The organism is Providencia sp. PROV003, from assembly GCF_045040775.1.
Classification (GTDB): domain Bacteria; phylum Pseudomonadota; class Gammaproteobacteria; order Enterobacterales; family Enterobacteriaceae; genus Providencia; species Providencia huashanensis.
This window is the reverse complement of sequence record NZ_CP096369.1, coordinates 3979336-4094678: the sequence shown is the minus strand read 5'-3', so window position 1 is coordinate 4094678 and position 115343 is coordinate 3979336. Positions and strand designations below refer to the sequence as shown.

Sequence of the window (115343 nt, the reverse complement as noted above, 5' to 3'; positions counted from 1 at the left end):
ACAAATTGAAGAAGCTCGCCTTGATAATGAACGTAAGCTATTACGTGAACGAGCAGAAATAGAGCAAGAAGAGTTGGTTGCACAAGTTAGTGCAGAGGCAAAGCGCCAAGAGTTAGTCACGCTTAGTGTGGGAAACCAGCGTATTCAATCAGAAGCAGATGCTTATGCTATTGAAACCAAAATGAAAGCCTATAGCCAGTTACCCGTTGAAAATTTAAAAGCGCTAGCGCTGGCAAAAATGAACCCAGAACAATTAATGGCAATGGCTTTTGAGTCACTGGCTCAAAATGCAGGGAAGATAGGGGAACTTAATCTATCACCTGATCTATTTGGTCAACTAATGAAAAAAGGAGGGAAGTAATGGAAGGAATGGATAATGCTAGATTTGTATTAGTAACACGTAAGACGCGCTTACAGGAATTGATTGAACGCTTTAATACATGGCCACAAGCGAAATTCTATTTAGAGCATAACCATGTGGAAGTTGATGATTATCTTAATGAGCATGATCTTTATCAGAGGCAATTAATCCAAGCTGAATCAATATTAAAACCATTAGGTAGGTTTCAATTATTAGAAAGAAAACTATTGCCCAGTTACCAATTTTCTAAGCAAGATATTGTGGTTGTGATCGGGCAGGATGGCTTAGTTGCCAATACGTTAAAGTACCTGAATGGGCAGCCTATTATTGCGATTAACCCAGACCCAGCGAGATGGGATGGCAAATTATTACCTTTTGAAATAGGCCAACTAAAGGAAGTTGTACAAAAAACAATACAAGGCAAGGCAGAGCAAAAAACAGTTACTTTTGCACAAGCAACAACCAATGATGGTCAATCATTATTAGCGGTGAATGACTTGTTCATTGGCCCGAAAAGCCATACCTCTGCGCGTTATTTATTGAATTGGAAAGGGGAGAAAGAGTTTCAATCTTCTTCTGGAATTATAGTTTCAACAGGGTTGGGTTCAACGGGGTGGTTTCAATCTATTTTAGCTGGAGCTAAAGCGATTACAGGCGTGGCACATCATCCCCTTTCTAATGGATTTGGTTGGGGAGACAATAAATTGCAATTTAGCGTTAGGGAGCCTTTTTTAAGTAAAACAACGGGCACGAAATGGGTGTTTGGCACGATAGAAACAGAATCACCTCTAATGCTTGAATCGTTGATGCCTGATAATGGCGTTATTTTCTCAGATGGAATAGAAGATGATTTTTTACAGTTTAATGCGGGCTGTATTGTTACAGTGAAAATCTCAGATTTACGAGGGTTACTTGTTGGTTAGTTTAGTTTCATCAGCCTCAATATTTTTGCTTATTGAGGCTGATGACAGATTAAATTTTTCTACGTCGGTTCATTGTGAAACCTAGTAAGCCAAAGATGACAACTACGGCCCACATTGGGTAATTGCTCCAACGTGCATAAGGCGTTAACCCTGTCGTCGGGATGACATCAGTGGCAAGTACTGCTGTTTTAAACTGAGGCAGTATATCTTGGATTGTCCCGTCAGCGCTGATCACAGCAGTAATTCCATTATTGGTTGAGCGTAGTAATGGGCGACCTAACTCTAACGAACGCATTCGAGCCATTTGGAAATGCTGCCATGGGCCAATCGATTTTCCAAACCATGCGTCATTTGATACGGTAAGTAAGTAATCGCTATCTGGCTTAAAGTTATCTCTAACTTGCGTACCTAAGATTATCTCATAGCAAATTGCGGCTGTAAGATGCATATTCCCTACCGCTAGCTGAGCTTGTTGATAATCACCTCGGCTAAAACCTGACATAGGTAAGTTAAAGAAAGGGGCAATAGGGCGTAGTATATCCTCTAAGGGAACAAACTCGCCAAATGGAACTAAATGGTGTTTGTTATAACGATTTTTAGAAGGGTAAAGATACGGCGTTTTATCACCTAATACGATAATAGTATTAAAAAATTCATACTCACCATTCGCTGGCCTTGCATCGACAATTCCGGTTATTAAGCGCGTATTAGAGCCTGCCAGCAGTTGATCGAGGGATTTTAACCAAGCTTGGTTATCGAGTTCAACGGAAGGGACGGCAGATTCGGGCCAAATGATCAGTGAAGCTTTACCTATATAAGGCCTTGATAACTCCATATAGGTGTCTTTGGTCTTTTGTAAAAAGCTGGCTTCCCATTTCATCGATTGGGGAATATTGCCTTGTACTAAAGCAACTTGCATTTTTTTTGCTTCAAGAGGGGTGAACCATTGAATATTCTTGGCAAGTAGGGGGGCAAACAATAAAACCGCAGCCGCTATTAAGGCCATAAAACTGCGGCGTATTATCGCTAGCACTAATAGGCCACTGATACTAAATAGCAACAAGGTAACCATTTCAACACCAAAAACTGGTGCTAATGCTTTCATTGGCCCATCAATTTGGCTATAACCAAATTGGAGCCATGGGAAGCCAGTTAATACCCAACCTCGTAGGAATTCAGTTAACTGCCAAAGTGCAGGTGCAAGGAAGACTAAACGCCAGATATTGGCACTGGGAGCAAATTTAGTGAGTAATGCCCCAAATAGACCGGTATAAAGAGAGAGATATGCCGCCAGAAGAATAACGATAAGTACATTAACAGGGCCAGGCATTCCACCAAAGTCAGCAATACTCACGTAAACCCAATTGACACCGCTACCAAATAAACCAAACCCCCAAGCAAAGCCAATCGAAAAAGATTGCTTAACCGTCCGCTGTAAGGTGAGTAATTGAAGGAAAAGAATAGAAAGTAGTGCAGCGGGCCAGATATCAAAAGGCGAAAAAGCCAGTGTTCCACTGGCTCCAAATAGTAAAGCCAGCAGTAACCGTAACCGCTGACTTTGATAAATAGACGTTGAATTCATTAAGTCTGTTCTTCTTCCAAAGTCGGAACTGGCGCGTCATCTGGAATTTTCACGTGAAGCAGAAGAATTCGACGACTGTCTGCCATGGCAACTTTAAATTGGTAATTGTCTATAGTGATAACCTCACCACGGGAAGGTAAGTGACCAAAGGCTTGCATAACTAAACCGCCCACGGTATCAACTTCTTCATCACTAAATTGTGTATTAAAAGCATCATTGAAGTCTTCTATCTGCGTCAGCGCGCGGACAGAATAAGAATGCCGACTGAGTTGACGGATATCAACGTCATCTTGGTCGTCATATTCATCTTCGATTTCGCCAACAATAAGCTCTAAAATATCTTCAATGGTAACAAGCCCTGACACACCACCAAACTCGTCAATGACGATAGCCATATGGTAGCGTTGAGAGCGGAACTCTTTGAGTAGCCTGTCTACTCGCTTACTTTCAGGTACAACAACTGCTTGACGTAAGACTTTATCGATACTAAAAGGTTCTGCGTCAGTGCGCATAAATGGCAGCAAATCTTTTGCCATTAATAAACCTTCTATGTGGTCTTTATCTTCACTAATAACAGGGAAGCGTGAGTGGGCTGAATCAATAATGACATCAAGGCACTCATCAAGCGTTTGATTGCGTTTTAAGGTAACAATTTGGGAACGCGGGATCATAATATCGCGTACGCGTTGATCCGCAATGTCCATTACCCCTTCAAGCATTTCGCGGGTATCAGGATCAATCAAATCGTTTTGTTCAGAGTCGCGGATTAATTCGACTAAGTCATCACGATTTTTAGGTTCACCGTGGAACAGGTGATTTAATAGTGCAAAAAACCCTTTCTTAGGACCAGGGTTATCGCTACTCGAAGAGTTATCGTCGCTCATGGCGGTTAATTTTGTATTCCTCAATAAAATACTCGACATACTTTGAACTACAGCGCTGTTAGCTGTACTCGGCTATGGGTTTAATAGCACAAGTTAAAGTATTTAGAGCTAGGTTAGTTAATAAAAACAACTTGCTTGATTCTTTTTTAGCATAAAACTGACGGTTTATCCTCATAATTACCGTCAGTTTTTTGTAAAATAATGCTTTTTTATAAAAGATAACTAGAAAAATTATAGTTAGATCATGCTTTCTCTGCAAGATAGGGGTCGTCATAACCTAATTCTGCTAAGATTTCAGTTTCTAAGCTTTCCATTTCTTCAGCTTCATCATCTTCAATATGGTCATAACCTAGTAGATGTAAGCAACCGTGGATCACCATATGTGCCCAGTGCTCTTCAGCACTTTTTTGTTGTTCAATCGCTTCTTGCTCAACAACTTGACGACAAATAATTAAATCGCCTAATAATGGCAGCTCAATTTCCGGCGGTGCTTCAAAAGGAAAAGATAATACATTTGTGGGCTTATCTTTTCCTCGGTAGGTTAAGTTTAAATGATGGCTTTCCGCTTCGTCTACAATGCGAATGGTGACTTCACTTTGCGCTTGAAATTTAGGCAGTACTGCGGCTAACCAGCGTTCAAATAAAGCTTCAGAGGGTAAGCCGTCCGGATTTTCACATGCAATTTGTAAATCGAGAATAATATCGATGCCACTCATTTATTGGTTTTCCTGCTTTTCAAATTGCTGTTGTCGTTCTTTTTCTTCACGTAACTGCTGGCGGCGCTTATTGTCTTGCTCTTCCCATGCTTCATAAGCCATAACAACTTTAGCCACTACTGGGTGACGAACAACGTCTTCACTGTGGAAAAAATTAAAGCTTAAATCATCAACCCCAGAAAGGACTTCTATGGCGTGACGTAAACCCGATTTACTGCCGCGCGGTAAGTCAACTTGGGTAATATCCCCTGTTACCACCGCTTTGGAATTAAACCCAATACGCGTCAAAAACATTTTCATCTGTTCGATGGTCGTGTTTTGGCTTTCATCTAAAATAATAAAAGCATCATTTAAGGTGCGGCCGCGCATATACGCCAATGGCGCAACTTCAATCACGTTTCGCTCAATCAGTTTTTCAACTTTTTCAAAGCCTAACATTTCAAATAAGGCGTCATAAAGGGGGCGAAGATAAGGGTCAACTTTTTGGCTTAGATCCCCCGGTAAGAAACCGAGCTTCTCACCAGCCTCAACAGCTGGACGAGTTAGCAATATTCGGCGAACTTCTTGGCGCTCTAGTGCATCAACAGCAGCGGCAACAGCTAAGTATGTTTTCCCTGTCCCAGCAGGGCCAATCCCAAACGTAATATCATGGTCTAAAATATTTGCGATATATTGCGCTTGGTTTGGTGTACGAGGCTTGATTACACCACGTTTTGTTTTGATATTCACGGCCTTACCGTAGTCTGGCACGCTGTCAGCGGATTGCTCTAAGACACGGCTATCGAGTATCGCTAAGTGGATGTTTTCAGGGTCTATATCCGGAATAACACCGCGCACAGGGGAGGTATCCACATACAGCTGGCGTAAAATTTTACTTGCCGCTTGTACATTAAGTGGTTTGCCCGATATTTTAAAACGGTTATCGCGTCGGTTAATTTCGATGGCAAGACGGCGTTCAAGTTGCTTAATATTGTCATCAAATGGCCCGCAGAGGCTCATTAAACGCTGGTTATCTGCGGGTTCTAGAAAGATTTCTTGTGTTGCGATTTGCAAAGTTGTTGTATCGGTCACTGAATATCCTATCGTTAGATTATTACTTAGGGTTGATAGTTGCCAACACCTAGCTCATCTTCTTTACGAGTACGTGCAATGACAGATGCAGGGGATTCGTGAACACGAAGATCCATTTGCTCCTCTGTGCGGATCACTTTGCCGCGTAGGGAGTTTGCATAGACGTCCACGATTTCTACATCCACAAATTTACCAATCATATCCGGTGTGCCTTCAAAATTCACAACGCGGTTATTTTCGGTACGGCCAGAAAGTTCCATGAGGCTCTTACGTGAAGGGCCTTCCACTAAGATGCGTTGTACAGAGCCTAACATGGCACGGCTAAAGCTCATGGCTTGTTGGTTAATGCGCTGTTGCAATAAGTATAGACGCTGTTTTTTCTCATCTTCACTGACATCATCTGGAAGGTCGGCCGCAGGTGTACCGGGACGCGCTGAGTAAACAAAGCTAAAACTCATATCAAAATCCACATCAGCGATTAACTTCATGGTTTTTTCAAAATCATCGTTAGTTTCGCCAGGGAAGCCAACAATAAAATCTGAACTAATAAGAATATCAGGGCGAGCTTCACGCAGTTTGCGAATAATGGCTTTATATTCTAGTGCGGTATGAGCCCGTTTCATCATGGTAAGAATACGGTCAGAACCACTTTGCACTGGAAGGTGTAAATAGCTCACCAATTCAGGGGTATCACGGTATACTTCAATGATATCATCTGTAAATTCAATTGGATGACTGGTTGTAAAGCGTACACGGTCAATCCCATCGATAGCAGCAACGAGGCGTAATAATTCGGCAAATGAGCAAATTTCACCATCAAAGGTTTCACCACGATAAGCGTTAACGTTTTGCCCTAACAAGTTAACTTCACGGACACCTTGTGCTGCTAATTGTGCAATTTCAAATAAAATATCATCACAAGGGCGGCTAACTTCTTCGCCTCGTGTATAAGGCACTACGCAGAAAGTACAATATTTATTACAGCCTTCCATAATTGAAACGAATGCGCTTGGGCCTTCTGCTCGTGGTTCAGGTAAGCGATCAAACTTTTCAATTTCAGGGAAACTGATATCAATCACAGGGCTACGGGTACCTTGCACCTGATTAATCATTTCAGGCAAGCGGTGTAAGGTCTGTGGACCGAAAACAATATCAACACTTGGTGCACGCTGACGGATAAAGTCCCCTTCTTGTGAGGCTACGCAACCGCCGACACCAATAATGATATCTGGGTTTTTATCCTTAAACGTTTTCCAACGCCCGAGTTGATGGAAAACCTTTTCTTGCGCTTTTTCACGAATTGAGCAGGTATTTAGCAGTAATAAATCAGCTTCTTCTGCAACTTCAGTGAGTTGGTAACCATGGGTGTTTTCCAATAAAGAAACCATTTTGGATGAGTCATACTCATTCATTTGGCAACCCCAAGTTTTAATGTATAGCTTTTTATTCGTCGACATGTCGTATATCCGGTGTTTTCGAAGCGGCTAGTGTAATGGACCTCGAAACGCGTTGTAAATCCAAAGTCCTACCCTCTTTTTGGGAACTTGCATGCATTTTGATGAAAAACATCATTGTATGATGGGATAAATGCAAAGATATTTAAAATAATATCACTACACCAAATTTAAGGGCAGGCAATTTGCCTATTGTTTTAAAGTTAGGGCGTATTGTATTCATTTGAGGCATCAGTGACTAGAGGATGTTGAGTATTTGTGGTTAATTTTTATGCAAATTAACGGCTTTTAAGCAAAACAGGCCACTTATGGCGTCGCGGTATTAACTCAATGTAGCACTCTTATGGGTTTCTAACATGGATATTTTCTGTGAGAGCCGCAAATATTGGGTACAATAGCTTAATCAAATAATAATCCCATCAAACAATGAATAGTGTAGCTAATGTGATGAATAAATTAATCGAATCTTATGATGTTGTCGTGGTGGGAGCCGGTATGACGGGTGCCGCGGCAGCATTGGGCTTTGCCCAAGAAGGCATGCGAGTCGCTTTGCTTGAAAAGGCAAAACCAGCGGCATTCGATCCACAAAGCGCACCTGATGTCCGTATTTCTGCGATTAGCCGTGCATCCGTTGAATTATTGCAACAATTAGGTGCTTGGCAGCATGTAGAGGCCATGAGGAGTGCCCCTTACAGGCAGCTAGAAACATGGGAAGAACCGGGTAGCAATGTTCTTTTTGACGCTCAAAGCCTTGGGTTGCCAGAACTCGGGTTTATGGTTGAAAACCGCGTACTGCAACTTGCACTATGGCGTGAGTGTGAAAAATACGACAATTTAGAATTGGTTTGCCCTGCGCAGTTGGTTAATTTATATCGGCCTCAGAACCAAAAAACGTGGTGTATTGAATTAGATGATAACCGAACTATAGAAGCGCAACTTGTTGTGGGAGCCGATGGCGCTAACTCCCAAGTGCGTAAAATGGCGGGGATTGGCAACCGTGGTTGGCAATATCGCCAATCATGTATGTTAATTACTATTCAAACACAGCAACCTCAGCAAGATAAAACATGGCAACAGTTTTTTCCATCGGGCCCTAGAGCATTCTTGCCTTTATATGATCACTGGGCTTCTTTGGTTTGGTATGATAGCCCTGACAAAATTAGGCGTCTGCAAGGGATGTCGATGGAACAGTTAACAGGGGCGGTTTCAGAGGCCTTCCCTGAACGTTTAGGGCCAATAACCGCAGTGGCTTCAGGGGCTTTCCCATTAACACGTCATCACGCGAACCGCTATGTTCTTGATGGTCTAGCACTGATTGGCGATGCGGCGCACACCATTAATCCATTAGCGGGGCAAGGCGTCAATCTTGGGTACCGTGATGTAGATGCGTTGTTAAAAGAAGTCATTTATGCACGTGAATATCTACAGCCTTGGTGCTCCATTGAGGTATTAAAACGTTATCAGCGTCGTCGTTTACCTGACAACTTAGTTATGCAAGCAGGGATGGATGTTTTCTATATGGCATTTAGTGAAAGTTTACCGGGGTTGAAAATGTTAAGAAACCTCGGGTTAATGGCAGCTCAGCGCGCTGGAGAAGCTAAAAAACTGGCATTGAAATATGCCTTAGGGTTATAACGTTGATGTGAAATGGACAATAAAATAGGCCGCTACCAGCGGCCTATTTTATTTAAGGTAATAAATGTGGTTTATTGTTAACTAGATCAATAGGTTGTATATCATTTGATTTATTGATATTGATAATGCTATCACCTTCAGTTAGCTCTGGGTCAAATGTCGCATTTTTATCTGAAAATGCATGTGCTAACTTTTCGGTATCTAATTCTTTTTCCCAACGGGCGACGACAATACAGGCGCATGCGTTACCAACTAAATTAGTTAAAGCACGGCATTCTGACATAAAACGGTCGATACCGAGGATTAATGCCATACCTGCAACAGGGATGCTTGGTACTACCATTAATGTTGCTGCGAGAGTAATAAACCCTGCGCCAGTCACCCCTGCAGCTCCTTTTGAGCTGATCATTGCGACAAGCAGTATAGAAAGTTGCTGCCAAATTGTGAGTTCAATATTAGTGGCTTGGGCAATAAACAGTGCAGCCATGGTCATATAGATATTGGTACCATCAAGGTTGAATGAATAACCTGTTGGGATCACTAAACCTACAACTGATTTTTCACAACCAGCCCGTTCCATTTTTCTCATCAAACTTGGCAGTGCAGCTTCAGAAGAAGAAGTCCCTAAAACGAGCCAAAGTTCATCCTTGATGTATTTAATGAGTTCGATGATTGAGAAGCCGTTGTATTTTGCGACAGCGCCAAGAACAACTAAGACAAAGAGCAGGGAGGTAATGTAGAAAGTTACTATCAGCATCATTAAGTTACCGATAGATGAAATACCATATTTACCAATGGTAAATGCCATTGCCCCAAATGCCCCGATAGGTGCTAGTTTCATTAGCATCGCAACCATTTTGAACACAGGTTCAGAAAAGTTTTGCAGCAATTTAACTATTGGCTCACCATGTTTACCTGTTGCGGCTAATGCTAACCCGAAAATAATCGCAATAAATAAGACTTGTAGGATATTACCATTCACTAATGGGCTAATGACCGTATCTGGAATGATGTTCATCAAAAAGCCAACAATGGAAGACTCATGGGCTTTTTCGACATAGCTAGCAACTTTTGTGCTATCGAGCGTTGCTGGGTCGATATTAAGCCCAGAACCTGGGCGGATGACATTCGCGACAATAAGGCCGATAAATAATGCAATGGTTGAGAAAGTCAGAAAGTACAGCATAGCTTTACCTGCGACACTGCCGACCGCTTTCATATTAGACATCCCTGAAATACCGGTTACTACGGTTAAAAAGATGACAGGTGCGATGATCATTTTTACGATTTTGATGAACCCATCACCAAGTGGTTTTAATGACTCTCCGGCCTCAGGGAAAAAGTGACCAAGTGCAATACCGAGCAAGATGGCTACGATCACTTGAACATATAAAATCTTATATATTGGTTGCTTTATCATGTTTCGCATAAATTTTCTCTGTAAAAATGTTACGTTTGGCAATTTATAATTATTAGGTTTTAAAACTTTTATTAGAGTTTTTGAGAGCTAATCAATTGGAATGGAAGATGGGATTGAATGTACTAATGACCGCAGCTAGAAAGGATCTTACCCGCCATTAATCACACCTAACTACAATTCGTCGGAAGATTATCACTTTCACTGGTTAATAAAAAATGACTTAAGTCACATATTTGATATAAAAGTTAAACAAAGGTAAATTTTACGCGTTAAATGTTGATCTGTTTTAACTGTAAGGAACTAAATTTGTTATTTGTCGGATAATGATGATTTGTAAAAGGCAGGCAATGAAAAGAAATTTTTCAGCTAATAACCAGCATGAAAATATGGAAAATTTATAAAAATAGCGTGTGTAGAAAGAGATGTATGGATTTATTCGTGGAATGCCAAATTGTTTCTATTTAAGTTTTTAATAAAAAGAATAAACCAAAATAGCATGGCATCGCGTTGATATTATAGGAGAAAATCAATCAGTAAACTGAGATAGGAAAAATGAAAGAAGGAAGTGAAGAAAGATGGCTGGGGTACCAGGATTCGAACCTGGGAATGCCAGGATCAAAACCTGGTGCCTTACCGCTTGGCGATACCCCAATCTTAAATTTTGTTCTACCAAGAAGGTAGATGGTGCGGGAGACAAGACTTGAACTTGCACACCTTGCGGCGCCAGAACCTAAATCTGGTGCGTCTACCAATTTCGCCACTCCCGCAAACAATGGTGGCTATGACGGGATTCGAACCTGTGACCCCAACATTATGAGTGTTGTGCTCTAACCAGCTGAGCTACATAGCCATTTTATGTTTTTCAAAATGAAGTTTTTGACAATCTAGATAGGGTAGTAGATGGCTGGGGTACCAGGATTCGAACCTGGGAATGCCAGGATCAAAACCTGGTGCCTTACCGCTTGGCGATACCCCATCCGGGAATTCTACTACAGATTGTATTAAGATGGCTGGGGTACCAGGATTCGAACCTGGGAATGCCAGGATCAAAACCTGGTGCCTTACCGCTTGGCGATACCCCAATCTTAAATTCAATGCTACCGAGAAGGAAAATGGTGCGGGAGACAAGACTTGAACTTGCACACCTTGCGGCGCCAGAACCTAAATCTGGTGCGTCTACCAATTTCGCCACTCCCGCAAATAATGGTGGCTATGACGGGATTCGAACCTGTGACCCCAACATTATGAGTGTTGTGCTCTAACCAGCTGAGCTACATAGCCATCTTTTTTTGCATAACCTTCGTCGGCGTTGCGGGGCGCATTATGCTAATTACAGACACGACAGTCAACAGCTTTTTGCACTATTTTTCAGAAAATGCGTCTGTTTGTCTGATGAATAATCATTTTGTCGATAAAGCCAGCAAAAAACAAGCCCATATTTGAAAAAATCTTTTTCGGGAGGATCAAGATGGAAGGGGAATTATTCGAATGATAGCAGCGTTGAAAACGTATACTTAGTGAAAACAGAGTGGAACCCAGCTTTAAAATTTAAGTTATTTAAGTTTAATCAATCCAATGAATTGCTGAGTTTTCGTGTTAGGGGAAAACAAAAAAGCAGGCATAAAACCTGCTTTTATGAAAAATAAACGGAGAAATTAATTTTCAAATAATTTTTGCAGTAACTCACCATTAAGCATAGCTCGTTTGGTGAGGGCAAATGCGCCTATTGCTGAGTTATGGACAAGTTGTGATGTGACAATAGGTAAGTTTTCTCTAAACCCTTTAAGGGCTTGAGTGTCAATGCAGCTTTGGATCGCCGGAATAAGAACCAGTTCGGCTTCTGTGATGTCACCTGCAATAACCACTTTTTCAGGGTTGAAGAGGTTTATTGAAATAGCAATGGCTTTACCGATCTGACGACCGACATGTTGGATGACTTCAGTCGCTAGCGGGTCACTTTTGTTGGCCGCTTGGCAGATATGAGAAATTGTACAGGTTTCTGCGGTCAGAGAACTTGAATAACCTTGTTCTAGGCGCTGTCTTACGCGGGCTTCGATAGCTTGGTTTGAGGCAATGGTTTCTAAGCAACCAAAATTACCACAGTGGCATAGTTCACCCAGTGGGTCTACTTGGATGTGACCAATCTCCCCTAAGTTCCCACGGTGATTGAGCAGGATTTCTTTGTTAATAACTAAGCCTGCTCCAGCGCCTCTGTGGATACGTACTAGAAGTGAGTCCTCACAATCACGGGTTGCACCAAAATAGCTCTCAGCAAGGGCTAGGCTGCGAATATCGTGGCCAGCATAGCAAGTGATATTAAAATGTGATTGTAAATTATCAATAAGGTGCCAGTTATCAACTTTAATATGCGGCATGTAATAGACAATACCGCTGTGAGGGTTAACCAACCCCGGAAGGATAACAGAAATTGCGATTAACTCTTTAAGGCGACGATGGTTTTTATCAATAAAGTCTTCAAGGGCAGCAATTAACTTTTCTTCGACAGCCTGCTGAGAAGGCGCTGTAATAGGATAATGACCATCAATAATCATTTTACCACCTAAGTCGTATAAGGCTATGGTGGCATCATAGCGCCCTAAACGGACACCAATAGTATGGAAATTTTTATGTTCAGAAACAATTGAAATGGCACGGCGGCCCCCAGTGGAGGCCTGCTGGTCAACTTCCTTGATTAAACCACGTTCGAGTAGTTGGCGAGTGATCTTAGTCACACTGGCTGGGGCAAGCTGGCTTTGCTCCGCTATTTGAATTCTTGATATCGGACCTTGTTGGTCAATCAAGCTATAAACGACGGCACTATTTAATTGTTTGACGAGATCAATATTACCAATTTGCTTTAGCGAGTGGCTTTGATTCATTAGCTAGTTACTCATTTTTTGTAGACTTCGTCTCCGTTAACGTAGGTTGCGAGGACGTTGAAGTCGTGGTTAAACGCGGTCAAATTCGCAATTTTACCAGGAGCAATCGACCCTAAGGTGTTATCAACTCCAATGGCTCTTGCGGGGTAGAGCGTTGCCATTCTAAGTGTTTCATCCAATGCAATGCCGACGTGTTCTACACTGTTTTTGACTGCATCAATCATAGTCAGTGATGAACCGCTGAGTGTGCCATTTTCATCCACACATAATCCATTACGGTAGTATATGGTTTTACCTGCAAAGATAAAATGATCCATTTCACCAGTTTGCGGATCAATCCCTGCTGGTGCAGTTGCATCTGTGACTAAAATTAATTTATCACCTTTTAAATGCTTACTGTTGCGAATATTTGCCCATTGTACATGTAAACCGTCAGCAATAATTCCAGCATACACTTCCGGTGTGTCATAAATGGCACCGACTAACCCTGGTCCTCGGCCTGAAATATATGGCATAGCATTGAAAAGGTGGGTTGAGAAATTTATACCCGCTTTAAAGCCCAGTCTGGCTTCTTCATATGTGGCATTAGAGTGCCCCGCTGAAATAACGATACCCGCGTTTTTTAATTGACGGATATAACCCTGTTCAACCATTTCAGGTGCTAAGGTGATTTTAGTGATAGCGTCTGCGTGAGAAGCTAAGTAATCAATCATTTGTGCTGTTGGTTGACGAATAAACTCGGGGTTATGTGTGCCTTTTTTGATGACATTAATGTAAGGGCCTTCTAAATGAAGCCCAAGCGCTTGGTTTTTATGTTCTTTTAAGTATTCAGTCATGACTTCAACGCCATGTTTCATTAGCTCATCGGAACAAGTGATCAATGTCGGTAAATAACTTGTGCAGCCTGTGCGCTCGTTGGCTTTTTGCATGATATCCAAGTTTTTCAATGTAACATTTTCTTTATTATCATTGAATTGGACACCGCCACAGCCATTGACCTGCAAGTCAATAAAACCAGGGGAGAGAATAGCCCCTTGTAAATCATGCTGTGGAATATTGGCAGGTAGTTCAGCGACAGGACAAACATCCTTGATGATTTCACCATCAATGATGACAGCATGGTTATCCAGTCTTTCATGACCTGTATAAATAATGCAATTAGTTAGTGCATACATGGCTTAAAACTCCTGACCTCTGGGGATTTGGGTCACCGACCAGCTTTCGCTGATCGGGTGATTGATAAATATAATCTTAGTTAAACTTCTCAAGGATTTCAGATTCTAGCTGTTTGAAATATTTAAGTGTTTTGACTTTCAATTCGAGTGTTGCGGGTTCATCACAAACAATCAGTGCTTTCGGGTGCATTTGCACACAACTGATTGTCCACATATGGTTAACAGAGCCCTCAACGGCAGCGTGTACGGCATTCGCTTTATTGGCACCAGTAGCTAAGACCATCAGTTCTTGGGCATCCATTAATGTGGCAACACCTACGGTTAATGCAAACTTAGGTACTTGGTTAATATCATTGTCAAAAAAGCGCGAATTTGCTTGGCGAGTTTCTGGTGTTAACGTTTTAATTCGCGTGCGAGAATTCAAAGATGAACCGGGTTCATTAAAAGCAATGTGGCCATCATTGCCAACGCCGCCCATAAACAGGTTTATTTTACCAAAAGATTTAATTTTATCTTCGTAGCGTTGACATTCGGCATCAACATCAGGGGCATTGCCATTAAGTAAGTTGATATTTTCAGCTTGGATATCAATATGATTGAAAAAATTTTCATGCATAAAGGTATGGTAGCTTTGAGGATGATTAGCTGGAATACCAATATATTCATCCATATTGAATGTTACTACGTGCTTAAAACTCACTTTACCCGCTTTGTATAAAGCAATCAGTGCCTTATATGTTGCTAGGGGGGTACCACCTGTTGGCAACCCAAGTACAAAAGGTTTCTCTGCAGTTGGGTTGAATGCATTGATTTTATCAGCGATGTACTGTGCGGACCAGATTCCGACATCATGTGCATTGTTAAGTGGGATTAGCCTCATGTCTCTATTACCTCTAATAAGTCTGTGAAATCTTTCATGTATATATGTATCCCTGATGTTATTCATTAGATATAGGAATACTCGTTATACTTCAAATTTATTGTGCGTTATCACTTGGTTGCCATGTTATTTTTATCTCATAACATCGTTTCAAGTGTGCTGAGAATATACAGGTTAATGGCTTAAATAAGTTATTTTTAATCATAAAATAAGTTTTCAATAATAGCTACTAATTTAGTCATATCAGGAACTCTTTCGTTGACATTTATCACAAATCACACCTATTTATTTTGCATCGCGAAACAATTAATTTAGACTATGAAATTGATACTCTCAATAACCTAAATTATGATTTAGGTGTGTGAACAAGAAGATCCCGTAAATGGGGCAAAAATAGGGCGATAAAGGGGGAGTTTGTGAATATTCTTAGCTACTTACAGCGGATTGGTAGGGCACTTATGGTGCCAGTTGCTGTACTACCAGCCGCAGCAATCCTTATGGGGATTGGCTATTGGATCGACCCAGATGGTTGGGGAGCGAATAGTGCAATCGCGGCGTTACTGATTAAATCTGGTGCGGCAATTATTGATAATATGTCCGTACTGTTTGCAATTGGTGTTGCTTATGGAATGTCAAAAGATAAGGATGGTGCAGCTGCACTGACCGGTTTTGTCGGCTTCTTAGTGGTGACAACACTGTGTTCTCCTGCATCTTATTCCATGATTATGAATGTTCCGTTGGAAACGGTTCCTGCGGCATTTGGTAAAATTAATAACCAGTTCGTCGGTATCTTAGTTGGGGTACTGTCTGCTGAATTGTACAATCGTTACAGTGGTGTTGAGCTACCGAAAGCATTGTCGTTTTTCAGTGGTCGTCGCCTTGTCCCGATTTTAACTTCTTTCTTAATGATCATCTTAGCCTTCATACTGATGTATGTTTGGCCGGTGGTGTATAACGGTTTAGTGTCTTTCGGTGAAAGCATTAAAGATTTAGGCTCAGTTGGTGCCGGTATTTATGCCTTCTTCAACCGTTTATTAATTCCTGTTGGTTTGCACCATGCACTTAACTCTGTGTTCTGGTTTGACGTTGCAGGGATCAATGATATTCCAAACTTCTTAGGCGGTGCTAAGTCTATTGAAGCAGGTCTTGCAACTGTGGGTATTACTGGCCGCTACCAAGCTGGTTTCTTCCCAATTATGATGTTCGGTTTGCCGGGTGCAGCATTAGCGATTTACCACTGTGCACGTCCAGAAAACAAAGCAAAAGTAGCGGGTATCATGATCGCGGGTGCATTCGCGGCATTCTTTACTGGTATCACTGAACCTCTTGAATTCTCATTTATGTTCGTGGCGCCAATACTGTATGTTGTTCATGCATTATTAACGGGTATTTCGGTATATATCGCAGCCACCATGGAGTGGATTTCTGGGTTCGGTTTCAGTGCAGGTTTAGTCGATATGCTGTTGCAATCACGTAACCCATTAGCTGTTCAGTGGTATATGTTGATTGTCCAAGGTTTAGTATTCTTCTGTATTTACTATGTCATTTTCCGCTTTATGATCCGCAAATTTAACCTGTTAACGCCAGGTCGTGAAGAAAGTGCGGGTGACGAAACCATTGACGGTTATGACGAAAGCATTAGCCCTGCTGATAGCAGTGACAGCGATATCCAAAAAGAAGCGCGCCAATATGTTGCCGCAGTAGGTGGTAGCGACAATATCGTCAGTATTGATGCCTGTATTACGCGTTTACGTTTAGGCGTTAAAGATTCAGCAGTTGTTAATGATGCCATGACCAAACGTTTGGGCGCTTCAGGTGTTATCCGTTTAAGCAAACAGAATGTTCAAGTGATTGTGGGGACTCGAGCTGAATTGGTCGCAAAAGCAATGACTGAAGTGATTGCAAAAGGCCCAATTGCAGGTTCTGCGCCAGTTGCAGCAGCAGAAGAGAAAAAAGCCGCAGAGCCTGAGAAAGCAAAAGGTAATGCGATTCTATCCTTAGTTGCGCCAGTAAGTGGTCAAGTTTTCTCCCTTGACGACGTACCAGATGAAGCATTCTCTAGCCGCATTGTGGGTGATGGTATTGCTATCAAACCAACAAGCAGCGAAGTGTTAGCGCCGGCATCAGGTACGGTGGTGAAAATTTTCGAAACTAACCACGCATTCTGCCTTGAAACAGAAAACGGTGTCGAACTCATCGTTCATATGGGGATTGATACGGTTGCACTGAAAGGCGAAGGTTGTGCTCGTTTAGTGGAAGAAGGTGCAGAAGTGACTGCGGGTACACCTATCCTGAAATTAGATTTACCGTTCCTTGAAGCTAATGCTAAATCAATGATTAGCCCAGTTATCATCAGCAATATCGATGATTTCGCGGGTGTCGAGATTTTAGTTGAAGGCGACGTGAAAGCAGGCGAAACGGTTATTTATAATGTGCTGAAATAATTCAGTTTAATATTATAAGTTAGTAAAAGGGTGGCTTAGGCCACCCTTTTTTATGATATTTAATAAGGAAAAGAGAACCATACAGGGTATAACAAATAATGATAATCAGTATTAATTGAGTTTGGTTTATAAAAAAAACATAATTAATTTTTAGCTTTTTTGGGGCTGAAATACGCGAATAATTAAAATCAAAGCATCTAAAAGCAATATAAGAAGGTGTCTATAAGGAGAAAATTATGGGGTTAAAATTCATCTGGTTTGATAAACAAACAGAAGAATATGTTGGTGAAGAGTATTCTATTGACTTAGAGAATGACGGTAGCATTATAGAAGCAACTATTAACCCTGAAAAACATTATTAATTAATGGTTGTTTTGATGTGGTTTCTGATTGGGGCTCTAATCTTCAATATTATATAAAACGTAAAATTGATTTTAGTAAATATGATTGCCAAGTTTCATTCGATTATCTAGATGGATGATAATTAATTATATTATTAATAATATAATTCACTTGTTTTTATACAGATTAATATTTTTCTATAAAGATGGATTAACTATTTAAAAAAATAATAAAATAAGTGGTAAATAATTCATTGTTATTATTTAAAATAAAAGTAAAAGATTGTGGCAATGTTAGGGATTTATTTAAAGTAATAACATAAGGAATATGTAATATGACGGAATCAGTGAAGCATCTACAGATTCATAAGCTAGAAGATATGAATATACACAGAAACTTAGGTGCAAGTCATAACCCGATGCAGATAGGGCCACCCAGTATAACCATTCATGTCGCGCCTAAAGGAAGTCCAATTTACAATCATTTAGGAGAAGATATAGGGAGTACATCTCAATGGGGACACACCTATATTAGTATTCGAGGCGTTAACCCAGTGACACATAATTATGAACAGATTAGCATGGGGCTTAGTCCAGGGGAAGATTGGGGGACATCAAAAGATAATTTGTCTTTTAATGACCATGTTCGCTATAAAAGTGCTTCTACATTGACGATTACATCAAATAATCAACAGTTTTTTAGTCATTCTTTAATAGCAGGTACCATAACAAGCTATTCTCATACAGTTTCACTCCCTACCATTGATTTAGGAGAAATTTCGTGAGGCTGATTTCATGGTCTATCGTTATAGGAGCGTTCATGATGGGGACTCCAACGTGGGGAGGAAATACAACCCCTCCTTTAATTCCAACTGTAAGGGATCGTCTATATACCATTGGGTATAATGAAACAGAGCTACGTTATGACTCAGATCTACCTAAACGAGTACCTTATCCCAAAAATCAACAACAAGTGGTTGAATTATATCATCGGGCATTAAAATCTAATAAGGAAGATGATAACTATGCTTTGTTTTCTTTTTTCAGAATTGGTTGCACCGATTTTAAGCATTTACATAATGTGAAAGTTACAAAAGAAGAGTGTGCACTGGCAAATTTCTTTTTGAAGAGGGTGCTAGAAATTAATTCTAACAATGGATTAGCTCTGTTATTTACAGGGGTAAACTATCAGCATGGTAATGGGGGGGAAATAAATATGCCAGAAGCAATTTTATATTATGAACAAGCTTACCACCTTTATGGTAATAAGGTACTTACCGCAGGTAAAAACCTTTCGACGATTTATTTACATGGACTCGGAGGGGTCCCTCAGGACTTTAATAAAGCTAAGTACTACTTAGAAATGGTAGCAAGAGATAATCCAAAGGGGCAAGATGCATATTACCTCAAGAATTTTGATACTTATGTTGATTTACTCAAAATATCAAATGAGGGCGATAAATGTAAGCAACAAAATCCTAATAACCGCACTTGGGTAAATGAATGTAATGATAAAGTAGAAAAACAAATAAAGGCATACCTAAAAAAATATAGAGATAATCAGAAAAATGCGATTGGTTAATTTATGACTAGTATGAAAGGTAACTGTGAATAATACCCTAAAATAGAGTAATAAAAATACTCTATTTTTTTCGTGTTAAAAAATTAAATTTGTTAATTATTTTGGCGAAATCTCAAACTAGGTTGTCTAATTTGCATAAGCAAGGGGCTTTTTTCATCGATAAGATAACTTTTCAATGACTCATGAGGACTTATCTGTGGATTGGCTACTGTGTTTGTTTGGATTTATTTCAGGAATAACAACGGCATTATTCGGTTTTGGTGGCGGTTTTATTACGGTTCCACTGTTATATGCTTTGATTACTTTAGTGTGGGGGCCGCAAAGCGAGGCAAGCAGTGTAGCAATGCAAATTGCGGTAGCAACATCAACCTGTGTAATGATCTTTTCATCGGCGCTTTCTAGCCGTACTCATTACCTTAAAGGCAACCTGAGTTGGCCGATTATACGTCCCTTTGTTATCCCTATTTCAATTGGTGGAATTTTTGGGGCAATAGTGGCGCTATCAATAGATAGTGCGTTGATCCGTTGGATATTTATAGGTTACTTAGTCATTACTATTTTAGATTGCTTTATCCGCCCTGGTTTTATGAATACACAGACAAATGGTGTAACCGCATCACAAGGGGGCATTTTTGCAGATACCCCCATTGGGGTGGTGATTGGTGCTGTGGCTGCATTTCTTGGGGTCGGTGGGAGCGTGATGACAGTCCCTTTAATGCGACGTAGAGGCGCGAGTATGATCCAAGCGGCTGCATTTGCCAATCCATTGACATTACCAATGGCGATTACAGGAACATTGACGTACTTCTTTTTTGCTATCGACCAACACATTGACCTTGGCGCGGGTTTCCTTGGGATGATCTACATTAAAGGTGCATTGATTTTAATCGCAGCGTCATGGCTGGGAATTCGCTTTGCTGGTTTACTAATGCCTTATCTTAGTGATAAACGTCATGCACAAAGTTATCCGCTATTATTGCTAGTGGTGTTAATGGTGATGTTGTTCACTTAAAAATGAATTGGGCTGATGTCGGGAGTTTTTTGCCCTAAATTCCAGTTTGTTGCACCTTTTGGTGGCTAAGCGCAATCAAACGGTTGTTTCCTGATTGATTATGATAGAATATATTCAGATACTACACGCTTTTAGCGCGCTTTTGGCATTGAGGAATGATGACAATGAATGAGGCAGATGCTCGCCCAACAAATTTTATCCGTCAGATCATAGATGAAGATCTGGCGAGCGGAAAACACACATCAGTGCATACACGTTTTCCACCAGAACCGAATGGCTATTTACATATTGGTCATGCGAAATCAATCTGCTTGAATTTTGGCATTGCCAAGGACTATCAGGGACAATGTAATTTACGTTTTGATGATACCAACCCTGTAAAAGAAGATGTCGAATACGTTAACTCCATTCAAGAAGACGTTAAATGGCTAGGTTTTGAATGGACGGGGAATGTTCGTTATTCTTCTGATTATTTTGATACTTTGTATCAATACGCAATTGAACTGATCAACAAAGGTCTTGCTTATGTTGATGAGCTCAGCCCTGACGAAATCCGTGAATATCGCGGGACTTTGAAAGAGCCGGGTAAAAATAGCCCATACCGTGAGCGTTTAATTGAAGATAACTTAGCATTATTTGAAAAAATGCGTGCAGGTGGCTTTGAGGAAGGTAAAGCGTGTTTACGTGCTAAAATTGACATGGCATCCCCATTTATGGTGATGCGCGACCCGGTTTTATATCGTATTAAGTTTGCGGAACATCACCAATCTGGTAATAAGTGGTGCATTTATCCGATGTATGACTTCACACATTGTATTTCTGATGCGTTAGAAGGTATTACACATTCTTTATGTACACTTGAGTTCCAAGATAACCGTCGTTTATATGATTGGGTATTAGATAACATCACGATTGATTGTCATCCACGTCAGTACGAGTTTTCTCGTCTGAATTTGGAATATACGGTGATGTCTAAGCGTAAACTGAACCAATTAGTGACAGAAAAACATGTCAATGGTTGGGACGATCCACGCATGTTAACCATTTCAGGTTTGCGCCGTCGTGGTTATACCGCAGCTTCTATCCGCGAGTTCTGCCAACGTATTGGTGTCACTAAGCAAGACAACAACGTTGAAATGGCATCATTAGAGTCCTGTATTCGTGATGACCTGAATGAGTCAGCTCCGCGTGCAATGGCGGTTATTGATCCAGTGCGTGTGGTGATTGAAAACATGCCTGCTGGTGAAGAAATCTTAACGGCACCAAATCACCCAAATAAACCTGAGATGGGCACTCGCCAAGTGCCATTTAGCAATGAAATTTATATTGACCGTGCAGATTTTCGCGAGGAAGCAAATCGTCAATATAAACGTTTAGTTTTAGGTAAAGAAGTTCGCTTACGTAACGCTTATATCATCAAAGCTGAGCGTGTTGAGAAAGACGCAGAGGGCAATATCACGACTATTTATTGTACCTACGATGCAGGTACATTAAATAAAGACCCTGCGGATGGGCGTAAAGTCAGAGGGGTTATTCACTGGGTTAGCGTAGCACACGCACTGCCAGCAGAAATTCGTTTGTACGACCGCTTATTTACAGTACCAAACCCGGGTGCAGAAGAGGATTTCCTGTCGGTAATCAACCCAGAGTCATTGGTTATTCGCCAAGGGTTTGTTGAACCAAGCTTAAAAGATGCTGCCCCTGAAAAAGCATATCAGTTTGAGCGTGAAGGGTATTTTTGTGCAGATAACCGTTTAAGTAGCGCGGATAACTTGGTCTTTAATAGGACGGTAGGGTTGCGTGATACTTGGGCTAAAATAGAGTCTAACTAAAAAATGTTGTAAGCCAATGCACATTAGGTGCATTGGCTTTACCCTCTAACCCTAGTCACATACATATGTATATTTCTAGGGGGGATTTTTTGTTTTCTCTGTGATATTGAATAGAGAATAATAAAAAATAATCAACAGAAAATGAGGTTATTTAATCAGTTATTACCCTTGTAAATAAAGTGGTTTATTGCTGTATAGAAAGAACTACGCTAAATTAATTATGGTTTCTTGTGGTTATTAACCAATAATATCTGAAAATACTGAAATCAAAAATTGATTACGGGATTTAAATCACAAAACAATAAAATCGGTTAGACAGCTTGAAAGATTGTATGATAAAGATATACTCCAGTTAAGATTAATAAAGATATATAACACACAAAGTGATTAATTTGTTTTTATTAATCTTAATAACTAATGTTTTTTCAGGTTAAATTGAAAAGCCATTAGTTAGGTTAAATATAAATTAAATTTATATTTTTAAAAAAGATCAAATAATCTATTACTTGGTTTTAATAATTAAAAATATAAATAACAGGGTCAGTGAACTGAAAGCCCTCAGAGATCTTAATCAGATCTCTGAGGGCTTTTTTTGTTTTTATTCTAAGGAAATATTATGTCAAAACAACGTCGTTTATCTAAGATTTTTGCTCAGGATGGGAAATCCGTTACGCTAGCATTAGATGGTTATTTTTTCTCGACAAAAACAGAAGGTATCGATAATACAATAAAACAAATGCCAGAATTAGTCGCTAATGGGTTGGATTGTGCGCTGGTAACTTACGGTATGGCAAGGAATTACCAGAAGGAGTTTAAAGACATTTCGATTGTGCTGCGTGTTGATTCAACGGTGAATGTATATGATAACAGTGTACCTGACACGCAACAGGTATTTACGACAGAGGACGCACTAAAAATAGATGCTGATGGCATGGTTTGTATGACCTTTCCTGGCGCATTTAATGAAGAAAAAACCCACGCTATGGTCGCTAGATTGGTAAAAGAAGCAGAACAATGGAATATGCCTTTCATTGTAGAATCATTGCCTTATGGTTACCCAGTGACTAGTCCAGAATCCAATGAAGCCAAAGTTATTGCGGATGCCGCCCGTATTGCCGTAGAGCTGGGTGCTGATGTGATCAAAACGCGTTTTTCAGGTACCGAAGACGACTATCTGATTGTTGAAGCTTCGATGGTCCCTGTTTTAGCTTTGGGTGGACCAAAAACAGATACACTTGGCTACTTTAAATTTGTAGAGCATTGCATGAATATGGGGGCTAAAGGTGTTGCGGTTGGGCGTAACATTACACAAGACCCTAAACCTATCGCAATGGTTGCAGGTTTAAATGCCATTATTCACCAAGGGGCATCACCTGAAGAAGCTTATGCTCTATATCAAAATACAAAATAATTGGAATTAAATAATGAATTTAAATAACACCGTTATTCCATCAGTCAGAAATTACAAATATTTTGAGAAGGCATTAAATTGTCGTTCTGAATATATTTTATTACCAGATGCCGATATTGGTAATTTGCAATCTATGATTGGAAAATGCCATAAGGCAGGGAAAAAAGTTTTAGTCCATTTAGAATTATTAGGTGGATTTAAACCTGACCAATCAGGTATTACGGTGCTTAAAAACTTTTATAAAGTTGACGGTGTTATTTCTTCAAATTTTACAGCTCTACGTTATGCAAAAAAAGAAGGGTTAGACACAATATTCAGAGTATTACTAGTGGATTCTCGTTCATTAGAGCAAGCAAGTAATATGGTTAAAAACAATTCAGTTGATGTTGATGCTATTGAATTATTACCAGCTGAATATGCCTGTAGTTGTTTTGATTTATTAAAAAGAAGCTTTAATCAAAGTAATAAACCATTCATTGCAGGTGGATTTGTAAAAAGAAAATATATTGTCGATAAAATTTTCTATACCGGCTTTAACGGAATTACAACCAGTGAACATACCCTTTGGTAAACAACAATTATAAAAATCCGATTACAAAGAGGCTCATAATGAAAACACAATATGTCATGGGCATTGATAATGGTGGAACCGTCACCAAAGCAGCTATCTATAACCTAGAAGGCCAGGTCGTCTCTATTGCTTCAAATACGACACGAATGATCACTCCAAAACCTTTTTTCACTGAAAGGGATATTGCAGAACTTTGGCAATCAAATCTTTTAGTTATTAAAGAGGTGCTAAAAAAATCCGCTATAGATGCTGAGGATATTATTGGTATATCTGTGACAGGTCACGGAAATGGGTTGTACCTCGTTGATGAACAGGGAAATGCGACGCGTAATGGTATCGTATCCACAGATAATCGAGCAAAACAATATGTCGAAAACTGGTATCGGTCACCTCGATTTGAAAGTGATATTTTGCCAAAAACGATGCAGTCCATCTGGGCAGGGCAGCCTGTTGCGTTGCTTGCATGGTTGCGTGATCATGAACCTGAGAGCTTACAAAAAGCCCGTTATATTTTTATGGTCAAAGACCTGATCCGTTTTTATTTAACAGGTGAGGCATACCAAGAGCTGACAGATATTTCAGGGACTAACTTAATTAATGTACGTGACCGTTGTTATGACGATGAAATTCTTGAATTTTGGGGCGGTTTAGAGTGGAAAGACAAGCTGCCACCAATCAAATTATCAACGGATTGTTGTGGGTATATCACCCCCGAAATTGCTGAGTTGACGGGGCTAAGTGCGGGTACTCCTGTATCAGGGGGGATATTTGATATTTCAGCATCATCTTTAGCATCGGGTGTTAACCAAATTAATAAATTAGCGATTGTGGCGGGGACGTGGAGTATTAATGAATACGTAACAGACAAGCCAGTCGTTGATAAAAACCTATTTATGACATCTATTTATCCAATGGAAAATAGATGGCAAATTACAGAAGCCAGCCCAACCTCTGCCAGTAATTTAGAGTGGTTTATTACACATTTTATGGCAGCGGACAAACAACTCGAAGAATCGAAGGGTGGTTCAGTTTATGAGCTTTGTAATCAACTCGTTGCTGCAACAACACCAAGCGAAAGCCAACTCATGTTTTTTCCTTTTGTTTTTGGTTCCAATACCATTCCAGATGCAACAGCAGGGTTTGTTGGTGTCACTAGTTTTCATCATCGTGGGCACTTTTTGCGTGCTATCTATGAAGGGGTCGCGTTTAGTCATCTTTATCACGTTGAAAGGTTAAGAAAGATTAACCCACAACTCAGTGATGTAGTTCGTATTGCTGGAGGGATAACGCATTCCCCAGTTTGGCTACAAATTTTTGCTGATATCTTCCAGTGCCAGCTTGAAATTGTAGATGTTCAAGAACACGGCACACTGGGTGCGGCCATGACAGCGGCCGTGATGGAAGGGCATTTTCCCGATGTATTTGCTGCCTGTGAAGTGATGGTCAAAGTAGCCGATATCATCAAGCCGGATACAGCGAATAAAACCGTTTATCAGCAAAAGTACGCACTGTATAAACGCATGCTTGATGATATGCAAGCTACATGGAAATCCCATAGTCGTTCACCAATGCATATGTTAGCTACTGAATAATAAAAGGAATTAATTATGAAACTTCACTTACAAGGAAATAACGCATTAGTGACAGGTGGGGCGACAGGGCTTGGACGTGAGTTTGTTCGTTCATTAGCACAAGAAGGCGTTAATGTCTGTTTTACTTACCGTAGTCATCCTGACGATGCAGAGTCATTAGTGAAAGAAATCAATGGGAAAAGTGGTGTAAAAGTCCAAGCCATTAGAACCGACTTAAGTGATAGCGAAGCTATCGATACCCTATTCGATAGTGGGTTAAGTGAGTTCGGGCAGTTTGATATTTTGGTCAATAATGCGGCTGTTTGGCTATCAGGTAAAGTGAGCGAAATCTCATTGGAGGATTGGGATAAGGTGATGAATGTGAATTTGAAATCAGTTTTTCATCTAAGCAAGCTATTTGTTAACCAATGTTTATCTAAGGAAATAACAGGTTCGATTTTGAATATCACCTCACAAGCAGCTTTTCATGGTTCAACAACTGGGCATTCTCATTATGCGGCCAGTAAAGCAGGGTTAGTGGCTTTTTCAATCTCATTAGCTAGAGAAGTGGCAAAACAAAATATTAATGTGAATAACATTGCAGTAGGCATTATGGATACGGAGATGATCCGCGAGAATTTGCGCAATAATGCGGAATATTATCTTAATCGTATACCAAATGGTCGCGTCGCTTCTCCATCCGAAATTGCAGATATCGGGGTATTTTTAGTTTCACAAAAAGCGAGTTATATGACTGGTGCAACCATTGATGTGACAGGTGGCATGTTAATGCGTTAAGTAAAAGGGGAAAGAAAATGAAATGCCTTGCGATTGCCGATTTATTCATTAAAAAGAATACGATGGATTTAGGCTTAGAGAAATTACGTAATAACGGTATTGATGTGACGGTTAATCAGTGGACACACAGCTCCATCGAAAAGCTTCAAGAAGATAACTTACAAATTGAGCAGCATGGTTCAGAAGCGGTAACTTTACCCGTTGAACTGTATACAAGTGCACAAGATGCTGAATTAGTGGTCACCCAATTTGCGCCAATAAATAAAGCGGTGATTGATAGTTTGCCAAAACTAAAATATATCGGGGTGCTGCGTGGCGGTATTGAAAATATTAATGTTGAATATGCGAAAAGCAAGGGAATTAAGGTGTTCAATACACCAGGACGTAATGCGCGTAGTGTCGCTGAGTTTACTGTCGGGTTAATGTTATCTGAGACGCGTAATATTGCCCGAGCACATGACGCACTTAAAGATAAGCATTGGCGTAAAGATTTTCCTAATGCAGATGTTATTCCCGAAATAGGCGGGAAAATAATAGGGTTAGTCGGTTTTGGGCATATTGCACAGTTAGTTGCTAAATTTTTATCCGGTTTTGGGTGTACAATTTTATATTATGATAAATATGTGAGCGATATTGCTGGGTTTACTAAAGTTGAAACCTTAGAAGAATTAGTTTCCCAAGCGGATATTATTTCCTTACATGCAAGGCTATCCAGCGAAACACAAAATTTAATTAATAAAAAACATTTTGATTTAATGAAAAAGACCACCACTATTATTAATACGGCACGGTCAGGTTTAATTAATGAAAGTGATTTGATTGAAGCATTAAAGAATGGAAGAATCATGGGGGCGGCAATTGATACCTTTGATGATGAACCACTAAAAGATAATAGTGAATTTTATTTATTAGATAATATCACTATCACACCTCATATGGCGGGGAGTACTCTTGATGCATTTAGCAATACACCAAAATTATTTTCAGAGTTATTTCTGAAGGAAATAAAATAGAGTTATTAAATTAAAATAAAAATTTAATATTAAACGATAGAATGCGTGCTATTACCATGCATTCTATTTCAAATCCTTTTACGTGAGAAAATGCTATGGATATTATCAATAGTATTATAGGCCTTGGTGCATCTGTCATGATGCCCATTATTTTCTTTATTATTGCATTATGTTTTGGCGTAAGAGTAGGTACAGCATTTAAAGCAGGGATGCTTGTGGGAATTGGCTTCGTCGGCGTTGGATTGGTAATTAATTTATTATTATCTAATCTTGGCCCTGCATCGCAATCAATGGTAGAGAAAATGGGGTTAAACCTAACGGTTGTTGATACAGGTTGGCCTACGGCATCAACGATTGGGTGGGGCTCTCCGATTATGTTACCGGTAGTCGTAGGCTTTATTGTGATAAACCTATTAATGGTTGTTTTTAAAATGACAAAAACCATTAATATCGATATTTTTAATTATTGGATCTTCTTACTTGTTGGTTCAGTCGTTTACGCAGGTACTGAAAGTTATTGGCTCTCAATTGGTATCACCTATGTTATTTTTATTTTAACATTAGTTGCTGCGGATATTACTGCGCCTTATTTACAGCGAAACTATAATTTAAAAGGAATTTCGTTCCCGCATTTAACTTGTATCATGTATGTTCCCTTTGGAATTGCAACTAACTATATTATTGAAAAAATACCGGGGGTTTCTAAAATTAATTTAGAACCCGAAACGATCAATAAAAAATTTGGTGTTTTTGGCGAGCCATTAACACTCGGGTTTATTCTTGGTTTAGTTTTAGCATTAATGGCAGGTTATAGCATTAGTGAGTCTGTTGCGTTGGCCGTTACTGTATCTGCTGCAATGTTATTGCTGCCTAAAATGATCGAAATATTAGTTCAAGGTTTATTAATTGTACGAGATGCCGTTGAAGCTAAATTGAAAAAAGTATTTCCTAATCGAGACTTCTATATAGGAATGGATACCGCTTTATTAATTGGGGAGCCATCAGTATTAGCGACAGGGCTTTTACTCATCCCAATGGCAATTGTGCTCGCATTTATTTTACCGGGTAATAAAGTATTACCTTTCGTTGACCTTGCTTCATTAATGTTTCTATTAGCAATGGTTACGCCTTTCTGTAAGCGTAATATGTTTAGAATGTTTATTTGTGGAACACTTGTCCTTACATCTATTTATTATGTTGGGACAGATATTTCTAAAGAGTATACACAGGCGGCAGTTAATTCAAATATCCCTGTCCCAGAAGGTATTTCTGAAATGACAAACATTGTCGGTGGGGCAACAACACCAGCAGGTTGGGTGGCTGTTAAAGTCGGGGAGATGATAGCAAACTAGTCAATCATCCAGTAGGTGTTTTTATTTATGGTTAAAAACACCTACTGTGACTTCTTAATTTTTATCCACACTGTTTTTCAATAAATCATGTAAATATTGATTGGCAGGGAAAACATTACCTTGTGCATCCTTGACTTGGTATTCTTCCCCTGTAACCGATGATTTTGAAGCAACGTTATCGATAAATTGTTCAGTAGTATTGAGGCGTTTCTCAGTTTTACGCAGTTTTAATCTCAAGTGAGATTCAGCATCAGTTGCAGAATGCTCCGTACCATTACGAGTAAAAGTCAGGTTTTGTTGTTTACCGAGTTCTGCTAATAATGATTCAGTACGAATTTTTTCTTCAGGGCTTAATGCTAGAGCTTGAGTGGTGACAAAAACACTTAAAAAAAGCACTAAAGCAGAGGAAAAGCGGTTTGATAGTTGGGCTGTAAGTGATTGCACGAATTTCTCTCCATAGAAAAAAGGTGAGTAAATTATAAGCAGCCGTTTAATTTAAACTATCGGTAAGATTCCTAGAATTCAATTTAAGGCATAAAGCGATAACCAATGCCTGTTTCTGTAAGTAAATGAATTGGGCGAGTTGGGTCATTTTCTAATTTTTGCCGCAAATGGCCCATATAAATTCGCAAATAATGGTTATGCTCAATATAGCTCGGCCCCCATACTTGTAATAATAAATGCCGTTGGGTTAATACTTTGCCGCTGTTAGCAACTAACTCGCTGAGCAAGCGGAATTCAATGGGAGTAAGGTGTAATTCTTCATTTTGCTTAGTGACAATCCGATTAATAAAATCGACCGTAATATCACCAAATTGAAATTGTGAGTTTTCTTGTGCCGCTTTGCCAAAACGACGCAAGGCGACACGGACTCGTGCGAGTAATTCGCTGATGCCAAAAGGCTTAGTCAGATAATCATCAGCACCTGCATCAAGGGCGGCAACCTTTTGAGATTCGTCTTCTCGAGCGGATAAAACGATGATAGGAATACTGCTCCATTTGCGTAAATCACGAATTAAATCAAGCCCATCGCCATCAGGCAACCCAAGGTCTAAGATAAGCAAGTCGGGTTGCCGTGTCCCAGATTCAATCAACCCGCGTTGGTAGTTTTCTGCTTCAAAAACTTTCCAGCCTTCACCTTCCAGCGCAAGGCGAACAAAGCGGCGGATCTCTTTTTCATCTTCAACGATCAGGATTTGATGAGTACTCACAATAGTGGTTGTGCTCCTAAATTTCGGTTTCAATATCAGGTAGTTGTTTTAAAGGTAAAACAAAGTGGAAGCTGGCTCCACCTTTATTATTGTTCTGAGCCCATATTTCCCCTTCATGTAATTGAATAATGGCACGACAAATAGCAAGGCCTAAGCCAACTCCGGGAATGGCTGATTCTTTTTGCGCTCGAGAGAATTTATCGAAAATAGTTTTTTCTTGTCCATCAGGGATTGCATTGCTGGCATCCCAAATTTCAATATGAATTTTTTGCCCTTCAACCCTCGCCTTAATACCAATTGGGGTATCTTCATGGCTATATTTTACGGCATTTTCTAATAGGTTGATAAGCACCCGCTCTATCAAATTGGCATCACAATAGAGTAATAAATCAGCTGGGATATCAATATCTAAAGGATGACTATGTAAAGTATAGTCTAATGTTCTGACAGCGCTACTGGTAATTTCTTGTAGTGATTGCCACTCTAAATTAGGTTGAATACCACCAGATTGCAGCCGTGCCATATCAAGTAAATTATTGACTAATCGCGAAGTACTCAGAACTTGTTGGCGCATTTTATTAACTTGCTCAGTAAGTGGCGAGTTTTCAGCAGACAAATTCAACATTAATATTTCAGTTTGCCCAAATAAAACGGTTAATGGTGTTTTTAGGTCGTGTGAAAGGGCCGCGAGTAATGAATTACGCAATTGCTCACGTTCAATATCTAATTTTGCGGATTCGGCTTGTTTGGTTAGCTCTAACCGAGCAAGGGCACTGGCAATTAACCCAGTGAAGGTTTGTAACATACGTTGTTGTTCTGGGATCAACAACTGGCGCATATTTCTAGGTTCAATCGCTAAGACGGCAAGTGTTTGATCTGCGGTTGTTATAGGTTGCAATTGATAGGGGACGCTGGGAAGAGTATCGGTGCCAGCTCCTGCGGGTTGGCGTTTATCAAAGCTCCATTTGGCAATTGCATTATCAATTTGCATTGCACTGTGCCCCTCACATTTTAAGGGCAATAATTGCCCCTCAGCATTGGGTATTAATAAACAGCTTTTGGCTTGGAACGCGTTATTAAGGAAGTGATAGCCTGTTCTGCCGATGTCATCGGTGCTGAGTGCTTGCCCTAATTCTTTTGTCATTTCATATAAATGTCGCGTTCGTTGTTCACGATAACGGGCAATTCGGGCTTGATAGCGCATGCCAGCAGTTAAATTCCCCACAACGACGCCAACAATTAGCATAACCGTAAAGGTGACTAAATATTGCATATCCATGATAGCAAGGGAAAAATGGGGCTGAACAAAGAATAAATCAAAGCTAATAACATTAATTAGTGCCGCAAAGACAGAAGGGCGCCTGCCATAAAATAGCGCGATAAGTACCACGCCGAGTAGATAGAGCGTGACTAAGTTGGCTTTATCTAACGCTAACAAAAATGTGCGTGAGAACACGGTAATTGCAGCACACATCACAATCGCCATCAAATAACCGTTCATGTCTGAACGCCATTTTTCAGAGAAAGGTTTTCTCTCTGGTTCTTTATCCCATTCGCTTTTTTCTTCTAGCGCGACGATCACCAAGTCAAGGTCTGGCCCTAATTTGCCAAGACGGTCAGCAAAGCCAGGACGTAAATTAAATATGGGCCATTTACGTTGCTTATCGCGACGGCCAATCAGTATTTTGCCCAAATTATGTTCTCGAGCATAACGTAATATGGCTTTTTCTTCAGAAGGGTCAGATAACGTGGCGGTTTCAGCGCCTAAATCTTGAGCAAGACGCAATGCCTTTAAAATGGCTCTGCGCCGAGCCTCGGGTAATCGATGGAGCGCAGGAGTTTCCACATATACAGCATGCCATACACTGCCAAACTTTGCTGCAAGGCGAGCCGCGGTGCGAACCAACTTTTCATTACCCATATTATGACCAATACATAATAGAAGGCCATCCCGGGTATGCCAGACAGGGGCTTGCCCCTTACCATCACGAAATTCCCGCATCTGGTCATCAACGCGATCGGCAGTTCGACGTAGAGCCAGCTCACGTAGCGCGATGAGATTCCCTTTACGGAAAAAATGTTCGATTGCTCGCTCTGCTTGCCCAGAGATATAAACTTTGCCTTCTTTTAGGCGTTGCCGTAAGTCATCAGGAGGCAAGTCAACTAATACGACTTCATCTGCGGCATCAAAAATATGATCAGGAACCGTTTCACGCACTCGAATACCAGTAATGCTTCCGACGATATCATTTAAACTTTCAATATGTTGAACGTTAATGGTCGTAAGGACATCAATACCAGCATTTAATAGCTCTTCGACATCCTGCCAGCGTTTAGGGTGTAGGCTGCCATTAGGATTACTAAATGCTAATTCATCCATTAAAATAATGGCTGGGTGCCTAGCAATTGCGGCGTCAATATCAAAAGCAGTTAAACGGCGTCCCCTATGTTGGATACGCTTTGGTGGTAACTGTGAGAGACCTTCAAGTAACGCAGCTGTTTCTTCGCGTTCATGGGTTTCTACTACACCAATAAGCACATCTAATCCTTGTGACCTTAGTCTTTGGGCTTCTTGAAGCATGGCATAGGTTTTCCCGACGCCAGCACAGGCGCCGAAAAAAATTTTTAATTTGCCACGGCCTGTTTCATTGGCCTTTACCAATAAATCGTCGGGATTAGGGCGACTAGGTTCCTGATTTTTCATAATAGGCCTTAGTGAGTTTGGCTATTGGCTTGTTGCTGATATTCATCAAGAGCAAGGTTTAACTTTAAGACATTAATAACAGGCTCGCCTAAAAAAGCTAATACACTATTTTCAGTATGAGTATTAATTAATGATTTTACCTCTTCTAGTGGGATCTGTCTGTGTTTAGCAATTCGCGGGGCTTGATATAACGCCGCATCAACAGAAATATTGGGGTCTAATCCACTGGCAGAGGCTGTTAATAAATCAACAGGGATGCTCTTGTCAGCCGCTGGGTTTTCTGAGCGAAGTTGGGCACTTCGTTGTTCCATTGTTTGTAATAGTAATGGGTTGCTAACGGCTAAATTACTACCGCCAGATGCTAATGTATTATAAGGGGCTTCAGCGGTTGCAGAGGGCCGCCCATGAAAGTAATTTTCACTTTGTATATTTTGTCCAATCAGTTCAGAACCGATAACCTGATCATCTTGAGTGAGTAAGGAGCCATGAGCTTGCCAAGGGAAAAAGACATTAGCAAGCCCTGTCACCATCAATGGGTAGGCGATCCCTGTGAATAAAGTGAGAATTATTAACATAATAATAGAAGAGCGGATCATGTTCATTATCAATTCCTTATATCCCAAATAAGCGAATAAACATATCAATTAATTTAATCCCAACAAATGGCACTATTAACCCACCTAAACCATAGAGGCTTAAGTTACGTTGCAACAATGATTGGGAGCTCATAGGGTGATAATTGACCCCTTTAATCGCCAATGGGATCAAGAAAATTATAATTAAAGCGTTAAAGATCACCGCTGAGAGAATCGCAGATGCAGGTGAATGTAACTGCATAATATTTAATGCATTAAGTTGAGGCCAAGTGACAGCAAAAGCGGCTGGAATGATGGCAAAGTATTTTGCAATATCATTGGCTATACTAAAGGTTGTTAATGAGCCTCGTGTCATCAACATTTGTTTACCAATATGGACGACCTCAATTAATTTGGTTGGGTTAGAGTCTAAATCAACCATGTTACCTGCTTCTTTGGCCGCTTGTGTCCCTGAGTTCATCGCTACAGCCACATCCGCTTGCGCTAATGCTGGGGCATCGTTGGTACCATCACCCGTCATGGCAACTAGTCGGCCTTCTGATTGATATTGGCGGATTAATGCGAGCTTGGCTTCGGGGGTTGCCTCAGCGAGGAAGTCATCGACACCGGCTTCTGCAGCAATAGCGGCGGCTGTTAAGTGGTTATCTCCGGTGATCATAACTGTTTTGATCCCCATGCTACGCATTTGAGCAAATCGTTCTTTCATTCCCCCTTTAACAATATCTTTTAATGCTACAACACCGAGTACTGTTTGGTCGTCCACAACAACAAGAGGGGTTCCCCCTAAATGAGCGACTTTTTCAACTAATTGGTCGGCTTCTATCGGGAATTTACTGTGGTTTGCTTCAACGTAGCGGCGTATCGCATCCGCAGAACCTTTGCGGATCATTCTTTCTCCAATGTTGACACCGCTCATACGAGTCATTGCAGAGAACGGAACAAAGGTAGCATTCAGGCCATGAATATCTCTTTCACGTAAATTAAACTTTTGTTTCGCCAACACGACAATACTACGCCCTTCAGGGGTTTCATCGGCTAAAGAAGAAAGTTGAGCTGCATCTGCTAGTTGCTGTTCAGTCACACCCGTTAAAGGCAAAAACTCAGATGCTTGTCGGTTACCAAGGGTGATAGTACCGGTTTTATCGAGTAATAAGACGTCGACATCACCCGCAGCCTCCACTGCACGACCGCTGGTGGCAATCACATTTGCACCTAACATACGGCTCATCCCTGCCACACCAATAGAAGAGAGTAATCCGCCAATAGTGGTTGGAATTAAGCAAATTAATAAAGCAATAAGGACTAGAATAGAGACCGCACTACCTGCGCCTGCATAATCGGCAGCAAAAACCGTGAATGGATACAAGGTGGCGCACACCAACACGAAAATAATCGTCAGGGCGGTTAACAGGATCGTTAAAGCGATTTCATTGGGGGTTTTACGACGTTGTGCGCCTTCAACCATTGAAATCATTCGGTCTAAGAATGTTTCACCGGGGTTTACGGTACATTCAACAATTAACCAATCAGAAAGAACGCGAGTCCCTCCGGTGACTGAGGAAAAGTCACCACCGGATTCACGGATCACAGGAGCTGACTCACCAGTAATTGCACTTTCATCGACAGATGCACCACCTTCAAGCACTTCACCATCGCAAGGGATTGTTTCTCCAGCATGGATAAGCACGATATCCCCTTTACGTAACTGGCTTGAAACCACGATTTCTTGAGCCGCATCCATTGATGCAGAAGCCAAACGAGTTGCGTTACTTTGCTGTTTTACCCCTTTTAAACTTTGGGCTTGTGCCTTACTTCGCCCTTCAGCTAGCGCCTCGGCAAAATTAGCAAAGAGCAGTGTAAACCATAGCCATAGTGTCACCATTCCACTAAACCAAGCGTTACCCTCAGTGTAATGAGTTACCATTGCTAACCATAAAAGGGTGGTGATAATACTGCCGATATACACCACGAACATCACGGGATTTCGCCATTGTGCTTGCGGTGTGCATTTTTTGAATGCTTCAAAGATAGATTGTTTGATTAATTTATTATCAAATAATTTGATGTTATTACTTTTCATTTTCTTCCCCTCATTATCCCGCGAAACCGATGTGTAGTTGCTCTGCAATTGGACCTAACGCAAGGGCAGGTACAAAGGTCAGCGCACCAATGAGAAGTACAGTGAATACAAGCAGACCAATAAATAACGGACCTGTTGTGGGTAATGTTGCATTACTTTGCGCTTGAGGTTTCTTGCTTGCCATCGAACCTGCAATGGCGAGAACTGGCAGAATGACGCCAAAACGTCCTAAGAACATGGTGACCGCCAATAGCAGGTTGTAAAACGGTGTATTTGCGCTAAGTCCAGCAAACGCGCTACCGTTATTATTCGCTGCGGAGGAAAAAGCGTATAACACTTCACTAAACCCGTGAGCGCCTGGGTTTAAGATCCCTGCACGCCCAGCTTCAGTCATTAATGAAAGTGTGGTACCCAGTAGTACTAAAGTGGGAGTCACTAAAATAGCCAGTGCAACCATTTTCATTTCGCGCACCTCGATTTTTTTACCGAGATATTCAGGAGTACGACCAATCATTAGCCCAGCAAGGAATACGGCGAGTAAAACAAATAGCAACATGCCATATAAGCCAGATCCCACACCGCCGAAAACCACTTCACCGATTTGCATTAACCACATCGGCACCATGCCACCCATCGCAGTAAAGGAATCATGCATTGCATTAACAGCACCGCAAGAGGCAGCTGTTGTTACAACAGCGAATAATGCGGAGCCTAAGATACCAAAGCGGCTTTCTTTTCCTTCCATATTGGCAGTGGTAGTCGCATGGAATTCACTTAAAAATGGATTACCAACATACTCTGCTTTGATAACCGCTATGGCAGCAACGACAAAAATAATCCCCATCACCCATAGCAGAGTGTGACCTTGTTTGTTGTTGCCAACGACACGCCCAAAAGCAAAACATAACGCTGTTGGAATTAGAAAAATGGCTAACATTTGTACGAAATTGCTTAATGCCGTTGGGTTTTCAAATGGGTGTGAAGAATTAGCTCCAAAGAAACCGCCTCCGTTAGTACCGAGTAGCTTAATTGCTTCTTGAGAGGCGACAGGCCCCATTGGTAATAACTGGTTGCTATTATTTAGGTTATTAACTAATAGGTAATCTGAGAAGTTTTGGATAACACCTTGGCTAACAAAAAATAGAGCAAAAATAATCGCTAATGGGAAAAGTAGATACACAGTAATACGGTAGATATCCACCCATGCATTACCAACCGTTTTACGACCATGGCGTGAAAATGCTCGGATAAGGGCGAAAACAACGGCAATCCCTGTTGCAGCGGAAAGGAAATTTTGTACCGTTAACCCAGACATCTGGCTTAGATAACTTAATGTGTTTTCACCGCTGTAGGATTGCCAATTAGTATTTGTGACAAAGCTAATTGCGGTGTTAAAGGCTAAATCCCAACTCATTCCCGGAAATTGTTGTGGGTTAAGGGGCAAATGACCTTGGAATATTAATATAGAAAACAGCAATATAAAGCCTAAAATATTGAACAGTAAAATCGATAAGGCATATTGTAGCCAAGTCATTTCCGCCATTTCTCGCCCTGGCTTTTTTACGCCGCCTAAGCGCCAAAGAAGGGCTTCGCTTTTTATTAGCGTACTCGGTATATCGCTATCAATTAACCGAGCAATACCATTGCCTAATGGTTTTGCCAAAATAAACAGCACGAGTAAAAAGCTACCGATAATTAAAATTGTGGTAGTGGTCATATTAAAAATCCTCCGCGCTTAGCAGGGCATAGACCAGATAAACCAGCAGTAACACAACGAGAACTGCCCCAATAATGGAAAGTAATGACACAGTATTTTCTCCTTATTATTTCCATGCAATAAGGCTAAAACTTCCGTTGTAAAGAAGCTGATAAAAAATAGACCTTCGGTGTAAAAAAAGTATAAAAATGTATTTTTATACGAGGGAATAAAATAAAACAGAGATGGCGAGTTAAAGCGAATAATTGTTATGTAAATGTTGCTGATTTGTTTGTTTTTGACGCAATCAGGTTAAATAATGTAATAAAACAACGGAATTTATCATTTTATTATGTAAATTTTAATTTATAGTGGTCAGATGAGTAGTTTTATTACACGGTTTGCGCTATGATATTGACAGTTAATTTTTATATTATCTGTTCGGTTTTAGTCGCTCTTCTAAACAGTCATTATTTGGGGTTTTAGAGCAATTCTGGAATCGACAAATAGAGTGGCAACTGAAGGAGGATACCGATGTCCACATATCGCGAATATTCCCGTAATCAGGTACTTGCACGCCGCACTGCTGCTGTTACAGCTGGCATTATTGCGTTTCCGGTTATGGTTTTTCATCCGCAACGAGCAAAATTTTATAGCCATTTACACAAAGTATGGGCTAAAACCAGCGATAAGCCCGTTTGGTTAGAGCGTTCAGAAGCCACGTTTGAAAGCCATCATTAATAATTGCTTTGCTTTTAAGTGGTAATACCATATCCCTGCAATAGCCTATTGTGGGGATATTGTTTTTTATCCCTCATCCTATTTTTCTTTTCCTTATTACCTTTCTTTTTGGTTAGCATCCTTATTTACAGCAAATAACACAGAAAAAAAGCATGTTTCCGTTTATGCTTATTGATTATCAGTAAATTACATTCAAAATGATGGGGTTGACCCTATAGCGGTGTAGTAAAAAGGACCACATAATGCATAATTTAAGATTAGAAGAAATCATTAATGATGAGCTGAAAATTAGTGAATTCCAAGATTTTGCACCAAATGGATTGCAGGTTGAGGGGCGCCCTCATGTGCATAAAATCATCACCGGTGTAACAGCCTGCCAAGCACTACTGGACGTGGCAGTTGAAAAGAAAGCGGATGCTGTGATTGTTCACCATGGCTATTTTTGGAAAAATGAGCCCGCAATTATTAAAGGTATGAAAAAAAATCGCTTAAAAACATTATTAGCGAATGATATTAACCTTTATGGTTACCATCTTCCTTTAGATGCTCATCATCAATTAGGTAATAATACTCAGCTTGCGTATATCATGGGTGTGCAAGTAAATGGCCAAATTGATCCATTAATGCCATTCGGTTTCTTTGATCAACCGATTACACCACAGGAATTAACCCAGCGCTTAGAGTCCCGCCTTGGTCGCAAAGTGTTGCATTGTGGTGACAATGCTAAAGATGAAATTCGCCAAATTGCATGGTGCACAGGGGGCGGACAAGGCTTTATCTTACAAGCCGCCGAGTTTGGCGTAGATGCATTTGTGACAGGTGAAGTTTCAGAGCAAACAATCCATATAGCAAGAGAAATGGGTATCCATTTCTACAGTGCAGGGCATCATGCGACAGAGCGTTACGGGATTAAAGCGCTGACTAAGTGGCTAGTTGATCACCATGGGTTAGACGCAGAGTTTATCGATATCGATAACCCAGCCTAATTCTCGTCATATTTCGAGCTGTGGCGGTGTTGGCTACACTCGCGACCCCTAGTCACATACTTGTGTATGCTCCTAGGGAGTCGCTCATTTGCCGCCTAGCCACAACTCGAACTATTTAGAGAATTAAATTTTCAAGCTAATCTTCATTGAGTTTCTAATTCTAACCTTGGCGGTGTTGGCTACACTCGCGACCCCTAGTCACATACTTGTGATATAAAATACGTAGAAAATTATGTGTAATTAGTAAAATAAAAAGTTAACTCGTATAAATTCGATAGCGTAATGATGAAAGAACAAGAACCAACCCTGAAATGGTTAATACCAAGCCTAAGTGTTGGCTCCAGCCTGCGACCATCAAACCAATGGCGAGTCCGATATAGTAAAACAAACCTAAAATAGCCCCAGCAGTACCTTTTCTATCACTATAGCGATTTAAAGCATGTGCAAGGATATTAGGAATAGCAATTCCATATCCAATAACTACACCAATCACCGGTAAAATGAACCAAATAGAATTCATCAGAGCAAAAACCAAGCAACCACTTATCAAAGATATGATGCTAGAGAGCTTAACAAGTTGCTCAGATGTGTGTTTTTTAGCCAATAAATGACGATTAATGATTGACCCTAAGCCCACTCCAAGTGCTAATAAAATTCCAGTTAAACCAAATTGTTGCTGAGTGAGCATTAATCGTTCAAAACTGAAAGGTGCCAGCTGATAATAGCTAAATAAATTAATGTTGAAAAATGCTATCAAGATCACATTTCTAACAATTTCTTTATCTGTGATCATTCGTAAAAATGTCGCCATAAATGGGACTTTGATCACATTTTCAGGGCGTGTTTCTGGTAAACGGCAAGTAGACCAAATAAAAAGCACGACCGCGAGAAATGCCAAGCCAGTAAAAACGGCGATATATCCGCCAAAACTAACTAACCCCGCACCGAATAACATCCCTAATGCAGGACTAATGGCTAGGGCAATACCCATAATTGAAAAAACTTTAGCTAATTCATGCCCTTGATAGCTATCACGCATTGCGGTTTGTGTTCCAATTGAACCGACGGCGGCACCAAATGCGGCAAGCATTCTCATTAACAGTAATAAATAAAAGTGTGTGATAAACAACGCGCAGATAGAGGCGATACCGTAGATCAACAGACCTGCCAGGATAGTCGGGCGGCGGCCTAGCGTGTCACACATTCTTCCCCAAAATACGACACCTAGCGCAAAAGCAAAGAAATAGAATGATAATGTTTGTGATGCTTGTTCAGCATCGACATTAAATGCGCTAGCAATGTTGGTCAATGCTGGGCTGTATATAGTTTCCACGATTTGTGGAAACATCATTAAGGCAACAGCAAGCCATAATGAAAGAGGGTGTTTCATACCAATTATCCTGCTTATATTAATAAAAATAGATGGTGAAGATGAATACAACTATTCAATGACAAGTAGTTTAATGGTATTTTTAGTGTCCCATTACAAAAATAAAGACTATAAATATCAAAAAAGGGATATTATGGCTTGGCTAGAACAAACAGATGAATTTCAAACTCACTGGTATACAGCGCCAGTATTGGGAATAGCAGCTCAAATGGGGCAACATGATTCTGGTTTACATAGCCATGAAATGGGGCAGCTTTTGTTTACACAACAAGGGTGTATACGAATTTCACTTGAGAACCGAATTTCTCTATTACCTCCTGGAAGGGTGGCATGGATACCTCCATTTGTTTGTCACCGAGCACAAATGCGCGCATCTGTGGGCTATCGTTCGGTGTATTTAAGTGAACAATATGCTAAAAAAATAGCGAATGAAGTCGTCATTTTGAGCATTTCACCTCTGCTAAGAGAGGTACTTGAACGGATTGCAATTGCCCCGTTTGACAGTGATTGGCAACACGGGCGCTTAGCAAATTTATTACCAGTATTTATCGATGAACTACAAAGTGCAACGACTGAGCCAACATTACTTGCACTTCCTCAAGATAGGCGCTTTAAAGACCTCGATATCGAGCAATTACCACCTAATTTAAACCAACTTGCTCAAACGATTGGCGCAAGTGAAAAAACCATTACACGGGTTTTCTTAAAAGAAACCGGAATGACTTATCAAACATGGCGGCAACAATGGCGGTTTATTAAAGCGATTGAGTTATTGGCACAAAATCACCCATATCACTTTATTACTCAAGAGCTTGGCTTAGCCAGTGATAGTGCTTTTATCAGTTTTTTTCGCAAAATGAGTGGGGTAACACCGCGGGAATATCAACAGTAAAAGAGAAAAAAGCCCCGATAAACCGAGGCTTGATTATTTGTAGGGGGATAGATTTAATTGAATATTATTTTTTTGCTAATCCAGAGTTGAATTTACGTTGGCTGTAACCCGTATACAGCTGACGAGGACGAGCAATTTTCAGACCGTCATCATGCATTTCATTCCAATGGGCTATCCAACCAATTGTACGTGCAATAGCAAAAATAACAGTAAACATTGAAGATGGAATTCCCATTGCCTTCAATATGATACCTGAATAGAAGTCAACGTTTGGATACAGTTTTTTCTCAATGAAGTACGGGTCATTCAGGGCAATACGTTCTAGCTCCATAGCGACTTCGAGTAAGCTATCGTTTAAGCCCAACTCATTAAGTACTTCGTGGCAAGTTTCACGCATCACAGTTGCACGTGGGTCATGGTTTTTATAAACACGGTGACCAAAGCCCATTAAGCGGAAAGAGTCATTTTTGTCTTTCGCACGTTCGATAAATGCAGGGATATGCTCAACGGTTTGAATTTCTTCCAACATGCGTAAACAGGCTTCGTTAGCCCCACCGTGAGCTGGCCCCCACAGAGACGCAATACCCGCAGCTATACAAGCAAATGGGTTTGCACCTGATGACCCAGCAGTACGTACGGTTGATGTTGAAGCGTTCTGTTCGTGGTCAGCATGCAGGATTAAAATCCGATCCATTGCACGTTCAAGAACTGGATTTACCACATATTCTTCACATGGTGTAGAGAACATCATATGCAAGAAGTTACCCGCGTACGACAGTTCATTACGTGGATAAACAAAAGGCTGGCCAATGGAGTATTTATAACACATTGCCGCAACAGTTGGCATTTTTGACAGCAGACGATAAGCTGTAATTTCACGGTGGCGCGGGTTGTTCACGTCCAATGCATCATGGTAGAACGCAGCCAGTGCACCTGTTACACCACATAACACTGCCATTGGGTGTGAGTCACGACGGAAGCCATTCAGCATGCGAGTGATTTGCTCGTGGATCATCGTGTGGCGAGTTACCGTATTTTTAAATGTGTCGTATTGCTCTTGAGTCGGTGCTTCGCCGTATAACAGGATATAACAAACTTCGAGGTAAGAAGCTTCGGTAGCGAGTTGATCGATCGGGAAACCACGATGCAGCAGAATGCCTTCATCACCATCGATATAGGTGATTTTTGATTCACAGGATGCAGTAGAAGTAAAACCAGGGTCATAGGTAAAGAACCCTTTTGAACCTAAAGTTCGGACATCGATAACGTCTTGACCAATGGTAGGGCTTAAAATATCGAGGTCAATATCACCCTTACTACCAGTCGTTAGCTTAGCTTTGTTATCAGCCATTTACGGTCTCCTTAGCGCTTGATAATCGACACCCAACAACCCAGAAGCTCAGCGTTATACTGTTTCTTCGTGCATTGTTCTACCGGTATGATTAGAAAATCAGCTAGCTATCACATAAAACCTGAAATCTGACGACCGACGACAATGTAATTAGGTTGTTTATGAGTGTGTAGATGTTATGTTCTTTTTGTTGTTTTACTTACAATATCATTATTTGTGGTAAGAGGAACAACTTTCATAACTTTTGTTAGTAATACCTGTCACAGTTCAAATTGGAAGGTACTTAACATTGCAACATTCATGTTTTTTATTTTTCAGTGAGGGAACGCCCACACCTTAAGATAATTCTGCTAGACCTATATGTAAGATAAATGTTGAATCATTGTCAAATAAGATAAGCACATTTATACAAAATGTTTAAATCGTGATCCTTCTCACTGTTCGGGCTAAATGTCCCCAAACATTTTGTGTGGGAATTGTAATGGCATTGTGAAGACTTTATACTAGCGGCAGGTCTCCGGATTACCCTGTAGTAGGAGTTCCCAGCGTGATCAGTATGCAACTTTATTTAAACATGATGGATTAGAGTTTGTGTTAAGTTGCATTTTGTACCCCCTGTCGCTGTCTGATTTCCACCCCAGGTCCGGAGGATGGAAAATAATAAAGAGCTGTGTGGGCAAAATTGTGAAAAAACAAAGACCTGTCAACCTTGATTTGCAGACGATTCATTTCCCGATCACTGCAATATCTTCGATCTTGCACCGTGTCTCTGGCGTCATTACTCTCATCGCAGTTGGTATTCTGCTTTGGTTGCTAGGGACATCTCTCTCCTCTCCAGAAGGTTTTCAATACGCGTCTGAAATAATGACTGGCTTTTTTGCTAAGTTCATTCTTTGGGGCATTCTAACGGCATTGGCTTACCACATTTGTGGTGGTATTCGTCATATGCTGATGGATTTTGGCTGTGTTGATGAAACCCTTGCTGCTGGTAACTCATCTGCAAAAATTACATTTGTTATCACCGTAATTCTGGCAATTCTGGCGGGGATCTTAGTATGGTAAGTAATGCTTCTGCTTTAGGCCGTACTGGTATCCAGGACTGGCTGTTAATCCGTGCTTCTGCGATTATTATCGTATTATACGTAATTTACATTGTTGGTTTTGTTGCTATCAATGATATTACTTATGAAGTATGGCGTGGTTTCTTCGCTTCTTCTGTGACGAAAGTATTTACTATCCTCACATTGTTCTCGATTCTTGTGCATGCGTGGATTGGCATGTGGCAAGTGCTAACTGACTATGTCAAGCCGCTAGCAATTCGTTTAGTGCTGCAACTGGCTATCGTTGTTGGTCTGTTGGCTTATTTAATTTACGGAACAATTGTTGTGTGGGGTGCATAAATGAATCTGCCAATCAGAGAGTTTGACGCTATCGTTATTGGTGCTGGTGGCGCAGGTATGCGTGCAGCACTTCAAATTTCACAGTTGGGCCTGTCTTGTGCTCTGCTGTCAAAAGTATTTCCAACCCGTTCTCATACAGTATCAGCGCAAGGTGGTATCACTGTTGCTTTAGGCAACACTCACCCTGATAACTGGGAATGGCATATGTATGATACCGTGAAAGGTTCCGACTATATCGGTGACCAAGATGCAATCGAATACATGTGTAAAACAGGGCCCGAGGCTATCCTAGAATTAGAGCATATGGGGTTACCTTTTTCTCGCTTAGACGATGGTAGTATTTATCAGCGCCCATTTGGTGGTCAGTCTAAGAATTTCGGTGGCGAGCAAGCGGCACGTACTGCGGCTGCGGCTGACCGGACTGGTCACGCACTGTTACATACTTTGTATCAGCAAAACTTAAAAAATCACACAACCATCTTTTCAGAGTGGTATGCCCTTGATTTAGTTAAAAATCAAGACGGCGATGTGGTGGGCTGTACTGCAATTTGTATGGAAACTGGCGAATTAGTTTACTTCAAAGCTAAAGCGACCATTTTAGCTACGGGTGGTGCAGGGCGTATTTATCAATCGACCACCAATGCGCATATCAATACCGGTGATGGTGTTGGGATGGCAGCTCGTGCTGGTGTTCCTTTACAAGATATGGAAATGTGGCAATTCCACCCGACGGGTATCGCTGGCGCAGGGGTTCTTGTGACAGAAGGTTGCCGTGGTGAAGGTGGTTATTTGCTGAATAAAGACGGTGAGCGCTTCATGGAACGTTATGCGCCAAATGCGAAAGATTTGGCAGGTCGTGATGTTGTTGCACGTTCAATCATGATTGAAATCCGTGAAGGCCGTGGTTGTGATGGTCCTTGGGGTCCGCATGCCAAACTGAAATTGGATCATTTAGGGAAAGAAGTTCTCGAGTCTCGTTTACCGGGTATCCTTGAATTATCCCGTACCTTTGCTCACGTTGACCCAATCAAAGAGCCAATCCCAGTTATTCCAACTTGTCACTATATGATGGGTGGTATTCCAACAAAAGTGACTGGCCAAGCGATTCGCTATAACGAAAAAGGCGAAGACGAAGTTATCCCAGGTCTGTTTGCTGTGGGTGAAATTGCGTGTGTATCTGTACACGGCGCTAACCGTTTAGGCGGTAACTCATTGCTCGACTTAGTCGTATTTGGTCGTTCTGCGGGTCTACACCTAAAAGAGTCCATCATGGAACAAGGTTCAATGCGTGATGCTTCTGAATCCGATATTGATGCGGCGATGACACGCTTTAACCGTTGGGAAGGGGCTCGTACTGGCGAAGATCCAACTGAGATCCGCAAGGCACTGCAAACCTGTATGCAGCATAACTTCTCGGTATTCCGTGAAGGTGATGCGATGGCGAAAGGTCTGGAAGAGCTAAAAGTGATCCGTGAACGCCTGCAAAATGCACGTCTTGATGATACCTCAACAGAGTTCAACACTCAGCGTATTGAGTGTTTAGAACTGGATAACCTGATGGAAACCGCTTATGCGACAGCACAAGCAGCGAACTTCCGTACAGAAAGTCGTGGGGCGCATAGCCGCTTTGACTATCCAGAGCGTGATGATGCGAATTGGTTATGTCACTCATTATATTTACCGCAATCTGAAACGATGACGCGTCGTGAAGTCAACATGCAGCCAAAATTGCGTGAAGCCTTCCCACCGAAAATTCGTACCTACTAATGCGTGGTGTTAATCCAGTTGCGGAGAAATAAACTATGAAACTACAATTTTCGATTTATCGTTATAATCCAGATGTGGACAACGCCCCACGCATGCAAGATTACACCCTCGAAGTGCCAGAAGGGCGTGACATGATGCTGTTGGATGCGTTGATCCAAATTAAAGAACAGGACCCAACACTGTCATTCCGTCGTTCTTGTCGTGAAGGTGTCTGTGGTTCTGATGGTGTCAATATGAACGGTAAAAACGGGCTGGCGTGTATCACACCATTGTCCGCTTTAATCCGTGGTGGGAAAAAAATTGTTATCCGTCCGTTACCAGGTTTGCCTGTTGTGCGCGACCTGATTATCGACATGACTCAGTTTTATACCCAATACGAAAAAATCCGCCCATATCTTATTAATGATAATAAGAACCCACCTGCTCGTGAGAATTTACAAACTCCTGCACAACGTGAAAAACTTGATGGTTTATACGAGTGTATCTTATGTGCTTGTTGTTCGACTTCTTGCCCATCTTTCTGGTGGAATCCAGATAAGTTTATTGGGCCTGCGGGCTTGCTGGCAGCATACCGCTTCCTGATCGATAGCCGCGATACTGAAACGGATTCAAGATTAGATGATCTGAACGACGCTTTTAGTGTTTTCCGCTGTCATAGCATCATGAATTGTGTCAATGTATGCCCTAAAGGGCTAAATCCAACAAAAGCTATCGGTCATATTAAATCTATGTTGCTAAAACATACTGCCTGATAGTGAATATTTAACCCGTAGTGCTTAAGTGCTACGGGTTAAAATGGGAATAGCACAAAATAAATACATAACTTAAAAATAGGGCGTAAAGTAAAGTAGGGTTTTTAATTTAAATAGCGCTTAAGGTCACAAAAGCGCGAAAACGAAATACCCACAACGAGCATCAGAAAGTAACATTGTCATATATAAAATGTAGCACTTAATAAAACGTTGTCATAACAAAAGCGCAAAAAAGTGAAAGCAAAGAAAGTAACAGTAAAAAGTAGAAAAAATAGCCAACTGCAAAAAAAGATGAAGACGACAGCCCAAGCATAGGGGCCTTTAAAAACCGTAGCCAGTTTTTAAAGGTTCCTTAAAAGGGAAACCCTTACTGATAAAGGGCCTCCCAAAGAGAGAACATGCATAAAGCACGTCCAAGAGAACCTTTATCGAGGCCGCTTAAATGCGGTAATTAGTTAACCACGGCGAAAACTAAAGCTTTTAAAGCTTAAGGGATCACAATGCAGAACGGCGTAATGAAGGACTGGCTGGATTCAAGCTTTCTGGCAGGCGCGAACCAGACATATATAGAACAGCTTTATGAAGATTATCTGACTGACCCTAACTCTGTAGATGCCGAGTGGAAAGCCATTTTTGAGCAACTTCCTGGTGCTACTTTAGGTACTAGTGGTGAACAATTCCACTCCCAAGCGCGCGATTACTTCCGCCGCTTAGCAAAAGACTCTACGCGTTATCACACTTCTGTTAGCGATCCAGCTATCGATGCAAAACAAGTCAAAGTTTTGCAGTTAATAAATGCATTCCGCTTCCGCGGGCACCAGAATGCGAATCTTGACCCGTTAGGGCTTTGGAAACGCGAATCTGTTCCAGATTTAGACCCAGCATTCCATAATCTGACGAAAGAAGATTTCGACGAAACCTTTAACGTGGGTTCATTTGCTATTGGCAAAGAAACCATGAAACTTAGTGAGCTATATGAGCACTTGAAACGCATTTATTGCGGTTCGATTGGTGCTGAATATATGCATATCACAAATACTGAAGAAAAACGTTGGATTCAACAACGTCTTGAGTCAGTTGATGTTGCAAAAGTTTTCTCTAAAGAAGAAAAATTACGTTTCTTAGCGGAACTCACCGCCGCTGAAGGCCTTGAGCGCTATATCGGGGCTAAATTCCCAGGAGCTAAACGTTTCTCATTGGAAGGCGGTGATGCCCTGATCCCAATGCTGAAAGATTTAATTCACCACGCAGGCAAACAGGATACTCGTGAAGTTGTTCTGGGGATGGCTCACCGTGGTCGTTTAAACGTTCTTGTGAATATTCTAGGTAAAAAACCTGGTGAATTATTCGATGAATTCGCGGGTAAACATAAAGACCATTCAAGTGCGGGTGACGTTAAATATCACCAAGGTTTCTCGTCTGACTTTGAAACCGCCGGTTCTCGTGTTCACTTAGCGTTAGCATTTAACCCATCTCACCTTGAAATTGTTAGCCCTGTGGTAATTGGTTCAGTGCGTGCTCGTCGTGATCGCTTGGACGAAGGTCGCAGCAACATGGTGTTACCAATCACTATTCATGGTGACTCCGCAGTTACCGGTCAGGGTGTTGTTCAAGAAACACTGAACATGTCTCAGGCTCGTGGTTATGAAGTTGGCGGTACTGTACGTATCGTTATTAACAACCAAATTGGTTTTACTACTTCAAATCCGAAAGATACCCGTTCAACTGAATACTGTACTGATATCGTGAAAATGGTGCAGGCGCCTATTTTCCACGTGAATGCTGATGATCCTGAAGCCGTTTCATTTGTGACTCGCTTAGCGCTAGATTTCCGTAATACATTTAAACGTGATGTGATGATCGATTTAGTGTGTTATCGCCGTCATGGTCATAACGAAGCGGATGAGCCAAGTGCAACTCAGCCTGTGATGTATCAAAAAATCAAACAGCATCCAACACCACGTAAAATTTATGCGGACCGTTTAATTGCAGAGAACGTGTTGAGTGCTAATGATGTGACTGAAATGGTCAATCTGTACCGTGATGCCTTAGATGCAGGTAATTGTGTGGTTGAAGAGTACCGTGAAATGGGACTCAATTCTTATACATGGGCTCCGTATTTGAACCATGAATGGGATGAATCATATAAATCGACCGTTGATATCAAACGTTTAACTGAATTGGCAACTAAAGTTAGCACTATTCCTGAAGGTGTTGTTGCTCAGTCTCGTGTTGAGAAAATTTATGCAGATCGCGCTGAAATGGCGAAAGGCGAAAAATTACTCGACTGGGGTGCGGCTGAAACTTTAGCTTATGCAACATTGGTTGATGAAGGTGTTCCTGTTCGTTTGTCAGGTGAAGATGCGGGTCGTGGTACATTCTTCCACCGCCATGCGGTTATTCATAACCAAACTAACGGTTCTGTCTATGTTCCATTACAAAATATTCATAACGGTCAAGGCGTATTCAACGTTTGGGACTCTGTCCTAACAGAAAACGCAGTATTGGCATTTGAATATGGTTATGCGACGACTGAACCACGTGCTCTGACGATTTGGGAAGCGCAATTTGGTGACTTCGCAAACTGTGCTCAGGTTGTTATCGACCAATTCATTAGCTCTGGTGAGCAAAAATGGGGTCGTATGTGTGGCCTTGTAATGTTACTGCCACATGGATATGAAGGTCAGGGGCCAGAACACTCATCTGCACGTTTAGAGCGTTATCTCCAATTGTGTGCTGATCAAAACATGCAAGTATGTGTTCCATCAACACCAGCTCAGGTTTACCACATGTTACGTCGTCAGGCCTTACGTGGCATGCGTCGTCCTCTGATTGTGATGTCACCGAAGTCTCTGCTCCGTCACCCATTAGCAGTATCTAGTATGGATGAACTGGCGAATGGCAAATTCGAACCAGTTATCGGTGAAATCGATGAAATCAATCCGAAAAATGTGAAACGCGTCGTTCTGTGTTCAGGGAAAGTCTATTACGATCTGTTAGAACAACGTCGTAAGAATGAACAAACTGACGTTGCTATCGTGCGTATTGAGCAGTTGTATCCGTTCCCACACGATGATATCCAAAAAGCGTTGGCGCAATTTACTGATGTTAAAGACTTTGTATGGTGTCAAGAAGAGCCATTAAACCAAGGTGCTTGGTATTGCAGTCAACATAATTTCCGTGAAGCTATCCCAGCAGGGGCTACTTTACGTTATGCAGGTCGAGCTGCTTCTTCATCACCAGCAGTTGGCTATACGTCCGTTCACCAGGAACAACAAAAAGCCCTGGTTAATGACGCTTTGAACATTGAATAATTAAAGGATAGAAAATGAGTAGCGTAGAAATTCTTGTTCCCGATCTTCCTGAGTCCGTTGCAGATGCCACGGTTGCCACATGGCATAAAAAACCAGGTGATAGTGTTCAGCGTGACGAAGTCCTGGTTGAGATCGAAACAGATAAAGTGGTGTTAGAAGTGCCTGCAAGTGAAGCAGGTGTGTTAGAAGCTATCGTTGAAGAAGAAGGCGCGACGGTATTATCTAAACAACTGTTAGGTCGTATTCGTTTAGGTGATAGCTCAGGTATTCCTGCTGAAGTTAAAGATGCACAGGAAGCAACGCCAGCACAACGCCAAACTGCAAGCCTAGAGACTGAAAGTAATGACGCTCTGAGCCCAGCTATTCGTCGCTTGATTGCAGAACATAGCCTGAACCCAGCTGACATTAAAGGGACGGGCGTTGGTGGTCGTTTGACTCGTGAAGATGTTGAAAAACATTTAGCAGCAAATAAATCAGCAGCTCCAGCAGCAACAGCACCTGCTGCACCACAAGCGCCGTTAGCACACCGTAGCGAGAAACGTGTACCAATGACACGTTTACGTAAACGTATCGCAGAGCGCCTGTTAGAAGCGAAAAACACCACTGCAATGTTGACAACATTTAATGAAGTTAACATGCAACCAATTAAAGACTTACGGAAACAATATGGCGAAGCATTCGAAAAACGCCACGGTGTACGTTTAGGCTTTATGTCCTTCTATGTTAAAGCTGCGGTAGAAGCACTGAAACGCTATCCAGAAGTTAACGCTTCTATTGATGGCAGCGATGTGGTTTACCACAACTATTTTGATATCAGCATTGCCGTCTCTACGCCTCGTGGTCTGGTAACTCCAGTTCTACGTGATGTTGATGCAATGAGCATGGCAGATATCGAGAAAAAAATTAAAGAACTGGCTGTTAAAGGTCGCGATGGTAAATTAACTGTTGAAGACTTAAGTGGTGGTAACTTCACTATCACTAACGGTGGCGTATTTGGTTCTCTGATGTCTACACCTATCATTAACCCACCACAGAGCGCAATTTTAGGCATGCATGCCATTAAAGACCGCCCTATGGCTGTAAATGGTAAGGTAGAGATTCTTCCGATGATGTATTTAGCGCTGTCTTATGACCACCGTTTAATCGATGGTAGTGAGTCAGTGGGCTTCTTAGTCGCTATCAAAGATATGCTGGAAGATCCAACTCGTTTACTGCTGGACGTATAGCAACATAACAGGGTAGGAACAACCTGCCCGGTCTGAAGTAACCGATGCAACCCGCTTGCGGGTTGCTAAATCAGTAACAATTGCAGGAGGCGAATAAACGCCTCTTCAGACTCAATTATGGATAGAACATCATGAATTTACACGAGTACCAGGCAAAACAGTTGTTTGCACGTTATGGGATGCCTGCACCAACAGGTTATGCCTGTTCATCAGTCGCTGAAACCGTAGACGCTGCTAAAAAAATTGGCAATGGCCCATGGGTAATTAAATGCCAAGTACATGCAGGCGGACGTGGTAAAGCAGGTGGCGTTAAAGTCACTAGCGATATTAACGAAGTTAAAGCATTTGCAGAAAACTGGTTAGGTAAAAACTTAGTGACTTATCAAACAGACGCTAACGGCCAACCAGTAAACCAGATTCTTGTTGAAACAGCGACTGACATTGATAAAGAGTTGTATTTAGGTGCGGTTGTTGACCGTAGCACTCGTCGTGTTGTTTTCATGGCATCGACTGAAGGTGGTGTGGAAATTGAAAAAGTTGCTGAAGAAACGCCTGAATTAATTCATAAAGCAATTATCGACCCACTGACTGGCCCAATGCCTTTCCAAGGCCGTGAATTGGCATTTAAATTAGGCTTAACAGGTAAACAAGTTAGCCAATTTGCTAAAATTTTTATGGGTCTAGCAACTTTATTCCTTGAGCGTGACTTAGCTTTAGCAGAAATTAACCCTCTGGTTATCAGTACTGCGGGTGATTTAGTTTGCTTAGATGGCAAATTAGGCATCGACAGTAATGCGCTATATCGTCAGCCAGAAATCCGTGAACTACGTGATGAATCTCAAGAAGATGCGCGTGAAGCTCAAGCAGCGCAGTGGGAACTCAACTATGTTGCATTAGATGGTAACATTGGTTGTATGGTTAACGGTGCAGGCTTAGCAATGGGAACTATGGACATTGTTAAACTTCACGGTGGCGCACCTGCAAACTTCTTAGATGTTGGTGGCGGCGCAACTAAAGAGCGTGTAACTGAAGCATTTAAAATCATTCTTTCTGATGAAAACGTGAAAGCCGTTTTTGTTAACATCTTTGGTGGTATCGTTCGTTGCGACCTGATTGCAGACGGCATCATTGGTGCAGTTGAAGAAGTTGGCGTAAATGTACCAGTAGTTGTGCGTTTAGAAGGTAACAATGCTGAATTAGGTGCTAAGAAACTGGCAGACAGCGGCTTGAACATTATCGCTGCTAACAGCTTGACTGACGCAGCTAAAAAAGCAGTAGCAGCAGCGGAGGCTAAATAATGTCTATTTTAATCGATAAAAACACCAAAGTGATTTGCCAAGGTTTTACTGGTGGTCAAGGTACATTCCATTCAGAACAAGCGATTGCTTATGGTACAAAAATGGTCGGTGGTGTTACACCAGGCAAAGGTGGTACAACACACTTAGGTCTGCCGGTGTTCAATACAGTTCGCGAAGCGGTTGAAGCGACAGGTGCAACTGCGTCTGTTATCTATGTGCCAGCGCCATTTTGTAAAGACTCTATCTTAGAAGCTATCGATGCAGGCATTAAACTGATTATCACCATCACTGAAGGTATTCCAACTCTGGACATGCTGACTGTGAAAGTGAAGCTGGATGAAGCTGGCGTTCGCATGATCGGCCCTAACTGCCCAGGCGTTATCACTCCAGGTGAATGTAAGATTGGTATCCAACCTGGTCACATTCATATGCCAGGTAAAGTCGGTATCGTTTCACGTTCAGGTACGCTGACTTATGAAGCGGTAAAACAAACTACTGATGCAGGTTTAGGCCAATCAACTTGTGTTGGTATCGGTGGTGACCCAATCCCAGGTTCAAACTTTATTGATATCCTGAAAATGTTCCAAGCTGACCCACAAACTGAAGCGATTGTCATGATCGGTGAAATTGGTGGTAACGCGGAAGAAGAAGCTGCGGCTTATATTAAAGAGCATGTAACTAAACCAGTAGTTGGTTATATCGCTGGTGTAACGGCACCGAAAGGTAAACGTATGGGCCATGCTGGCGCAATCATTGCTGGCGGTAAAGGTACTGCGGATGAGAAATTTGCTGCATTAGAAGCTGCGGGCGTGAAAACCGTTCGTAGCCTTGCAGACATCGGCGATGCCGTGAAATCATTACTGAATAAGTAAATGATCCGCTAGGTAACTAGCAGCCGTAAGAGACGAAAGCCCGTGCTTATTTGAGTACGGGTTTTTTTATGGCTTTAAAAGCCGTTAGTGTAATTTCTGGAGAGAGGATAAGGATTTCTGGCAAAGAGTGTCTATACTTAAAAATATTAAAAGATACGAGTACAGGTACGGCTATCTGTGAAAATGCTCCATAGCTTTGGTGGGCTACAAAGCCCATTTTAAGCAAAAAACGAGAAAGTTGTGTCAGGTCAATTTTATAATTATTGGGAAAAGTTAATTAACCGAATATATGATTTTAGTTGAGATAAGTTCGTATATTAATAAAATTCATAATAGCTTTGAAATAAGATACTATTAGAAATTAAATATTCTTTTTTAGACTTCTTAATAAAAAGATTATATTTTTTTGTTAATCTTTAGAAAAAATAAGAACATTTATATCAATACCAATAACAGTACATTAACAAGTGAATAACTATTAATTGACTGGTATGCAAATCAATTAACAATAGGAAAAAAATTGACGTAAATCAATTTATTACCTCTAGCTTTATTTGTCGAAATTGCTTAAATTGGTGCACGATCAAATACTCTATTTTCTATTAAAGGGTATAATTATTGATGTAAATTCAGAATTCAAATCTGAGTCACGTAAAAGAAGTTTATTGTATGTGAAGATAGGCGTACTATTATTATAGTATTGTTCTTTCTTTTGGTTTTGTTAATTATTTGTTGTTTTGAGGCATTTTTTGCTGGTAGTTAAGAGGCTTTCTTCGAAATTTAATCTGGAAGCTGGGTTGCCGCAAGTCGGTGTCTTCCTGCTAGGAGCAAGGAGTCAAGATGTTTGATATTGTCGAACTGTCACGATTACAGTTTGCCTTAACTGCAATGTATCACTTCCTGTTCGTGCCATTAACGCTCGGTATGGCGTTTTTGCTTGCGATCATGGAAACGGTATATGTGCTGTCTGGCAAGCAAATTTATAAAGATATGACTAAGTTCTGGGGTAAGTTATTTGGTATTAACTTCGCCCTAGGTGTTGCAACGGGTCTGACCATGGAATTCCAATTCGGGACTAACTGGTCTTACTATGCTCATTACGTTGGAGATATCTTCGGTGCGCCTCTGGCAATCGAAGGTTTGATGGCGTTCTTCTTAGAATCTACTTTTGTTGGTTTATTCTTCTTTGGTTGGGATCGTTTAAGCAAAACTCAACACCTTGCTGTAACATGGTTAGTTGCTTTAGGTTCTAACTTCTCTGCTTTGTGGATTTTAGTGGCGAATGGTTGGATGCAAAACCCGATCGCAGCTGACTTCAACTTTGAAACAATGCGTATGGAAATGGTTAGCTTCTCTGAGCTAGTCTTAAACCCAGTTGCGCAAGTTAAGTTTGTCCACACAGTGGCTGCAGGTTATTGTACTGGTGCAATGTTTATCTTAGGTATCAGCTCTTACTACCTACTTAAAGGTCGTGATGTTGCTTTTGCTAAGCGTTCTTTTGCAATTGCTGCTAGTTTTGGTATTGCTGCGGTTCTATCTGTTATCGTTCTTGGTGATGAATCAGGTTACGAAATGGGTGACGTTCAGAAAACTAAACTCGCTGCGGTTGAAGCTGAGTGGGAAACCCATGCGCCTCCTGCTGCATTTAACTTAATCGCTTGGCCAGATACTGAGAAGCAAGAAAACAAGTTTGCTATCTCAATTCCTTGGGCGATGGGTATCATTGCAACTCGTTCTGTTGATACGCCAGTATTAGGTCTGAAAGATCTAATGAAACAACACGAAGTTCGTATCCGTAACGGTATGGTTGCATATGGTCAATTACAAGAACTGTTAGCTGGAAATAAAGATCCTGAATTGCGTGCTGCATTTGAAGCTAGCAAAAAAGATCTCGGTTATGGTCTTCTGTTAAAACAATACGCACCAAATGTTGTTGATGCGACAGAAGCGCAAATTCAAAAAGCAGTAAAAGACAGTATTCCTAACGTAGGGCCTCTGTTCTGGGCATTCCGTATCATGGTTGGTGTTGGCTTCCTGTTGTTATTAATTATTGGCTGGGCATTCCTGTCAGTAGTCCGTAACAAAATTGGTCAAAGCAAACTGCTGTTACGTATTGCACTGTTTGGTATTCCACTACCATGGATTGCAATTGAATCAGGTTGGTTCGTTGCAGAGTATGGTCGTCAGCCTTGGGCAATTGGTGAAGTATTACCGGTGTCGGTTGCTCATTCTAATTTAACGACCCATGACCTGATCTTCTCTATGGTATTGATCTGTGGTCTGTACACACTGTTCTTAATTGCTGAAATGTTCTTAATGTTCAAATTCGCTCGTAAAGGGCCTAGTAGCCTGAAAACTGGTCGCTACCACTTTGAACAGAAAAACACTTCTGCACACGACGTTCAGTAAATAGGAGCCACTTATGTTTGATTATGAAGTTCTTCGGTTTGTGTGGTGGATCCTTATCGGTGTATTACTGATTGGGTTTGCTGTCACGGATGGCTTTGACATGGGCGTTGGCTTCTTATTACCTATTTTAGGTAAAACAGATACCGAACGCCGTATCATGATTAATGCCGTTGCACCGCACTGGGATGGTAACCAAGTTTGGTTAATCACTGCGGGTGGTGCGATGTTTGCTGCATGGCCACAAGTCTATGCGGCATCATTCTCCGGTTTCTATATCGCGATGATTTTAGTGTTAGCTGCTTTGTTCTTCCGTCCGGTGGGTTTCGACTACCGTTCAAAACTGGAGAACCCAAAATGGCGTAACATGTGGGACTGGGGTCTGTTCATCGGTGGTTTCGTTCCACCATTAGTTATCGGTGTTGCATTTGGTAACCTATTATTAGGTGTCCCACTGCAAATTGATAACCAACAGTACTTAACCTATACAGGTAACCTGTTTGGTCTGCTGAACCCATATGGTCTGTTAGCGGGTGTGGTTGGTTTAATGATGATTGTTACCCAAGGTGCAACTTATCTGCAAATGCGTACCACTGGCGAGCTGTACCTACGTGTACGTAAAGCAACCTATATCTGTGCATTAGTCACACTGTTAGCGTTTGCGGGTGCTGGTGTTTGGTTAGTAATGGGTATCGATGGCTATGTTATCACTTCAGCGATTGATCACCATGCGGTATCAAACCCACTGAATAAAACCGTAGAGGTTGTTTCAGGGGCTTGGTTGACTAACTTCAATACTTACCCAATCCTGTGGGCTCTGCCTGCACTGGGTTTAGCGCTGCCACTACTGACTATGCTGTTCAGTAAAGCAGACAAAAATGGTTGGGCGTTTGTGAGCTCTTCATTAACTATCGCTTGTATCATTTTAACTTGTGGTGTAGCAATGTTCCCATTCATCATGCCTTCAAGCATTATGCCAAATGCAAGCTTGACCATGTGGGATGCAACATCTAGCTTGTTCACACTGCAAGTCATGACAGTTGTCGCGGCTATCTTTGTTCCAATCGTACTGGCATACACCGCATGGTGTTACTACAAAATGTTTGGTCGTCTGGACAAAAACTTCATCGAAGGCAACAAGCATTCACTGTATTAAGGAGCATAACTATGTGGTATTTCGCCTGGATTCTCGGCACGCTGTTAGCTTGTAGTTTTGCAGTGATTGCAGCACTAGCATTAGAGCACTCTGAAGACTCTAAAGCAGCTAAAGATGGTGAGTAAATAAAATGCTGGTGGATAAAACCTATCAGCTATTGGATAAGGGGCCGTTAAGGGCCCTTATCCTTATTTTAGCTTTAGTTACAGCTGGTGCAGTGATGTGGGACCCATCTCTATTTGCTGCAAAAACCAGTTCATTCCAAATTTGGCAAGGGCTGTTATTAATTTGGGCAACTTGCAGTGCGATGATTTTTGGTGTTGGTTTCAAACCCCAAAAAGTCATTTGGCGTGCGATTTTCCATCCATTACCGGCTGCCATCATTCTTATTTGGGGACTTTTACAAGTCTTTAGATAATTCTAATTGCTAATTGTGGGTCAATGGACCCATAATTATTTTTGATATCTTTACTTTCAAAGTGATTCCAAACTGGCACTGTCTTGCGTATAGTGGCACCGTTAGTTAATTTAACCTAAGACGGAGTGGTTGTTATGTTATTTCGCTGGCCAGTTCGCGTGTACTATGAAGATACAGACGCGGGCGGTGTAGTTTATCATGCGCGTTATTTAGCATTTTTTGAGCGAGCAAGAACCGAAATGTTGCGAAATAAAGGAATCAACCAACAAAGTATGCTTGCTGATAACCTTGGTTTTGTTGTGCGTAGCATGACAATTGATTTTGTAAAAGGGGCAAAGCTAGATGATCTGTTGGAGGTTGAGACGCAAATTGTTGAAATGAAACGTGCCTCATTAACTTTTCATCAAAGGTTAGTTGATTCACAAGGTAACCTGCTTTGTGGGGCTAATGCCCTAATTGCTTGTGTGGACACATCAAAAATGAAGCCGATTGCGCTTCCTAAGTCTATTGTCGCGGAGTTTAAACAGTGACTGACATGAATATCCTGGATTTATTCCTTAAAGCGAGCCTTTTGGTTCAGCTCATTATGTTCGTTTTGATCGGTTTTTCTATTGCATCATGGGCCATTATTATTCAAAGAACGAAAATTTTAAATGCTGCAACCCGTGAGGCGGAGGCATTTGAGGATAAGTTTTGGTCAGGTATTGAGCTTTCGCGCTTATATAAAGAAAGCCAAGCTCGCCGTGATGAATTGAGCGGAGCTGAACAAATTTTCCACTCCGGTTTTAAAGAGTTCGTTCGTTTACATCAGGCAAATATTCACGCACCAGATGCGGTGGTTACTGGTGCATCACGCGCGATGCGTATATCAATGAATCGTGAATTAGAGTCAGTAGAAGCACATATCCCATTTTTAGGTACTGTTGGTTCGATTAGCCCATATATTGGTTTATTCGGGACAGTATGGGGAATTATGCATGCGTTTATTGCTTTGGGTGCGGTAAAACAAGCAACATTACAGATGGTTGCTCCGGGGATCGCCGAAGCACTTATCGCAACCGCGATAGGTTTGTTTGCAGCGATTCCTGCGGTTATGGCTTTCAACCGCTTGAACTTACGAGTCAATAAGTTAGAGCAAACTTACGATAACTTTATGGAAGAGTTTTTAGCCATCTTGCATCGTCAAGCATTCTCTGCTGATAAGAAATAAGTTGAGGAGATAAGCGAATGGCGCGCACTAGTCGCAGACGTGAGCTGAAATCCGAAATCAACATCGTTCCACTGCTGGACGTTTTGTTGGTGCTGTTACTGATATTTATGGCAACGGCACCCATTATTTCCCAGAGTGTGGAAGTTGAATTACCGGATGCAACAGATACACAAACCGTATCATCAAGTGACAACCCACCTATAATTTTAGAGGTGTCGGGTGTTGGGCAGTATAATATGCGGCTCGATGGTGAGGTATTAGAATTGCTTCCACCAGAACAGATTGCTGCTGAAGCGAAATCACAATTAGAGAAAAACCCAAAAGCGATTTTCTTAATTGGTGGTGCAAAAGAGGTGCCTTATGAAGAAGTTATTAAGGCTCTGAATATTTTGCACAGTGCAGGGATAAAATCTGTCGGCTTGATGACTCAGCCTATCTAGGCTGGGTTGTTGTGGTTTGAATAAGTCACAATTCTTTTTTTGGATACCAGAGTGGGAAAGTCAAAAGAGAAAAAAGATAACCTAAACCGTTCATTAGTGATGTCTGTTGTATTGCACATCATATTGATTGGCTTGATTGTTATAGGCTCTTTAGTTTCCGTCGTCAAACTTGGTGGTGGCGGGGAAGAAGGGACTGTCATCGATGCGGTGATGGTCGACCCTGGCGTGGTTGTTGAGCAATATGAACAAATGCAAAAACAACAAAACATGGTCAGACAAGCAGCTAAAGAGCGTAAAGAGCAAGAACAAAAACAAGAGGCTGAGCTAAGAGAGCAGCAAGAAAAGGAACAAAAACGTCTGCAACAGCTTGAACAAGAGCGTATCAAAACTGAACGAGATACCGCTAAGCAACAAAAACAAGCTGAAGAGCAACAGAAAAAAGCATTAGAAGCCGCTAAAAAAGCCAAGGAAGAGCAAAAAATAGCGGAAGAAGCTGCCGCGAAAGCGAAAGCTGAAAAGGAAAAATTAGTTAAAGAGCAGGCAGCTGAAAAGGCGAAAGCTGAAGCTCAAGCTAAAAAAGAAGCCGAAGCAGCTAAAGCTAAAGCAGAGAAAGAAGCTCAAGAAAAAGCAGAAAAAGAAGCCAAAGAAAAGGCTGATAAAGAAGCTAAAATAAAAGCAGACAAGGAAGCTAAGGCTAAAGCGGATAAAGAAGCGAAAGAGAAAGCAGATAAAGAAGCGAAAGCTAAAGCAGCGAAAGCGAAAGCAGAGGCGGCAAAAAATGCGGCTTCTGTAGATGATTTACTCGGCGATTTAACTGCTTCTGGGCCAAGTAAACAGGGCGGCCAAGCTTCTGCTGGAACTGGTGGCGGTAAAAAATCAGGGGCCTCAAACGCAGATGTTGATAACTATGCAGGTAAGGTAAAAGCGGCAATCCAAAGTAAGTTCTATGATTCAGATACTTATCGTGGGCGGACTTGCGAATTGCAATTGGTGCTCGCACGGGATGGCGCTTTGATGGGGATTAAACCTAAAAATAACCCGACGAACGACGCTGCGTTATGTGATGCGGCAATTCGAGCTGCGAAGTTAGCTTCGATGCCAAGACCCGATTCAGATAAAATTTTTGAAAGGGTTAAGAGGGAAGGTATCGTCGTCGATTTTAAACCTTGATTTAAGTAAGTCAGAGCTATCTGTATTGAAAAATCTATCGCATTAGAATAAATAGTTTGTGTGGTATCTAGTTTTGTTATTATACCTTTGTTAAAATTCAGCGAATTATTGCGGTGGTAAACAATCCGTAGTAAGGGAGACAAGAATGAAGCAGGCTTTTAAAGTAGTTTTAGGGTTCCTAATGCTATGGGCGACAGTGGCTCAGGCTGAAATACGTATTGAGATCACTGAAGGTGTTAATTCAGCTCAACCGATTGGTGTCGTACCCTTTAAATGGACAGGTGCTGGAGCACCCCCACAGGAAGTAGGCCAAATCGTAGGTTCTGATTTACGTAATAGCGGGAAATTTAACCCTATTGAACCAAGTCGTATGCCTCAGCAACCCGGTACAGCCTCTGAAGTAACTCCAGAAGCATGGACTGCATTGGGTATTAATGCAGTGGTTGTAGGGCAAGTGCAGCCAGCCGCAGATGGTAGCTTTGTTGTCAGCTATCAACTGGTTGATGTTGCAGCTAACCCAGGTGCTGTTTTATCTCAGAACCAATATAAAGTCACTAAAGAATGGTTACGTTATGCAGCTCATACTGCAAGTGACGAAGTCTTTGAAAAACTAACCGGTATTCGTGGTGCATTCCGCACGCGTATTGCTTATATTGTGGTTAACAAAGGCGGTCAGTATCCATATGAATTACGAGTTTCTGACTACGATGGGTTTAACCAGTTTACAGTTCATCGTTCACCAGAACCTTTAATGTCGCCAGCATGGTCACCAGATGGCGAAAAACTCGCGTATGTCACTTTTGAAAGCGGTAGTTCAGCGCTTGTTATTCAAACTCTTTCTACAGGAGCAGTCCGTCAGGTTGCATCATTCCCACGTCACAATGGGGCACCTGCATTCTCTCCTGATGGGACAAAACTGGCATTCGCACTGTCTAAAACAGGCAGCTTGAATTTATATGTTATGGACTTAGCGAGTGGGCAAATTCGTCAAGTAACAGATGGTCGTAGCAACAATACTGAACCAAGCTGGATGCCGGATAGCCAAACTTTAGTCTATACTTCAGATCAGGCGGGACGTCCGCAGATTTATAAAATGAATATTAATGGTGGCAGCCCTGAACGTGTTTCTTGGGAAGGAACACAAAATCAGGACGCTGATGTTAGTCCGGATGGTACTTTCTTAGTGATGGTCAGCTCCGGCGGCGGTCAGCAACATGTCGCCAAACAAGATCTGGCAACGAACAACGTTGAATTTTTAACGAAAACGTTCCTAGATGAAACGCCGAGTATCGCACCTAACGGCACTATGGTAATTTATAGCTCCTCTCAAGGCTTGGGGACTATATTGCAGCTAGTTTCGACCGACGGGCGTTTCAAAGCGCGTCTTCCGGCTACCGATGGACAGGTAAAATTCCCTGCCTGGTCGCCGTATCTGTGATGCATAATAATAATGTGTGGCAAAAAAATATTAAGGATCAAAACGATGCAACTGAATAAAGTGCTTAAAGGGCTGATGATCGCATTACCAATCATGGCAGTCGCAGCTTGTAGCTCTAACAAAAACAATGACCAAGATGGTGTAGATACTTCTACTAACCAAACTAACACTGGTCTGTCTGCGGAAGAGCTGGCACGTCAGCAAATGGAACAGCTGCAACAAAACAACACTGTTTACTTTGGTTTCGATAAATACAACGTATCTCCAGAGTATGCGGAAATGTTAGATGCGCATGCAGCATTCCTACGTAGCAACCCATCTGTACGTGTTGTTGTTGAAGGTCATGCGGATGAGCGCGGTACTCCAGAATATAACATCGCGCTGGGCGAGCGTCGTGCTAATGCAGTTAAAATGTATCTGCAAAGCAAAGGTGTTTCTGGTGACCAAGTTTCACTGGTTTCTTACGGTAAAGAAAAACCAGCTGTGTTAGGTCACACTGAAGCAGACTACGCGAAAAACCGTCGTGCAGTCATTGCATACTAATAGATAAGAGAAATTATCTATTATGAACAGTAACTTCAGACATCTAATTGTAGGTCTGTCGTTATTGGTTGGCGTAGCGGCCCCTTGGGCCGCTATTGCCCAAGCGCCAATCAACAATGTCGGATCTGGTTCAACAACAGACCGTCTTACCCAACTTGAGACTGCGGTTAATTCTCAAGGCCAAATTATGTATCAAATCCAGCAACAGCTTGCCGATAACCAACGCGACATAGATATGTTACGTGGTCAGATTCAAGAAAGTGAATATAAATTGAATCAAGTTATTGAGCGTCAAAAAGATTTGTATATGCAATTAAATGGCTCGGGTGACGGCAATTCTGCCAATACAGGTGAAACACCTGACACTAGTGCATCAAATGCATCTTCTTCAACTACACCTGCTGCATCAGCTAATACAGGTGGAAATGAGAAAGATGATTATAATGCGGCAGTTAAGCTTGCAATGGAAAGCAAATCAAAAGCCCAAATTGATGGGGCTATTAATGCGCTTCAAGGGTTTATCAAAACCTACCCTAAGTCTGGGTATCAATCTAACGCCAACTATTGGTTGGGGCAGTTAAACTACAACAAAGGCAGCAAAGATGACGCGGCTTTTTACTTTGCAACTGTAGTTAAGCAATATCCTAAATCTCAGAAAAGCAGTGAAGCTTTATATAAAGTTGGGCTGATCATGCAAGACAAAGGGCAAAAGGATAAAGCAAAGGCTGTTTACCAACAGGTGTTAAAGCAATATCCAAACAGTGCAGGCTCAAAATTAGCAGAAAAAAAGTTGAGTACACTTTAATTACTAACCCCGAAGCAATATTGCCGAATATTTCGGGGTTATCAGTATGATAAGTGCGCATTCAATCTATTTTAGTAAAAAAAACATTGCACCATCGTCAGAAATCAGTAATATAAGCCGCCGTTGATACGAGAATACGGTTAGCCGAAAACCTCGAGATACAAAGAAGAAATATAGTTTTAGATGGGTTGTTAGCTCAGTCGGTAGATGATTGAGTTTTATTAAGATGGTTGCAGGTTCAACCCGAAGGGTAAGAAGCTGTGATTAGTTAGAAAAGTTATATAGATGGGTCGTTAGCTCAGTCGGTAGAGCAGTTGACTTTTAATCAATTGGTCGCAGGTTCGAATCCTGCACGACCCACCATCTAAAAGAAACAAACAATTCAAGCAATTCAGATGGGTCGTTAGCTCAGTCGGTAGAGCAGTTGACTTTTAATCAATTGGTCGCAGGTTCGAATCCTGCACGACCCACCATCTCAACAGCAGTTCAAGCCAATTCACTACCCCGTAAATACTCAGTCGCCAATCCATACCTCGGCAAGCTGGTTGCAGGTTCAGGCCGCAGGCTAAATTCGCAGAATTTAAATCCTGCACGACCCACCATCTCAACAGCAGTTCAAGCCAATTCATTACCCCGTAAATACTCAGTCGGCAATCCATACCTCGGCAAGCTGGTTGCAGGTTCAGGCCGTAGGCTAAATTCGTAGAATTTAAATCCTGCACGACCCACCATCTCAACAGCAATTCAAGCCAATTCACTACCCCGTAAATACTCAGTCGGCAATCCATACCTCGGCAAGCTGGTTGCAGGTTCAGGCCGCAGGCTAAATTCGCAGAATTTAAATCCTGCACGACCCACCATCTCAACAGCAATTCAAGCCAATTCACTACCCCGTAAACGCTCAGTCGCCATCCATACCTCGGCAAGCTGGTTGCAGGTTCAGGCCGCAGGCTAAATTCGCAGAATTTAAATCCTGCACGACCCACCATCTTAACAGCAATTCAAGCCAATTCACTACCCCGTAAATACTCAGTCGGCAATCCATACCTCGGCAAGCTGGTTGCAGGTTCAGGCCGCAGGCTAAATTCGCAGAATTTAAATCCTGCACGACCCACCATCTCAACAGCAGTTCAAGCCAATTCACTACCCCGTAAATACTCAGTCGCCAATCCATACCTCGGCAAGCTGGTTGCAGGTTCAGGCCGGAGGCTAAATTCGCAGAATTTAAATCCTGCACGACCCACCATCTTAACAGCAGTTCAAGCCAATTCACCGCCCCGTAAATACTCAGTCGGCAATCCATACCTCGGCAAGCGCGCAATGGTTCTAAGCATACCTTTAAAAAGTGCATGAATTAGTTAGTGACTTAAATATGACTGAGATAAACTGAAAAGTGACAAGATAAAAAAATAGCCCCTGGTGTTGGGGCTCAAAAGGGATGGTTTATTTAACTGAGGGTAACTCTTGTATACAGTTATACCGTTAAATGAGTCATCTTTTGAAAGTCAAAATAAAAGAACTCATTGTTTTGTAAAGATAGTCATTAAATCGCCTTTTTTCGCTGTACTCTACGCTAATTAATTATAATCCTTCAGGTAGCAAGCCATTATCTTGTAAAAAGCCAATGACTAACATTTGCATTTTTTTTGCTAAATTATGCGCAGGAGAAAAGCCCTGTAACTTGGCAAGGTCGATACTCACCTCATCAAAACAACGCATTAAACATTGCAATGACAAGGCAGCTTTTTCTGAGGTACTGCAATTAAAAATGATTTCTAGTGCCTGTATGTACTTTTGTGGCATCCATTCATGGTACTTACGGCCATTATACCAAACATGCTTACCTTGTATGGTTACAAGGTGCTCAAGTAGCGTTAAGAAATAGTGCTTCATATCGGTACTTCTTGACCATGCCACCCATAATTCTTCACGAGTTAATGCTATGGCGACTTGATGGGCTTCGTGCCAAAAGTCTGTAACGGTTTGTGAAAACTCAGTCTCTGTTAATGGTGTTGGTGCTAAAGATAGCAAATTGGCATCTTTTGGTAGCCCTTCAGTGATCCCAGTTTTATCTAACAAAACAATAAACCCGCGAGAGAATGTCGCATCTAACCCCTCACGTTTCATTTTATATAAGCGTTCAGGCTCAGCAAATGTGAAATCAACTTTGCGACCTTCCTCGTATATAACTAAACATGTCGGCCAATCTGGTGCGTCCTCTTCTTGATTGAGTAAATGTAGAACTGCTAAAGAGGAGCCAAAATGGTCAACCCAATGTTTTTGGTTAAATATTTCTGTCACACCGTGACCGATTAACTCAATGTCAATGTCGGAGTAATTATCAACATCTTGCTCTCTTCCTCGTGAGCCTGTGAGTACCACAGCTTCGATTCTTGGGTCGAGTAATGAAATGGATATAATTTTATTTATAATAGATACAGGTAATTCCATAACTGGCCTAATTAAATTTGATAAGAATGGCTACGATACCGATAAAATGAGTGAAAAGCTAAAGGACAAACGTAAAAAGTGTAGAAAAGGCACGAAAATGATTAAAGTCTATGCTTAGTAAGTGAAAAACGAAGGTTATAGAGCAAAGTAGAGGAGACCTTATTGTATAGTCATCTCAAGTATTAACGTGGACTTGTTGAAAAAATGTTATAGCTGTTCTCATCTATTAGCATTTTTATGAGATAAATTTGTATTAGGATAATGTGTAATTTAAATTTAATGTAAGTTATGTGTATACTTTAAAATTATTATTTTTTATTTAATATAATAAAATAAAATTTGTATTTTATTTTTATGTTAATATAATTTAATCAGTATTATGTTTTTTTGTTTTTAATTTTTTAAAGGAACTAAAATGGACGTTAGTTTACAGGATTGGCTTGCGCAGGAAGATCGTAAAGCGGATATTCGCCAAAGGAATAAAAGTTATTTAGAATTGAAGGGGAGCTTTAAATATATCTATGAAAAAATACCAGGTTATTATAAAGAACTAAAGTTATTAACCAAAGAAATATCAAAGCTAAAAAAATCAATCGATAAGCATGATGCAGCCAATGAATATATTGATAGGGTTAATAAGTATATTGATAGAGTTAAGAAGGGATTGGATAAATATATGGAACTAAAAGATAAATTGAAACTTTATCTTGATGAACCAGTGAAAATAAAAAATATTCCATCAGAGATAACAGGAATCTATAGTAATGTGGCATTAAGTATTCGTAATTATCCTACTATTAACTATTCTTTGTATAGGCTGCCATCTAAGTTTAAACAAAACTCCCCAAAAAAAACAAATCAAGCTAAAGATTATACATTAGATTTCCATACCTCTTTGGCCAAAATAAGGGAGCCAGTAGCATTAATATCTAGAAAAATAAATGAAATAAAAGATTATGAAGAAACAGGAGGGGAAGTTGGTGAGTTTGTTGAATATAAGCCTAAAATAATGACTGAAAATTTGGGTAATACTGATACGCCAAATGATAGTTTAAAAAAAGAATCATTAAAACAAGACAAATCAATCAAAGATAAAGATATGGAGAATTTAGGTTTTTATAATGAAGGAATTAAATTGATAGAAAATATTGTTAGTTTATATAGCAGTGAACAAGCATTGTTAAATAAAATAAGTGATAATATAAATATTAGTAATGGTGCTAAAGTACTAATTTCATTTCTACCTACAATGTAACTCGGCGGGTGGTGAAAATAAATTTTTACTCTACTTGTCGTGGTATTGAAATCACATAGCTAATTTAGCCTCCTGAATAGAGGAGGTATTATACACCTAAGGGTTTATAGTAATATTATGGCAAAGTAAATTAAAACTTAAAGCCGCCTAACTAATCATTACCACAACTTTCTGCGGTTGATTTGCCTGTGCTCATAACATCAGCGTTGGTAAATCAATCACAGATAAATGGGGATGGCAGCCCTGAACCATTCTAGATATCCCAAAAATGCGTCAGTATCATCATATTAGAGTATCAAGTGAAGCAATGAGTTCTAGTTACTTCAATATAATGGCAGTTTAAAACTGATGAATCAGAACGATTATTTTGCGATATGCTAAAACTGTAGTCGAATTTTATAGTTCACTGCAATTCTTACCAAAAGTACAAGTGTAATGACCAATCAAGTAGGGCGTTATCGGCTTCTATCTAATTAAAGAATAATTTTCACTTTTATATCTTTTAAAGAAAAGCAACCGTAAGGGGAAAATGATGCTTGATAACTGAAAAAGGGTGGAGACTTCTTTCGTAAAGTGGGGTATCTTGTTTAGTATATAAAACAAAAAGCGGCTAATTTTGCGGTCTTAACTTATTTGAAGCATTAAAATCGCTTTATGCTAAACAGAGGCAAGAAATGAGCGTGTTTATCGATTTTGATCAGTCAGTATATCCATTTCCAGCAAAACCGGCACTATTAAGCTCGGATGAAAAAGCATTTTATCGCCAACGGATCAAATCTCTTTTGGTTGAAAAAAATGCAGTTATTGTTGCGCACTACTATACAGACCCAGAAATCCAGGCGTTAGCGGAAGAAACGGGGGGCTGCGTTGCTGATTCATTAGAAATGGCTCGTTTTGGGGCTAAGCACCCAGCTTCAACTTTAGTCGTGGCTGGGGTAAAGTTTATGGGGGAAACCGCTAAAATACTCAGCCCTGAAAAACACGTATTAATGCCAACTCTAGATGCCCAATGTTCTCTTGATATTGGCTGCCCAGAAGAGGAGTTTATTCGTTTTTGTGATGCACATCCGGACAGAACTGTTGTCGTTTATGCAAATACTTCAGCAGCGGTCAAAGCGCGTGCCGATTGGGTGGTTACATCCAGTATTGCGGTAGAATTGATTGAGCATCTTGATAGCTTAGGTGAAAAAATAATTTGGGCTCCAGATCGTCATTTAGGTCGCTATGTACAGCAACAAACAGGGGCTGATATTTTGTGCTGGCAAGGTGCGTGTATTGTTCATGATGAATTTAAAACACAGTCATTGGAAAAAATGAAAGCGCTTTACCCAGAAGCAGCAGTGTTAGTTCATCCTGAGTCCCCACAAGCTATTGTTGACCTTGCTGATGCCGTCGGGTCAACAAGTCAATTAATCAAAGCGGCACAAGCACTACCTAACCCTTCAATGATTGTAGCGACGGATAAAGGCATTTTTTATAAAATGCAGCAAGCATGCCCTGATAAAGCGCTATATATTGCTCCAACTGCTGGTGAGGGCGCAACATGTCGTACTTGTGCACACTGTCCATGGATGGCGATGAACGGGTTACAGGCAATTGCAGAGGCTCTAGAAGGCCATACTCAAAATCATCAAATTGAGGTAAGTGCAAGTTTACGCGAAAAAGCATTGCTGCCTTTGAATAAGATGCTAGAGTTTGCCGAGAGTCTAAAATAAAAATAAGTTAGCGTGATATGTTAGCTATATTCTAATTCAGTACTGAGCAATACAACATTAACTATCAATCATAAAGGGTTTTGGGATGGATTTCTTTAGTACAGCCAATACATTAGTGCAAATCCCACTTTGGGGTTCTGTTTATGATTTGTCTTATATTGAAGCGGTGGGGACGGTTGCAGGGCTGCTCTGTATCTTACTGGCTAGTTTTGAAAAAACGATTAACTATCTATTTGGTTTAATTAATGTTTCATTGTTTGCTGTCATATTTTTTCAAATCCAATTATATGCAAACCTGCTCTTACAGATATTTTTCTTTGTTGCGAATATTTATGGTTGGTACGCATGGACCCGAGTGACCAGCTCACAACAAGCGGAGTTAAAAATTCGCTGGTTGAGCTTCCCAAAAGCCATGGCCACACTCGTGGTTTCTATTTTAGCTATCGTTTACTTAACATTTAATATTGATGCTGTATTTGGTGTGTTAGCGATATGGGCCGTTGAATTATTGAATTTATTTGGCGCAAACTTAGCAATGCCAGCCATAGAACCAGATGCATTTCCATTTTGGGATTCTGCAATGACAGTACTTTCGGTTGTAGCAATGATCTTGATGACGCGTAAGTATGTTGAAAACTGGTTATTGTGGGTCATTATTAACGTGATTAGTATCGTGATTTTCTTTATTCAGGGTGTTTATGCAATGTCTTTAGAATACTTAATTTTATTAGGTATCGCGGTTAATGGCTCTAGACTTTGGATAAAATCAGCCAAAGAGAACGGCTCCTCACCAATATCACGAACTTAACCAGAAAAAATCGCTTAAAGCGGCTAAAGTGACATTATCGTCGTTTAGCCGTTTTAGTTATTTTTTGCTCTGTAAAATCGGTATTTAACCTATTTATCGTGCTAAATATCAACATTAAACCTCATTTTATAATCAGCCCACGGTAAAACCATGGTTTTATCGTGCGTTTGCCTGTTTACAGACGTCGGTTGAACAGTTAGATTAAAAATTCGATGCTAATTATCTTTTCAATTTTCAGTTAACTTTTGAAGCGCAGTGAAGGCTTTCATCTGCTTGCTTAATGCTTTGCTCTAGCGCGGGTAACTTGAAGAAACTTGGCATGCAAATCAACGACAGTAAAAAATAATAAACATTGGATATACGGGTATGAACTATCAGAACGATGACGTCAGAATTAAACAAATAAAAGAATTATTACCACCAATTGCTTTACTTGAAAAATTTCCAGCAACTGATAAAGCTGCGTTTACCGTTCATGAAGCACGACTTGCAATCCACAATATTTTAGCGGGTAAAGATGATCGTTTAGTGGTGGTGATTGGCCCTTGTTCTATTCATGATACTAAAGCGGCTTTAGAGTATGCAGAGCGTTTAGGTAAGCTACGCGAAGAATTAAAAGATTCACTTGAGATTGTCATGCGAGTGTATTTTGAAAAGCCGCGTACAACTGTGGGTTGGAAAGGGCTAATTAATGACCCTAAAATGGACCATAGCTTTGATATTAACGAAGGTTTACGTATAGCTCGTGAATTATTATTAACGATCAATAACCAAGGTTTACCTACCGCAGGTGAATTTTTGGATGTGATTAGCCCTCAGTACGTTGCTGATTTAATGAGTTGGGGAGCGATTGGTGCTCGCACCACTGAATCACAAATTCACCGTGAATTAGCATCAGGTTTATCCTGTCCTGTTGGCTTCAAAAACGGGACAGATGGGACGATTAAAATTGCGATTGATGCAATAAACTCTGCCCGTTCAGCCCACTGTTTCTTATCAGTTACCAAATGGGGGCACTCTGCGATAGTCAATACGAGTGGTAACCCTGATTGCCATATTATTTTGCGTGGCGGGAAAGAACCCAACTACAGTGCTAAGCATGTAAAAGAAGTCTGTGCAGGTTTAGAAAAAGCCGGCTTAGCACCCAGTATTATGATCGATTTTAGCCATGCGAATAGCTGTAAACAATTTGAAAAACAGATGGAAGTGGCTACCAATGTAAGTGAACAAATTAGTCATGGTGACCGCTCAATTACAGGTGTTATGATTGAAAGTAACCTTGTAGAGGGTAATCAAAATTTAGAGTCCGGTGAGCCATTAATTTATGGTAAAAGTGTCACTGATGCTTGTATTGGATGGGATGATACAGAAAAAGTATTACGCCAATTAGCAGATGCAGTGATTACCCGTCGTAACAAGTAATCAAGACCACGTTCACTCAATAAAGTTAAAGCGAGTTTATTTATTAAACTCGCTTTTTTTATGATATCAATCCATTTAAGTTGGGTTAGCACCTTAAATAAAAACTATCGGTTTTGCAGATAGAATCAAAGGGTTGTACCAAAAAACACCTTACCATTACAATATAGATGTTTTTATTAATATAATTTTATATTAATTCATTGTTTAATATTTTTTTCCTTTTTTTAATTTTAAGTGATTTTTCTGTTGAATTCTTTTATTTATATAAAATAAAAATTTGTTTTTTTTATAGTAAAGTAATAGCTTGTTATTTTATGGATGCAAGGATATCACCTGTAAAACTAACATAATGGAGTATGAAATGATTATTAAGAAAGAAATTAGAGAAGAATTAAAATATCAAACGACTAAGTATAAAAAATCAGATGGTATCACGGTTGATCTTGGTTATTCTAATTCTAAGAATTTTATGGAGAAAGTAAATTATGAAATTAACTTAAATTATCAATTGTTAAAATCACTAAAAAAATCAGATTCACTCTATGAGTCCATTAAAGAAAGAAAATATAAAATAGGGTTAATGATAAAAAAATATGAGATTAAAAATAAAAATCCTCAGGGTAATGCTAAAGAATTGGAATCAAAACTAAATACGTTAAAAGTTGTTTATAAACATATAGAGAAACTTAAATCGGCTCATGGGTATTATCAGAGTATGATTTATGCAATGAAGGAATATATTGTAGAAAAGGATAATAGAGTTGATATGTATAAACAGTTAATGGAGGTCGATGAGATAATTAAAAAAGAGCCAATTTGTGTAGTTGATGAACTAGATAAAAATTTGGTTGGTGAGTTTAACTCAACTCTACCTAATGAAAATATAAAAGGGTTAGAATATAGTGAAGTTAATTTATTAACTAATACATATAAAGAGCTAGTTGATAACTTAAATGAGTTTTTGAATAATATTCAATCGTTTGAAGAAAATGAAATATATGATGGTGTTGATTTTATCAGTGACCTAGATGACACCAGAAAAATGATTCAGAAATATAATAAATTAATCTCGAAAGAGAACGCGGTTTCACAGGGTAAAAAAAGAAATACAGAGAGTGAAAGTAAAATTAATGCCATGAAACAGGCTCGTGAAGATTTACAATATAGAGTTGTTCATACTGAGGATGCTTTAAAAAGATATTCTATTGAAGCTCAATATATGTTTTTTGTAGAAAAAGATTTTTCTAGTGATTCAATGAGCTTAGTTTGCGCTGTGGCTGTGTTTAATGCTACTAATACTATCTTGATGGAGGCGATGAATATAAATAATTTAGTTCCTAGATTATCAACGCTGACGCCCTTGAGCCCTATAAAAGTATTTTAAGTCATTATCCCCTTTACCTACATATTAAAGTAGGTAAAGGGGACGAATAAATTGCAGTCTCTTTTACTTTGGTATTTTGGCTAATAGTTCTTCTAGTTTCTTTTGCTCTTCAGGGGTTGCATTTGCTGGAGTAGCGGTTAGCTGCAATACCTCATTTGATGTTTGCACATTAAAATGTACTTTCCCTTTTTCACCCTTGGTATAAGTAACGTCTTTTAGTGGAATACGGTAACAATGAGCGAAAATATTTGGGCGAATATACAAGTGTGCATCTTTAATGGCTAAATAAACGCTATCAGCTGCTTTCTTGCCAAAATAACCAAGGAAAATGGTTAAGACGAATAGAAACATACCTAAACTTTGGCTAAGTAAGATAAAGGCAACACTGATAATACCTAGAGCAATGACAACAATACGATTATTACGTTTATTAAACTCGATTTTTGTTGCAAAGTCGATATTGATGGTGGTATCGAATGGCTCTAATTGGCGATAACGCCAGCGGATCGCAGAAAAAATCATCCCCATGACAAACACTATTGTGATAGGCATGAGTGCAACGCTACTGATGATAGCAAGGCCAATGGCGAGCCTTGGTTTATATTTCATGACCATCATGCTGACAATTTGAATAGGAAAGCTGATGCAAGCAATCGTCATCAAGGTTTTCATTAATTCATGGTTTGCTGCACCATTTGAACCATCAATGGCGAGCTCACCTGCATTGATCATATAGAGGAGTGAGCCCAAAATACTCGCGCTAAGAACCAGCCCTACCCACACGTAAATATTAAATTTGTTCATTTCTTTGCTCTATGCACCTTTTTATGTGTATTTCCCTATGATAATCCGTTATTCCTATTTCTAACACTAACTGTTTGTATTTTTTATTTTTGATAGAGGGGGAAATGAAAGGTATTTTGAAAAGAAAAAGGGATAAGCAAACGGCTTAACCCTTTCGTACTATAGATAAAGTAAGTAATTACTTCGCTTTACCTTGGTTCGCAACAGCTGCTTGTTTAGCCGCGATTTCGTCTTGGTTACCTAAGTAGTAACGTTTGATAGGTTTCATGTTCTCATCGAACTCATAAACCATTGGTACCGCAGTTGGGATATTCAAGTTCAGAATTTCATCTTCACCCATGTTATCCAAATATTTAACTAAGGCACGCAGAGAGTTACCGTGAGCTGCGATGATCACTTTTTCACCGCCAGCAACGCGAGGTTTGATCACTTCTTCCCAATAAGGAACAACACGCTCGATAGTGGTTGCTAAGCTTTCAGTAACCGGTAATTCTTTTTCAGAAAGTTTTGCGTAACGTGGGTCATGGCCAGGATAACGTTCATCGTCTTTAGTTAAATCTGGTGGAGTGATGGCAAAACCACGACGCCACAGTTTAACTTGCTCATCACCATATTTGGCCGCAGTTTCTGATTTGTCTAAGCCTTGGAGAGCACCATAATGACGCTCGTTTAATTTCCAGCTTTTTTCAACTGGCAGCCATTGCTGTTCAACTTGATCAAGGATGTTCCATAAAGTATGGATAGCGCGTTTTAGAACTGAGGTATAAGCGAAATCAAAAACAAAGCCTTCATCTTTTAGCAGTTGGCCTGCAATTTTTGCTTCTTCACGACCTTTATCAGACAGTTCTACATCAGTCCAACCTGTGAAGCGGTTCTCTTTGTTCCACTCACTTTCACCGTGTCTTACTAAAACCAGTTTAGTTACAGCCATAGCTAAAACTCCTATCAGTACACTCAAATTAAAAATGAATTATTGCTGACCTACATTATAGGGATAGTCAACTCGAACGCTAGTAGCAACTTACGTTTTATCGAAACCAAATCAAAAAACGGATAAACAATGGAAATATTCAAGCCATAATTTGGTTTGTAAGGGGAAAGTTGCCTTTTTATTATCCAGTTACCATTTTTACAGGGTAGGTAAAAAATAACAGATGAACTAAATTTAACCCGAAGTGAATCGATACAGCAAGCCATAATTTTCCACTCCACATCCATGCTAAGCCATAAATTAAGCCTGCAATGGCCGCAAAGAGAATTAAGAGTGGGCCGCCGGCAAAATGCACCCCACCAAATAAGAGAGCTGTAAGTATTAAAGCAAGGTAAGGGGAACCGAACCATTGGGTGAGTCTTTGTTGTAAATAACCACGAAATAGCGCTTCTTCAGCTAGTGAAACAAAAAGTAGATTACAGAGCACAAAAACAGGTAACCAACTAGGAAAATGCCATTCAAAGGCTAATCCGCCAGCAGTAGTCGCGACCAGCAATAAAAGAGGCACAGAAATAACCAGCAGTACCCATTGAACTTTAGTTGCATGCTTGGCTGGATGGCAGACAAATAACGTTGGTAAGCAGGCGAGTAAAATAAAAGGGACTAATGCCTTATCAAAATTAAAATACATAGTAAAAGGGGCGCTATGTGTGCTTACGGTGACTTTATCGAGATATCTCAGGTTATTAAACCCAGGAAATAAGTGAATAAATAGCCCTATAGCACAGGCAATTAACACAATCTCACTGCTTATTTTCAGCGCTAAATGGTGTTGGTAGTGTATGCGAATAAAAGAAACGGCTGCGACAACAATACAAAGTAAAAGGGCCGGCCAACTCATAATTCCAGACAATACTGCGGTAACAACCCCAAGCAATAACAGTATGAATGAAATCAATCGATGCGTAGCAAGTGTTGCAAGTGAAGAGGCTAATATTAACCAAGCCATAAATAATACCTATATTAATCTTTAAACTATTATGGGCGGCAGAGTTTAATCATTTTTAATGAGTTTGCTAATCGTAAAGAATTAAAAATAAAAAATATTATTAATAATCAATTCATTATATTATTATTTTGGTAGTTGGTTGGTTAATCACTAGATTAACTTCGCCAATAAATCCGAAATAGAGCTTATTGGCGAAGTGATCAAATTTTAAAGTTCATCAATTTCGTAGCGGTATTTTCCGCTATCAGGGACGAAGGTTAACCGGTGAGTAATACAGACTGGAGCATCTTCTTGGTGGTGAGTGACAAACAGTAATTGTGTGTTGCCTTGGCTTAGCATGACATCAATAAACCTAAGGACTAACAAGCGGTTCAACCCATCGAGCCCCTGTAATGGTTCGTCTAAAATTAGCATTGCAGGGTGTTTGACCAGAGCACGCGCAATTAAGACTAAACGTTGCTGCCCCCAAGACAGGCTATGGAAAGGTTGCTGTGCAGTTTGGGCTGAAAAACCTAATAAGGTTAACCATTCATTAGCTAATTGAATTTGACGGTCAGACGGGGCTTGATATAAGCCGATGGAGTCATGAAAGCCAGATATAATGACATTTAGTACACTGGTTGCGACCCGGTACTCTTGATGGATACTGTTACTGACATAGCCTATATGGCGTTTGATATCCCAAATTGTTTCTCCTGTACCTCTGCGACGGCCAAATAAGGTGAGGTCATTACTATAGCCTTGTGGGTGATCCCCTGTAATTAGGCTTAATAATGTGGATTTTCCCGCCCCATTTTCGCCAATAATCTGCCAATGTTCATTTGGGTTAACTTGCCAGTTTAGGCCATGCAAAATAGGTTGGTCGTTATAGCTAACAGTCCCATTCTTCAAAATGATACGAGGAACAGTATCATCTAGTTTTTCATCAGCAGTCGGATCTTCCGTTTCGGGAATCGATAGTAATTTTATTTTTTCACTGTGCTGTAATTGGTTAATTAGCGTGTTAGCGAGTACTGACTCTTTATCTCCTGAAAGGGACAGTTTGCAGTCCGCGACGACCCCCATTTTTTCAACAAACTCAGGGAGTTCGTCAAAACGGTTTAAAATTAAGATTAAAGTTAAGCCTTTTTCAGACAAACTATAGAGTAATTCACTGAGGTTGCTTCTGGAATAGACATCCAGACCATCAAAGGGTTCATCAAGGATTAATAAGTCAGGATTACCCATTAATGTTTGACATAACAATACCTTGCGGGTTTCCCCTGTTGAAAGGTATTTAAAGCGACGGGAGAGCAAGTCACTGATGCCAAAGCGAGCAGCAAGCTCTAGGCAATATTCATTATCTTTATGGTTAAATTGAATAATCTCAGCCGCAGTATATCCAGTGTCTTCTTCGTCTTCACTCAGCATATCCGTATTATTACGTTGCCACTCTTCAGTAATAATTTTCTGTAACTGTTCAAAGGAAAGGCGGACAGGGGAAAGAAAGGTATTGGTGACAATACCAGAAAGGGGTTTTAGTTCATTAGATAGCACGCGAGCTAAAGAGGATTTACCGCTGCCATTGGAACCAATAAAAGCCCAGTTTTCACCTTTTTCAATATTGAGTTGTTGAATTTCAAGTGTTTGTGTTTCACTGAGCTTAAAGCTGCCATGTTGTATAGTTATTGAGCTCATTAAGCTTCCTTATCATCATTTATTTACCTTGTCATCTATCACAAATAATCAGGATTGAAGATAAAGTCAACAACTGTAGGTGGGAGGATGAAAAAAAGGTAAATGCTTACTTACTTATTTGGTAAGTAAGCAGCGGTGGTTAGCACAGGGTGGCAACAATAACTTGGTCTGCATTAAATAAGGCAGTGATAGAATCATTAACATTGAGTGACAGTGTATCAATCTCGCTATTTGGCAGGGTTGAGCAGAGTGTTTCCCCGCCAGTCAGGGTTACAATAACTTCACTATTATCTTTACCACGTTCTAACATGGTAATTTTACCTGCTAAACAGTTATCGAACTCGGTTGCTTGTGGTTGTTTGCTTAGTTTTACCCAAGGCGCTTTAATGAGAGCAAGTACTTCTTTACCTTCAACTAACCCCAAACGGTTAGCACTTTGTTCGGTTAATGCTGCATTAATCACGGTACTATTGTCCGCTAAACGAATTTGTACATGCTGTTGAACTTGCATGTGGTCGCGAGTGATAAGGGTGCCAAAAAATTGATTACGGGCGCTGGTTTGTAGTGAAAAGCGAGAAATCGCTGCCAGCAGGCTGTCTAAAGGTAGGTTATCTTCTTTTAAGACATCAAACGCTTTTTGTTGGATCTGAGCTAATAAGTCATATAACTGGAGCAGTCTTTCGCCATAATGGGTTAATGTCGTACCGCCGCCTCCTTTGCCACCGGTTGCTCTGTCGACTAAAATATCATCGGTGAGTTGGTTCATCTCATTAATGGCATCCCAAGCACTTTTATAACTGATACCTGCAAGTTTGGCCCCTTGGCTGATAGAACCCGTCGCTTTAATTTGTTTGAGTAGCGCGATACGGCGTGGATCAGCGAATAAACTGCCTTGCAATTTAAGTGTGAGTAAGATTTCTGCCTGCATATTTTTCTCCCTTCCGGCTTGGTTGGTGGTGACAGAGGTAAAAAGCACGTTTAGTATGTCGTTAGTATAATATTTTGTCTAAAATAGTCTCCATTATAACGCTATTATGCGTTATTATTTTGATTTGATTTATAATCAAAAAATTGAGAGTCGAATTTCCCTCGTCAGCGTATCTTGTAGGCTGGTGGGTACAGTATCACTGAAGAGGCTTTTTTATGTTAGAACTGATTAAAAGTTTAGGTTTCGCCCTGATGATGGTTCCTGTTGTGATGTTTTTAATCATGGGCCTGATTTATGGTCTTGGTGCGTTTTTTAACTTGTTATCTAAAGCGCATGTGCCACATCACCACAATACAGAGAACAAGTAACTTTTAGCGAGTTTCTTTTCTGACGGATTATAAAACTCCCTGATAGCTTAATGAGTTATCAGGGAGTTTTTCGTTTAATCGAGTTCCCCTCTATGGATATAATGTATCATGGTAATTTCCATAGAGTTGTCTGCGGCTAGACTGGTTAAATTGTTGTTGTTCTGCTAAAGGTAACGCTAAAAAATTATTTTTGAAATTTTTCAGTGTTTCGACATAATTTTTTGTTGTAGTTTCAGCGAGTTGTTTAACGGCTTCAATGACAAAAAGGCCACAGCCATTTGGCACATTTTCTTGGATATTCCCTTCAATATATTCAATGTCGCTCTGTATTCCAGCTTCTTTAGCGCATTCTGTTATAGTTTGCTTAATTTCCGATGGTAATTGATGGTATGAATTAAAAACAAAGCTTTTAACTTTATTGTCAGTGACGTCGTGATAGAGCATAAATAGCACCCAATGAGCCCCTGTATTTATTGGAAATATTTCGGGCTTATTTAGAAAGTTGCTTTGTCTTTTTATTTCCTCAATAGTTGTTTTTAGCAAAGCCGCGTTGTCCTCGCTGATATCTAAAGGGTAGTTAACTGAAAATAAAGCTAAATAATCATCACTTATTAAGTTTGAATAAAGCTCATCACTTTGCTGCATTCGGTTATCACACCATAAATTACTCTCCGCGAGTGGTTTCGGCGCTGCCGGTTTTATATTATCGGGTTCCATAAATAAACGCGTTAGGCTTAATTTATCTGCAATATTGTTTAATGCGGAGCCAATGATATACAGTAATTTAGATGGTTTAGACAATACGGCTTGGTGATGTGCTGATTGATATAAAACTTTGCTCGTTTCTTGTATTTCTTTATCTACACCTTTCTTCGCTGGCAATTTTCCGCTAAATAAATCAAACAAGATATTTTGTGCTTGTTTTCCTACACTGTCTTGTCGTAAAGCTAGGTTATGTAATAAATCAATACTATTTAAGTTCCCTTCTCCAGACGATTTAGCTAAAGAATCTAAGGTTTCTTGGGGAATATCTTTGTCAAATAGCCCATAAAATTGTTGAGTGGTTAAGCTGCCTGAGTAATAAGCATTAGTTGGAGAATGTACTGTAGGTTGAATTGCCATATTATCTCCTCTGCTTTTATATACTTGTAAAAAGTTGAATGAAATATTCAAAGACTCACGATTTGTGCCGATAAAGTTACAAGGGAAATAAGTTATAAACTATACAAAAACGATTCTTCGTAAACTAAAAACATGGCGTGTCTCTTTACCATTTAGGATAACATGCAGAAAAATTACATCATTTCTTGAGCCAGCACACTTTTATCACGAGTTTGACTTTAAGTTATCGCTGTATCCTGATATATATAGCGTGTTGATTAATACTATGGTGAATAAAAATGAAAAAAGGTTTGGTATCACTTCTCGCGGGTGCAACACTGACACTCACTATGGCTAGCCATAGTTTTGCTGCGGATAAAATAACGGTTTTCGCAGCTGCCTCATTAACTAACGCGCTGAATGAAATCTCTGAGCAATATAAGCAAGAGGCGAAAGTAGACGTTGTGGCATCTTATGCCTCTTCTTCAACATTGGCGCGTCAAATTGAGCAAGGAGCACCTGCTAATCTATTTATTTCTGCTGACCAGCAGTGGATGGATTATGCAATTGATAAAAAATTGATGGTGGATGATACTCGTTATACATTATTAGGTAATGAATTAGTGTTGATTGCACCAAAAGATTCTAAATTGGATAAAGTGGAAATCAATAAGCAAACAGATTGGAAAAAATTATTAGATGGCGGTCGTTTAGCTGTTGGTGATCCTGATCATGTACCTGTTGGTATTTATGCTAAAGAAGCATTGGGTAATTTAGGAGCATGGGAAACGGTTGATCCACTGTTAGCGCGTACTAACAATGTCCGCAGTGGTATGGCACTAGTTGAACGCCAAGAAGCACCTTTAGGCATTGTGTATGGTTCTGATGCGGTTGCTAGCCAAAAAGTAAAAGTAGTTGGTGTATTCCCTGCAGATACGCATAAACCTGTTGAATACCCAATGGCAATAGTTAAAGACCAAGATAATAAAGCGACTCGTGATTATTATGAGTATCTGAAAACTCCAGCAGCTTCTGAGGTTTTTAAACGTTATGGTTTCGAGCCACGTACCAAATAAACATTAAGAGATTATATTGTTGCAGATGTTAAGTCCTTATGAATGGGAAGCAATTTACTTAAGCCTAAAAGTATCAAGCGTAGCGGTATTATTCAGCTTACCGCTTGGGATATTAGTTGCATGGGTATTAGTTCGCTGTAATTTTCCTGGCAAAACATTGCTCGATAGTATTATCCACCTACCACTGGTATTGCCACCAGTGGTAGTGGGTTATTTATTATTGATCAGTATGGGAAAACGCGGTTTTATTGGTGAATGGTTATATAACTGGTTTGGTTTTAGCTTCACCTTTAGTTGGCGAGGGGCTGCGCTTGCTTCGGCCGTGGTCGCTTTTCCGTTGATGGTACGAGCAATTCGTTTAGCATTAGAAGCGGTAGATAGAAAGCTAGAGCAAGCGGCTAGAACATTAGGTGCCACGCCATTGCGCGTTTTTCTCACCATCACCATTCCGCTTTCTTTGCCGGGTATCATTGTAGGCACAGTGCTTGCTTTCGCCCGTTCTTTAGGGGAATTCGGTGCCACGATTACATTTGTATCAAATATACCTGGAGAAACTCAAACCATTCCATTAGCGATGTATACCTTAATTGAGACGCCGGGTGCAGAGGTTGATGCTGCACGCTTATGTATTATCGCGATCGTTCTTGCATTAATTTCATTATTAATTTCAGAATGGCTGACCCGTTGGGGTAAAAAGCGTTTGGGGGTAGCCTGATATGTTAGAACTCGACTTTTCCCAAAAGTTAGGGGACTTACAGCTGGAAGTGAATACACAATTACCAACAGAAAGCATTACTGCGGTTTTCGGGCTTTCTGGTGCAGGTAAAACCTCTTTAATCAATGTGATAGGCGGTTTAACTAAGCCAAATAAAGGGCGGATAGTGTTAAATGGTCGTACATTGGTTGATGTCGAAAAACGGATTTGTTTACCGCCAGAGCAGCGTCACATAGGTTATGTTTTTCAGGATGCGCGGTTATTTCCACATTACCGTGTCAAAAGTAATTTACGTTATGGCATGGCGCCAAAAATGAAAACACGCTTTGATGATATCGTTGAGTTGCTGGGTATCGAAAAGTTACTCAACCGTTATCCAATAACATTATCTGGCGGTGAAAAACAACGCGTTGCGATTGGTCGTGCTTTATTAACTGCGCCAGAAATTCTGCTGATGGATGAACCCCTTGCTTCTTTGGATCTCCCCCGCAAACGTGAGTTATTACCTTATTTAGAAAAGCTTTCTCAAGATGTTAAAATCCCTATTTTATATGTCAGTCATAGTCTTGATGAAATATTGCGCCTAGCGGATAAAGTCATTGTAATGGCTCAAGGGAAAGTTAAAGCATTTGGCCCATTAGAAGACGTCTGGGCGAGCAGTGCATTACGTCCTTGGTTACAGCAAGAAACATTGAGCAGTGTGGTGAGTGCAAAGGTACATAGTCAACACCCTGATTACGATATGACAGCGGTAATTGTCGGCGGTCAAAAGTTATGGGTTCCGCGAGTTGAAATGCAGCAAGGGGCTGAAGTACGTATACGTATCGATGCTTCGGATGTTTCTTTGGTTTTAGAAAAGCCGCAAGTGAGTAGTATTCGTAATATTTTAGCGGCAGAAGTTATTGAATGGATTGAAGATGGTGAGCAAGTTGATGTGAAGCTAGATTTAGGTGAAGAACATTATCTATGGGCTCGCATCACCCGCTGGGCGAGGGATGAGCTTTCTATTCGTAAAGGAAGAAAGGTGTTTGCACAGGTGAAAAGTGTCTCGCTTTCTCGTCAGCTATAGTGAGGCAAATAATTCGACAATGCAGCAAGCTATTTCACATATGGCACATGCAGCATCCAATATTTGTCGGGTATTTTTTCCTTCACGGCTGATTGTTTCAGGGCCATTTGTGAAAAACCCACAAATTTGGGCTGCATTTTGTGATAGTTTTCAACAGCAAAACCGTTTTTTTGGTCAGGCATTACCTGAACTTTCAATGAGCCAAATTAGCCGTAACTCACGGATTTATGGTGCGGCTTTACCTGTTTTGGAACAAACATTAATAGAGTTACTTGCTCAATAGCCTAACGTATTATTAGCTAGCCGAATAAAAAGAGCCGGTGTGCCTCCTTTTATTCGGCTAATGGCTTATAAAACGTACTTACGGATCACTTCGGCAATACCCGGTTCAGTGTTTACACGTGTCACCAGTTTTGCTTGTTGTTTGATTTCATCCACGGCATTGCCCATTGCTACACCTAAACCTGCGGTAGTAAGCATGCTTAAGTCATTGAAGTTATCGCCAAAAGCAACAACATCTTGCATTGTCATACCTTGAGATTCAACCCATTCTTTTAAACGTTGGCCTTTACTATTACCTTTGAGACCAATGTCCACTTGGTCAACCCATGACCATTCGCAGTCTAAGCCAAAGTCCGTTTCAATTTCATGAACGATTTGTTTTAATCTTTCTGTATCTGGGTAGCTAACGGCGAATTTCCATATAGATTCATAGTCATGCATAACATCAGCAAAGTCTTCCACAAACTCAATAGTTGGTCGTTGTGCTACAGGTAATGACTCCGCCCAATTTAAGGTACGTTTAATCCCTTCAGTTTGTGCGTTGTAGAGCATGGCATTATCGACATACATTAGATGTTGAATATCGGTTCCACGTAATTTATCGATCATTTGAGTGACAGAGTCGAGCGGCATCGGATCAGACTTTAACACTTTTTTACCCAAATAATCATATAGGTATGTACCGTTACAACAAATCGCGGGGGTATCAAGGTCTAAGGCTTGGTAAAACGGGTGGATCGCAACATGGTGGCGACCTGTTACTATGATAACTTTAACGCCTTGGCGTCGAGCTTCCTGTAAGACAGCTAAAGATTCAGGTAGGATTTTTTTTTGGTGATCTAGCAATGTTCCATCAAGATCGAGCGCAATAACGCGGTATGACATAAACGGCTCCACGTGATTTTACAGGTTGCCTATCTTAATCAAGTATAAAGATAGGAGGGAAGATGAATTAATTACAGCTATAAATTATCCATTCGAAAATAATTAGCTTAGTATGTTTTATCATCATAGCGTTAACTGAACCGTTTTAGTACCATTATTATCGATCCTTTTGGCTGAAACGGTGGTGCTATTTACTCGCAGCAATTTACTTAATATAGGGTATAGTTAAGCTAATGTAGTGGACTATAGATGCTGTTTAGTATTTTGTCATGAATTAAGGAGTCAGAATGAATCAGGTTGTTTATATTGCCAGCCCCGAAAGCCAGCAGATCCACGTATGGTCGATGAACGAAGTTGGGGAACTCACGCTTTTACAGACAGTAAAAACACCGGGTCAGGTACAACCAATGGTATTAAGCCATGATAAAAAACACCTTTATATCGGTGTTCGCCCAAATTTTCGTGTTGTGACCTATGAAATTGAGCCAAAGGGCACATTACGTTTAAAAGCGGAAACATCCATTCCAGGTACACCGGTTCATTTATCACTTGATAACAATGGCAAATATCTCTTTGTTCCTTCTTATCATCAACACAATTTATCTGTATTGACGATCAATAAAGAGGGCATTCCAAGCCAAGTTGTTCAGGTTATTGAAGGGTTGCGTAACCCTCATTCATCTCATGTTGATACTGATAATCAACAGCTTTGGGTGCCGTGCTTAGGGGAAGATCATATTCGCCTGTTTGATTTGCAAGAAAATGGCTATCTAACTGAAGCGACCGCGGATCAAATTACGACAGCACCGCAGTCAGGGCCTCGTCACCTTGCATTCCACCCTAGTGAGAAAGTGATCTACTGTATCAATGAGTTAGACTCAACCATTGGTGTTTACCGTAAGTTTACCCGTTATCGCACCATGCAAACATTAGCAAACTATCCTGCAGGAAATGAAAGCCAGCGTTGGGCCGCTGATATCCATGTGACGCCTGATGGCCGCCATTTGTATGCCAGTGAACGGTCAGAAAGCTATATTAGCCACTATCTTATTTCTGATGATGGCTGCGAACTCACTTTGGAAGCGCGTTACCCGACAGAAGCCCACCCAAGAGGTTTTAATATTGATAACACCGGCCGCTTTTTAATTTCCAGTGGGCAAAAGTCAGACCATATTTCAGTTTCTGAAATTGACCCAATTACAGGGAAACTGACGCAAATAGGAAGGTATGCGGTTGGGAAAGGCCCTATGTGGGTTATTTCAGTCATCCTTTAATCTTCGTCATACTTCGAGCTATAGCGGTGTTGGCTTCACTCGGCTACTTTTGGGTCACATACTGATGTATGCTCCCCAAGATACCCTCGATTGCCGCCTTGCTATAACTCGAAGTATTTAGAAGATTATCTAATTAAAAACTCAGTAAGGATCACTTCGATTATCATTGAATTTATTGTGTTATCCCAACACTTTTGCCATCGTATTCGTCACTTTACTGAGTTGCTCGGGAGTGATGATATACGGTGGCATCACATAAATCAGTTTGCCGAACGGGCGAACCCAAACGCCATTTTCAACAAATACCTTTTGTAATGCCGCTGTATCCACTGGCTGCTTCATTTCAATAACGCCGATGGCACCGAGGACGCGTATATCCGCGACGCTAGGGTGAGAGCGCAAAGGCATTAATTCAGCTTTGAGTTGTAGCTCAATATTGGCGATGGTTTGTTGCCACGGGCTATTGAGCAATAGTGATAGGCTTGCATCTGCAACCGCACAGGCAAGGGGGTTGCCCATAAATGTTGGTCCATGCATAAAACAACCAGCCTCGCCATTGCTTATGGTTTCGGCGACATGGCGAGTTGTCAGGGTTGCTGATAGCGTCATATAACCCCCAGTTAATGCTTTGCCGATACACATAATATCAGGTGAGATATTTGCGTGTTGACAGGCAAATAGTTTACCGGTGCGGCCAAATCCTGTCGCAATTTCATCTGCTATTAGTAAGAGGCCATAATGGTCGCATAAATCACGTACGCCTTTTAAATAGGCAGGGTGATAGATGCGCATTCCCCCAGCACCTTGAACAATGGGTTCTAGGATGATCGCAGCAATTTCATGGCTATTTTCTGCTAATTGTGCTTCGAGTGGATGTAAATCTGCGGGGTTCCATTCATCATTAAAACCACATTGTGGAGCTTCCACAAACACGTGGGGGGGCAAATACCCCTTGTACAGTCCATGCATGGAATTATCTGGGTCACAAACGGCCATAGCACCAAAGGTATCACCGTGATATCCGTGGCGTAATGTCAAAATTCGCTGGCGTTTTTCGCCTTTGGCTTGCCAATATTGCAGTGCCATTTTTAGTGCCACTTCAACTGCGACAGAGCCTGAATCAGCGAGAAATATGCATTCCAGTGGTTCAGGAGTGATAGTCACTAATTGTTTGCATAGATTTACTGCTGGTGGGTGAGTGATCCCCCCAAACATGACATGAGACATTTTGCTCAACTGAGTGGTAACAGCTTGGTTGAGTTCAGGGTGATTATAGCCATGGATTGCAGCCCACCATGAAGACATGCCGTCAATCAATCTTTTTCCATCAGGCATCACGAGTTCGACTCCTTGCGCTTCCACAATGGGATAGGCTGGAATGGGTTGGCTCATTGATGTGTAAGGATGCCAAATATGTTTGGCATCAAAAGTAATATCAGCATTGTTCATTTTTATCTTCGTCAACTTTTTATGATCATTTTAGTTGACATGATAATCGCAATATTTAAACTGGCAACAACTTTTTCAACTGGAGAGTTCCCGTGAGCCAATTAAAACAGTGGACAATAAAACAAGCTAATGAACTGTTTTCAATGCCTTTTTTTGACTTGTTATTTCAAGCGCAGCAAATTCATCGGCAAAATTTTGATCCCCAACAAGTGCAAGTGAGTACGCTTCTATCAATTAAAACAGGGGCTTGTCCCGAAGATTGTAAATATTGTGCTCAAAGTGCTCGTTATAAAACGGGGCTAGAAACTGAGCGTTTAATGGAAGTACAACAAGTTTTAGAATCAGCTAAGAAAGCGAAGCAAGCAGGTTCAACGCGTTTTTGTATGGGGGCTGCATGGCGTAACCCTAAAGAACGGGATATGCCTTATCTTGAAATGATGGTTAAAGAGGTTAAATCGTTAGGGATGGAAACCTGTATGACACTTGGAATGATTGATAATACCCAAGCCCAGCGTTTAGCAGAAGCAGGCTTGGATTATTACAATCATAACCTTGATACTTCTCCTGAATATTACGGCAATATTATTACAACACGTACATACCAAGACCGTTTAGATACTTTAGAAAATGTGCGTGATGCGGGTATCAAGGTGTGTTCAGGCGGGATTTTAGGGTTAGGGGAAAAAGTGAGTGATCGTGCTGCACTCTTAGTGCAACTTGCCAATTTACCAAAGCCCCCAGAAAGTGTTCCCATCAATATGCTGATGAAAGTCGAAGGGACGCCGATGGCGGATAATGAAGATGTTGATGCCTTTGATTTTATACGCACGATCGCAGTGGCTCGGATCATGATGCCAACCTCCTATGTGAGGCTTTCTGCTGGTCGAGAATATATGAATGAGCAGACTCAAGCGCTGTGTTTTATGGCTGGAGCGAACTCAGTATTTTACGGCTGTAAATTACTGACAACGCCTAACCCAGACGAGAACAAAGACCTCGCATTGTTTAACAAACTAAACATTAACCCAGAGCGAATTGAAACGGATGAGGGAGATAACCAGCAAGCGGCTAAACTAGCCGAAACGTTGCTAACCGCAGATAACCCACAATTTTATAACGCTGTTGTATAATGTCTTGGCAATCATTCATCGAAGAACAGATTGAACAGCGTAAACAAGCGTCGATCTGGCGGCAACGTCAATGTATTGACCGGGCTGATGGCCGGTCACTTTATCTGGCAGACAAAGAATATCTTAACTTCTCATCCAATGACTATTTAGGGTTAACTCACCATCCTAAGGTTGTTGCAGCTTGGCAAAGAGGAGCAAATCAATATGGGGTCGGTAGCGGTGGCTCAGGCCATATTACTGGTTACACCAAAGCACATGATGAGCTCGAAACGGCACTTGCTGAGTGGTTGGGGTATTCAAAGGCACTGTTGTTTATTTCGGGTTTTGCTGCCAACCATGCTGTGATCACGGCGTTGATGACACAAAACGACCGTATTTTAGCAGATAAATTAAGTCATGCTTCAATCATCGAAGCTTCGATGCATTCAGGGGCTAAATTACGTCGCTTTCATCATAATAATACATCATCTCTAGAACATCTAATCACTAAGCCTATTACAGGGAAAACTCTTGCTGTCACTGAAGGGGTATTCAGCATGGATGGCGATAGTGCGCCTTTGCGACAATTACAACAAATCGCCACAAAACACAAAGCTTGGCTGATGGTTGATGATGCTCATGGGATTGGAGTTAAAGGTGAGCAAGGACGTGGAAGCTGCTTTGAGCAGGGAGTTAAGCCTGAAATTTTAGTGGTGACGTTTGGTAAAGCATTCGGTTTAAGTGGGGCAGCAATACTTTGTGACCAGCAAACCGCTGACTTTTTGGTGCAATCTGCACGCCACTTAATTTATAGCACGTCAATGCCGCCTGCACAGGCCGTCGCCATTTTATCGGCGATGCAACAAATCAAGCAAGCAGATGAAGCGCGTTTTAATCTTAACCAACATATCGAATACTTTAGAAATAATGCGAATTTCAATGGGATGAAACTAGCCGACTCAAAGACGGCTATCCAACCATTAATTGTTGGTGATAACCAAGCTAGCCAACAACTCGCAAATTTTTTGCGTAATAGAAATATTTGGGTTCACGGGGTCCGCCCACCCACAGTGCCAGTGGGAAGTGCTAGGCTACGGATCACATTAAGTGCCGCCCATAGACGTCAAGATATTGATCAATTATTGGAGACTTTAGATGATTTCGTCTCTATGTCGTGAAAAGCATAAAATAGCGGCTGCTTTTGGCCGCGCTGCGAAAAATTACGATTCTGTTGCTAGCTACCAGCAAGCAACAGGAGAACAGCTGTTGAAGCAATTGACATCCGAATTAGCATTAATGGCACATTCAGCACCATTACGGGTGTTGGATGCGGGGTGTGGCACGGGGTATTTCAGTCAAAAACTTACAGCTCAAGGTTACCAAGTCACAGCGTTAGATATTTCTGTAGGGATGTTAGATGTTGCAGAAGGGAAGTGTGCTGCGGATCATTATATCTGTGCAGATATAGAAACGATCCCATTAGCGGATCAAAGTGTTGATGTCGTGTTTTCCAATTTAGCACTCCAATGGTGCCAAGATATCACTCAAGCATTAAGCGAATTATACCGTGTGACTAAACGTGGGGGAATAGTGGTATTTACCACACTGGGAGAACATTCATTAAGTGAATTATCGAGCGCTTGGAAAGCATTAGATGATGCTCCTCATGTTAATGTGTTTTTGGGAGTTCAGCAAATGCGCAATAGCTGCCAAAGATGGAGAAATCAGCTAACTATTCAAAAAGATACATTGTATTTTTCTGGAATTACAGAGTTACTTCATTCATTAAAAGGGATAGGGGCAACTCATTTAACCGCTGGGCGCAAAACGGGGTTAATGACACGCCAGCGCCTAAAACAGCTTGCGGCTGTATATCCGATAACAGAACAAGGGTTACCTTTAACTTATTATACGGTATTTGGGGTACTTTATCGTGACTAAAACGTATTTTGTAACAGGAACGGATACCGAAGTTGGTAAAACGGTCGTAAGCTGTGCTTTATTGCAGTCTGCAAATTGCCAAGGTGTTAAAACAGCAGGTTACAAGCCAGTTGCATCAGGCAGTGAAATTACACCACATGGTTTACGAAATAGTGATGCATTACTATTGCAAGCAAATAGCGGGTTAACATTACCTTATAGCGCAGTTAATCCGATTGTATTTGAAGCACCAACATCCCCGCATATAATTAGTGATAAATTGCAGCAACCGATCGAATTTTCAGTGATCAATAAAGGCTTACAGCATCTACAATCGCAAGCGGATTGGGTATTAGTTGAAGGTGCTGGTGGTTGGTATACACCGTTATCCCATGAACAGACTTACGCTGATTGGGTTATCGAACAGCAATTACCAGTGATTCTAGTTGTGGGCGTTAAGTTAGGTTGTATTAACCATGCATTATTAACGATGAAAGCGATTATCGCTTCAGGCTTATCAGTGGTTGGTTGGGTTGCTAATGAGGTAGAACCCCCTGGGAATTACCAAAAACAGTATTTAGAGACACTTAAACATATGATTAAAGCACCTTGCTTAGGTGTGATCCCGCATCGCAAAGATATAATGGGCTGCTCATTGGGGCAGTTTTTAGATCTTTCTTTACTAACATCTTGATCAAACATTTTAAAATGATGAATCAGCCCCTATATAGAAAGCGATAGTGGGCTGTAATAATTGTTAATTATATTGGCGATCTTTTTAACGTGATCAACCTAAATTTTGTCAAGTTTTTCACCTGAGATACCTGCTGGATCTTCGTAAAAAAGATAAAATCCCTTTTTCGTAGCGGATACTACGTAAAAATTTTTTCATCGAACTGCCATCTTATTGTCATTTAGCTATCATTTAACAAATTTTAGATATTGCGTGAAAGCATGAGCCCTAAGGGCTTCAAGAGTTATCCACTATTTCTGTGGATAACCTTGTGTATTAACGTTATAAAACAAGTTCTATGCTAGGTGACAAGCGGCTTTGCCTTTATTTGATGTGAATCTGGACTCGAAATTAATTTATTTTAAATTCAATTGGTTAAATAAAATCAAGCCTTCAATTTGTATTTAACATAGGGCGCAAAAAGGCAATAGCATAAAATATAAAGTTTAGAAAAGGTCAAGTACTTTTTTGGGGATAACATTTTTATAAACTTATTGGAATGGTTAATTACAGAAAATTTCATCTCAGGGCTTGAAGCTGGTTTTTTATCCAGTATTATAACGCAAGAGATAAGCTAAGGGGCGTTAATATGAGTAAGGATTTTAAACTGCATTCTGATTTCCAACCGGGGGGGGACCAGCCTGAAGCTATTCGAAAATTAAGGGAAGGGCTACAAGATGGTCTCGCTCATCAAACCCTATTAGGGGTAACAGGTTCGGGGAAAACCTTTACGATAGCTAACGTCATCGCAAAAGAAAATCGACCAACCATGTTGATGGCGCATAATAAAACCTTAGCGGCTCAGCTTTACAGTGAAATGAAAGCGTTTTTTCCTGAAAATGCGGTTGAGTACTTCGTTTCTTACTATGATTATTATCAGCCAGAAGCTTATGTACCAAGCTCGGATACCTTTATTGAGAAAGATGCCTCTGTTAACGAACATATTGAGCAAATGCGTTTGTCTGCGACTAAGGCTTTACTTGAACGTCGAGACGTCATTGTTGTCGCTTCGGTATCTGCTATTTATGGGTTAGGTGATCCCGATAGCTATTTAAAAATGATGTTGCATTTGACGGACGGTATGATTATTGATCAACGGTCGATTCTCCGTCGCTTGGCAGATCTACAATATACACGTAATGACCAAGCCTTTACCCGTGGTACGTTCCGTGTACGCGGTGAAGTTATTGATATATTCCCAGCTGAATCAGATGAATATGCTTTACGTGTTGAATTATTTGATGACGAAGTCGAAAGGTTATCCTTGTTTGACCCACTTACCGGTCAAATCCAACACCGTGTTCCTCGTTTCACCGTCTATCCTAAAACGCACTATGTTACGCCGAGAGAACGTATTCTTGAAGCGATGGAACAGATAAAAGTTGAGTTAGTTGATAGACGTAAAGTTCTATTGGAAAACCACAAATTAGTAGAAGAGCAGCGGTTAACTCAACGCACTCAGTATGATTTAGAAATGATGAATGAGCTCGGTTATTGCTCAGGGATTGAAAACTATTCACGTTATTTGTCAGGGCGAGCACCGGGTGAAGCCCCTCCAACCTTATTTGATTACCTCCCTGCTGACGGTTTATTAGTGGTTGATGAGTCTCACGTTACTATCCCGCAAATTGGGGCGATGTATAAAGGTGACCGTTCGAGAAAAGAAACTCTGGTTGAATATGGTTTTCGTCTACCTTCCGCATTGGATAACCGGCCAATGCGCTTTGAAGAGTTTGAAGCACTGGCACCTCAAACAATCTATGTCTCTGCAACACCAGGTAACTATGAGCTTGATAAATCTGGTCATGAGGTTATCGAACAGGTTGTTCGCCCAACTGGGTTACTTGACCCAATAATTGAAGTTCGTCCTGTTGCAACTCAAGTTGATGATTTAATTTCTGAAATTCGTATTCGTGTGCAGAAAAATGAGCGGGTGTTAGTCACTACGCTAACAAAACGGATGGCAGAGGATTTAACCGAATATCTTGAGGAACATGGCGAACGAGTACGTTATCTCCATTCTGATATCGATACAGTTGAGCGTGTTGAAATTATTCGCGACTTGCGTCTTGGTGAGTTTGATGTGTTGGTTGGTATTAACTTATTAAGAGAAGGCCTCGATATGCCTGAGGTGTCTCTTGTCGCTATTCTGGATGCAGATAAAGAAGGGTTCTTGCGGTCAGAGCGTTCATTGATTCAGACTATTGGCCGTGCCGCCCGTAACTTGAATGGTAAAGCTATTCTGTATGGCGATAGGGTCACAAATTCAATGCAAAAAGCGATTGCCGAAACGGAACGCCGCCGTGCTAAACAAATGGCTTTCAATGAAGAGCATGGCATTACTCCACAAGGGCTTAATAAGAAAGTCGGCGATATCTTGCAAATTGGTCACAAAGTGGGGGGCAAGGGCAAGAATCGAGCCAAAGATAACATCAAAAATGATGTTATGGCTGATGTGCAATCTATGTCGACAAAACAGTTGGAACAACGCATTTCGCAACTCGAAGCCCAAATGTATAAACACGCGCAAGATTTGGAGTTTGAAGCTGCGGCAAGGGTGCGAGATGAACTGCAAGCGATACGCTCTCAGTTTATTGCTAACTCATAAATATTGATTAAAAACAATTTGTTAAGATTACCCCGCCGCTTATTGGCAGCGGGGCTGTTCAATCAAGGCGGGGTATTATAGGCTAACGGCATTTGTATAAATTATAGCCTAAACTTTTGGCGAGTTTTGCGACCATCTTTTGCCCTCTAACGCTGTTTCCTATTGGGTCTAAAGGTGGAGAAAATGCCGCAATTGCCATCACTCCAGGTATTATCGTTAATATACCGCCTCCGACTCCGCTTTTGCTAGGTAGCCCAACGTTATAGGCCCAATTGCCTGAACTGTCGTACATCCCTTCCATGGTCATTTCAGCGAGTATTTTCGGGCAGTTATCAGGGTTAAGGACTTGCTCTTTGGTTATTGGGTTTTTCCCACCGGTTGCAATAGTTGCACCCATAGTGGCTAATTCTACCGTGGTAATAAGTGTTGAGCACTGACGAGTATATACATCACAAGCTTCCATTGTATCGCAATAAAGGTAGCCAGCGGCATATAATAGCCAAGCAATTCCACGATTATGAAAATTAGTCGCTTGTTCGGACTGGTTTAATTCCTCAGAAATAGTAATCTCTTTAGAGCCTAATTTTCGTTGCATCTCTAAAATACGTTGCCAGCGCTCATCTATTGATTGCGCTTTAATAATACTTGCCGCTGAAATTGCACCTGCATTGACTAAGGGGGACAAAGGTTTATCTCCATGTAATTCTAATGCCATCACAGAATTAAAAGGCAACCCTGTCGCAGATGCCCCTAACTTTTCTTGAATTACATCAGGGCTAAAGTCTTCGAGTGCTAAGGCGAGCGTACACACCTTAGAAATCGATTCAATAGCAAAACGGTATTGGGTATCACCTGCTGAAATAATATCCCCTTGAGCCGTCACCACGGCTAATGCGCAAAGTTGACTATCAATTTTGGCTAAAAATGGAATATAGTCTGCATTTGCTCCTTCCGTATCATGGCGGAATTCTTGGTAAATATCTTCGACAGTAACGCGCATTTTTTTTAGATCTAGCATAAGTGTTATTCCTTAATAAATATAAGTTAATTATTAAGCTCAGTTATATTGTATGGATAAAATATAAAATAACAGGGATATATAATAAATAAGTAAGAATAGAAAATGTTAAAGCTTGTGTTGCAAGTGTTATATCGGCTTTATATTTATTTGCTAAGATAACAGTCGTATTTGGAATAGGTAGTGAACAGACTAGTATTGTGACTTTTATCATCATTATTGGCATATTCAATAAATGGCCAAGTAATAAAACAACTAAAGGTGTAACAATAAACCTAAAAATAATAATCACTATAATAGGTATGGTTATTTTTAATGTTTTTAAGCCAGTAAGATAAATGATGACCCCAATAATCAGCATTGCGAGAGGTGAAGTCATGCCATTTAAATAGTCAAAAAACGATGTTAATAAACTGGGTATCTTTATATGAGTTAATAATAGAAATACACCAATAATAAATGCGATTAGAGGCGGTGTGAAAATATTTTTTATTGTATCTATAACGTTAAATTTTTCGGTATTATTATCATTCTTAAGTAAATAGATGCCTAATGTCCAGTAGATAATGGTTTGTGCTATGTATGTCATTAATGCATAAGGTAATTGATGGGAACCATAAACGGCCATTGTGATTGGAATACCAAAAAAAACAGTGCTACTCATCGAGCAAAGGCCAATAAATAAGCCATGTTCTCCCCTTGGGATTTTCATTATAATAGCAACTATAAAGGAAATTAACATTAACAGTAAAATAGTGCTAAATGGGAGTATAATAGCTGGAATTAATGTTAAAAATTCTTTTTTTGAAAAGTCAGTAGTGATAGATAAAATGAGCGTTATAGGCAATGTGATATTAAGTAATAACTTTGTCATTGCACTATTACTATTTTCATTGAACCACTTTATTTTACCTAAAATAAATCCTATCCCAACAATCAGAAAAAGAATTAAAATATTTGAATAATCATTTAGCATTTACGTTCCTCAATGGCATTATATGGAACCACATTTTGCTAGTCATAAATATTAAAAAGTTATCTTTATAAAATCATATATTAATAATATAGATGAAAACCTTGGAAAAGAGAAAAATAATTACGAAGTTTTTAGGAATAGAATTTAATTCCTCCTTAAAAAGAGGAACTAAATTCTTAAATGCTTAATTAAATTAATTGGATGGCAGCCTCAATGGCTTGTAATAGTAGCTTTCTATCGTGACGATAAGGGATGTCATCTGCCTCAAGAACACGTTGGATGATTTTACGCTCTCCACTAATATTATCTATTTGCGTGCGTGGCCCAAGGATCAATGCATCGATTTTTTTACAGCCAATATAATGCTCCATCATTTGTAACTTTTCAGGTAAAGAAAGGTTAGCGGCAGGGGAGCTTATTTCTTTTGCTAAGTTACCAATATAAATCATTGGTGCTTTACATTCATGCAATGCACTTGCAATTTCTTCTAACAATAAGAGTGGCATCAGGCTTGTAAAAAAACTACCGGGGCCGATGATGATCAAATCAGCTTGGTGAATAGCCTCTAAAGCTTCGCCTGTCGCTTTGACTGTTGGATATAAACGAAGTTCTTTCGGGACTTCACTCAGGGCATCGACATTCACTTCACCGTAAACCTCATTACCCATCTCATCAACAGCCATTAAGTCAACAGGCGATTCTGACATCGGGATTAACTGCGCATCGACTTTTAGCATATTACGGATGAGATTAATGGCTTCCAAAGGTCGCACGCTCAGATGATCTAATGACTTTAGCATCAAATTACCTAAGTTATGGCCAGATAGCTCACCATTACCACTAAAACGATATTCAAACATGGCAGAAGCAATTGAAGGCTCAGTGATCAATTGGTTCAAACAGTTACGCATATCTCCCCAAGCGATCCCACCTTCAGACCGACGAATTCGACCCGTAGAACCGCCATTATCAGTGGTGGTAACGATGCCGGTTAAACGAGAACCTAAAGAGGAAAGAGAAGACATCACGCGACCAAGCCCATGCCCGCCACCGAGAGCGACAACATGCCTGAGATCCGCCAGACTGCAATTCGGCATAGTGTTCCTATATCAATTAATTTTTAGCACCAAAAAATAACCAAATCGTTTACAACGGCAAAATTCATCCGATATGCCACTGCTATTTTTTATGCTGTACTTAAAAAGGGTTCTAAATAAATTGGGCATTAATCTATCATAAAACATCATTCTTAGCTTAAGTACTGTGATAAAAAACAATAAAAGAGAACATTCCGTATTGAAGTGTGCTTAATGCGGAAAAATACACCAGATAATCTTGCTATAAATCGTACTAAACTGGAAATGATAGGCTTCGGTATTGGGAGTCATAACATAATTGCAACTGCATTTGAGGTATTGAATTGCAATTAAATGGCCGTGTGAGTTTTGTTTACACTGGTTTAATGGCGAACTGGGCTCTTATTTTAGATCTACATCAATAAATGTTTAATTAAATAATAAGGTGTGTTAATCATTTTATGAGAAATTGTATTCATTGTTATAGCTCAAAACAAAAAATTATCAGTAATAATAATGGCTTCGAATCAATTACCTCATCTTATGTAAGTCGATGTATAATATAATATATATCGAATTCTGATTCGCTTTTTCAATTTCTATCAGCTAGAATCCATACAGAAATTAAGTGAACAGAGTGGCTAATTTTATTTTTCAAAATCAGCGGCTAAGTTCCAAATAAAACTCCTAGCCTTTGCGTCTAAGTTTGCATAAACAAATATGATGCACTGGCCGTGGCATACAGCCACCAGGGTGTAAGATAGAAATGTCTGCATCTCCCGTATTTGGAAAGGTGTGATTATGCAACAACTCGTCGATCAATATGACCGGAAATTTTACTATCTTCGGCTTTCTATAACAGATGTTTGCAATTTTCGTTGCACATACTGCCTACCTGATGGCTATAAACCCAGTGGCCGCCATGAATTTCTAACACTAGATGAAATACGTCGCATCAGTACAGCATTTGCTGAACTGGGAACGGAAAAAGTGCGTATTACTGGTGGTGAGCCAACAATGCGTAAAGATTTCAGCGACATTATTGCCGCAATTAATGAAAATGACGCCATCAAAAAAATAGCGGTGACGACTAATGGTTACCGCATGGCGAGGGATGTACAAACATGGAGAGAGGCTGGTCTGAACGCGATTAATGTCAGCGTCGATAGTCTCGATCCTCGTCAATTTGCTGCAATTACAGGGCAAGATAAATTTTTCCAAGTGATGAAAGGCATTGATGCTGCTTTTGAAGCAGGCTTTGAGAAAGTCAAAGTGAATGCCGTACTGATGAAAAATATCAATGATATTGCGTTGAAATCATTTCTAAATTGGATTAAACATCGCCCAATTCAATTACGTTTTATTGAGTTAATGGAAACGGGGGATGGCAGCGATATCTTCCAACGTTACCATGTTTCCGGTGAAACGGTTCGTGCTCGCTTGATTGAAGAGGGCTGGTATATGTTGCCTCGCTCTCGTAGCGATGGCCCAGCTCAAGTCTTTAGTCACCCTGATTATCAAGGTGAAATTGGGCTTATCATGCCGTATGAAAAAGATTTTTGTCAAAGTTGTAACCGCCTACGTGTTTCCTCACTAGGAAATTTACATTTATGTTTATTCGGTGAAAATGGTGTTCCTCTACGGGATTTGTTGGCAGATGATAGCCAAAATGAAGACCTAAAAGCCCGCATACAGCGTGGGTTACACCATAAACGTGAAACTCATTTCCTACATATGGGTGATAGCGGCATTACACCAAATTTATCTGTTATTGGCGGTTAACCCTTTTAGATTTTAGGAGAAAATATGTCCCAACTGACTCACCTCAATGCGTCGGGCGAGGCGCATATGGTTGATGTTTCTGCAAAAACTGAAACTATCCGCGAAGCTCGTGCTGAAGCTTATGTCACGATGAACCCCGAAACGTTATCGATGATTGTTGATGGAAGCCATCACAAAGGGGATGTGTTTGCTACGGCACGTATCGCAGGTATTCAAGCTGCAAAAAATACTTGGCAGCTTATTCCTTTGTGTCACCCATTATTACTCACTAAAGTCGAAGTGACACTTACTGCAGAGCAGCAATATAACCGTGTTCGTATTGAGACATGCTGTCGTTTAACAGGTAAAACTGGTGTGGAAATGGAAGCGTTAACCGCCGCTTCGGTAGCGGCACTGACTATTTATGACATGTGTAAAGCTGTACAAAAAGACATGGTCATCGGCCCTGTTCGCTTATTAGAAAAAACAGGCGGGAAGTCTGGACATTTTAAGGTGGAATGATGATTAAAGTTTTATTTTTTGCGCAAGTACGTGAGTTAGTGGGGGTAGACTGTTTAGACATTACTGAACACTATCAGACAGTTGAAGATTTACGCTACGCGCTCTCTCAAAAAGGTGAACGCTGGGCATTGGCACTTGAGGATGGCAAGTTACTGGCGGCTGTTAATCAATCGTTTGTTCCGTTTACTCATCCGCTTACTGATAACGATGAAGTGGCATTTTTTCCTCCGGTCACAGGGGGATAAAATGGAAAATACCCATATCGCAGTACAGACAGATAACTTTAGTGTTGGCGAACAATATCAATGGCTTGCTGAATGTGATAGTGATGGCGCGGTGGTGACCTTTACAGGCAAGGTTCGTAACCATAATTTAGGGGACAGTGTAGCTGCCTTAACTTTAGAGCACTATCCTGGCATGACTGAAAAAGCCTTAACAAACATCGTCACCGAGGCGAGAGGCCGTTGGCCACTCCAAAGGGTCAGTGTTATCCACCGTATTGGTACACTGCAACCGGGAGACGAAATCGTGTTTGTTGGCGTCACCAGTGCTCATCGTAATGCTGCATTTCAAGCTGCTGAATTTATAATGGATTATTTAAAAACAAAAGCCCCATTTTGGAAAAAAGAAACCTTGCCAGAAAACGAGCGCTGGGTGGAAGCGAAAGAGAGCGATGAAACGTCTGCAAACCGTTGGTAATCGCATTTTTTCCCCTAAAAAATACGAATTTGCCGAATGGTATTGTCAAAATAATGTGTTAGACTTTGGTTAATTTTGTCCGATTGCAGTATTTTTACTGGGTCGATTTTTCTTTTAGCGAAAGGGTAACCATCATGGGTCAGTTTGATCAACGTAATGATTCTCTTGTCCAGAGGGCCAATACAGGCGTTCAGGCATTTATGTCGCAAGTATACGGCTGGATGACAGTCGGTCTATTGCTGACAGCATTTGTTGCGTGGTATTCAGTAAGCAGTGGTTTGTATTACACCATTGCAACGAATAAAGTATTGTTTTTTGGAATGATTATCGCTGAACTTGGTTTGGTCATGGGGATATCATTCTTACTGCAAAAAATTAGCGGAATGGCAGCGACGGGCATGTTTATGCTTTATTCACTGCTAACGGGTTTAACTATTTCAGTGATCCTCGCTGCTTATACGGGCGAATCCGTCGCGGGTACGTTTGTAATTACCGCAGTGATGTTCGGTGCATTAAGCTTCTACGGCTATACCACTAAACGTAGCTTAACAGGGATGGGTAACTTCCTGTTTATGGCTCTAATTGGTATCGTTGTTGCTTCTTTAGTTAACATCTGGCTGCAAAGCACAATGATGTATTGGGTGATCACTTACGGTGGTGTGCTACTGTTTGCTGCGTTAACTGCGTATGACACTCAAAAACTGAAAGAAATGGGTTCACAAATTGATGAAGATGACAGGGAAACCATGCGTAAGTACTCTATTATGGGTGCATTATCTCTGTATTTAGACTTCATTAACCTGTTCTTAATGTTACTGCGTATCTTCGGTGACCGTCGATAATTCATGTTTCTATCCATTAGTTAACATGTGGTCGCTTTAGCCGTAAAAATTCAAAACCCTTGTTACTTCGGTAACAAGGGTTTTTTGATCTAAATACTATCGTAAAATATGATTTGAATATTATTAGTTTGTTTGTAATTCAAGGCGTTATTGGTGTCTCTAGCATGTTCAATTGTGCTTCTAAAACGTAATGTTATATCTTTATGATCACGCTATTTTTTTCCTAAATAAATAATAAGCCGCTGAACTGGTGATTATCGCAATGATAAATAATGGCCAAAGGCTATGAAAAACCACGGAGAAATCTGCATCTTTAAGGTAGATTTGCTTGGTTATTTCTGTGAAATGGCGAATAGGGTTAATCCACGTTATTTCTTGTAGCCAAATTGGCATATTTTCAACTGGGGAAATATACCCTGACAACAAGACTGCTGGCATCATAAACACGAATACACCAATGAATGCTTGCTGTTGCGTTGAACATAATGCCGAAATTAATAGCCCAAACCCGACCAATGACAAGCCATAAAATAACATGGTGGCATAAAATAGCAGCAGGGAGCCAGCAAACGGAATTTGATAGCAAAAAATACCAATGACAAGTACTAGGGTTGCTTGCGCGGTAGCCACAATCAAAGCAGGGACCGCTTTACCGATAAATATTTGCCAAGTTGTTAGTGGGGAAACTAATAGTTGGTCGAGGGTTCCTTGTTCGCGTTCTCTTGCAATTGACAGCGATGTTACAATCAAAACGCCAATAGTGGTTATCAGAGCAACTAATGATGGAACGATAAACCATTTATAATCCAAATTAGGGTTATACCAATTACGGACAACTAATTCACTGTTATTGAGGGAGACCTGTGTTTGTGCCAATTCTTGTTGGTATTGCATCACAATTTGTTCAACATAGTTTGCAGCAATTTGCGCACTATTTGAATTACGTCCATCAAGCAGTAATAACATATTGGCATTTTGTTGTGTCGCAATATCAGCACTAAAGTTTTGGCTAAAACGAACGACGAGTAGTGCTTGGCGGTTATCAAGTACTTTGCGAACCTCTTTCTCATTTTTCACTAATAAAATATGAGAAAAAGCACTGGCTTTGGCGAGCCGTTGGGTTAGTTCTATAGAGTGTTTACCACTGTCTTGGTCAAAAATAGCAATCGTGGTATTAGTGACTTCTAATGTGGCAGCCAAGGGAAATAAAATCATCTGAAAAACCACAGGTAAAATCAAAATCATCCGCGTCTGTGGTTCTTGAAGTAATGATTGAAGTTCTTTCATAATTAAGGTGTATAAGCGATAAAACATAGTGACACCTCAATCAAGACGACGACGGGTTTTAAGCGCCGTTAAGCCAATAAATAAGATGGCTGATGCGATTAACAACAGAAAATCGGTCAGTAAAACGAGGTAGACATCCCCAGCAAGAAATAGTGTTTGTAAACTACTGACAAAATAGCGAGCAGGGATAAAATAAGTCACTACCTGAATGATTGCTGGCATGCTATCAATTTCAAAAATAAAACCAGATAACATTATTGCAGGTAAGAATGCGGCATTTAGAGCCACCATAGCAGCATTGAATTGATTACGAGTGATGGTAGAAATTAATAAGCCCATTCCAAGTGCGGTTGCAAGATAAAGACTGGTGATCACAAATAACACCAGTAATGAACCTCGATAAGGCACACCTAACACAAAAGTGGTGACAAACATGCATAAAACCATCACAAATGAGCCAAGCACTTGGTATGGCAGTAATTTTGAAAGTAATAATTCAGTTTTAGTAATTTGAGTAGAAAGTAACGCTTCCATTGTGCCACGTTCCCACTCCCTAGCAATGACTAGCGAGGTTAAAATAGCCCCGACAACAGTAATGATAATGCTGATTGCCCCTGGGATAATAAAATGCTGACTAATGGCCGCCTCATTAAACCAATAACGCATATCGACCTCAATCAAGGGGGAAATGGGTTTACCTTGGTTTTCCCCTTGTTGCATCTGCCATGTATGCCAAATACCTTTGGTGTATGCTTGCACAAAATTCGCGGTATTTGGCTCACTACCATCGGTAATAACTTGGATAGCCGCATGGCCTTGTGCTTGCAATAATTGCGCTGAAAAATTAACAGGGATCACGACAATGCCGCGGATCTCACCAGCTTGCATTTTGTCTATCAAAAAGTTTCTATTATTACTAATAGTTGCATCAATAAATGGCGAGCCTGTAAAGGTATCGACTAATTCACGTGCTTGTGGGGTTTGCTGCTCAAGCAAAATACCAACGCGTAATTTACTTGAATCTAGATTGATACCATAACCGAAAATAAACAATAACATTAGTGGGATAACAACAGCGATTAATGCACTGCTTGGGTCACGGACAATTTGTTTAGTTTCTTTCCAACATAGCGCTTTGAGCCTACGCCATGAAAAATGGGAAGCTGATTGAGTCATTGAGCCTCCTGCTGTTTATCATAACGGTTGATCAAACCAATAAACGCATCTTCCATCGATGGGTCTGGGTTATCGTTAGTCACAACTTGCTGTTTTAGCTCGTCGGGGGTACCCGCAGCAATAATTTTGCCATGATAAACCAGCCCAATTCTATCGCAGTATTCTGCTTCATCCATAAAGTGTGTGGTGACCATGACAGTGACGCCTTTATCAACCATACCATTAATATGTAACCAAAATTCCCTACGGGTTAACGGGTCAACACCTGAAGTCGGTTCATCTAAAAATAAAATATCAGGTTCATGCATTAACGAGCAGGCCAGTGCTAAACGTTGCTTGTAACCCAAGGGAAGAGAGTCTGTGACCTGATTAATTATGGGAGTAAAATTGAAAGCATCGACCATCTCTTGAATTTTGCTTGATTGTTGTTTGTGATGTAAACCATAAACACCAGAGAAAAACTTTAGGTTTTGCCCAACTTTTAAATTGCCATATAGTGAAAATTTTTGAGCCATATAGCCAAGATGTTGCCTAACTTTATTTGAACTCGTTTTTAAGTCCATACCCAGTACCAATGCTTGGCCATCGGTTGGCTTCATTAAAGCACACATCATTTTAAATGTTGTCGATTTACCTGCACCATTAGGCCCTAACAACCCAAAAATTTCCCCTCGTTTGACCTGAAAGTTGACCCTATCTGTTGCCGCAAATTGACCAAATTTTTTTGTTAAATTACGAGCTTCTATAACAGTTTCCTGCGGGTTAGCAGGTATTTGTGGCACGATAGCCGCTAATTCGGAACGATGGGATGGCCCTCCACCAAGCAAATCAATAAAAGCATCTTCAAAGCGGGGTTGTGCCTCAATCAGCTTTTTATCACTCATATCTAAAGCTGCTAATAAATTTGCTTGGGATGCGTTAGGCTTTAAAATTAGGCGAATATAACGGCCTTGGATGACTCCATCGGTGGTTTCGGGTAATACGAGCGCATTTTGTAGCACTGTGCGTTTTTGGTTAGCAGGGGCATCAAGTAAATAGGAACGCCCAGCCATTTTTTGGGTTAATACTTCAGGTGCGCCAGAGTAAAGCTGCTTTCCTTTATTTAAAAGCAGTACATTTTTACATTGTTGGGCTTCATCTAAATATGATGTGCTCCAAAGGATTAACATACCGTCATCTGCAAGGGTATGCACCATTTGCCATAACTCGCGTCGTGCAATTGGGTCTACACCAACCCCCGGTTCGTCTAATAGCAGCACTTTAGGTTTACCTAATAATGTACAAGCTAAACCGAGCTTTTGTTTCATTCCGCCAGAAAGTTTACCCGCCAACCTTTTAGTAAAAGGGGCTAGGCTCGTAAAAGAAAGTAATTGCCGATAAGTAGATATGCGTTCTTCACCCACTATGCCTCTAAGGTCAGCATATAAGTCCAAATTTTCTTGGACTGTTAAGTCTTCATATAGCCCAAATTTTTGTGGCATATAACCAAGACTTGCACGCATCGCGATACTGTCTTCAATGGGGTCAAGCCCCATAACTCGAATTTTCCCCGAGTCTGGTTTTAATAAGCCGGCAAGCATTCGCATTAATGTGGTTTTACCTGCGCCATCAGGGCCAACAAGACCTGTCACAGAGCCACCATGAATATCGATTGTTAAGCTTTCAACCGCAGGGGCGCTAAGGCCAACAAACGTTTTTTCGACATTGACTAGGTGAATACTGTAATTATCACTCATTGCAAACTCTTATTGCTTATGATCAGTGAATTGAATGGTTACAGGCATTCCTTGACGTAATGCCTCATCTGCATCATTGACAACAATGCGTAGCCGATAGACTAAATCAGTTCTTAAATCAGGTGTCTGTACGCTTTTAGGGGTAAATTCGGCGGTCGGCGAGACAAACCCAATGGTACCGTGGTAAGGTTTATCTGGCCGGCTATCAGTACGTAAAAGTACTTCTTTGCCCGGTACTGCCTCACCAAGGTGGGGTTCACTGACATAGGCTCTGACCCAAACAGGGTTTGTGAGTGTCACGCTAAATACGGTATTGCCTGAATTAATGATAGTGCCAGGCTCAATAGCCCTAGTTAATATTGTACCGGTGGAGGGAGCGGTTAAAAGAGTGTCTTGTAAGTCCAATTCAGCTTGTGCAACAGCAGCTTCAGCCTGCAACCATTCGCCCCTTGCGGCGGCTATTTCTTCTTGGCGAAAACCACTTTGATATTGATTGAGTTTATCTTGTGCGGCTTGGAGTGCGGCAAAAGCTTGATTGCGATTATTTTTTGCATTATCTAGCTCATTGGCTGAAATAACGCGTGAAGTTGCTAGCCCTTGCTGGCGCTTATAAAAATTATCCGCATATTGCCAAGCGGCTTGTTTCTGTGCGACTTCAGCTTCAACTTGAGCAATTTCTTGAGTACGGTAACCACTTTCTTTTAATGCTAACTGAGCCTTCGCGCTATCACGTACCCCTTTAGCTTTATTTAATGCGTTGATATAAGGGGCATCATCAAGTTGACCTAGTTTATCCCCTGCAACAACGTGTGCACCCTCATCGACATTTAAAGACGCCAGTTTTCCAGGTACACGGAAACTAAGGTTAACGGTTCTAACATCAACATTACCATAGAGTGTCAATGTATTCTCTTGCTGAGATTGGTAATAGTAATAACCTCCAGCGGCAATACCGATTAATATGACAATAATTAGAACAACTGCGGAACGGTTTTTATTGTTCATAGCTAACCTTACTTAAGAGCCTGTGATATGAAAAACGGATATTGGTGTTAGAGGCTGTTGATTTTTGATGCTCGGTTTCTGTTTGAAAGACGGCGAAAATCATCAGCCTCTAGTGATAATCAACGTGAATATTTCACTTTAATTAATGATATCACTTTTCATGTTGTTTGCGATGACGTAAACCAGCTAAAAGTATATTAGTATGCTCAATAAGAACTTGATTAATAATTTCAAATTCATTTTCATTGATATGTTTCCAACCCGTTTGCCGTAACAATGTTTCCCGTGCAATACGAAATGACAGGGTTTCACCAAGAATAGCATGGGTGTGAATAAGCGTCGTTAAATGGTTGGGGTCTGCACCAATATAGAGGGCGATAAGCCGGTTTAATCGTGAGTGTATTGGGCCTAAAGCATGTTCATGAATGATGGTATATGCTTCAGTTGGATTGAGCTGTTCGCGCGCTAATATACGCGAAAAACTCAAATTTTTCTTTTCGAGTTGAAAATAGTTATACGCAATTACAGTCCGTTGCAGTAAATCTAAAGCATCCTCAGGTTTTTGAGTTGCTATCGGTTTTTCTAAAAATTGATCAATTGCCAAGAAAACATCACTGAAATCATCTTTGATATTTTTGGCTATAAGGTGGGCAACGGCTAAGTAAAGCCCTTCTTTTGAACCAAAATAGTAAGATATTGCGGCGATATTCTGCCCCGAAGCTTGTGCGATTTTCCGTGTTGTTGCGCCATCAAGGCCTTGCTCTCCATAGACATCAGCAGCTGTGTGCAGCAGTTGTGTTTTTGCGTTTTCTCCCCGCAAAGTTTGCGATGAACCTGTATTCATAAACATTCCTTTTAAAAATCAGAATTAAATAACACCCAACAAGCTCTTAATTGGCTTTTATGTTTATAAGGGACAAAAAACGACATCTCATAGTATTGTGTAAGTATATATACTATATAGGGGGGATTTTATATTAATTTATTAACCAAACTAAATTAATATATTTATCATCTGCAAATAATGTTAGAATTTGGTGATGTCGCACGGCAGTTTGCGCTTTTTCCTCTGACTCACTTCCCCCATAACTGCCAAAATCTATTGAAAGCGGTGAAGCCCGGAGTAATTTAATTTGACTACTTTTTCAGACCTCGCATTAAACGAGGAAATCTTGCTTGCCATTAATGAATTAGGCTATGAAAGCCCAACGCCAATTCAACAACAAGCGATCCCAGCAGTGCTTGCAGGAAGCGACCTTTTAGCCAGCGCACAAACAGGCACCGGTAAAACTGCGGGTTTTACGTTGCCAATTTTACAAAAACTGGTTACTACTCCTCGTGCTGGGAATAATCGTAAGCCAATTCGCGCATTAATTTTGACGCCAACAAGGGAGCTTGCGGCACAAGTTGCTGAAAATGTAAAAGAGTATAGTCGTCATCTACGTATTCGTTCGTTTGTGGTTTTTGGCGGTGTAAGTATTAATCCTCAGATGATGAAGTTACGCGGAGGCGTGGATATTTTAATCGCGACCCCAGGGCGCTTGTTAGATTTAGCTCATCAAAATGCGGTTGATCTTTCTCAAGTAGAAGTATTTGTGTTAGATGAAGCTGACCGCATGTTAGATATGGGGTTTATTCATGATATCCGCCGAGTTATTAATAAATTACCTAAAAAACGTCAAAATTTATTGTTTTCTGCTACTTTTTCAGATGAAATTAAGCAGTTAGCAAATAAGTTACTGAATAACCCAGTGACCATTGAAGTGGCTCCTCGTAATTCAGCTTCTGAACAAATTACTCAGTATGTTCATTTAGTTGATAAAAAACGTAAATCGGAATTACTTTCTTTTATGATTGGTCGTGAGAATTGGCAACAAGTTTTAGTCTTTACTCGGACAAAACATGGGGCTAATCGTCTAGCTGAGCATTTGAATAAAGACGGTATTAAGGCTGCGGCTATTCATGGTAATAAAAGCCAAGGTGCTCGTACACGTGCTTTAGCCGATTTTAAATCGGGGGATATTCGAGTCTTAGTTGCAACCGATATTGCAGCACGAGGCTTAGATATTGAACAACTGCCTTATGTTGTAAATTTTGAGCTGCCTAATGTAGCTGAAGATTATGTACATCGTATTGGTCGTACTGGCCGTGCTGAAGCGACAGGTATGGCGGTTTCATTAGTGTGTATTGATGAAGCTAAATTGCTTAAAGATATTGAAAAATTACTTAAAAAGCCGATTCCAAGAATGTCTGTAGAGGGCTACGAGCCGGACCCTTCTATTAAAGCGGAACCTATTCAAAAAACACCACAACGTGGTGAGCGCCGTTCGAGTGGGGCTTCTAGCAATAAACCTCGTCGTACCAATGTATCCACGGCTAAGCCTAGTACGGGGAAAACGTTGAGTTCGCCATGGAAAAATGCACAGAAAAAAGCTAAACAAGGTCGTCACGAAGGTTAACTGATTTAACTAGTCGTATTAAAAAAGTGGCTCAGCACGATGTTTATTACATCGGTTGAGCTACTTATTTTGATATAGCTTTCCCCTCGCTAAAACTCTTCGTTGCCATTTCCCCATTAAGACGCTCATTCTTATGATAATTCTTCTGCTTATTTACCAACGAAAATGTATTATAGGCGGCAATTGATTAGGTTAAGTTTTATGTCACACGTTAATATTAATATTCTAAAGGTGCTTTATTTAAGGCAATTAAATGTATGAAATTTCTTTTTACCTTATGGCGTTTTTGGGTGAGTAATTTATGCGTGTTTTATTAGCTCCGATGGAAGGGGTTTTAGATCCTCTAGTTCGCACTTTACTTAGTGAAGTTAATGATTATGACCTTTGTATTACCGAATTTATTCGAATAGTTGATACTTTATTGCCGGCAAAAACCTTTTATCGCCTATGCCCTGAACTAAAGTATAAAAGCCGAACTCCTTCTGGGACTTTAGTACGGGTGCAATTATTAGGGCAACACCCACAATGGTTAGCTGAAAATGCGGCTAGAGCTATAGAACTAGGTTCATATGGTGTCGATTTAAATTGTGGTTGCCCCTCTAAAACAGTGAATGGCCATGGCGGTGGAGCAACATTATTAAAACAGCCTGATTTAATCTATAACGCAGTCAAAGCGATGAGAGCAGCAGTACCTAAACCGTTACCGGTTTCGGCTAAAGTTCGTCTTGGCTGGGATAATAGTGACCTTGCTTATGAAATTGCAGATGCGGTTCAACAAGCAGGTGCAACAGAATTAACTGTTCATGGGCGAACGAAAGAAGATGGTTACAAAGCAGAGCGAATTAATTGGCATGCAATAGCTGAAATTCGTCAGAAACTTACGATCCCTGTTATCGCTAATGGGGAAATTTGGGATTATACCAGTGCTCAGAGTTGCCTTAATATTACAGGTTGTGATGCAGTAATGATTGGGCGTGGAGCGTTGATCACCCCGAACCTGAGTCGTGTGATTAAGCATAACCATAAAAAAATGCCGTGGGAGCAGGTTGGGTTATTACTATTAAAATATACGGAGTTAGAAAAACAAGGGGATACAGGTAATTACCATGCAGCTCGTATCAAGCAATGGCTTGGTTATTTACGTAAAGAGTACCGGCAAGCAGACGAATTATTTTCCCAAGTAAGGTCTTTAAAAAATGCTCAACAGATAGCACAGGTCATAACGGAAATAGTTAGCCATTGATGATGAACACGAATAATTATCAGGAGTTAATAGTTGCTAAATTGGCTTATAGGGTCTTTACTTATTTGATATGGTAGTGGTTTAGTTAACTTATTTACTACTATTATATAAGATTTTTAGAATATTACTGTGCAACAACCTAGTCTAGGAGGAGTAAGATGGGAGTTATTGCTTGGATTATTTTTGGTTTAATTGCAGGTATCTTAGCTAAGTGGCTAATGCCAGGTACTTACCATATGGGGTTTATTATGACCACTGTGCTAGGGATCGTTGGTGCGGTTGTTGGTGGGTACATTAGCACCTTCTTTGGCAAAGGGAAGGTTGACGGCTTCAACTTTGGTAGTTTTGTTGTCGCTGTTATCGGGGCAATTGTGGTGCTGTTCTTAGCGGGTATATTTGTAAAATAACGCTTTCTTAGTTAGTAAAATCTATTATATAAGCCACTCAGACAAGTTAGTGGCTTATATCTTTTATGGGGTATCGAAAAAGGTTGATTAGTTATGGCTCTATAGGAAGGCCATTATCCTGCCCCCATTGTGCCCATGAACCATCATACAACCGTACATTATGGTTACCCAAAAGTGTAAGGGCCATCAACACTACAGCTGCGGTCATCCCAGAGCCACATGTTGTCATTGATGGTGCATTAATATCAACACCTTGCTCATTAAAAATGGCTTTCAGTTGTTCTGGGGATTTAAACATACCATTTTCAACCAGTAGGTCCCACGGGACATTTTTGCTGCCGGGAATATGCCCCATACGTAACCCTGGGCGAGGTTCTGGTGCTTGAGCTAGAAAGCGAGCAGTGGCACGGGCATCAATAATTTGAATTTTACCATCATGAACAATATCAAGTACTTGTTGCTGGTTCAGTGCATTACTGTCTTTACGTGAGGCCGTGAATTTTTTAGTTTCAGGAGGGGGAACCTCACCAGATTGAACAGTAAATCCTGCAGCTTTCCATGCATCGATACCGCCCGCTAAAATTTTAACGTTATTGCAGCCCATAGTGGTGAAAGTCCACCATGCTCTAGGCGATGAAAATAAATTATTTTGTGAGTAAATAATAACTTGCGTCTCATTGCCTATACCCATCATTCCAACGGCGTGGCTGAATACTTCAGCGCTTGGTAGCATATGAGGTAAGTCACAGGATTTATCGGCGATTTCATCTTGATGAAAAAACTGAGCGTTAGGAATGTGTTCTTCTAGATAACGTTGACGGCAGTCATAAGGAGCGGTTGGTGGGGGAGATGAGGCATCAAGTACAATGATATTGCCATCAAACAGATGTGCGTTTAACCATTGAGGGGTTACAAAATAGTCGTTGTACATAAGCTATCTCCATGCTGGTTTGATAAATGACTCTAAATTATTGCACTTGATTAGGTGCTGGTAATACTGAGGGGGATTGTTGTTGCCCCTGTTCAATAGGTGTCGTTGAACGAGTGTAAATATTCATGCCAGCTAAAACAATGCCGCCTACTGAGCCAAAAGCACATAATGCGCAAAGTGCGATAACAACCTTTTTCATTTTCTGTGGCCTGCGTAATCATAGTAGTAATAAGAACACAAAGTATAACTGGATGAGTGTTGCAAACAAGTTAAAAGCTGCTTTTTCTGCGTATGAGTTGGTGTTTTGCAAAAGGCTTCCCAATTTTTATGTATAATGGTGTTTAATACAGTAGTTTTGCGAAGCGCTTGGCAAACAAATTGTTTTGGCGTTCCCTTCTGTTTTCAGATTCATTATCTTTTATCTTAACTTTGGTCATCTGCATAACTTATGTCCCTGTCGAATAAAATTAAAGAACAAATAACCCAGTGGTATAAGGGGCTGTCATCACAAATTGATGGGTTTATTCCCCGAGCACCACAACGTCAGATGATAGCGGAAGTAGCAAAAAATTTGGCAGATGATGACGGTCGCCACCTTGTTATTGAGGCGCCGACAGGGGTGGGGAAAACGCTGTCTTATTTAATACCCGGTATTGCAGTGGGAAGAGCCGAAGGTAAAACGCTAGTCGTCAGTACGGCAAATGTGGCGCTGCAAGACCAGATTTATAGCAAAGATTTGCCGTTATTGAGCAAAATTATTCCTGATTTGAAATACACTGGCGCATTTGGCCGAGCACGTTACGTTTGCCCTCGCAATTTAGCCGCAATCTGTGCGGCAGAAGGCGAGCAAATTGACTTAATGCTATTAGTGGAAGATAAAACAGAGGTCGCAAATAGCGAAGAGCGGGCTATCTGCCAACAGCTTAGCCATGATTTCCAAAGTTTTGCATGGGATGGCCTAAGGGACCACCATAAGCGCTCTTTCAGTGATAACTTATGGCGTAAAGTCAGCACAGATAAAATGAATTGTTTAGGCCGAAATTGCCAATTTTACCAGCGCTGTCCATTTTTTATTGCTAGACGGGAAATTGAAGATGCAGATGTTGTGGTTGCAAACCATGCATTAGTGATGGCGGCGATGGAAAGCGAGTCGGTGCTACCTGACCCTAAAAAATTATTACTAGTACTTGATGAAGGGCACCATGTTCCTGATGTCGCAAGGGATGCCCTTGAAGTTGAAGGTGAAATTACGTTAGTTCAATTAACTGCTCAGCTTGATAATTTTATTCATCATGTAGGGCAATATATGGGGCAGTTTCGGCCAGTAAAGCCGCCAAAATTAGCTAATCCGGAGCGGCTACAACAACATGCTGAAAAATTACGAGAGTCATTTCGTGATTTTTCTATGTTAGCGAATGCTTTACTACCTGAAACGTCGAAAGAGAATGAATATTTATTTCCTCTAGGGGTACTACCAGAGCCAATGCAGTTAAGTTGCCAAATGCTCTTTAAGCAAACGGATGCTCTAAAAGGGTTAGCAGAAGCGATATTAAACGATTTAACTGAACAAACGGCAAAGCAAGACATTGTTCGCTTACATCGCTCTATTTTAACAACTAGTCGGGCTATGGGTTATTTTGAAAATATGGCAAAGCTTTGGCGTTTGGCAGCCTTAGACCAAAGCTCAGGGGCGCCAATATCTAAATGGCTAAGTCGGCGCTATGAAAAAAACCAATCACGCGTCTTTATGCATTGCGCGGGGATCCGCGTTAGCGAGCAATTGCAACATTTACTGTGGCGAAATGTGCCACATATTGTGATTACTTCGGCAACGCTTAGGTCTCTAAACAGTTATTCACGTTTTATGGAACTGACAGGGCTATCAGAAAAAAATGATGATCGTTTTGTCACCCTTTCTTCGCCTTTTAATCATATTGAGCAAGGGAAAATTATTATTCCTCAAATGGAATATGAGCCAACTATTCATAATGAAGCTCAGCATTTAGCTGAAATGGCGGCATTTTTCCGTGAGCAGTTTATAAAAGATACTCACCGTGGGGTCTTGGTATTGTTTAGCAGCCAACGTGCAATGGAAGGGTTCCTTGAGCATGTTAAAGACCTACGGTTACAGCTTTTAGTTCAAGGGGATCAGCCTCGCTATCGGTTAGTCGAAACACATTGTGAAAGAATTAACCAAGGGCTATCCAGTGCTTTGGTTGGTTTGCAATCTTTTGCGGAAGGGTTAGATTTAAAAGGTGAGTATCTTACCCAAGTCCATATTCATAAGATTGCATTTCCTCCGGTAACAAACCCTGTGATTATTACAGAAGGTGACTGGCTAAAGTCATTGAAACGTTACCCTTTTGAAGTACAAAGTTTACCAAGTGCTTCATTTAATTTAATCCAACAGGCAGGTCGGCTAATTCGTAGTCATGAATGTTATGGTGAAATAATTATTTATGATAAACGCTTACTGACAAAAAATTATGGAAAGCGTTTATTAAATGCTTTGCCTGTATTCCCTATTGAGCATCCTAAAATGCCTGAAAAACCATAGGGAAGTCATTCGGTTTATATCGCTATTGGTCTATTTTAGAAAAATATCAATGGTGATATAAAAGTAGTAAATATTGGTTTTTAAGCAAAAATAAAAGGCCACATTGCTGTGGCCTTCGGTCAATTAAAATTGACTCTAGGGTACGACATTACTCAATATTTGCTTCTAAGAACCAAAGGAATTTATCCATATCACGGGAAGCTGCGGTAAACATATCAGCGGTGTCTTCATCTTCGACTTCATCAATGGCTTTACGGATATCATTTGCCACAACAGCATAGCGATCAGCTAAGGCTTTTAAGTGGTCTTGTACACTGTGAATATTGATAGGGTAAGCCTCTAAAGAGGTAAAACGATTAACCTCTTGGGTTGTACCGATTGCTACGCCACCTAATTGGACAGCACGCTCAGCAAATTCATCTAAGTGTTCCACAAGGGTTGACCTAAAGCCGTCTAACATTTCATGAACTGCAATAAAGTTACGACCACGCATATTCCAATGTGCTTGTTTAGTCATCAAAGAGAGATCGGTAAAATGGACTACCATAACATTAAGGATACCAATGGTTTCCAATTTTACGCTATCTTCCATATCATTACGGGTATATAAAAGTTCAGTTGAAGATGCTTTAAATAATTTAGCTGTGCTCATGATTCATCCTCTCTTAAATATGAATTTGTTTAATAACCTCATCTGCTAATAAATATAAAATATTAAAGTGTATTTGTCATAGCGTAATAAACGATTAATTTAATAGGTCTATCCGATATGCTTTAATTCATTGTGGATGTTGAGGATTAATTGTTTTTTGCAATAAGTGCTATAGATGTAAGTAATGAATATTTAAATATTAAAATAAAAATAACAAATGATTATTTCAAACAGATGAATAAATCTTTACATCAAAATAGGTTAATAAACACAGGAAAGACAGTATTTATTAACCTAATGTACTAATTAGCCTATTTTACAATAGACTAAGAAACTTTCTCAATTTTTGATTTAGGCGTAGCGGTCGAGGTAGAGCCTATCGAAGCGCAAACGATACACAATAAAGCTAGCCATTGAGTCATTGTTAAGTGTTCTTGTAAGAAAACAATACCTAAAAATGCCCCCATACAAGGTTCAAGGCTCATTAGCGTACCAAATGTACGAGCTGGTAAGCGTGTGAGTGCAATCATTTCCAATGTATAAGGAAATGCGGTCGATAAAATGGCTACCGCTAATGCAAGAGGCAAAATAGAAGGGTCAAACATGACTTCAAACCCTGTTTGCATTAAACCTATCGGGAAGAAGATCATGGCCGAGATAAATGAACCGATAGCTACAGTTGCTGCGCCATAGCCGGCTCCTGCTCGCTGACCAAAAATAATATAAATCCCCCAACAAACACCAGCTCCTAGTGCATAAATAGCACCTAGTGGGTCAATGGAATTAATATTATCGCCAATAGGCAGTAAGAATAATAACCCAGTTATAACAAGAGCTATCCAAAGGAAATCGATAGGTCGGCGAGATGAAAACATCGCGACCGCTAAAGGCCCTGTGAATTCTAATGCAACTGCTATCCCTAATGGAATCCGCTCTAGTGACAGATAAAATAGGTAGTTCATCGTACCTAAGGATAAACCATATGTGAGCAATGGGACGAGTGAGCTTCTTCTGAATTTTAAGCGCCAAGGCTTGAAAATAATAAAGAGTATAATTGTAGCCAGCAATAAACGTAAACCAGTAACACCGGGAGCGCCGATAACAGGAAATAAAGTTTTAGCTAAAGATGCACCGCTTTGAATAGAGGCCATTGCAAGCAGTAATAACCCTATAGGCAATAGCGGCAGAGCGCTCTTTTTTGTGTCGGCAGACATAAATAAGTAAACCTCGGAAAACGTAACTGAGTTGGTAATAAATATTTAGAAAATAAGTATTTGGTTATGAAAAATAATTTCTTAATGATTATCTCATAAAAACAAGAGGCTTTATATTTCTTTATTGCCAATAACCTTCTACCCTAGGGGATAAAGTGCTTTATAGCTAAGTTTAGATTAAGAGTAATGCTATAAGCAAAAATTTATAATAATTTCATTATGACAAATAATGTAGGGTTGAGCTTCTATATTAGGCTCGTATAATCCTCTTTTCTAAAAAAGTCATAATCAAAAGGGAAATGAGGGTCAAATGGGAAAAATTAAAAGCGTTGCCGTCTATTGTGGTTCAAGCATGGGAAAACATGAAATCTATCAGCAAAAAGCGATAGAGTTTGCTAAAGAGATGGTTAAACGTGATATCACGTTAGTTTATGGTGGGGCGAGCGTAGGAATTATGGGAACCATTGCTGATACCATCCTTGCTTTAGGGGGGAATGTTGTTGGGGTGATCCCATCGTTATTAGAAGAGCGGGAAATTTCGCATAAAAATTTAACGCAGCTGTATAAAGTAGACACTATGCATCAACGAAAAAATAAAATGATTGAGCTTGCGGATGCATTTGTTGCTTTACCGGGGGGCTATGGCACTTTGGAAGAATACGCAGAAGTCTTCACATGGAGCCAAATTGGCTTACATACTAAGCCTTGTGCTCTGTTTAATATCAATAATTATTGGCAGCCATTAGTTGATATGACTAATAAGATGGCAGATGAAGGTTTTTTACATGAAAAATATCGTCATATGGCAATAGTTGATGATTCCCCAGAGAGGATACTAAATAGTTTTGAATCATATATTGCGCCGCCAGTTAAAACTTACGACTAACGTCTCTTCTTAATGCAATAAACGGAAAGAACGATGATAAGACTAGCGATAAAAAGCGATGTAGGGGCTATTTCATCACTTTATCAAATTTTATTTGCGGAAATGGCTGCATTTGACCCTGAACGGATTAAGCCAGCTCAGCAAGCTCTTGAGTTTATTGAGAATGCAATAACTGATGATAAATTTCATCTGTTAGTAGCTGAATTTGAAGGTGAAATTAAAGGGTTTTGTATTGCTCAACAACAATCTGCCGATCCTTATAATTGCATCGTCCCTAGAAACTTTGGTTATATCTTTGATTTGGTAGTTGCCCCGAATTTTCGTGGTAAAAAAGCAGGTCAAGAATTGTTAAATGGCATGAAATCGTGGGCGAAGAGCAAACAATTTAGCCACCTAGAACTCTCAGTGCTGGCACAAAATCGCCAAGCCATTAAGTTTTATGAACGAGAAGGATTAACCGAGATCAGCCGGACAATGGGGATTAAACTTTAGTTTGGTGTTAAATCAACTTTTCCTTCTGTGTTATTAATCCGCTAAAAACAGCACAAGATCTAAGCGGCGTAATATGGCATAATGCGCCGCTATTTATACCTGCTGTAATCTATGTACTCAAATGACTGGCGTGTGAAATTTATTTTGTTATCCAAATACCCATTTTGGGGGATTTCCGTTCGCTTACGCTGTTGTCATATAAACTTATTCATCGCAGGTTATTTTACACCGTTTAATTTAAGGCATAGCAGTGTTAACAACGAACAATATCACTATGCAGTTTGGCAGTAAGCCGCTGTTTGAAAATATTTCAGTTAAATTTGGAACTGGTAACCGTTATGGTTTGATCGGCGCAAATGGCGCAGGTAAATCGACATTTATGAAGATCTTAGGTGGTGACTTAACGCCAACTTCAGGAAATGTGAGTACGACAGATCCAAATGAACGTATTGGTAAACTTCGCCAAGATCAGTTCGCATTCGAAGAATACACTGTGCTAGATACAGTAATTATGGGTCATATCGAACTGTGGAATGTGAAGCAAGAACGCGACAGAATCTATGCACTTCCTGAAATGAGCGAAGAAGATGGTTATCGAGTTGCTGACTTAGAAGTCGCTTACGGTGAAATGGATGGCTACAGTGCGGAAGCTCGAGCTGGCG

Annotated in this window: 106 protein-coding genes, 9 tRNA genes and 1 riboswitch (2 of these 116 only partly in view); of the genes, 68 read left to right on the top strand and 47 right to left on the bottom strand. The window is 40.5% G+C overall.

Translation table 11 applies throughout. The features are described from left to right. Both M1F14_RS18825 and M1F14_RS18820 read left to right on the top strand, forming a co-directional pair. Positions 1 to 361 carry the end of an SPFH domain-containing protein gene (locus tag M1F14_RS18825; RefSeq protein WP_042848346.1) on the top strand. The gene continues 659 nt to the left of window position 1, outside the view, so only the last 361 of its 1020 coding nucleotides appear in the window; its start codon lies off the left edge, out of view; it ends in the stop codon at positions 359 to 361. Next, positions 361 to 1284 (top strand): sugar kinase, encoded by a 924-nt coding sequence (locus tag M1F14_RS18820; RefSeq protein ID WP_042848345.1) that lies wholly within the window; start codon positions 361 to 363, stop codon positions 1282 to 1284. Before M1F14_RS18825 ends, M1F14_RS18820 begins: the two co-directional genes overlap by 1 nt. 49 nt (positions 1285 to 1333) lie before the next feature. Here the strand turns inward: M1F14_RS18820 and lnt are convergent, their stop codons facing one another. The 5 genes from lnt to miaB form a co-directional block, all read right to left on the bottom strand. After that, positions 1334 to 2866 (bottom strand): apolipoprotein N-acyltransferase, encoded by a 1533-nt coding sequence (lnt, locus tag M1F14_RS18815; RefSeq protein ID WP_042848344.1) that lies wholly within the window; start codon positions 2864 to 2866, stop codon positions 1334 to 1336. Continuing rightward, a complete protein-coding gene (corC, locus tag M1F14_RS18810) occupies positions 2866 to 3750 on the bottom strand; it encodes a CNNM family magnesium/cobalt transport protein CorC (protein ID WP_042848343.1) in 885 nt (294 codons plus the stop codon). The genes lnt and corC overlap by 1 nt, the downstream gene beginning before the upstream one ends. Positions 3751 to 3992: 242 nt before the next feature. Continuing rightward, on the bottom strand, positions 3993 to 4466 hold the full coding sequence (ybeY, locus tag M1F14_RS18805; RefSeq protein WP_042848341.1) for an rRNA maturation RNase YbeY: 474 nt from the start codon (positions 4464 to 4466) through the stop codon (positions 3993 to 3995). Beyond that, a complete protein-coding gene (locus M1F14_RS18800) occupies positions 4467 to 5519 on the bottom strand; it encodes a PhoH family protein (RefSeq protein ID WP_042848420.1) in 1053 nt (350 codons plus the stop codon). 44 nt (positions 5520 to 5563) lie between these two features. Continuing rightward, complete coding sequence (miaB, locus tag M1F14_RS18795) at positions 5564 to 6994, bottom strand: tRNA (N6-isopentenyl adenosine(37)-C2)-methylthiotransferase MiaB (RefSeq protein WP_181469133.1); 1431 nt, start codon at positions 6992 to 6994, stop codon at positions 5564 to 5566. 444 nt (positions 6995 to 7438) lie between these two features. Here miaB and ubiF point away from each other — a divergent pair, with 444 nt between their 5' ends. Beyond that, complete coding sequence (ubiF, locus tag M1F14_RS18790; protein ID WP_042848339.1) at positions 7439 to 8626, top strand: 3-demethoxyubiquinol 3-hydroxylase; 1188 nt, start codon at positions 7439 to 7441, stop codon at positions 8624 to 8626. Positions 8627 to 8678: 52 nt separating this feature from the next. Here ubiF and M1F14_RS18785 read toward each other — a convergent pair whose 3' ends face one another. From M1F14_RS18785 to nagB, 11 genes are all read right to left on the bottom strand, one after another. Then, the gene (locus tag M1F14_RS18785; protein ID WP_048606364.1) at positions 8679 to 10055 is read right to left on the bottom strand and encodes a dicarboxylate/amino acid:cation symporter; all 1377 of its coding nucleotides are present in this window, start codon (positions 10053 to 10055) and stop codon (positions 8679 to 8681) included. Between the two features lie 567 nt (positions 10056 to 10622). Beyond that, positions 10623 to 10697: transfer RNA gene (locus M1F14_RS18780), tRNA-Gln, on the bottom strand. A 31-nt stretch (positions 10698 to 10728) separates the two neighbouring features. Further along, positions 10729 to 10813, bottom strand: a tRNA-Leu gene (locus tag M1F14_RS18775). A 6-nt stretch (positions 10814 to 10819) separates the two neighbouring features. Continuing rightward, a tRNA-Met gene (locus M1F14_RS18770) sits at positions 10820 to 10896 on the bottom strand. A 51-nt stretch (positions 10897 to 10947) separates the two neighbouring features. Then, positions 10948 to 11022, bottom strand: a tRNA-Gln gene (locus tag M1F14_RS18765). 31 nt (positions 11023 to 11053) lie between these two features. Next, a tRNA-Gln gene (locus M1F14_RS18760) sits at positions 11054 to 11128 on the bottom strand. A gap of 31 nt (positions 11129 to 11159) precedes the next feature. Continuing rightward, positions 11160 to 11244, bottom strand: a tRNA-Leu gene (locus tag M1F14_RS18755). A 6-nt stretch (positions 11245 to 11250) separates the two neighbouring features. After that, a tRNA-Met gene (locus M1F14_RS18750) sits at positions 11251 to 11327 on the bottom strand. 374 nt (positions 11328 to 11701) lie between these two features. Beyond that, positions 11702 to 12925, bottom strand: a complete 1224-nt coding sequence (locus tag M1F14_RS18745) for an ROK family protein (protein WP_042848335.1) — start codon at positions 12923 to 12925, stop codon at positions 11702 to 11704. A gap of 11 nt (positions 12926 to 12936) precedes the next feature. Further along, positions 12937 to 14100, bottom strand: coding sequence for an N-acetylglucosamine-6-phosphate deacetylase (gene nagA, locus M1F14_RS18740; protein WP_042848333.1), 1164 nt, complete (start codon positions 14098 to 14100; stop codon positions 12937 to 12939). Positions 14101 to 14176: 76 nt separating this feature from the next. Beyond that, on the bottom strand, positions 14177 to 14980 hold the full coding sequence (nagB, locus tag M1F14_RS18735; RefSeq protein WP_042848332.1) for a glucosamine-6-phosphate deaminase: 804 nt from the start codon (positions 14978 to 14980) through the stop codon (positions 14177 to 14179). Between the two features lie 416 nt (positions 14981 to 15396). Here nagB and nagE point away from each other — a divergent pair, with 416 nt between their 5' ends. The 13 genes from nagE to M1F14_RS18670 all read left to right on the top strand — a co-directional run bounded on the left by nagE (position 15397) and on the right by M1F14_RS18670 (position 28907). Further along, a complete protein-coding gene (gene nagE, locus M1F14_RS18730) occupies positions 15397 to 17424 on the top strand; it encodes an N-acetylglucosamine-specific PTS transporter subunit IIBC (RefSeq protein ID WP_048606367.1) in 2028 nt (675 codons plus the stop codon). Between the two features lie 236 nt (positions 17425 to 17660). Further along, positions 17661 to 17786 (top strand): colicin E3-like toxin immunity protein, encoded by a 126-nt coding sequence (locus tag M1F14_RS18725; RefSeq protein ID WP_311044899.1) that lies wholly within the window; start codon positions 17661 to 17663, stop codon positions 17784 to 17786. Positions 17787 to 17803: 17 nt separating this feature from the next. Then, complete coding sequence (locus tag M1F14_RS18720) at positions 17804 to 17905, top strand: hypothetical protein (protein ID WP_370661215.1); 102 nt, start codon at positions 17804 to 17806, stop codon at positions 17903 to 17905. A 240-nt stretch (positions 17906 to 18145) separates the two neighbouring features. Next, positions 18146 to 18550 (top strand): hypothetical protein, encoded by a 405-nt coding sequence (locus M1F14_RS18715; RefSeq protein ID WP_129466789.1) that lies wholly within the window; start codon positions 18146 to 18148, stop codon positions 18548 to 18550. A gap of 35 nt (positions 18551 to 18585) precedes the next feature. Further along, positions 18586 to 19347 (top strand): sel1 repeat family protein, encoded by a 762-nt coding sequence (locus M1F14_RS18710; RefSeq protein ID WP_226693288.1) that lies wholly within the window; start codon positions 18586 to 18588, stop codon positions 19345 to 19347. Between the two features lie 196 nt (positions 19348 to 19543). After that, on the top strand, positions 19544 to 20359 hold the full coding sequence (locus tag M1F14_RS18705) for a sulfite exporter TauE/SafE family protein (RefSeq protein WP_181469321.1): 816 nt from the start codon (positions 19544 to 19546) through the stop codon (positions 20357 to 20359). Positions 20360 to 20523: 164 nt separating this feature from the next. After that, positions 20524 to 22191: a glutamine--tRNA ligase gene (gene glnS, locus M1F14_RS18700; protein ID WP_042848325.1), complete on the top strand. Its 1668-nt coding sequence runs from the start codon at positions 20524 to 20526 to the stop codon at positions 22189 to 22191. 616 nt (positions 22192 to 22807) lie between these two features. Continuing rightward, complete coding sequence (locus M1F14_RS18695; RefSeq protein ID WP_042848324.1) at positions 22808 to 23602, top strand: class I fructose-bisphosphate aldolase; 795 nt, start codon at positions 22808 to 22810, stop codon at positions 23600 to 23602. A gap of 13 nt (positions 23603 to 23615) precedes the next feature. Beyond that, positions 23616 to 24173: a glycerol-3-phosphate responsive antiterminator gene (locus M1F14_RS18690; protein WP_042848322.1), complete on the top strand. Its 558-nt coding sequence runs from the start codon at positions 23616 to 23618 to the stop codon at positions 24171 to 24173. Between the two features lie 38 nt (positions 24174 to 24211). Beyond that, on the top strand, positions 24212 to 25765 hold the full coding sequence (locus M1F14_RS18685) for an FGGY-family carbohydrate kinase (RefSeq protein WP_166687358.1): 1554 nt from the start codon (positions 24212 to 24214) through the stop codon (positions 25763 to 25765). A 15-nt stretch (positions 25766 to 25780) separates the two neighbouring features. Then, on the top strand, positions 25781 to 26542 hold the full coding sequence (locus M1F14_RS18680; protein ID WP_181469134.1) for an SDR family NAD(P)-dependent oxidoreductase: 762 nt from the start codon (positions 25781 to 25783) through the stop codon (positions 26540 to 26542). 17 nt (positions 26543 to 26559) lie between these two features. Then, the gene (locus M1F14_RS18675) at positions 26560 to 27555 is read left to right on the top strand and encodes a 2-hydroxyacid dehydrogenase (protein WP_042848318.1); all 996 of its coding nucleotides are present in this window, start codon (positions 26560 to 26562) and stop codon (positions 27553 to 27555) included. Between the two features lie 95 nt (positions 27556 to 27650). Further along, a complete protein-coding gene (locus M1F14_RS18670; RefSeq protein ID WP_042848317.1) occupies positions 27651 to 28907 on the top strand; it encodes a PTS galactitol transporter subunit IIC in 1257 nt (418 codons plus the stop codon). A 54-nt stretch (positions 28908 to 28961) separates the two neighbouring features. Here M1F14_RS18670 and M1F14_RS18665 read toward each other — a convergent pair whose 3' ends face one another. The 7 genes from M1F14_RS18665 to kdpF form a co-directional block, all read right to left on the bottom strand. Then, positions 28962 to 29351, bottom strand: coding sequence for a DUF5329 family protein (locus M1F14_RS18665; RefSeq protein WP_071547830.1), 390 nt, complete (start codon positions 29349 to 29351; stop codon positions 28962 to 28964). 83 nt (positions 29352 to 29434) lie between these two features. Continuing rightward, complete coding sequence (gene kdpE, locus M1F14_RS18660; RefSeq protein ID WP_181469135.1) at positions 29435 to 30118, bottom strand: two-component system response regulator KdpE; 684 nt, start codon at positions 30116 to 30118, stop codon at positions 29435 to 29437. 16 nt (positions 30119 to 30134) lie between these two features. Further along, positions 30135 to 32822 carry a two-component system sensor histidine kinase KdpD gene (gene kdpD, locus M1F14_RS18655; RefSeq protein WP_181469136.1) on the bottom strand — a complete coding sequence of 896 codons (2688 nt, stop codon included), beginning with the start codon at positions 32820 to 32822 and terminating at the stop codon, positions 30135 to 30137. A gap of 8 nt (positions 32823 to 32830) precedes the next feature. Beyond that, positions 32831 to 33424, bottom strand: a complete 594-nt coding sequence (gene kdpC / locus M1F14_RS18650) for a potassium-transporting ATPase subunit KdpC (protein ID WP_181469137.1) — start codon at positions 33422 to 33424, stop codon at positions 32831 to 32833. Positions 33425 to 33434: 10 nt separating this feature from the next. After that, positions 33435 to 35498, bottom strand: a complete 2064-nt coding sequence (gene kdpB / locus M1F14_RS18645; RefSeq protein WP_181469138.1) for a potassium-transporting ATPase subunit KdpB — start codon at positions 35496 to 35498, stop codon at positions 33435 to 33437. 13 nt (positions 35499 to 35511) lie between these two features. After that, on the bottom strand, positions 35512 to 37215 hold the full coding sequence (gene kdpA / locus M1F14_RS18640; protein WP_042848305.1) for a potassium-transporting ATPase subunit KdpA: 1704 nt from the start codon (positions 37213 to 37215) through the stop codon (positions 35512 to 35514). Between the two features lies 1 nt (position 37216). Further along, complete coding sequence (kdpF, locus tag M1F14_RS18635) at positions 37217 to 37270, bottom strand: K(+)-transporting ATPase subunit F (protein ID WP_367575695.1); 54 nt, start codon at positions 37268 to 37270, stop codon at positions 37217 to 37219. Positions 37271 to 37728: 458 nt separating this feature from the next. Between kdpF and M1F14_RS18630 the strand changes: the two genes are divergently transcribed. Together M1F14_RS18630 and M1F14_RS18625 are read left to right on the top strand one after the other, a co-directional pair. Further along, positions 37729 to 37935 (top strand): YbfA family protein, encoded by a 207-nt coding sequence (locus tag M1F14_RS18630; protein WP_042848302.1) that lies wholly within the window; start codon positions 37729 to 37731, stop codon positions 37933 to 37935. 242 nt (positions 37936 to 38177) lie between these two features. Beyond that, positions 38178 to 38921, top strand: coding sequence for a type 2 GTP cyclohydrolase I (locus M1F14_RS18625; protein ID WP_042848301.1), 744 nt, complete (start codon positions 38178 to 38180; stop codon positions 38919 to 38921). 256 nt (positions 38922 to 39177) lie between these two features. Here M1F14_RS18625 and M1F14_RS18620 read toward each other — a convergent pair whose 3' ends face one another. Next, entirely contained in the window at positions 39178 to 40311 is a 1134-nt protein-coding gene (locus M1F14_RS18620) for a multidrug effflux MFS transporter (protein WP_181469139.1), read from the bottom strand. 133 nt (positions 40312 to 40444) lie between these two features. On the opposite strand from M1F14_RS18620, the gene M1F14_RS18615 reads away from it, so the two are divergent. After that, entirely contained in the window at positions 40445 to 41203 is a 759-nt protein-coding gene (locus tag M1F14_RS18615) for a helix-turn-helix domain-containing protein (RefSeq protein WP_042848299.1), read from the top strand. A gap of 64 nt (positions 41204 to 41267) precedes the next feature. On the opposite strand, the gene M1F14_RS18610 is transcribed toward M1F14_RS18615, so the two are convergent. After that, positions 41268 to 42554, bottom strand: a complete 1287-nt coding sequence (locus M1F14_RS18610; RefSeq protein WP_042848298.1) for a citrate synthase — start codon at positions 42552 to 42554, stop codon at positions 41268 to 41270. 672 nt (positions 42555 to 43226) lie between these two features. Between M1F14_RS18610 and sdhC the strand changes: the two genes are divergently transcribed. The 21 genes from sdhC (at position 43227) to M1F14_RS18505 (ending at position 63242) form a co-directional block, all read left to right on the top strand. After that, positions 43227 to 43616, top strand: a complete 390-nt coding sequence (sdhC, locus tag M1F14_RS18605; RefSeq protein ID WP_004909059.1) for a succinate dehydrogenase cytochrome b556 subunit — start codon at positions 43227 to 43229, stop codon at positions 43614 to 43616. Beyond that, positions 43610 to 43954 carry a succinate dehydrogenase membrane anchor subunit gene (gene sdhD / locus M1F14_RS18600; RefSeq protein WP_042848297.1) on the top strand — a complete coding sequence of 115 codons (345 nt, stop codon included), beginning with the start codon at positions 43610 to 43612 and terminating at the stop codon, positions 43952 to 43954. Before sdhC ends, sdhD begins: the two co-directional genes overlap by 7 nt. Further along, complete coding sequence (gene sdhA / locus M1F14_RS18595; RefSeq protein ID WP_042848296.1) at positions 43955 to 45721, top strand: succinate dehydrogenase flavoprotein subunit; 1767 nt, start codon at positions 43955 to 43957, stop codon at positions 45719 to 45721. It abuts the gene before it with no gap. 35 nt (positions 45722 to 45756) lie between these two features. Further along, positions 45757 to 46473 (top strand): succinate dehydrogenase iron-sulfur subunit, encoded by a 717-nt coding sequence (locus M1F14_RS18590; RefSeq protein ID WP_042848294.1) that lies wholly within the window; start codon positions 45757 to 45759, stop codon positions 46471 to 46473. A 500-nt stretch (positions 46474 to 46973) separates the two neighbouring features. Further along, positions 46974 to 49787 (top strand): 2-oxoglutarate dehydrogenase E1 component, encoded by a 2814-nt coding sequence (sucA, locus tag M1F14_RS18585; protein ID WP_042848293.1) that lies wholly within the window; start codon positions 46974 to 46976, stop codon positions 49785 to 49787. 14 nt (positions 49788 to 49801) lie between these two features. Then, the gene (odhB, locus tag M1F14_RS18580; RefSeq protein ID WP_042848291.1) at positions 49802 to 51013 is read left to right on the top strand and encodes a 2-oxoglutarate dehydrogenase complex dihydrolipoyllysine-residue succinyltransferase; all 1212 of its coding nucleotides are present in this window, start codon (positions 49802 to 49804) and stop codon (positions 51011 to 51013) included. 131 nt (positions 51014 to 51144) lie between these two features. Beyond that, positions 51145 to 52311 carry an ADP-forming succinate--CoA ligase subunit beta gene (sucC, locus tag M1F14_RS18575; RefSeq protein ID WP_042848289.1) on the top strand — a complete coding sequence of 389 codons (1167 nt, stop codon included), beginning with the start codon at positions 51145 to 51147 and terminating at the stop codon, positions 52309 to 52311. Further along, positions 52311 to 53183: a succinate--CoA ligase subunit alpha gene (gene sucD, locus M1F14_RS18570; RefSeq protein ID WP_042848287.1), complete on the top strand. Its 873-nt coding sequence runs from the start codon at positions 52311 to 52313 to the stop codon at positions 53181 to 53183. Before sucC ends, sucD begins: the two co-directional genes overlap by 1 nt. Positions 53184 to 54023: 840 nt before the next feature. Further along, positions 54024 to 55592 carry a cytochrome ubiquinol oxidase subunit I gene (gene cydA / locus M1F14_RS18565; protein WP_042848286.1) on the top strand — a complete coding sequence of 523 codons (1569 nt, stop codon included), beginning with the start codon at positions 54024 to 54026 and terminating at the stop codon, positions 55590 to 55592. A 13-nt stretch (positions 55593 to 55605) separates the two neighbouring features. Continuing rightward, a complete protein-coding gene (cydB, locus tag M1F14_RS18560) occupies positions 55606 to 56745 on the top strand; it encodes a cytochrome d ubiquinol oxidase subunit II (protein ID WP_042848285.1) in 1140 nt (379 codons plus the stop codon). A gap of 11 nt (positions 56746 to 56756) precedes the next feature. After that, positions 56757 to 56870: a cytochrome bd-I oxidase subunit CydX gene (gene cydX / locus M1F14_RS18555; protein WP_004909083.1), complete on the top strand. Its 114-nt coding sequence runs from the start codon at positions 56757 to 56759 to the stop codon at positions 56868 to 56870. A 5-nt stretch (positions 56871 to 56875) separates the two neighbouring features. After that, positions 56876 to 57163: a cyd operon protein YbgE gene (gene ybgE / locus M1F14_RS18550; protein ID WP_042848283.1), complete on the top strand. Its 288-nt coding sequence runs from the start codon at positions 56876 to 56878 to the stop codon at positions 57161 to 57163. Positions 57164 to 57297: 134 nt separating this feature from the next. Next, positions 57298 to 57693, top strand: a complete 396-nt coding sequence (gene ybgC / locus M1F14_RS18545) for a tol-pal system-associated acyl-CoA thioesterase (protein ID WP_042848281.1) — start codon at positions 57298 to 57300, stop codon at positions 57691 to 57693. Next, positions 57690 to 58373, top strand: coding sequence for a Tol-Pal system protein TolQ (gene tolQ / locus M1F14_RS18540; protein WP_042848280.1), 684 nt, complete (start codon positions 57690 to 57692; stop codon positions 58371 to 58373). The genes ybgC and tolQ overlap by 4 nt, the downstream gene beginning before the upstream one ends. 17 nt (positions 58374 to 58390) lie before the next feature. Continuing rightward, a complete protein-coding gene (tolR, locus tag M1F14_RS18535; protein ID WP_004256786.1) occupies positions 58391 to 58813 on the top strand; it encodes a colicin uptake protein TolR in 423 nt (140 codons plus the stop codon). Positions 58814 to 58864: 51 nt separating this feature from the next. Beyond that, a complete protein-coding gene (tolA, locus tag M1F14_RS18530) occupies positions 58865 to 59983 on the top strand; it encodes a cell envelope integrity protein TolA (RefSeq protein WP_042848278.1) in 1119 nt (372 codons plus the stop codon). A 145-nt stretch (positions 59984 to 60128) separates the two neighbouring features. After that, positions 60129 to 61421 (top strand): Tol-Pal system beta propeller repeat protein TolB, encoded by a 1293-nt coding sequence (gene tolB, locus M1F14_RS18525; RefSeq protein WP_042848275.1) that lies wholly within the window; start codon positions 60129 to 60131, stop codon positions 61419 to 61421. Between the two features lie 45 nt (positions 61422 to 61466). Then, on the top strand, positions 61467 to 61964 hold the full coding sequence (gene pal, locus M1F14_RS18520; protein ID WP_004909091.1) for a peptidoglycan-associated lipoprotein Pal: 498 nt from the start codon (positions 61467 to 61469) through the stop codon (positions 61962 to 61964). Positions 61965 to 61986: 22 nt separating this feature from the next. Then, positions 61987 to 62769: a cell division protein CpoB gene (cpoB, locus tag M1F14_RS18515; RefSeq protein WP_042848272.1), complete on the top strand. Its 783-nt coding sequence runs from the start codon at positions 61987 to 61989 to the stop codon at positions 62767 to 62769. A 287-nt stretch (positions 62770 to 63056) separates the two neighbouring features. Next, positions 63057 to 63132, top strand: a tRNA-Lys gene (locus M1F14_RS18510). A 34-nt stretch (positions 63133 to 63166) separates the two neighbouring features. After that, positions 63167 to 63242: transfer RNA gene (locus M1F14_RS18505), tRNA-Lys, on the top strand. A gap of 428 nt (positions 63243 to 63670) precedes the next feature. Here the strand turns inward: M1F14_RS18505 and M1F14_RS18500 are convergent. Beyond that, entirely contained in the window at positions 63671 to 64006 is a 336-nt protein-coding gene (locus M1F14_RS18500; protein WP_181469140.1) for a hypothetical protein, read from the bottom strand. 344 nt (positions 64007 to 64350) lie between these two features. After that, positions 64351 to 65220 carry an aminoglycoside 6-adenylyltransferase gene (locus M1F14_RS18495; protein ID WP_071547838.1) on the bottom strand — a complete coding sequence of 290 codons (870 nt, stop codon included), beginning with the start codon at positions 65218 to 65220 and terminating at the stop codon, positions 64351 to 64353. A 415-nt stretch (positions 65221 to 65635) separates the two neighbouring features. Here M1F14_RS18495 and M1F14_RS18490 point away from each other — a divergent pair, with 415 nt between their 5' ends. The 5 genes from M1F14_RS18490 (at position 65636) to M1F14_RS18470 (ending at position 71804) form a co-directional block, all read left to right on the top strand. Next, a complete protein-coding gene (locus M1F14_RS18490; protein ID WP_181469141.1) occupies positions 65636 to 66475 on the top strand; it encodes a hypothetical protein in 840 nt (279 codons plus the stop codon). Between the two features lie 674 nt (positions 66476 to 67149). Beyond that, positions 67150 to 68190: a quinolinate synthase NadA gene (gene nadA, locus M1F14_RS18485; protein WP_042846632.1), complete on the top strand. Its 1041-nt coding sequence runs from the start codon at positions 67150 to 67152 to the stop codon at positions 68188 to 68190. An 85-nt stretch (positions 68191 to 68275) separates the two neighbouring features. Next, positions 68276 to 68998 carry a nicotinamide riboside transporter PnuC gene (pnuC, locus tag M1F14_RS18480; protein WP_181469142.1) on the top strand — a complete coding sequence of 241 codons (723 nt, stop codon included), beginning with the start codon at positions 68276 to 68278 and terminating at the stop codon, positions 68996 to 68998. A gap of 366 nt (positions 68999 to 69364) precedes the next feature. Then, entirely contained in the window at positions 69365 to 70420 is a 1056-nt protein-coding gene (gene aroG / locus M1F14_RS18475; RefSeq protein ID WP_048606384.1) for a 3-deoxy-7-phosphoheptulonate synthase AroG, read from the top strand. A 361-nt stretch (positions 70421 to 70781) separates the two neighbouring features. After that, positions 70782 to 71804 carry a hypothetical protein gene (locus M1F14_RS18470; protein ID WP_042846628.1) on the top strand — a complete coding sequence of 341 codons (1023 nt, stop codon included), beginning with the start codon at positions 70782 to 70784 and terminating at the stop codon, positions 71802 to 71804. Positions 71805 to 71867: 63 nt separating this feature from the next. On the opposite strand, the gene M1F14_RS18465 is transcribed toward M1F14_RS18470, so the two are convergent. The 5 genes from M1F14_RS18465 to modE form a co-directional block, all read right to left on the bottom strand. Beyond that, positions 71868 to 72608: a hypothetical protein gene (locus M1F14_RS18465; protein ID WP_042846627.1), complete on the bottom strand. Its 741-nt coding sequence runs from the start codon at positions 72606 to 72608 to the stop codon at positions 71868 to 71870. A 178-nt stretch (positions 72609 to 72786) separates the two neighbouring features. Next, complete coding sequence (gpmA, locus tag M1F14_RS18460) at positions 72787 to 73539, bottom strand: 2,3-diphosphoglycerate-dependent phosphoglycerate mutase (RefSeq protein ID WP_071547841.1); 753 nt, start codon at positions 73537 to 73539, stop codon at positions 72787 to 72789. A gap of 181 nt (positions 73540 to 73720) precedes the next feature. Next, on the bottom strand, positions 73721 to 74548 hold the full coding sequence (locus M1F14_RS18455; protein ID WP_181469143.1) for a CPBP family intramembrane glutamic endopeptidase: 828 nt from the start codon (positions 74546 to 74548) through the stop codon (positions 73721 to 73723). A gap of 207 nt (positions 74549 to 74755) precedes the next feature. Beyond that, complete coding sequence (gene modF, locus M1F14_RS18450; RefSeq protein WP_181469144.1) at positions 74756 to 76225, bottom strand: molybdate ABC transporter ATP-binding protein ModF; 1470 nt, start codon at positions 76223 to 76225, stop codon at positions 74756 to 74758. 139 nt (positions 76226 to 76364) lie between these two features. Then, a complete protein-coding gene (gene modE, locus M1F14_RS18445; RefSeq protein WP_181469145.1) occupies positions 76365 to 77153 on the bottom strand; it encodes a molybdenum-dependent transcriptional regulator in 789 nt (262 codons plus the stop codon). A gap of 215 nt (positions 77154 to 77368) precedes the next feature. Here modE and M1F14_RS18440 point away from each other — a divergent pair, with 215 nt between their 5' ends. Continuing rightward, positions 77369 to 77521 (top strand): AcrZ family multidrug efflux pump-associated protein, encoded by a 153-nt coding sequence (locus M1F14_RS18440; protein WP_004256731.1) that lies wholly within the window; start codon positions 77369 to 77371, stop codon positions 77519 to 77521. A 90-nt stretch (positions 77522 to 77611) separates the two neighbouring features. On the opposite strand, the gene M1F14_RS18435 is transcribed toward M1F14_RS18440, so the two are convergent. Further along, complete coding sequence (locus tag M1F14_RS18435; RefSeq protein ID WP_181469146.1) at positions 77612 to 78643, bottom strand: ElaD/SseL family deubiquitinase; 1032 nt, start codon at positions 78641 to 78643, stop codon at positions 77612 to 77614. 278 nt (positions 78644 to 78921) lie between these two features. On the opposite strand from M1F14_RS18435, the gene modA reads away from it, so the two are divergent. The 4 genes from modA to M1F14_RS18415 are packed head-to-tail and all read left to right on the top strand — an operon-like array spanning position 78922 to position 81765. Next, positions 78922 to 79698: a molybdate ABC transporter substrate-binding protein gene (modA, locus tag M1F14_RS18430; protein WP_306804601.1), complete on the top strand. Its 777-nt coding sequence runs from the start codon at positions 78922 to 78924 to the stop codon at positions 79696 to 79698. 25 nt (positions 79699 to 79723) lie between these two features. Next, positions 79724 to 80413: a molybdate ABC transporter permease subunit gene (modB, locus tag M1F14_RS18425; protein ID WP_042846620.1), complete on the top strand. Its 690-nt coding sequence runs from the start codon at positions 79724 to 79726 to the stop codon at positions 80411 to 80413. Between the two features lies 1 nt (position 80414). After that, entirely contained in the window at positions 80415 to 81482 is a 1068-nt protein-coding gene (modC, locus tag M1F14_RS18420; protein WP_042846619.1) for a molybdenum ABC transporter ATP-binding protein ModC, read from the top strand. Next, entirely contained in the window at positions 81457 to 81765 is a 309-nt protein-coding gene (locus M1F14_RS18415) for a hypothetical protein (protein WP_129466772.1), read from the top strand. The genes modC and M1F14_RS18415 overlap by 26 nt, the downstream gene beginning before the upstream one ends. A 65-nt stretch (positions 81766 to 81830) precedes the next feature. Here M1F14_RS18415 and M1F14_RS18410 read toward each other — a convergent pair whose 3' ends face one another. Continuing rightward, positions 81831 to 82649: a pyridoxal phosphatase gene (locus tag M1F14_RS18410; protein WP_181469147.1), complete on the bottom strand. Its 819-nt coding sequence runs from the start codon at positions 82647 to 82649 to the stop codon at positions 81831 to 81833. 287 nt (positions 82650 to 82936) lie between these two features. On the opposite strand from M1F14_RS18410, the gene pgl reads away from it, so the two are divergent. Further along, a complete protein-coding gene (pgl, locus tag M1F14_RS18405) occupies positions 82937 to 83923 on the top strand; it encodes a 6-phosphogluconolactonase (RefSeq protein ID WP_042846613.1) in 987 nt (328 codons plus the stop codon). A gap of 180 nt (positions 83924 to 84103) precedes the next feature. Here the strand turns inward: pgl and bioA are convergent, their stop codons facing one another. Beyond that, a complete protein-coding gene (bioA, locus tag M1F14_RS18400) occupies positions 84104 to 85372 on the bottom strand; it encodes an adenosylmethionine--8-amino-7-oxononanoate transaminase (protein WP_048606487.1) in 1269 nt (422 codons plus the stop codon). A gap of 92 nt (positions 85373 to 85464) precedes the next feature. On the opposite strand from bioA, the gene bioB reads away from it, so the two are divergent. The 5 genes from bioB to uvrB all read left to right on the top strand — a co-directional run bounded on the left by bioB (position 85465) and on the right by uvrB (position 91742). Beyond that, entirely contained in the window at positions 85465 to 86502 is a 1038-nt protein-coding gene (gene bioB, locus M1F14_RS18395; RefSeq protein ID WP_042846611.1) for a biotin synthase BioB, read from the top strand. Then, the gene (gene bioF / locus M1F14_RS18390) at positions 86502 to 87659 is read left to right on the top strand and encodes an 8-amino-7-oxononanoate synthase (RefSeq protein ID WP_042846610.1); all 1158 of its coding nucleotides are present in this window, start codon (positions 86502 to 86504) and stop codon (positions 87657 to 87659) included. Before bioB ends, bioF begins: the two co-directional genes overlap by 1 nt. Then, on the top strand, positions 87637 to 88422 hold the full coding sequence (gene bioC, locus M1F14_RS18385; RefSeq protein ID WP_071547845.1) for a malonyl-ACP O-methyltransferase BioC: 786 nt from the start codon (positions 87637 to 87639) through the stop codon (positions 88420 to 88422). The genes bioF and bioC overlap by 23 nt, the downstream gene beginning before the upstream one ends. Next, entirely contained in the window at positions 88415 to 89095 is a 681-nt protein-coding gene (gene bioD, locus M1F14_RS18380; RefSeq protein WP_181469148.1) for a dethiobiotin synthase, read from the top strand. The genes bioC and bioD overlap by 8 nt, the downstream gene beginning before the upstream one ends. 628 nt (positions 89096 to 89723) lie before the next feature. Further along, complete coding sequence (gene uvrB, locus M1F14_RS18375; RefSeq protein WP_048606492.1) at positions 89724 to 91742, top strand: excinuclease ABC subunit UvrB; 2019 nt, start codon at positions 89724 to 89726, stop codon at positions 91740 to 91742. 82 nt (positions 91743 to 91824) lie between these two features. Here uvrB and glsA read toward each other — a convergent pair whose 3' ends face one another. The 3 genes from glsA to yvcK form a co-directional block, all read right to left on the bottom strand. Next, on the bottom strand, positions 91825 to 92760 hold the full coding sequence (gene glsA, locus M1F14_RS18370) for a glutaminase A (protein ID WP_048606494.1): 936 nt from the start codon (positions 92758 to 92760) through the stop codon (positions 91825 to 91827). A 43-nt stretch (positions 92761 to 92803) separates the two neighbouring features. Next, positions 92804 to 93736 (bottom strand): AEC family transporter, encoded by a 933-nt coding sequence (locus M1F14_RS18365; protein WP_129466766.1) that lies wholly within the window; start codon positions 93734 to 93736, stop codon positions 92804 to 92806. A 188-nt stretch (positions 93737 to 93924) separates the two neighbouring features. Continuing rightward, complete coding sequence (gene yvcK / locus M1F14_RS18360) at positions 93925 to 94833, bottom strand: uridine diphosphate-N-acetylglucosamine-binding protein YvcK (protein WP_042846604.1); 909 nt, start codon at positions 94831 to 94833, stop codon at positions 93925 to 93927. A 651-nt stretch (positions 94834 to 95484) separates the two neighbouring features. Next, positions 95485 to 95624, top strand: a riboswitch (molybdenum cofactor riboswitch). On the opposite strand from yvcK, the gene moaA reads away from it, so the two are divergent. The 5 genes from moaA to M1F14_RS18335 all read left to right on the top strand — a co-directional run bounded on the left by moaA (position 95614) and on the right by M1F14_RS18335 (position 98636). Continuing rightward, entirely contained in the window at positions 95614 to 96594 is a 981-nt protein-coding gene (gene moaA, locus M1F14_RS18355) for a GTP 3',8-cyclase MoaA (protein ID WP_042846603.1), read from the top strand. (Overlaps the previous riboswitch by 11 nt.) 24 nt (positions 96595 to 96618) lie before the next feature. Next, entirely contained in the window at positions 96619 to 97095 is a 477-nt protein-coding gene (gene moaC, locus M1F14_RS18350) for a cyclic pyranopterin monophosphate synthase MoaC (RefSeq protein WP_042846602.1), read from the top strand. After that, on the top strand, positions 97095 to 97340 hold the full coding sequence (gene moaD, locus M1F14_RS18345; protein ID WP_042846601.1) for a molybdopterin synthase sulfur carrier subunit: 246 nt from the start codon (positions 97095 to 97097) through the stop codon (positions 97338 to 97340). The genes moaC and moaD overlap by 1 nt, the downstream gene beginning before the upstream one ends. A gap of 1 nt (position 97341) precedes the next feature. Beyond that, positions 97342 to 97794, top strand: a complete 453-nt coding sequence (gene moaE / locus M1F14_RS18340; RefSeq protein WP_042846600.1) for a molybdopterin synthase catalytic subunit MoaE — start codon at positions 97342 to 97344, stop codon at positions 97792 to 97794. A 134-nt stretch (positions 97795 to 97928) separates the two neighbouring features. Further along, positions 97929 to 98636 carry a Bax inhibitor-1/YccA family protein gene (locus M1F14_RS18335; protein WP_042846599.1) on the top strand — a complete coding sequence of 236 codons (708 nt, stop codon included), beginning with the start codon at positions 97929 to 97931 and terminating at the stop codon, positions 98634 to 98636. Positions 98637 to 98843: 207 nt separating this feature from the next. Here M1F14_RS18335 and M1F14_RS18330 read toward each other — a convergent pair whose 3' ends face one another. The 5 genes from M1F14_RS18330 to cecR form a co-directional block, all read right to left on the bottom strand. Further along, positions 98844 to 99950, bottom strand: a complete 1107-nt coding sequence (locus M1F14_RS18330) for an ABC transporter permease (RefSeq protein WP_042846598.1) — start codon at positions 99948 to 99950, stop codon at positions 98844 to 98846. A 9-nt stretch (positions 99951 to 99959) separates the two neighbouring features. After that, complete coding sequence (locus M1F14_RS18325; RefSeq protein ID WP_042846597.1) at positions 99960 to 101099, bottom strand: ABC transporter permease; 1140 nt, start codon at positions 101097 to 101099, stop codon at positions 99960 to 99962. Then, a complete protein-coding gene (locus M1F14_RS18320) occupies positions 101096 to 102835 on the bottom strand; it encodes an ATP-binding cassette domain-containing protein (RefSeq protein ID WP_048606502.1) in 1740 nt (579 codons plus the stop codon). The genes M1F14_RS18325 and M1F14_RS18320 overlap by 4 nt, the downstream gene beginning before the upstream one ends. 9 nt (positions 102836 to 102844) lie before the next feature. After that, entirely contained in the window at positions 102845 to 103840 is a 996-nt protein-coding gene (hlyD, locus tag M1F14_RS18315; protein WP_181469149.1) for a secretion protein HlyD, read from the bottom strand. A gap of 151 nt (positions 103841 to 103991) precedes the next feature. Then, the gene (gene cecR / locus M1F14_RS18310) at positions 103992 to 104690 is read right to left on the bottom strand and encodes a transcriptional regulator CecR (protein ID WP_173424819.1); all 699 of its coding nucleotides are present in this window, start codon (positions 104688 to 104690) and stop codon (positions 103992 to 103994) included. 283 nt (positions 104691 to 104973) lie between these two features. Between cecR and rhlE the strand changes: the two genes are divergently transcribed. The 3 genes from rhlE (at position 104974) to M1F14_RS18295 (ending at position 107949) form a co-directional block, all read left to right on the top strand. Beyond that, positions 104974 to 106299 carry an ATP-dependent RNA helicase RhlE gene (gene rhlE, locus M1F14_RS18305; protein WP_042846593.1) on the top strand — a complete coding sequence of 442 codons (1326 nt, stop codon included), beginning with the start codon at positions 104974 to 104976 and terminating at the stop codon, positions 106297 to 106299. Positions 106300 to 106600: 301 nt separating this feature from the next. Next, positions 106601 to 107542: a tRNA dihydrouridine(16) synthase DusC gene (gene dusC, locus M1F14_RS18300; protein WP_048606503.1), complete on the top strand. Its 942-nt coding sequence runs from the start codon at positions 106601 to 106603 to the stop codon at positions 107540 to 107542. Positions 107543 to 107700: 158 nt separating this feature from the next. Then, positions 107701 to 107949 carry a GlsB/YeaQ/YmgE family stress response membrane protein gene (locus tag M1F14_RS18295; protein WP_042846591.1) on the top strand — a complete coding sequence of 83 codons (249 nt, stop codon included), beginning with the start codon at positions 107701 to 107703 and terminating at the stop codon, positions 107947 to 107949. Positions 107950 to 108040: 91 nt separating this feature from the next. Here the strand turns inward: M1F14_RS18295 and sseA are convergent, their stop codons facing one another. Continuing rightward, positions 108041 to 108880: a 3-mercaptopyruvate sulfurtransferase gene (sseA, locus tag M1F14_RS18290; RefSeq protein WP_042846590.1), complete on the bottom strand. Its 840-nt coding sequence runs from the start codon at positions 108878 to 108880 to the stop codon at positions 108041 to 108043. Between the two features lie 37 nt (positions 108881 to 108917). Next, positions 108918 to 109079: a hypothetical protein gene (locus M1F14_RS18285; RefSeq protein WP_164975526.1), complete on the bottom strand. Its 162-nt coding sequence runs from the start codon at positions 109077 to 109079 to the stop codon at positions 108918 to 108920. 249 nt (positions 109080 to 109328) lie between these two features. On the opposite strand from M1F14_RS18285, the gene dinG reads away from it, so the two are divergent. Beyond that, entirely contained in the window at positions 109329 to 111437 is a 2109-nt protein-coding gene (gene dinG, locus M1F14_RS18280) for an ATP-dependent DNA helicase DinG (RefSeq protein ID WP_042846589.1), read from the top strand. Positions 111438 to 111585: 148 nt separating this feature from the next. Here the strand turns inward: dinG and dps are convergent, their stop codons facing one another. Together dps and rhtA are read right to left on the bottom strand one after the other, a co-directional pair. After that, the gene (gene dps / locus M1F14_RS18275) at positions 111586 to 112089 is read right to left on the bottom strand and encodes a DNA starvation/stationary phase protection protein Dps (RefSeq protein WP_042846588.1); all 504 of its coding nucleotides are present in this window, start codon (positions 112087 to 112089) and stop codon (positions 111586 to 111588) included. A gap of 326 nt (positions 112090 to 112415) precedes the next feature. After that, positions 112416 to 113303: a threonine/homoserine exporter RhtA gene (gene rhtA / locus M1F14_RS18270; RefSeq protein ID WP_042846587.1), complete on the bottom strand. Its 888-nt coding sequence runs from the start codon at positions 113301 to 113303 to the stop codon at positions 112416 to 112418. Positions 113304 to 113613: 310 nt separating this feature from the next. Between rhtA and M1F14_RS18265 the strand changes: the two genes are divergently transcribed. From M1F14_RS18265 to M1F14_RS18255, 3 genes are all read left to right on the top strand, one after another. Next, on the top strand, positions 113614 to 114189 hold the full coding sequence (locus tag M1F14_RS18265) for a TIGR00730 family Rossman fold protein (RefSeq protein ID WP_042846586.1): 576 nt from the start codon (positions 113614 to 113616) through the stop codon (positions 114187 to 114189). 33 nt (positions 114190 to 114222) lie between these two features. Next, positions 114223 to 114681 (top strand): GNAT family N-acetyltransferase, encoded by a 459-nt coding sequence (locus M1F14_RS18260; protein ID WP_042846585.1) that lies wholly within the window; start codon positions 114223 to 114225, stop codon positions 114679 to 114681. Between the two features lie 274 nt (positions 114682 to 114955). Then, positions 114956 to 115343, top strand: partial view of an ABC-F family ATPase gene (locus M1F14_RS18255; protein WP_208292030.1) — the start only. Its footprint extends 1187 nt past the window's final position; only the first 388 of its 1575 coding nucleotides appear in the window; the start codon lies at positions 114956 to 114958; its stop codon lies beyond the right edge, outside the window.

Bases quoted from the DNA above. Each gene is read 5' to 3' on its own strand.
- M1F14_RS18820 (WP_042848345.1), top strand. From the start codon at position 361: ATGGAAGGAATGGATAATGCTAGATTTGTATTAGTAACACGTAAGACG.
- lnt (WP_042848344.1), bottom strand. From the start codon at position 2,866: ATGAATTCAACGTCTATTTATCAAAGTCAGCGGTTACGGTTACTGCTG.
- corC (WP_042848343.1), bottom strand. From the start codon at position 3,750: ATGAGCGACGATAACTCTTCGAGTAGCGATAACCCTGGTCCTAAGAAA.
- ybeY (WP_042848341.1), bottom strand. From the start codon at position 4,466: ATGAGTGGCATCGATATTATTCTCGATTTACAAATTGCATGTGAAAAT.
- miaB (WP_181469133.1), bottom strand. From the start codon at position 6,994: ATGTCGACGAATAAAAAGCTATACATTAAAACTTGGGGTTGCCAAATG.
- ubiF (WP_042848339.1), top strand. From the start codon at position 7,439: ATGAATAAATTAATCGAATCTTATGATGTTGTCGTGGTGGGAGCCGGT.
- M1F14_RS18785 (WP_048606364.1), bottom strand. From the start codon at position 10,055: ATGCGAAACATGATAAAGCAACCAATATATAAGATTTTATATGTTCAA.
- M1F14_RS18745 (WP_042848335.1), bottom strand. From the start codon at position 12,925: ATGAATCAAAGCCACTCGCTAAAGCAAATTGGTAATATTGATCTCGTC.
- nagA (WP_042848333.1), bottom strand. From the start codon at position 14,100: ATGTATGCACTAACTAATTGCATTATTTATACAGGTCATGAAAGACTG.
- nagB (WP_042848332.1), bottom strand. From the start codon at position 14,980: ATGAGGCTAATCCCACTTAACAATGCACATGATGTCGGAATCTGGTCC.
- M1F14_RS18725 (WP_311044899.1), top strand. From the start codon at position 17,661: ATGGGGTTAAAATTCATCTGGTTTGATAAACAAACAGAAGAATATGTT.
- M1F14_RS18715 (WP_129466789.1), top strand. From the start codon at position 18,146: ATGAATATACACAGAAACTTAGGTGCAAGTCATAACCCGATGCAGATA.
- M1F14_RS18710 (WP_226693288.1), top strand. From the start codon at position 18,586: ATGATGGGGACTCCAACGTGGGGAGGAAATACAACCCCTCCTTTAATT.
- glnS (WP_042848325.1), top strand. From the start codon at position 20,524: ATGAATGAGGCAGATGCTCGCCCAACAAATTTTATCCGTCAGATCATA.
- M1F14_RS18695 (WP_042848324.1), top strand. From the start codon at position 22,808: ATGTCAAAACAACGTCGTTTATCTAAGATTTTTGCTCAGGATGGGAAA.
- M1F14_RS18690 (WP_042848322.1), top strand. From the start codon at position 23,616: ATGAATTTAAATAACACCGTTATTCCATCAGTCAGAAATTACAAATAT.
- M1F14_RS18685 (WP_166687358.1), top strand. From the start codon at position 24,212: ATGAAAACACAATATGTCATGGGCATTGATAATGGTGGAACCGTCACC.
- M1F14_RS18680 (WP_181469134.1), top strand. From the start codon at position 25,781: ATGAAACTTCACTTACAAGGAAATAACGCATTAGTGACAGGTGGGGCG.
- M1F14_RS18675 (WP_042848318.1), top strand. From the start codon at position 26,560: ATGAAATGCCTTGCGATTGCCGATTTATTCATTAAAAAGAATACGATG.
- M1F14_RS18670 (WP_042848317.1), top strand. From the start codon at position 27,651: ATGGATATTATCAATAGTATTATAGGCCTTGGTGCATCTGTCATGATG.
- kdpD (WP_181469136.1), bottom strand. From the start codon at position 32,822: ATGAAAAATCAGGAACCTAGTCGCCCTAATCCCGACGATTTATTGGTA.
- kdpC (WP_181469137.1), bottom strand. From the start codon at position 33,424: ATGAACATGATCCGCTCTTCTATTATTATGTTAATAATTCTCACTTTA.
- kdpB (WP_181469138.1), bottom strand. From the start codon at position 35,498: ATGAAAAGTAATAACATCAAATTATTTGATAATAAATTAATCAAACAA.
- kdpA (WP_042848305.1), bottom strand. From the start codon at position 37,215: ATGACCACTACCACAATTTTAATTATCGGTAGCTTTTTACTCGTGCTG.
- M1F14_RS18630 (WP_042848302.1), top strand. From the start codon at position 37,729: ATGTCCACATATCGCGAATATTCCCGTAATCAGGTACTTGCACGCCGC.
- M1F14_RS18625 (WP_042848301.1), top strand. From the start codon at position 38,178: ATGCATAATTTAAGATTAGAAGAAATCATTAATGATGAGCTGAAAATT.
- M1F14_RS18620 (WP_181469139.1), bottom strand. From the start codon at position 40,311: ATGAAACACCCTCTTTCATTATGGCTTGCTGTTGCCTTAATGATGTTT.
- M1F14_RS18615 (WP_042848299.1), top strand. From the start codon at position 40,445: ATGGCTTGGCTAGAACAAACAGATGAATTTCAAACTCACTGGTATACA.
- M1F14_RS18610 (WP_042848298.1), bottom strand. From the start codon at position 42,554: ATGGCTGATAACAAAGCTAAGCTAACGACTGGTAGTAAGGGTGATATT.
- sdhD (WP_042848297.1), top strand. From the start codon at position 43,610: ATGGTAAGTAATGCTTCTGCTTTAGGCCGTACTGGTATCCAGGACTGG.
- sdhA (WP_042848296.1), top strand. From the start codon at position 43,955: ATGAATCTGCCAATCAGAGAGTTTGACGCTATCGTTATTGGTGCTGGT.
- M1F14_RS18590 (WP_042848294.1), top strand. From the start codon at position 45,757: ATGAAACTACAATTTTCGATTTATCGTTATAATCCAGATGTGGACAAC.
- sucA (WP_042848293.1), top strand. From the start codon at position 46,974: ATGCAGAACGGCGTAATGAAGGACTGGCTGGATTCAAGCTTTCTGGCA.
- odhB (WP_042848291.1), top strand. From the start codon at position 49,802: ATGAGTAGCGTAGAAATTCTTGTTCCCGATCTTCCTGAGTCCGTTGCA.
- sucC (WP_042848289.1), top strand. From the start codon at position 51,145: ATGAATTTACACGAGTACCAGGCAAAACAGTTGTTTGCACGTTATGGG.
- sucD (WP_042848287.1), top strand. From the start codon at position 52,311: ATGTCTATTTTAATCGATAAAAACACCAAAGTGATTTGCCAAGGTTTT.
- cydA (WP_042848286.1), top strand. From the start codon at position 54,024: ATGTTTGATATTGTCGAACTGTCACGATTACAGTTTGCCTTAACTGCA.
- cydB (WP_042848285.1), top strand. From the start codon at position 55,606: ATGTTTGATTATGAAGTTCTTCGGTTTGTGTGGTGGATCCTTATCGGT.
- cydX (WP_004909083.1), top strand. From the start codon at position 56,757: ATGTGGTATTTCGCCTGGATTCTCGGCACGCTGTTAGCTTGTAGTTTT.
- ybgE (WP_042848283.1), top strand. From the start codon at position 56,876: ATGCTGGTGGATAAAACCTATCAGCTATTGGATAAGGGGCCGTTAAGG.
- ybgC (WP_042848281.1), top strand. From the start codon at position 57,298: ATGTTATTTCGCTGGCCAGTTCGCGTGTACTATGAAGATACAGACGCG.
- tolR (WP_004256786.1), top strand. From the start codon at position 58,391: ATGGCGCGCACTAGTCGCAGACGTGAGCTGAAATCCGAAATCAACATC.
- tolB (WP_042848275.1), top strand. From the start codon at position 60,129: ATGAAGCAGGCTTTTAAAGTAGTTTTAGGGTTCCTAATGCTATGGGCG.
- pal (WP_004909091.1), top strand. From the start codon at position 61,467: ATGCAACTGAATAAAGTGCTTAAAGGGCTGATGATCGCATTACCAATC.
- cpoB (WP_042848272.1), top strand. From the start codon at position 61,987: ATGAACAGTAACTTCAGACATCTAATTGTAGGTCTGTCGTTATTGGTT.
- M1F14_RS18495 (WP_071547838.1), bottom strand. From the start codon at position 65,220: ATGGAATTACCTGTATCTATTATAAATAAAATTATATCCATTTCATTA.
- M1F14_RS18490 (WP_181469141.1), top strand. From the start codon at position 65,636: ATGGACGTTAGTTTACAGGATTGGCTTGCGCAGGAAGATCGTAAAGCG.
- nadA (WP_042846632.1), top strand. From the start codon at position 67,150: ATGAGCGTGTTTATCGATTTTGATCAGTCAGTATATCCATTTCCAGCA.
- pnuC (WP_181469142.1), top strand. From the start codon at position 68,276: ATGGATTTCTTTAGTACAGCCAATACATTAGTGCAAATCCCACTTTGG.
- aroG (WP_048606384.1), top strand. From the start codon at position 69,365: ATGAACTATCAGAACGATGACGTCAGAATTAAACAAATAAAAGAATTA.
- M1F14_RS18470 (WP_042846628.1), top strand. From the start codon at position 70,782: ATGATTATTAAGAAAGAAATTAGAGAAGAATTAAAATATCAAACGACT.
- M1F14_RS18465 (WP_042846627.1), bottom strand. From the start codon at position 72,608: ATGAACAAATTTAATATTTACGTGTGGGTAGGGCTGGTTCTTAGCGCG.
- gpmA (WP_071547841.1), bottom strand. From the start codon at position 73,539: ATGGCTGTAACTAAACTGGTTTTAGTAAGACACGGTGAAAGTGAGTGG.
- M1F14_RS18455 (WP_181469143.1), bottom strand. From the start codon at position 74,548: ATGGCTTGGTTAATATTAGCCTCTTCACTTGCAACACTTGCTACGCAT.
- modF (WP_181469144.1), bottom strand. From the start codon at position 76,225: ATGAGCTCAATAACTATACAACATGGCAGCTTTAAGCTCAGTGAAACA.
- modE (WP_181469145.1), bottom strand. From the start codon at position 77,153: ATGCAGGCAGAAATCTTACTCACACTTAAATTGCAAGGCAGTTTATTC.
- M1F14_RS18440 (WP_004256731.1), top strand. From the start codon at position 77,369: ATGTTAGAACTGATTAAAAGTTTAGGTTTCGCCCTGATGATGGTTCCT.
- M1F14_RS18435 (WP_181469146.1), bottom strand. From the start codon at position 78,643: ATGGCAATTCAACCTACAGTACATTCTCCAACTAATGCTTATTACTCA.
- modA (WP_306804601.1), top strand. From the start codon at position 78,922: ATGAAAAAAGGTTTGGTATCACTTCTCGCGGGTGCAACACTGACACTC.
- modB (WP_042846620.1), top strand. From the start codon at position 79,724: ATGTTAAGTCCTTATGAATGGGAAGCAATTTACTTAAGCCTAAAAGTA.
- modC (WP_042846619.1), top strand. From the start codon at position 80,415: ATGTTAGAACTCGACTTTTCCCAAAAGTTAGGGGACTTACAGCTGGAA.
- M1F14_RS18410 (WP_181469147.1), bottom strand. From the start codon at position 82,649: ATGTCATACCGCGTTATTGCGCTCGATCTTGATGGAACATTGCTAGAT.
- pgl (WP_042846613.1), top strand. From the start codon at position 82,937: ATGAATCAGGTTGTTTATATTGCCAGCCCCGAAAGCCAGCAGATCCAC.
- bioA (WP_048606487.1), bottom strand. From the start codon at position 85,372: ATGAACAATGCTGATATTACTTTTGATGCCAAACATATTTGGCATCCT.
- bioF (WP_042846610.1), top strand. From the start codon at position 86,502: ATGTCTTGGCAATCATTCATCGAAGAACAGATTGAACAGCGTAAACAA.
- bioC (WP_071547845.1), top strand. From the start codon at position 87,637: ATGATTTCGTCTCTATGTCGTGAAAAGCATAAAATAGCGGCTGCTTTT.
- uvrB (WP_048606492.1), top strand. From the start codon at position 89,724: ATGAGTAAGGATTTTAAACTGCATTCTGATTTCCAACCGGGGGGGGAC.
- glsA (WP_048606494.1), bottom strand. From the start codon at position 92,760: ATGCTAGATCTAAAAAAAATGCGCGTTACTGTCGAAGATATTTACCAA.
- M1F14_RS18365 (WP_129466766.1), bottom strand. From the start codon at position 93,736: ATGCTAAATGATTATTCAAATATTTTAATTCTTTTTCTGATTGTTGGG.
- yvcK (WP_042846604.1), bottom strand. From the start codon at position 94,833: ATGCCGAATTGCAGTCTGGCGGATCTCAGGCATGTTGTCGCTCTCGGT.
- moaA (WP_042846603.1), top strand. From the start codon at position 95,614: ATGCAACAACTCGTCGATCAATATGACCGGAAATTTTACTATCTTCGG.
- moaC (WP_042846602.1), top strand. From the start codon at position 96,619: ATGTCCCAACTGACTCACCTCAATGCGTCGGGCGAGGCGCATATGGTT.
- moaD (WP_042846601.1), top strand. From the start codon at position 97,095: ATGATTAAAGTTTTATTTTTTGCGCAAGTACGTGAGTTAGTGGGGGTA.
- moaE (WP_042846600.1), top strand. From the start codon at position 97,342: ATGGAAAATACCCATATCGCAGTACAGACAGATAACTTTAGTGTTGGC.
- M1F14_RS18335 (WP_042846599.1), top strand. From the start codon at position 97,929: ATGGGTCAGTTTGATCAACGTAATGATTCTCTTGTCCAGAGGGCCAAT.
- M1F14_RS18330 (WP_042846598.1), bottom strand. From the start codon at position 99,950: ATGTTTTATCGCTTATACACCTTAATTATGAAAGAACTTCAATCATTA.
- M1F14_RS18325 (WP_042846597.1), bottom strand. From the start codon at position 101,099: ATGACTCAATCAGCTTCCCATTTTTCATGGCGTAGGCTCAAAGCGCTA.
- M1F14_RS18320 (WP_048606502.1), bottom strand. From the start codon at position 102,835: ATGAGTGATAATTACAGTATTCACCTAGTCAATGTCGAAAAAACGTTT.
- hlyD (WP_181469149.1), bottom strand. From the start codon at position 103,840: ATGAACAATAAAAACCGTTCCGCAGTTGTTCTAATTATTGTCATATTA.
- cecR (WP_173424819.1), bottom strand. From the start codon at position 104,690: ATGTTTATGAATACAGGTTCATCGCAAACTTTGCGGGGAGAAAACGCA.
- dusC (WP_048606503.1), top strand. From the start codon at position 106,601: ATGCGTGTTTTATTAGCTCCGATGGAAGGGGTTTTAGATCCTCTAGTT.
- M1F14_RS18295 (WP_042846591.1), top strand. From the start codon at position 107,701: ATGGGAGTTATTGCTTGGATTATTTTTGGTTTAATTGCAGGTATCTTA.
- sseA (WP_042846590.1), bottom strand. From the start codon at position 108,880: ATGTACAACGACTATTTTGTAACCCCTCAATGGTTAAACGCACATCTG.
- M1F14_RS18285 (WP_164975526.1), bottom strand. From the start codon at position 109,079: ATGAAAAAGGTTGTTATCGCACTTTGCGCATTATGTGCTTTTGGCTCA.
- dinG (WP_042846589.1), top strand. From the start codon at position 109,329: ATGTCCCTGTCGAATAAAATTAAAGAACAAATAACCCAGTGGTATAAG.
- dps (WP_042846588.1), bottom strand. From the start codon at position 112,089: ATGAGCACAGCTAAATTATTTAAAGCATCTTCAACTGAACTTTTATAT.
- rhtA (WP_042846587.1), bottom strand. From the start codon at position 113,303: ATGTCTGCCGACACAAAAAAGAGCGCTCTGCCGCTATTGCCTATAGGG.
- M1F14_RS18265 (WP_042846586.1), top strand. From the start codon at position 113,614: ATGGGAAAAATTAAAAGCGTTGCCGTCTATTGTGGTTCAAGCATGGGA.
- M1F14_RS18260 (WP_042846585.1), top strand. From the start codon at position 114,223: ATGATAAGACTAGCGATAAAAAGCGATGTAGGGGCTATTTCATCACTT.